At 53.8% G+C, this 115343-nt stretch carries 99 protein-coding genes, 1 tRNA gene and 1 pseudogene (2 of these 101 running past the window's edge); 56 read left to right on the top strand and 45 right to left on the bottom strand.

Translation table 11 applies throughout. The features are described from left to right. Nucleotides 1-324, top strand: partial view of a YggT family protein gene (locus H6G52_RS03665; protein WP_190353521.1) — the 3' portion only. Its footprint begins 141 nt before the window's first position; only the last 324 of its 465 coding nucleotides appear in the window; the start codon falls outside the window, past its left edge; the stop codon is at nt 322-324. A gap of 109 nt (nt 325-433) precedes the next feature. On the opposite strand, the gene H6G52_RS03660 is transcribed toward H6G52_RS03665, so the two are convergent. After that, on the bottom strand, nt 434-1915 hold the full coding sequence (locus H6G52_RS03660; protein ID WP_190526499.1) for a DUF3685 domain-containing protein: 1482 nt from the start codon (nt 1913-1915) through the stop codon (nt 434-436). A gap of 15 nt (nt 1916-1930) precedes the next feature. Next, nucleotides 1931-2509 (bottom strand): hypothetical protein, encoded by a 579-nt coding sequence (locus H6G52_RS03655; RefSeq protein ID WP_099531474.1) that lies wholly within the window; start codon nt 2507-2509, stop codon nt 1931-1933. A 354-nt stretch (nt 2510-2863) separates the two neighbouring features. Here H6G52_RS03655 and H6G52_RS03650 point away from each other — a divergent pair, with 354 nt between their 5' ends. Next, complete coding sequence (locus tag H6G52_RS03650; RefSeq protein WP_190526497.1) at nt 2864-5881, top strand: S-layer homology domain-containing protein; 3018 nt, start codon at nt 2864-2866, stop codon at nt 5879-5881. A 295-nt stretch (nt 5882-6176) separates the two neighbouring features. After that, nucleotides 6177-9785 (top strand): methionine synthase, encoded by a 3609-nt coding sequence (gene metH / locus H6G52_RS03645; protein ID WP_190526495.1) that lies wholly within the window; start codon nt 6177-6179, stop codon nt 9783-9785. 290 nt (nt 9786-10075) lie between these two features. Here metH and H6G52_RS03640 read toward each other — a convergent pair whose 3' ends face one another. The 6 genes from H6G52_RS03640 to H6G52_RS03615 form a co-directional block, all read right to left on the bottom strand. After that, on the bottom strand, nt 10076-11926 hold the full coding sequence (locus H6G52_RS03640) for an AAA family ATPase (RefSeq protein ID WP_190526493.1): 1851 nt from the start codon (nt 11924-11926) through the stop codon (nt 10076-10078). Nucleotides 11927-12206: 280 nt separating this feature from the next. Next, nucleotides 12207-12395, bottom strand: coding sequence for a HepT-like ribonuclease domain-containing protein (locus H6G52_RS18995; protein WP_190526491.1), 189 nt, complete (start codon nt 12393-12395; stop codon nt 12207-12209). Nucleotides 12396-12413: 18 nt separating this feature from the next. Continuing rightward, nucleotides 12414-12824, bottom strand: a complete 411-nt coding sequence (locus tag H6G52_RS03630) for a nucleotidyltransferase family protein (protein WP_190526489.1) — start codon at nt 12822-12824, stop codon at nt 12414-12416. A gap of 45 nt (nt 12825-12869) precedes the next feature. Continuing rightward, on the bottom strand, nt 12870-13949 hold the full coding sequence (locus tag H6G52_RS03625; RefSeq protein ID WP_190526487.1) for a sensor histidine kinase: 1080 nt from the start codon (nt 13947-13949) through the stop codon (nt 12870-12872). A gap of 7 nt (nt 13950-13956) precedes the next feature. Further along, the gene (locus H6G52_RS03620; RefSeq protein ID WP_190526485.1) at nt 13957-15123 is read right to left on the bottom strand and encodes an FIST signal transduction protein; all 1167 of its coding nucleotides are present in this window, start codon (nt 15121-15123) and stop codon (nt 13957-13959) included. A gap of 512 nt (nt 15124-15635) precedes the next feature. Further along, complete coding sequence (locus tag H6G52_RS03615) at nt 15636-16184, bottom strand: hypothetical protein (protein ID WP_190526483.1); 549 nt, start codon at nt 16182-16184, stop codon at nt 15636-15638. 314 nt (nt 16185-16498) lie between these two features. On the opposite strand from H6G52_RS03615, the gene H6G52_RS03610 reads away from it, so the two are divergent. Continuing rightward, complete coding sequence (locus H6G52_RS03610) at nt 16499-17794, top strand: VWA domain-containing protein (protein WP_190526482.1); 1296 nt, start codon at nt 16499-16501, stop codon at nt 17792-17794. On the opposite strand, the gene H6G52_RS18705 is transcribed toward H6G52_RS03610, so the two are convergent. Next, entirely contained in the window at nt 17791-17922 is a 132-nt protein-coding gene (locus tag H6G52_RS18705; protein WP_255508480.1) for a hypothetical protein, read from the bottom strand. The two genes, H6G52_RS03610 and H6G52_RS18705, sit on opposite strands and share 4 nt — an antisense overlap. A 104-nt stretch (nt 17923-18026) precedes the next feature. On the opposite strand from H6G52_RS18705, the gene H6G52_RS03605 reads away from it, so the two are divergent. Then, on the top strand, nt 18027-18440 hold the full coding sequence (locus H6G52_RS03605) for a hypothetical protein (protein ID WP_190353510.1): 414 nt from the start codon (nt 18027-18029) through the stop codon (nt 18438-18440). Nucleotides 18441-18529: 89 nt separating this feature from the next. On the opposite strand, the gene H6G52_RS03600 is transcribed toward H6G52_RS03605, so the two are convergent. After that, nucleotides 18530-18946: a hypothetical protein gene (locus H6G52_RS03600; protein WP_190526480.1), complete on the bottom strand. Its 417-nt coding sequence runs from the start codon at nt 18944-18946 to the stop codon at nt 18530-18532. Between H6G52_RS03600 and H6G52_RS03595 the strand changes: the two genes are divergently transcribed. Next, nucleotides 18945-19124, top strand: coding sequence for a hypothetical protein (locus H6G52_RS03595; protein ID WP_190526478.1), 180 nt, complete (start codon nt 18945-18947; stop codon nt 19122-19124). The genes H6G52_RS03600 and H6G52_RS03595 overlap by 2 nt on opposite strands. A gap of 51 nt (nt 19125-19175) precedes the next feature. Here H6G52_RS03595 and H6G52_RS03590 read toward each other — a convergent pair whose 3' ends face one another. Continuing rightward, entirely contained in the window at nt 19176-19595 is a 420-nt protein-coding gene (locus H6G52_RS03590) for a type II toxin-antitoxin system VapC family toxin (protein ID WP_190526476.1), read from the bottom strand. 415 nt (nt 19596-20010) lie between these two features. Next, nucleotides 20011-20175, bottom strand: a complete 165-nt coding sequence (locus H6G52_RS18990; RefSeq protein WP_190526474.1) for a helix-turn-helix domain-containing protein — start codon at nt 20173-20175, stop codon at nt 20011-20013. A gap of 81 nt (nt 20176-20256) precedes the next feature. On the opposite strand from H6G52_RS18990, the gene H6G52_RS03580 reads away from it, so the two are divergent. Continuing rightward, entirely contained in the window at nt 20257-20571 is a 315-nt protein-coding gene (locus tag H6G52_RS03580; protein WP_199312137.1) for a hypothetical protein, read from the top strand. Nucleotides 20572-20682: 111 nt separating this feature from the next. Here the strand turns inward: H6G52_RS03580 and H6G52_RS03575 are convergent, their stop codons facing one another. Next, the gene (locus H6G52_RS03575) at nt 20683-22857 is read right to left on the bottom strand and encodes a Calx-beta domain-containing protein (protein WP_190526470.1); all 2175 of its coding nucleotides are present in this window, start codon (nt 22855-22857) and stop codon (nt 20683-20685) included. A 329-nt stretch (nt 22858-23186) separates the two neighbouring features. On the opposite strand from H6G52_RS03575, the gene H6G52_RS18700 reads away from it, so the two are divergent. Beyond that, nucleotides 23187-23315, top strand: coding sequence for a hypothetical protein (locus tag H6G52_RS18700; RefSeq protein ID WP_255508479.1), 129 nt, complete (start codon nt 23187-23189; stop codon nt 23313-23315). A 607-nt stretch (nt 23316-23922) separates the two neighbouring features. Here H6G52_RS18700 and H6G52_RS03570 read toward each other — a convergent pair. The 4 genes from H6G52_RS03570 to trpB form a co-directional block, all read right to left on the bottom strand. Then, nucleotides 23923-24639: a hypothetical protein gene (locus H6G52_RS03570; RefSeq protein WP_099532664.1), complete on the bottom strand. Its 717-nt coding sequence runs from the start codon at nt 24637-24639 to the stop codon at nt 23923-23925. 144 nt (nt 24640-24783) lie between these two features. Beyond that, nucleotides 24784-26280 (bottom strand): 4-alpha-glucanotransferase, encoded by a 1497-nt coding sequence (gene malQ / locus H6G52_RS03565; protein ID WP_199312135.1) that lies wholly within the window; start codon nt 26278-26280, stop codon nt 24784-24786. Nucleotides 26281-26350: 70 nt separating this feature from the next. Next, nucleotides 26351-27031 carry a sulfotransferase family protein gene (locus H6G52_RS03560; protein ID WP_099532662.1) on the bottom strand — a complete coding sequence of 227 codons (681 nt, stop codon included), beginning with the start codon at nt 27029-27031 and terminating at the stop codon, nt 26351-26353. A 213-nt stretch (nt 27032-27244) separates the two neighbouring features. Continuing rightward, nucleotides 27245-28480 carry a tryptophan synthase subunit beta gene (gene trpB / locus H6G52_RS03555; protein ID WP_190353450.1) on the bottom strand — a complete coding sequence of 412 codons (1236 nt, stop codon included), beginning with the start codon at nt 28478-28480 and terminating at the stop codon, nt 27245-27247. A 429-nt stretch (nt 28481-28909) separates the two neighbouring features. Here trpB and H6G52_RS03550 point away from each other — a divergent pair, with 429 nt between their 5' ends. Then, nucleotides 28910-29110, top strand: a complete 201-nt coding sequence (locus H6G52_RS03550) for a DUF2811 domain-containing protein (RefSeq protein ID WP_099532685.1) — start codon at nt 28910-28912, stop codon at nt 29108-29110. Nucleotides 29111-29577: 467 nt separating this feature from the next. Then, nucleotides 29578-30090, top strand: coding sequence for a hypothetical protein (locus tag H6G52_RS03545; protein WP_190526468.1), 513 nt, complete (start codon nt 29578-29580; stop codon nt 30088-30090). Between the two features lie 208 nt (nt 30091-30298). Here the strand turns inward: H6G52_RS03545 and H6G52_RS03540 are convergent, their stop codons facing one another. The 3 genes from H6G52_RS03540 to H6G52_RS03530 all read right to left on the bottom strand — a co-directional run bounded on the left by H6G52_RS03540 (nt 30299) and on the right by H6G52_RS03530 (nt 34691). Then, the gene (locus tag H6G52_RS03540) at nt 30299-30871 is read right to left on the bottom strand and encodes a Uma2 family endonuclease (RefSeq protein WP_099532659.1); all 573 of its coding nucleotides are present in this window, start codon (nt 30869-30871) and stop codon (nt 30299-30301) included. 282 nt (nt 30872-31153) lie between these two features. Further along, nucleotides 31154-32605, bottom strand: a complete 1452-nt coding sequence (gene zds / locus H6G52_RS03535; protein WP_190526466.1) for a 9,9'-di-cis-zeta-carotene desaturase — start codon at nt 32603-32605, stop codon at nt 31154-31156. Nucleotides 32606-32738: 133 nt separating this feature from the next. Continuing rightward, entirely contained in the window at nt 32739-34691 is a 1953-nt protein-coding gene (locus H6G52_RS03530) for a hypothetical protein (RefSeq protein ID WP_190526464.1), read from the bottom strand. A 751-nt stretch (nt 34692-35442) separates the two neighbouring features. Here H6G52_RS03530 and H6G52_RS03525 point away from each other — a divergent pair. The 13 genes from H6G52_RS03525 (at nt 35443) to H6G52_RS03465 (ending at nt 48644) form a co-directional block, all read left to right on the top strand. Beyond that, nucleotides 35443-35802 carry an iron-sulfur cluster assembly accessory protein gene (locus H6G52_RS03525; protein ID WP_099532656.1) on the top strand — a complete coding sequence of 120 codons (360 nt, stop codon included), beginning with the start codon at nt 35443-35445 and terminating at the stop codon, nt 35800-35802. A 499-nt stretch (nt 35803-36301) separates the two neighbouring features. Next, entirely contained in the window at nt 36302-36781 is a 480-nt protein-coding gene (locus tag H6G52_RS03520; protein ID WP_099532655.1) for a hypothetical protein, read from the top strand. A 326-nt stretch (nt 36782-37107) separates the two neighbouring features. Next, a complete protein-coding gene (locus tag H6G52_RS03515; protein ID WP_099532654.1) occupies nt 37108-37302 on the top strand; it encodes a hypothetical protein in 195 nt (64 codons plus the stop codon). Between the two features lie 540 nt (nt 37303-37842). After that, nucleotides 37843-38400: a DUF3727 domain-containing protein gene (locus H6G52_RS03510; protein WP_099532653.1), complete on the top strand. Its 558-nt coding sequence runs from the start codon at nt 37843-37845 to the stop codon at nt 38398-38400. A 12-nt stretch (nt 38401-38412) separates the two neighbouring features. After that, nucleotides 38413-39510, top strand: a complete 1098-nt coding sequence (gene mltG, locus H6G52_RS03505) for an endolytic transglycosylase MltG (protein WP_190353456.1) — start codon at nt 38413-38415, stop codon at nt 39508-39510. A gap of 109 nt (nt 39511-39619) precedes the next feature. Beyond that, nucleotides 39620-40186 (top strand): YqeG family HAD IIIA-type phosphatase, encoded by a 567-nt coding sequence (locus H6G52_RS03500; RefSeq protein ID WP_190353457.1) that lies wholly within the window; start codon nt 39620-39622, stop codon nt 40184-40186. A gap of 946 nt (nt 40187-41132) precedes the next feature. Further along, entirely contained in the window at nt 41133-42242 is a 1110-nt protein-coding gene (proB, locus tag H6G52_RS03495) for a glutamate 5-kinase (RefSeq protein WP_190526631.1), read from the top strand. 206 nt (nt 42243-42448) lie between these two features. Then, nucleotides 42449-42643 carry an NAD(P)H dehydrogenase subunit NdhS gene (locus tag H6G52_RS03490; protein ID WP_099532648.1) on the top strand — a complete coding sequence of 65 codons (195 nt, stop codon included), beginning with the start codon at nt 42449-42451 and terminating at the stop codon, nt 42641-42643. 64 nt (nt 42644-42707) lie between these two features. Continuing rightward, nucleotides 42708-43439, top strand: coding sequence for an HAS-barrel domain-containing protein (locus tag H6G52_RS03485; protein WP_190353460.1), 732 nt, complete (start codon nt 42708-42710; stop codon nt 43437-43439). A 287-nt stretch (nt 43440-43726) separates the two neighbouring features. Next, nucleotides 43727-44473: a response regulator transcription factor gene (locus H6G52_RS03480; protein ID WP_099532646.1), complete on the top strand. Its 747-nt coding sequence runs from the start codon at nt 43727-43729 to the stop codon at nt 44471-44473. A gap of 343 nt (nt 44474-44816) precedes the next feature. Then, nucleotides 44817-46343, top strand: a complete 1527-nt coding sequence (gene bchB, locus H6G52_RS03475) for a ferredoxin:protochlorophyllide reductase (ATP-dependent) subunit B (RefSeq protein ID WP_190526462.1) — start codon at nt 44817-44819, stop codon at nt 46341-46343. Between the two features lie 90 nt (nt 46344-46433). After that, entirely contained in the window at nt 46434-47177 is a 744-nt protein-coding gene (locus tag H6G52_RS03470; RefSeq protein ID WP_190526460.1) for an HAD-IIB family hydrolase, read from the top strand. Between the two features lie 315 nt (nt 47178-47492). After that, the gene (locus H6G52_RS03465; RefSeq protein WP_099532643.1) at nt 47493-48644 is read left to right on the top strand and encodes an NAD-dependent epimerase/dehydratase family protein; all 1152 of its coding nucleotides are present in this window, start codon (nt 47493-47495) and stop codon (nt 48642-48644) included. Nucleotides 48645-48767: 123 nt separating this feature from the next. Here H6G52_RS03465 and H6G52_RS03460 read toward each other — a convergent pair whose 3' ends face one another. Next, a complete protein-coding gene (locus H6G52_RS03460) occupies nt 48768-50075 on the bottom strand; it encodes a pitrilysin family protein (protein WP_190526458.1) in 1308 nt (435 codons plus the stop codon). A gap of 504 nt (nt 50076-50579) precedes the next feature. Here H6G52_RS03460 and H6G52_RS03455 point away from each other — a divergent pair. Continuing rightward, the gene (locus H6G52_RS03455) at nt 50580-52724 is read left to right on the top strand and encodes an ATP-binding protein (protein ID WP_190526456.1); all 2145 of its coding nucleotides are present in this window, start codon (nt 50580-50582) and stop codon (nt 52722-52724) included. A 621-nt stretch (nt 52725-53345) separates the two neighbouring features. Then, nucleotides 53346-55397 (top strand): ATP-binding protein, encoded by a 2052-nt coding sequence (locus tag H6G52_RS18985; RefSeq protein ID WP_370567662.1) that lies wholly within the window; start codon nt 53346-53348, stop codon nt 55395-55397. A 97-nt stretch (nt 55398-55494) separates the two neighbouring features. On the opposite strand, the gene H6G52_RS03445 is transcribed toward H6G52_RS18985, so the two are convergent. Next, nucleotides 55495-57153, bottom strand: coding sequence for an NAD(P)/FAD-dependent oxidoreductase (locus tag H6G52_RS03445; RefSeq protein ID WP_190526452.1), 1659 nt, complete (start codon nt 57151-57153; stop codon nt 55495-55497). A 117-nt stretch (nt 57154-57270) separates the two neighbouring features. Between H6G52_RS03445 and ftsE the strand changes: the two genes are divergently transcribed. Then, nucleotides 57271-58008: a cell division ATP-binding protein FtsE gene (gene ftsE, locus H6G52_RS03440; protein WP_099532638.1), complete on the top strand. Its 738-nt coding sequence runs from the start codon at nt 57271-57273 to the stop codon at nt 58006-58008. Nucleotides 58009-58130: 122 nt separating this feature from the next. Here the strand turns inward: ftsE and H6G52_RS03435 are convergent, their stop codons facing one another. Together H6G52_RS03435 and psbA are read right to left on the bottom strand one after the other, a co-directional pair. Beyond that, a complete protein-coding gene (locus H6G52_RS03435; protein ID WP_190526450.1) occupies nt 58131-59405 on the bottom strand; it encodes an FAD-dependent hydroxylase in 1275 nt (424 codons plus the stop codon). Between the two features lie 259 nt (nt 59406-59664). Next, nucleotides 59665-60747, bottom strand: coding sequence for a photosystem II q(b) protein (gene psbA, locus H6G52_RS03430; RefSeq protein ID WP_099532637.1), 1083 nt, complete (start codon nt 60745-60747; stop codon nt 59665-59667). A 148-nt stretch (nt 60748-60895) separates the two neighbouring features. On the opposite strand from psbA, the gene cofG reads away from it, so the two are divergent. From cofG to H6G52_RS03410, 4 genes are all read left to right on the top strand, one after another. Next, nucleotides 60896-62038 (top strand): 7,8-didemethyl-8-hydroxy-5-deazariboflavin synthase subunit CofG, encoded by a 1143-nt coding sequence (gene cofG / locus H6G52_RS03425; RefSeq protein WP_190526448.1) that lies wholly within the window; start codon nt 60896-60898, stop codon nt 62036-62038. 42 nt (nt 62039-62080) lie between these two features. Beyond that, nucleotides 62081-63211: a GNAT family N-acetyltransferase gene (locus tag H6G52_RS03420; protein ID WP_099532635.1), complete on the top strand. Its 1131-nt coding sequence runs from the start codon at nt 62081-62083 to the stop codon at nt 63209-63211. A 437-nt stretch (nt 63212-63648) separates the two neighbouring features. Then, a complete protein-coding gene (cimA, locus tag H6G52_RS03415; protein ID WP_190526446.1) occupies nt 63649-65325 on the top strand; it encodes a citramalate synthase in 1677 nt (558 codons plus the stop codon). Nucleotides 65326-65793: 468 nt separating this feature from the next. Next, nucleotides 65794-68214 carry a CHASE4 domain-containing protein gene (locus tag H6G52_RS03410; RefSeq protein WP_190526444.1) on the top strand — a complete coding sequence of 807 codons (2421 nt, stop codon included), beginning with the start codon at nt 65794-65796 and terminating at the stop codon, nt 68212-68214. Nucleotides 68215-68315: 101 nt separating this feature from the next. Here the strand turns inward: H6G52_RS03410 and H6G52_RS03405 are convergent, their stop codons facing one another. Beyond that, a complete protein-coding gene (locus tag H6G52_RS03405) occupies nt 68316-69074 on the bottom strand; it encodes an ABC transporter permease (protein WP_190526442.1) in 759 nt (252 codons plus the stop codon). A gap of 1133 nt (nt 69075-70207) precedes the next feature. On the opposite strand from H6G52_RS03405, the gene H6G52_RS03400 reads away from it, so the two are divergent. Next, the gene (locus H6G52_RS03400) at nt 70208-72673 is read left to right on the top strand and encodes an ATP-binding protein (protein WP_190526440.1); all 2466 of its coding nucleotides are present in this window, start codon (nt 70208-70210) and stop codon (nt 72671-72673) included. Between the two features lie 271 nt (nt 72674-72944). On the opposite strand, the gene H6G52_RS03395 is transcribed toward H6G52_RS03400, so the two are convergent. The 6 genes from H6G52_RS03395 to H6G52_RS03370 form a co-directional block, all read right to left on the bottom strand. Next, complete coding sequence (locus tag H6G52_RS03395) at nt 72945-73208, bottom strand: type II toxin-antitoxin system RelE/ParE family toxin (protein ID WP_190526438.1); 264 nt, start codon at nt 73206-73208, stop codon at nt 72945-72947. Then, on the bottom strand, nt 73205-73438 hold the full coding sequence (locus H6G52_RS03390; RefSeq protein ID WP_190526436.1) for a hypothetical protein: 234 nt from the start codon (nt 73436-73438) through the stop codon (nt 73205-73207). Before H6G52_RS03390 ends, H6G52_RS03395 begins: the two co-directional genes overlap by 4 nt. Before the next feature lie 84 nt (nt 73439-73522). Continuing rightward, on the bottom strand, nt 73523-75790 hold the full coding sequence (locus H6G52_RS03385) for a tetratricopeptide repeat protein (protein ID WP_242026162.1): 2268 nt from the start codon (nt 75788-75790) through the stop codon (nt 73523-73525). Between the two features lie 13 nt (nt 75791-75803). Beyond that, entirely contained in the window at nt 75804-76010 is a 207-nt protein-coding gene (locus tag H6G52_RS03380; RefSeq protein ID WP_190526432.1) for a DUF2283 domain-containing protein, read from the bottom strand. Then, nucleotides 75994-76269 (bottom strand): DUF4258 domain-containing protein, encoded by a 276-nt coding sequence (locus tag H6G52_RS03375; RefSeq protein WP_190526430.1) that lies wholly within the window; start codon nt 76267-76269, stop codon nt 75994-75996. Before H6G52_RS03375 ends, H6G52_RS03380 begins: the two co-directional genes overlap by 17 nt. 100 nt (nt 76270-76369) lie before the next feature. Next, complete coding sequence (locus H6G52_RS03370) at nt 76370-76783, bottom strand: hypothetical protein (RefSeq protein WP_190526428.1); 414 nt, start codon at nt 76781-76783, stop codon at nt 76370-76372. Between the two features lie 143 nt (nt 76784-76926). Here H6G52_RS03370 and H6G52_RS03365 point away from each other — a divergent pair, with 143 nt between their 5' ends. Then, nucleotides 76927-77382, top strand: coding sequence for an SRPBCC family protein (locus H6G52_RS03365; protein WP_190526427.1), 456 nt, complete (start codon nt 76927-76929; stop codon nt 77380-77382). A gap of 62 nt (nt 77383-77444) precedes the next feature. Here the strand turns inward: H6G52_RS03365 and H6G52_RS03360 are convergent, their stop codons facing one another. After that, nucleotides 77445-77855 carry a hypothetical protein gene (locus H6G52_RS03360; RefSeq protein WP_190526425.1) on the bottom strand — a complete coding sequence of 137 codons (411 nt, stop codon included), beginning with the start codon at nt 77853-77855 and terminating at the stop codon, nt 77445-77447. A gap of 95 nt (nt 77856-77950) precedes the next feature. On the opposite strand from H6G52_RS03360, the gene hslO reads away from it, so the two are divergent. Both hslO and H6G52_RS03350 read left to right on the top strand, forming a co-directional pair. Beyond that, nucleotides 77951-78853 carry an Hsp33 family molecular chaperone HslO gene (gene hslO, locus H6G52_RS03355; RefSeq protein ID WP_099533461.1) on the top strand — a complete coding sequence of 301 codons (903 nt, stop codon included), beginning with the start codon at nt 77951-77953 and terminating at the stop codon, nt 78851-78853. Nucleotides 78854-78940: 87 nt separating this feature from the next. Then, nucleotides 78941-79013: transfer RNA gene (locus H6G52_RS03350), tRNA-Ala, on the top strand. A 287-nt stretch (nt 79014-79300) separates the two neighbouring features. Here the strand turns inward: H6G52_RS03350 and H6G52_RS03345 are convergent. The 4 genes from H6G52_RS03345 to uvrC all read right to left on the bottom strand — a co-directional run bounded on the left by H6G52_RS03345 (nt 79301) and on the right by uvrC (nt 84265). Continuing rightward, nucleotides 79301-80437 carry a hypothetical protein gene (locus H6G52_RS03345; protein ID WP_099533460.1) on the bottom strand — a complete coding sequence of 379 codons (1137 nt, stop codon included), beginning with the start codon at nt 80435-80437 and terminating at the stop codon, nt 79301-79303. Nucleotides 80438-80705: 268 nt separating this feature from the next. After that, on the bottom strand, nt 80706-81257 hold the full coding sequence (locus tag H6G52_RS03340) for a GNAT family N-acetyltransferase (protein WP_099533492.1): 552 nt from the start codon (nt 81255-81257) through the stop codon (nt 80706-80708). 39 nt (nt 81258-81296) lie between these two features. Then, on the bottom strand, nt 81297-81671 hold the full coding sequence (locus H6G52_RS03335) for an STAS domain-containing protein (RefSeq protein ID WP_190353592.1): 375 nt from the start codon (nt 81669-81671) through the stop codon (nt 81297-81299). A gap of 431 nt (nt 81672-82102) precedes the next feature. Next, the gene (uvrC, locus tag H6G52_RS03330) at nt 82103-84265 is read right to left on the bottom strand and encodes an excinuclease ABC subunit UvrC (RefSeq protein ID WP_190526423.1); all 2163 of its coding nucleotides are present in this window, start codon (nt 84263-84265) and stop codon (nt 82103-82105) included. A 313-nt stretch (nt 84266-84578) separates the two neighbouring features. Between uvrC and H6G52_RS03325 the strand changes: the two genes are divergently transcribed. Both H6G52_RS03325 and H6G52_RS18980 read left to right on the top strand, forming a co-directional pair. After that, entirely contained in the window at nt 84579-86747 is a 2169-nt protein-coding gene (locus H6G52_RS03325) for a calcium-binding protein (protein ID WP_190526421.1), read from the top strand. 685 nt (nt 86748-87432) lie between these two features. After that, a complete protein-coding gene (locus H6G52_RS18980; RefSeq protein ID WP_370567661.1) occupies nt 87433-89982 on the top strand; it encodes a prolyl oligopeptidase family serine peptidase in 2550 nt (849 codons plus the stop codon). An 84-nt stretch (nt 89983-90066) separates the two neighbouring features. On the opposite strand, the gene H6G52_RS03315 is transcribed toward H6G52_RS18980, so the two are convergent. Further along, nucleotides 90067-90525 (bottom strand): hypothetical protein, encoded by a 459-nt coding sequence (locus tag H6G52_RS03315; RefSeq protein ID WP_199291368.1) that lies wholly within the window; start codon nt 90523-90525, stop codon nt 90067-90069. 515 nt (nt 90526-91040) lie between these two features. Between H6G52_RS03315 and H6G52_RS03310 the strand changes: the two genes are divergently transcribed. From H6G52_RS03310 to cysC, 3 genes are all read left to right on the top strand, one after another. Further along, complete coding sequence (locus H6G52_RS03310) at nt 91041-93476, top strand: transglycosylase domain-containing protein (protein WP_190526420.1); 2436 nt, start codon at nt 91041-91043, stop codon at nt 93474-93476. Nucleotides 93477-93522: 46 nt separating this feature from the next. Continuing rightward, nucleotides 93523-93810: a photosystem II assembly protein Psb35 gene (psb35, locus tag H6G52_RS03305; protein WP_242026161.1), complete on the top strand. Its 288-nt coding sequence runs from the start codon at nt 93523-93525 to the stop codon at nt 93808-93810. Nucleotides 93811-94031: 221 nt separating this feature from the next. Further along, complete coding sequence (gene cysC / locus H6G52_RS03300; RefSeq protein ID WP_190526418.1) at nt 94032-94595, top strand: adenylyl-sulfate kinase; 564 nt, start codon at nt 94032-94034, stop codon at nt 94593-94595. A 26-nt stretch (nt 94596-94621) separates the two neighbouring features. On the opposite strand, the gene H6G52_RS03295 is transcribed toward cysC, so the two are convergent. Continuing rightward, nucleotides 94622-95542: a PhzF family phenazine biosynthesis protein gene (locus tag H6G52_RS03295; protein ID WP_242026160.1), complete on the bottom strand. Its 921-nt coding sequence runs from the start codon at nt 95540-95542 to the stop codon at nt 94622-94624. A gap of 345 nt (nt 95543-95887) precedes the next feature. Between H6G52_RS03295 and chrA the strand changes: the two genes are divergently transcribed. From chrA to H6G52_RS03280, 3 genes are all read left to right on the top strand, one after another. Continuing rightward, complete coding sequence (chrA, locus tag H6G52_RS03290; protein WP_190526416.1) at nt 95888-97132, top strand: chromate efflux transporter; 1245 nt, start codon at nt 95888-95890, stop codon at nt 97130-97132. 101 nt (nt 97133-97233) lie between these two features. After that, nucleotides 97234-98187, top strand: a complete 954-nt coding sequence (locus tag H6G52_RS03285; RefSeq protein ID WP_099533889.1) for a glycosyltransferase family 2 protein — start codon at nt 97234-97236, stop codon at nt 98185-98187. Between the two features lie 192 nt (nt 98188-98379). Continuing rightward, on the top strand, nt 98380-99318 hold the full coding sequence (locus tag H6G52_RS03280; protein ID WP_099533887.1) for a glycosyltransferase family 2 protein: 939 nt from the start codon (nt 98380-98382) through the stop codon (nt 99316-99318). Nucleotides 99319-99462: 144 nt separating this feature from the next. On the opposite strand, the gene H6G52_RS03275 is transcribed toward H6G52_RS03280, so the two are convergent. Continuing rightward, nucleotides 99463-100047: a Crp/Fnr family transcriptional regulator gene (locus tag H6G52_RS03275; RefSeq protein ID WP_099533885.1), complete on the bottom strand. Its 585-nt coding sequence runs from the start codon at nt 100045-100047 to the stop codon at nt 99463-99465. 189 nt (nt 100048-100236) lie between these two features. Between H6G52_RS03275 and H6G52_RS03270 the strand changes: the two genes are divergently transcribed. From H6G52_RS03270 to H6G52_RS03250, 5 genes and pseudogenes are all read left to right on the top strand, one after another. After that, nucleotides 100237-100905: a Uma2 family endonuclease gene (locus H6G52_RS03270; protein ID WP_190526414.1), complete on the top strand. Its 669-nt coding sequence runs from the start codon at nt 100237-100239 to the stop codon at nt 100903-100905. 301 nt (nt 100906-101206) lie between these two features. After that, on the top strand, nt 101207-101830 hold the full coding sequence (locus tag H6G52_RS03265) for a hypothetical protein (RefSeq protein ID WP_190526412.1): 624 nt from the start codon (nt 101207-101209) through the stop codon (nt 101828-101830). A 68-nt stretch (nt 101831-101898) separates the two neighbouring features. Continuing rightward, nucleotides 101899-101982: pseudogene (locus H6G52_RS03260) on the top strand. Between the two features lie 38 nt (nt 101983-102020). After that, on the top strand, nt 102021-102425 hold the full coding sequence (locus H6G52_RS03255) for a hypothetical protein (protein WP_190526410.1): 405 nt from the start codon (nt 102021-102023) through the stop codon (nt 102423-102425). 188 nt (nt 102426-102613) lie between these two features. Then, nucleotides 102614-103288, top strand: coding sequence for a Uma2 family endonuclease (locus H6G52_RS03250; protein ID WP_190526407.1), 675 nt, complete (start codon nt 102614-102616; stop codon nt 103286-103288). Between the two features lie 32 nt (nt 103289-103320). On the opposite strand, the gene H6G52_RS03245 is transcribed toward H6G52_RS03250, so the two are convergent. Both H6G52_RS03245 and H6G52_RS03240 read right to left on the bottom strand, forming a co-directional pair. Next, nucleotides 103321-105024: a DUF262 domain-containing protein gene (locus H6G52_RS03245; protein ID WP_190526406.1), complete on the bottom strand. Its 1704-nt coding sequence runs from the start codon at nt 105022-105024 to the stop codon at nt 103321-103323. Between the two features lie 129 nt (nt 105025-105153). Next, the gene (locus tag H6G52_RS03240) at nt 105154-105540 is read right to left on the bottom strand and encodes a helix-turn-helix domain-containing protein (RefSeq protein ID WP_190526404.1); all 387 of its coding nucleotides are present in this window, start codon (nt 105538-105540) and stop codon (nt 105154-105156) included. 143 nt (nt 105541-105683) lie between these two features. Here H6G52_RS03240 and H6G52_RS03235 point away from each other — a divergent pair, with 143 nt between their 5' ends. Both H6G52_RS03235 and H6G52_RS03230 read left to right on the top strand, forming a co-directional pair. Then, nucleotides 105684-106277: a flavodoxin family protein gene (locus tag H6G52_RS03235; RefSeq protein ID WP_190526402.1), complete on the top strand. Its 594-nt coding sequence runs from the start codon at nt 105684-105686 to the stop codon at nt 106275-106277. A gap of 207 nt (nt 106278-106484) precedes the next feature. Then, nucleotides 106485-107384, top strand: a complete 900-nt coding sequence (locus tag H6G52_RS03230) for an Rpn family recombination-promoting nuclease/putative transposase (RefSeq protein WP_190526400.1) — start codon at nt 106485-106487, stop codon at nt 107382-107384. 42 nt (nt 107385-107426) lie between these two features. On the opposite strand, the gene H6G52_RS03225 is transcribed toward H6G52_RS03230, so the two are convergent. Next, nucleotides 107427-107957: a DUF6155 family protein gene (locus tag H6G52_RS03225; RefSeq protein ID WP_190526398.1), complete on the bottom strand. Its 531-nt coding sequence runs from the start codon at nt 107955-107957 to the stop codon at nt 107427-107429. Nucleotides 107958-108134: 177 nt separating this feature from the next. Here H6G52_RS03225 and H6G52_RS18975 point away from each other — a divergent pair, with 177 nt between their 5' ends. The 4 genes from H6G52_RS18975 to H6G52_RS03205 all read left to right on the top strand — a co-directional run bounded on the left by H6G52_RS18975 (nt 108135) and on the right by H6G52_RS03205 (nt 110460). Beyond that, a complete protein-coding gene (locus H6G52_RS18975; RefSeq protein ID WP_190526396.1) occupies nt 108135-108416 on the top strand; it encodes an IS1 family transposase in 282 nt (93 codons plus the stop codon). A gap of 227 nt (nt 108417-108643) precedes the next feature. Then, on the top strand, nt 108644-109420 hold the full coding sequence (gene cobK / locus H6G52_RS03215; protein WP_370567660.1) for a precorrin-6A reductase: 777 nt from the start codon (nt 108644-108646) through the stop codon (nt 109418-109420). A 144-nt stretch (nt 109421-109564) separates the two neighbouring features. Next, the gene (locus tag H6G52_RS03210) at nt 109565-109990 is read left to right on the top strand and encodes an SH3 domain-containing protein (RefSeq protein ID WP_190526394.1); all 426 of its coding nucleotides are present in this window, start codon (nt 109565-109567) and stop codon (nt 109988-109990) included. Then, entirely contained in the window at nt 109978-110460 is a 483-nt protein-coding gene (locus H6G52_RS03205; protein ID WP_190526392.1) for an SH3 domain-containing protein, read from the top strand. Before H6G52_RS03210 ends, H6G52_RS03205 begins: the two co-directional genes overlap by 13 nt. Nucleotides 110461-110557: 97 nt before the next feature. On the opposite strand, the gene H6G52_RS03200 is transcribed toward H6G52_RS03205, so the two are convergent. Next, nucleotides 110558-111232, bottom strand: coding sequence for a DUF4230 domain-containing protein (locus H6G52_RS03200; RefSeq protein WP_190526390.1), 675 nt, complete (start codon nt 111230-111232; stop codon nt 110558-110560). Between the two features lie 389 nt (nt 111233-111621). Between H6G52_RS03200 and H6G52_RS03195 the strand changes: the two genes are divergently transcribed. The 3 genes from H6G52_RS03195 to lpdA all read left to right on the top strand — a co-directional run bounded on the left by H6G52_RS03195 (nt 111622) and on the right by lpdA (nt 114459). Continuing rightward, a complete protein-coding gene (locus tag H6G52_RS03195; RefSeq protein ID WP_190526388.1) occupies nt 111622-112110 on the top strand; it encodes a hypothetical protein in 489 nt (162 codons plus the stop codon). A gap of 232 nt (nt 112111-112342) precedes the next feature. Further along, a complete protein-coding gene (locus H6G52_RS03190; RefSeq protein WP_190526386.1) occupies nt 112343-112867 on the top strand; it encodes a DUF1993 domain-containing protein in 525 nt (174 codons plus the stop codon). A 137-nt stretch (nt 112868-113004) separates the two neighbouring features. Next, nucleotides 113005-114459, top strand: coding sequence for a dihydrolipoyl dehydrogenase (lpdA, locus tag H6G52_RS03185; RefSeq protein WP_347278272.1), 1455 nt, complete (start codon nt 113005-113007; stop codon nt 114457-114459). A 128-nt stretch (nt 114460-114587) separates the two neighbouring features. Here lpdA and cobI read toward each other — a convergent pair whose 3' ends face one another. Both cobI and H6G52_RS03175 read right to left on the bottom strand, forming a co-directional pair. Further along, the gene (cobI, locus tag H6G52_RS03180) at nt 114588-115289 is read right to left on the bottom strand and encodes a precorrin-2 C(20)-methyltransferase (RefSeq protein WP_190526384.1); all 702 of its coding nucleotides are present in this window, start codon (nt 115287-115289) and stop codon (nt 114588-114590) included. Further along, nucleotides 115286-115343 carry the final stretch of a precorrin-8X methylmutase gene (locus H6G52_RS03175; protein ID WP_190526382.1) on the bottom strand. 569 nt of this gene lie beyond the right edge of the window, so the window shows 58 of its 627 coding nt (coding positions 570-627); its start codon lies beyond the right edge, outside the window; the stop codon is at nt 115286-115288. Before H6G52_RS03175 ends, cobI begins: the two co-directional genes overlap by 4 nt.

Genomic DNA, 115343 nt, shown 5'->3' with positions numbered 1-115343 from the left:
GAAGAGGCCCGGCAAATGGCGATCGCACGGCGCAATGAGGTGTTGCGGCGGGTGCAACAGGGAACCTATTACCTGATTGTGGCCCTGGAAATTTTGATTGGGATGCGATTCCTGTTGCAATTGACGGGAGCGAATCCCCGCAGTCCCTTTGCTCAGGGCATTGAGTTTTTGGCCAGTCCCTACATTGGCCCCTTTTCAACGTTATTCCCGGTGTTTCGGTTTGGTCAGTTCAATGCGTTGGATCTGAATGCGATCGTGGCGATGCTGACCTATGCCCTGTTGGGGGTGCTGTTTGTGCGGCTGCTGAAGATTGTGTCGGATTAGCCGATCAGGGTCAGTGATAACCCTCGAAGGCGAGCGATCGAGGGCGTTGGGTCGCAGGGGAGCAATGCCCATCTGGCAGCCCCAAAGAAAAGTCTTGACTCGCGATCCATCAAGTCTTGCGGCGATCGAGCGCATCGCCCAATCCTTGAATGATGCCGCGGCCAATGAAGCCGAGGCCTCGGCCGATCGCCTGGAGCACCATCAGGGCCCCACGACCGGCCAGGGTGACCGTGGCCCGCACCCGAGGGGCGATCGCGTCGCGGGCTTCAATCAGCAACGTGACCCCCAAGGGCACACCAGACAGGGCCCGCCACTCCTGGTTGCGGGGCGCATAAACCGGCAGGGCCACAATGCCCCGATCGCTGGCCGTCAGCAGCCAATAGCGACTTTCGTAGATGGCTTTGGGTTCGCTGACCCAGCGTTGCACTCGATATTTCCAAGCCAGGTCATTCCGAAACCGTTCCACTTCCCGGGTGGGCAACCAGCGCCGATCGAACAGGGCCAGCTTCAGGCCTTCCCGATCGCCATAGCGATTCAAAACCGGTTGCACCACGGCGCAGGCCAAACAAAGCACCAGATTGTGAAGCAGGGCACTGGCCCGATCGAGGGCGGCCCCGGTTCCCGCCTCCACCGTCACCCCATCCACCGTTAGGGGCAGACCCCACAGCAGATGTTCTAGCAGGGGGCCCAATTCCACGGCGCGATTCAGAATGTCTGTGGCCACGATCGGCCAATCCTGAAGCAATCGATCGCGTTGGAGCCGCAAGGCCCCACTGCCCGATCGCAGGGTTGAGCGCTCCGTGAGCCAGTCGCCTAAAAAGTCATCCAGAAGCTGAACCCACCAGGTTTGCAACAAGGCTTCCTGTTGGGCCAGCAGCCGATCGCCCCGCAGTCGATCGCGGCGCACTTCCTCCAGACCCCGTTCCACCCGCCGCAACACCAGGGCCAACAGTTCCCGACGGCGATCGGGATGCAAAATTTCAATTTCCAGGGGGGAACCGGTCAAATTCACCAGTCGATCGACCGTCAGCCGGGCCACCGCATCGTCAAAGAGAGTCGATCGCCAAAGGGTCAGGTCTAGGGCGGTTGGTGTGGAACCACTCGCCGGATCCTCAGGAGGCGGGGGCGGATTACGGCTGGAGTCGATCGCTCCGGAGCCGATCGGGCGATTGGGTGGCGCATTGGCCGATGGATTGGCCCCACCCGCAGCCTGATTAGCGGCTGAATTGGCCGGTTGCGTTGGTGAGCGGTTAATCGGGCGCGTTGCCGATCGACCCAAAGGCGAATTGAGCACCGATGCTGACGATGCCGTATCGTCCTCTGGATCCCAGCCGCTCCCGCCCCGATTCGTTGGATCCAGATTGGTTGGATCCAGATTGATCGATGGGTCAGGAATGCCGCCCGCCAGCCAGCCCAAAACCGAGCGGGCCGCCCGCAACTCGCGCTGCCGGCCCGCCAAGACCCACTGATCCCACCAAGGGCGATCGCGTCGTTGGGCCAACGTGGCCCCGTCTCGCAGGGCCCGATCAACCTCCAGCCACTGGGATTGGAACCAGCGCTGCCGATTGCTGAGGGCTGGCGGTCGGCTCAATTGTCCCTACCCCAACTAGCGAGGTGTGGCAGCGGGAGCCGGTGCGGGCGCTGGACGCAGGGCCCCCGGACTGATGAAGCCCAGCTCCGCCAGTTGTTGATAAGCCTTGGTTCCCAAATCTCGCGTGGGGCTTTGGCTCGAAACAATCTGCACCAACAGAGGAATGGCTAATTCCGGTTGATTTTGGGCCCGGTGAACCAAGGCAAGCTGATAGGTCGATAAATCGCGCATTTGGGCCGCTTCAAGGGCGTTCTTGCGCTGTTCTTGGGAAATGCGGTTGTCGATCGCGGAAAATGCACCAGACAATTGCTGATGGAAGTTCGACAACTGGTTAAACACCTGTCGAGCTTGCTGCAAGCGCTGTTGAGCCAAACCGTAGTTTTGGGACTCGATCGCGCGGGCAGCTTCGTCCATCAAGCGTTGACCGCCGGCCATGCTCAACAGTCCCGTTGCTTGAACCACCGCCGGTTCAGGGTTAGCTGGCGTGGCATCGGGCAAATTCGTTTCTTGGGCCCGCACGCTGGGGGCCAGCGCGGCAACTGCCAACAGGGGAAAAACAACACGCAGCAACCGGGGGAATCGAAGGGCTAGCATGGGCTGGGTGGATTGATTAGGAGCCGCTTGACATCCTCCCCACCCCAAAGGCGTGGGGGTTCTGGTGCTAACCAAGCAACCGAGGTTGCTCGACTAGACCATGGGTTGACGCTTCATGGGCCGCCACCAGCGAACTGGATTCACGCTGGCCTCTGCGTCCGTTTTGAGTCTCGGACTGCCCGCCCGCGACTGGGATCAAGCCACTCTCTAAGGGCGAGGCTTGTATCCATTACTTTGGTCAAATCGGCTCTATTCTACGACAAGGTTCGATCGCCCTTGGGCCCCTCCGCGCCCGATCAGCCTAGATTGGTGGCGGCATTGACCATTCTGGCTGGCTGATTTCCGTCGCCGTCGATGACCCCCCTGTCGTCTTCAGGGCAATCTGCTTCCCAGCCTGTTTCCAGCCTGTTTCAGGAGATATTCCCCGTGGCGGATTTGCAACCTTCTTCTCATCCCGTGCCGTCCGATTTGGACTCTGTGGGGGCCGTTGGTGTGCCGCCCCAGTTTCTGGGCCTGGTGTTGCAACGGGGCGGAGATGAAGTCCTCCTAGAAAAAGTGCCCGATCGCTTCGTGGTGCGCCCCAAAGCCGCCCAGCCGATCGATCCCACCCGTCTGCCGGACGTAACCCAGGTGCGACCTCTGGGGCGAGGCGTGTCCCTGGTGGAGTTGCTGGTGGCTCCGGCCCGGTTGGATTCGGTGATGGATGAGGCTCGCCGATCGGGAGCCTTTGACTACGTGAGCCATGTTTACCAGTACCAAGGCCAGGGGGCCACAAGGGTTTATTTGGGGGATGAGGTGACGATCGTGTTCCATCCCACCCTGGTGGCCCAGGCGGTGGATGCGATCGCCCAAGGCCTGGGGCTGGTGTTGGTAAAACCCCTGGACGGTATTCCCAATGCGTTTATCTATCGCCTGAGCGATCGAACGCCCCTCAACCCCCTGAAAATTGCCAACACCCTGCTGGAAAATCCGGCCGTTCTGAGCGCCGAACCCAACGCCATCCTCGAAAGCCAGCCCTTCTACCGGCCACGGGATGGGTTTTACAGTTCCCAGTGGTATTTGCAAAACAACGGGGGCAGCAGCATCACCGCCGGTTCCCACATCGATGCGGAAAAAGCCTGGGACATTACCCGGGGCGATCGATCCATCATCATCGCGATCGCCGACGATGGCATCGACCTCAGCCACCCGGACTTTCAGGGAACCGGCAAAATTGTCAGCCCCAAAGACTTTAAAGACAACGACTTTAACCCCCTGCCCGGCACGCGGGACGACAGCCACGGAACCGCCTGCGCCGGGGTTGCCGTGGCCGAAGAAAACGGCAGCGGCATTGTGGGCGTGGCTCCCCGTTGTGCCTTGATGCCCATTCGCACCACCGGCTATTTAGATGACCAAGCGGTGGAAGAACTGTTTGATTGGTGTGTGTCCCGGGGGGCCGCCGTGGTTTCCTGTAGCTGGGGCCCAGGCAGCATTTACTTTCCCCTGTCCACCCGGCAGCGAGCGGCCCTCAGCCGAGCCGCCACCCAGGGCCGCAACGGCAAAGGCTGTGTGATTGTGTTTGCGGCCGGCAACGCGAACCGGCCCGTGAATGGCACGGTGAATGAGCAGGGTTGGCCCAACAAGGTGTTGTCGGGATCCACGGAATGGCTGTCCGGGTTTGCGGCCCATCCGGACGTGATTGCCGTTGCCGCTTCCACCAGCTTGAACCGCAAAGCCGCCTACAGCAATTGGGGCGATAACATTTCCGTTTGCGCCCCCAGCAACAATGCACCGCCGGGAATTTGGTTGCCGGAAACCGGCGCAATTCTGACTCCACCCCAGGTAACCAGCAACCTGGCCGGAGCCGGAGTGTTCACGACCGATCGCCTGGGGTCAGCGGGCTACAGCAGCACGGACTTCACCGCCGACTTTGGGGGCACATCCAGCGCTTGCCCGGTGGTGGCGGGTGTGGCGGCCCTGGTGTTGTCCGCGAATCCCAACCTGACGGCGCGGGAAGTGAAACAGATTCTGGAATCAACAGCGGACAAAATTGTGGACACCAACGCCGATCCACAGTTTGGATTTCGCTACGGTTCCTATGACAGTCGCGGGTTTTCCCGGTGGTTTGGCTACGGCAAGGTGAACGCTTACAAGGCAGTGTTGGAGGCCCGGCGACGGGCGGGCGGCGGCAGTCCGGTTCCGAGTCCTGGCCCAACCCCCAGTCCTGGCCCGCTGGGGGATGACGTGACGGGCCATTGGGCCGAAGCGTTTATTCGCCAGTTGATCCAACGGCAAATTATGAGCGGCTACAAGGAGGATGGCACCTTTCGCCCCAACACCAACCTGACGCGGGGGCAGTTTGCGGCCCTGTTGGTGAAGGCTTTTCCCAGTTTGCCTAACCTGCGATCGGGGGCGAAATTTTGGGATGTGCCGGCCAGTTTTTGGGCCGCCGGGGCGATCGACCAATGCTATCGACGCGGATTGCTGGCAGGGTTTCCCGACGGCAGCTTTAAGCCCAATGCCAACCTCACCCGGGCCCAAGCGTTGGTCGCCCTGGTGAATGGTCTGGGGTTGACGGGGGGAACCTTGAGTGTTTTGAGCTATTACAGCGATGCGATTCGGATTCCCAACTTTGCCCGCGATGCGATCGCCACGGCCACGGTGCGGCGCATGGTGGTGAACTATCCCGACCTCACCCGCCTGGAAGCCGAGCGGGCCATCACCCGGGGGGAAGTGTCCGCCTTCCTTTACCAAGCCCTGGTCACCAAGGGCCTGGCCAGCGCCCTGCGATCGCCCTACATTGTCGATTTGGGCAGCAACAACACCAACAGTGATCCGGCCAGCAGCGCCTTCAGCGACATCACCGACCATTGGGCCGCCCCCTTCATCAATACCCTGGCGGCACAGGCCATTCTCAGCGGCTACGAGGACGGCTCGTTCCATCCCGATGAGCCGATTAACCGGGCCCAATTGGCGGCGGTGTTGGTCAAAGCCTTTGACCCCGGCGATCGGCGATCGGGCAAGGTCTTTCAAGATGTGCCATCGGGCTATTGGGCGGCGGCGGCGATCGATCGCGCCTACCGGGGTCAGTTCCTCTCGGGTATGGATGCCGATCGATTTGGCCCCGAGCTGGGTGTGCCCCGTTGGCAGTTGGCCGCGGCCCTGGCCGGAGGGCTGGCTTGGCCCGATGAGTCCCCCGAAGGCTTGGCAGTGCTGGACGATCGCGCCGAAATTCCCAGCGCCGTGCAGGGCAAAATTGCCGCCGCCCTCAAGCGCCAAATCCTGCAAGGGCAACCCAGTCCCGATCGCCTGAATCCCAACCAACCCACCACCCGCGCCGATCTGGCCAGCTTCATTCACCAGGCCCTGATCGCTGAAGGGCGACTGTCTTAGGAGTGGTCTGAGGAGTCACCTGGGTGACTGGCCAAGCCCTCGTAGTCCTGGGGGCCAGGGCTTGAGCATCTGGTCTCTGCTGATTGATGAGGCTCACCCGGTGGCGGTTTGGGCTGCTCAGACCTCCTGGGCGATCGGTGCTCCCTGGTTGTGGAAATCACGCCGGGCCTAGACCTCTCGGCCAAATCCGGCACAATAGGGACATTGGCCCCATGGGCTAATCAACCGCGCTGGTCAACAGTACAGTGCCACGCCCCAACCCATTCGCATTCCAATTGCTGCTCCATCCCTGACCATGACTCATCCCTTTTTGGAACGGTTGCATCACCCTTCGCGTCCGGTCATCGTTTTTGACGGCGGCATGGGGACGCTCCTCCAGGCGCAGAACCTGACGGCCGATGACTTTGGCGGCCCGCAGTATGAGGGGTGTAATGAGTATTTGGTGCAAAGCAAGCCGGAAGCCGTGGCCTATGTGCACCGGGAATATCTGAAGGCGGGCGCAGATGTGATCGAAACCGACACCTTTGGGGGAACTTCGATCGTCCTGGCGGAATACGATTTGGCCGACCAAGCCTATGCCCTCAACCGCAAGGCCGTGGAACTGGCCAAGGAACTCACCCGCGAATTTTCCACTCCCGAAAAACCGCGTTTTGTGGCCGGATCCATGGGGCCGGGAACCAAGTTGCCCACCCTGGGCCACATTGACTACGACACGATGAAAGCGGCCTACGCGGAACAGGCCCGAGCGCTCATCGATGGTGGGGCTGATTTGTTGATTGTTGAAACCTGCCAGGACGTATTGCAAATTAAGTCAGCACTGAATGCGATCGAAGAGGTTTTTGTCGAGCAAGGATCGCGGATTCCGTTGATGGTTTCGGTGACCATGGAAACCACCGGCACGATGTTGGTGGGCACGGATATCAACGCCGTTGTGGCGATTTTGGAACCCTACCCGATCGATATTTTGGGGTTGAATTGTGCCACCGGCCCCGATCGGATGGCAGAGCATATTCGCTACCTCTGCGAGCGATCGCCCTTTGTGGTGTCCTGCATTCCCAACGCGGGCTTACCAGAAAACGTCGGCGGCCATGCCCACTACCGCCTGACCCCGATGGAATTGCGGATGGCCCTGCACAAATTCGTGGAAGATTGGGGCGTGCAAGTGGTGGGCGGCTGCTGCGGCACGCGCCCCGATCACATCAAGGAATTGGTCGGCATTTCCGCATCCTTGCAACCAAAAGCCCGCGAAATTCGGGTTCCCAAAAACCTGGAACCGGGCCGGTTCGATCGCAACCCATTGCATTACGAACCCGCCGCCGCATCGATCTACGGAACACAGCTTTATCAGCAAGATAATTCCTTCCTGATTGTGGGTGAGCGGCTCAACGCCAGCGGTTCCAAAAAATGCCGCGAACTGCTGAACGCTGAAGATTGGGATGGGCTAGTTTCCCTGGCCAAGGCTCAAGTTCGCGAAGGGGCCCACGTGTTGGATGTGAACGTGGACTATGTGGGTCGCGATGGCGAACGGGATATGCGGGAGTTAGTTTCACGGCTGGTGAATAATGTCACTTTGCCGCTGATGTTGGACTCCACGGAATGGCAAAAAATGGAAGCCGGTTTGAAAGTGGCCGGCGGCAAATGTTTGCTGAATTCCACCAACTATGAAGACGGTGAAGAGCGCTTTTTGAAAGTTCTAGAGCTGGCCAAAACCTACGGCGCTGGGGTGGTGATCGGGACGATCGACGAAGACGGGATGGCCCGCACCGCCGAGAAGAAATTTGCGATCGCCCAGCGAGCCTATCGGCAAGCGGTGGAGTTTGGGATTCCCGCCCATGAAATCTTCTTCGATACCCTGGCCTTGCCGATTTCCACCGGCATTGAAGAAGACCGCAAAAACGGAGCCGCCACGATCGAATCGATTCGATTGATTCGGGAAAATCTGCCCGGCTGCCACATTTTGCTGGGCGTTTCTAACATCTCCTTTGGTCTGAATCCGGCGGCGCGGCAGGTGCTGAACTCCATGTTCTTGCATGAATGTATGCAGGTGGGGATGGACTCCTCGATCGTCAGTGCGGCTAAGATTTTGCCCCTAGCTAAAATTGAGCCGGAGCATCAGGAAGTCTGTCGCGATTTGATCTTCGATCGCCGCCGGTTTGAGGGGGATGTTTGTGTTTATGATCCCCTGACCGAACTGACCCAACTCTTTGAAGGAGCCACCACCAAAAAGGCAGCGGGTGTGGATGAAAATCTCTCCCTAGAAGAGAAGCTAAAACGCCACATCATCGATGGCGAACGGTTGGGACTCGAAGCCATCTTGCAGCAGGCCATGACCCAATATCCACCCCTAGAAATCATCAACACCTATCTGTTGGATGGGATGAAGGTGGTGGGGGAATTGTTTGCCTCGGGTCAAATGCAATTGCCCTTTGTGTTGCAATCAGCGGAAACCATGAAAGCGGCGGTGGCCTTTTTGGAACCGCATATGGAGAAATCCGAAACCAGCAACAATGCCAAGGGGACTTTCGTGATCGCCACGGTCAAGGGCGATGTGCATGATATTGGCAAAAACCTGGTGGATATTATCCTCACTAACAATGGCTATCGGGTGATTAATTTGGGCATTAAACAGCCCGTGGAAAACATCATTGATGCCTACGAGCAACACAAGCCCGATTGCATTGCCATGAGCGGTTTGTTGGTGAAATCGACGGCGTTTATGAAGGAAAACCTGGAGACCTTCAACGATCGCGGGATTACTGTGCCCGTGATTTTGGGCGGCGCGGCCCTCACGCCGAAATTTGTCTATGAAGATTGCCAAAAGACCTATCGCGGTCGGGTGATCTATGGCAAAGATGCCTTCTCGGATCTCAGCTTTATGGATAAGTTGATGCCCGCGAAAGCCGCTGAACAATGGGATGATTTCCAGGGCTTTTTAGGAGAATTTGCCGATGATCCGGCGGCGCTGGGTCGCTATGGCCAAGCCAAGGCGGATGGTGACGATGCGGCTGAGAAACCCGCCAAAGCCGAGAAACCGAAGGTGATTGACACGCGGCGATCGGAAGCGGTTGATCCGCATATCGATCGCCCCCAACCGCCGTTCTGGGGTAGCCAATTGCTGAATCCCTCGGACATTGCGATCGAGGAAGTGTTCAACTATCTCGACTTGCAAGCCTTGTTCGTCGGTCAATGGCAATTCCGTAAACCGAAGGAGCAATCCCGCGAGGATTACGATGCCTTTATTGATGAAAAAGTGCGGCCAATTTTGGCGGAATGGAAAGCCAAGGTGCTGGCTGAAAACCTGTTGCAACCGCAAGTGATCTATGGCTATTTCCCTTGCAATGCGGAGGGAAATACGCTCTATATCTACGACCCGGAAGCGGTCAGCGCGGGGCAAACCAACCTGGAGCCGATCGCCCAATTTGAGTTTCCGCGCCAAGGTTCTATGCGTCGCCTTTGTATTGCCGATTTCTTTGCACCGAAGGAGTTGGGCATCTTTGATGTGTTCCCGATGCAAGCGGTGACGGTGGGCGAAATTGCCACGGAATATGCCCAAAAACTGTTTGGGGCGAATCAATATTCCGATTATTTGTACTTCCACGGGATGGCGGTGCAAACGGCGGAAGCCCTGGCGGAATGGACACATGCTCGCATCCGGCGGGAGTTGGGTTTTGGCGCGCAGGAACCGGATAGTTTGCGGGACATTTTAGCCCAGCGTTATCAGGGATCGCGCTACAGCTTTGGCTATCCGGCTTGTCCGAATATTCAGGATCAATTGATTCAGTTGCAGTTGCTGCAAACCGATCGAATCAATATGTATATGGACGAGAGCGAACAGCTTTACCCGGAGCAGTCCACCACGGCGATCGTTGCTTACCACCCGATCGCGAAGTACTTCACCGCGTAGGAGTAATTCCCACCCAAATGACAAAGGGCTGAGTTTTGGCTCCGCCCTTTTCTTATTCCTAATTGAAGTAACCATCCTTGGATGGGTGTGACAAGCTGCGAGACTTACGCTCTTCTTGGTGAGGGGAAGATTAGCAATTTGGCTAATGTATCGTTATCTCCAACTGACGTTAATTGAGTGATGGGCAACCAAGCTTCTGGAGATATTTGCTGAGTGTGGAAGGCAATTCATTTGTAGTCTAGACCTCATATCAACTAAACAAGAATAATTTCTTTCAGTTTAGCGATGCATCAGCTCAGTTCGTCATTTAATTTGCGATCTTGAGCAAGAAGAAACTCCCTAAGAATTGGCACTACCAGTAATTCAAATTGGAGGAAATCTTCTTTTTGGCTGCGTGTCTTACAAACATAATTACAAAATTCTTGCTTTTGAAAGGTACTGATGATACTTTCCCCACCATAATCTGTTGGTTTAGTGCGCTTCTCGTAAAATTTCTCTTCAAACAACTCGACTGGAAAAAGATTTTCAATACCTTTCGTTACTTTGCTGTTATGGATATTTCGGGGTATGCAGCGACTTGAAAGTAAATCAGTATCTTCAGATTCTTTTTTTGTATCGCAGTCATAAAGAAGCAAGACTCGTCGAGGAAATCGGTTCTGGTTATTCTCTAAAAACTTACGCGCAGAATCTAAGTTGGTGTGACCACCACCTTTTGTACTTTCCTTTCCCGATTTACCCACCTCATCAATTTCTAGTTGATCTAGAAGATCAGCATGTCCCAATAACTTTAATGCTGTAGTAATGTAGGCAACATCTGTTTGTCCTTCTGTTAGCACTAGCGGCTTAGACGCTGCCAACACTTTCTCTTCGACTGCATTCTCGAATATTTGTGTTTGGCGGTAGAACTCAAATGATTTCAGAAACTCTTCAAACCTTTCGGTACCAATTCTTTTACCTGTAGGCATTTCTAACACCTGGATACCATCAGCACCAAACTCACGCTCCATACCAAGCAAAAAAAGTGGTGAATGGGAGGTAACAATAAATTGTACTTTTGGAAATAGTTTAACTAGCTTAGGAAGAACCCTGTACTGCAAATCCGCGTGTAGATGAGCATCAATTTCATCGATCAAGATGATTCCGTGAATTTCACTCAAAATAACGCTTTTTTGAAGATCTGTTCGGTCAGCATAGCGAATAATCGTAGCAAAGAGATTGAACAGTAAAGCCTGTCCTGCTGAGAGATGGATCAATGACGGGATGACAACACCATTTCCTAGACAGATTGCAACTCGTCCATATACTGCGTTACGATAGTTCAATATTAATTGAGCGCTTTCATCTTCAAGAACTGAGCGAAGCAATAATTCAACATTTTTTCGCCCTTCTTTTAGCAACAACTTGTCAGATAAGTTAGAACATGGCTGCCATTGAAGTTGGGGATAGCCCTCACCAGTAGATCTACTAACAACAATATCTCCATCAACAAGTGAATCAAGCAAAATATCCATTAGCCATTGCCTATTAGCTTCGGCAGCCTGTTCAACAATCAATGGCTTTCCTAACACTCCTAAGAATCGTTGCTCACTGCCAAATAGAGAAGTGTTTTCCACTGCACTAACATTTAACCAATGAGGACGCTCATGGCGAGAGGATGGGAAAAAACCAACTGATCCGTTTTGGAAAAAGGTTTCAATCCGCTTCTCATCTCCTGTTACTGCCTTATAAAATGGCTCATTCTCCTGCCATAGTTGTACTGTCTCGAATCGACCTCTTAGCTTTGAGATGTAGTCTTGGAGATTGATTTGACCTACTTTTTCTACATAGCAGAACTTATCGTCTGCATCTGAGAACTCTAAAAGGCTAAGACTGATTCCAGATAAGGAGCGCGTATCTCCACCGCTAGAAATCTTAAGAAATGGACTATGACCAATCTGCTGACCTATAGCTATATCGCGGAACTTCTTCTTTGCCAACTCTGCTAGTGCGTCAAGAATATAAGCCAGAAAAATAGTCTTTCCTGTTCCGTTTTTGCCTACCAGTACTAGCGGCTTAGGATTTCCTTTAATATCAAGATCTAAGGAAATATCCAGTTCAGTAATTGGGCCAACATTCTCAATCAGGCATTCGCGGAGATACATTGCTGATACTCAAATCTTAAGTTGTCTTATACGAATCAGAAACCAAGACTCATTTTCAAACTTGTACTTCGCCGCAAGAGAGTGATAAGTTAGGGTGGGCAATATCCAGTACTGTTCAACCCAAACGGCATCCACCCCTGATCGCTTTTTCCTGCCGTGCGATCAGCTTGCTTCAGCGATGGGCTATAGGTGTGAATAGGCATTGCTCACTCTACTGTCATTATTACAGTTCTAAAGAAGTTTTCAATTTCAGCTCTTCAATCACAAGTAACCCCTTAAATTATACTATATTCCAGATAATATAAAAACTAACACCATCATAGTCATGCACTAGCCGATTGCAAATTCTATTAATTTCTTGCCAAGAAATGTTCAGTAATGACTGCCGGGTTATTTCTGAAACTCGTCTTGTGACCTCAGCGAGCGAGTAGGGTAGGCAATGCCCACCACTATCCAGCCAAAGCGGCATTCATCCTCAAAATAATGATCACGCATTGATCGCAGTGCGATCAGATTGCGTTAGCGATGAGCCATAAGTGTAGGTGGACAATGCCCACCCTACTGCTGCTGCATAAATAACTTCTGCTGAATCTAAGATTGCTTGGCGGCGAAGGGCGTTATGGCTGTTCATAACGCTTTGACGAGTTAATAAATCAACTGGTCGTTGCAAGAGCGTCGCTAATTCGTCTCGCATTTGAACAAACTCCAAGCCCCAAGAATGATGAGGAACAAAGTTGACCAAGACATCCACATCGCTATTCACGGAAAAGTCGTCTCTGAGAACTGAGCCAAAGAGAGCGAGTTCAACCACTTTCCATCGTTGGCAAAACTCAGCAAGCTGTTCTGGAGTAATGCCTAATCGAGATTGAAGTTTAGGATTGAGCTGCCGTGTAGTCATTAATCATGACCTCTATTGTCTTGGCTTCTATCCAGCGCTATTGCATTATCGAGAGGTTGGGGACTGTTGTCGCACAGGAATTTCAATCATAAACTCCGTGCCTGCTCCCCTTATTGAATGACAGTAGAGTTTACCTTTGTGTTTTTCAGTGATGATTTGATAGCTAATGGAAAGTCCCAAACCTGTCCCCTTACCGACGGGTTTTGTTGTGAAGAAGGGGTCAAAAATACGTGATTGCACCTCTTCAGGAATTCCTTGACCATTATCAGCGATCGTAATTTTAATTTGATCTTGATTATTAACTTCTGTGCGTAACCAAATTGCATGAGACTTATGCTGCATCTCTTGATCAGTGCAGGCTTGATTGGCTTCTTCAATCGCATCAATAGCATTATTCAGCAAATTCATAAACACTTGGTTGAGCGATCCGGCATAGCACTCCACTGGAGGTAAGTTGCCATATTGCTTTCTAACTTGAATTTCCGGGCGAGTTGCAGTTGCTTGAAGCCGATGCTGCAAAATCATCAGAGTATTATCCATTCCTGCATGGATATCAACTGCTTTGAATTTGGATTCATCTAACCGCGAAAAGTTGCGTAACGAGAGCACAATTTTTTGAATTCGCTCACTCCCAGTTTGCATTGATCTGAGAATGTTAATCATGTCATCTTGCAAGAAGTCAAGATCAATTTCTTCACTCAAATCTTGTAATTCTTGAATGGGGCTAGAAATATATTTTTGATAGGCCGTAACAAGCTTTAATAGATTTTGAGTATAAGTTTTGATGTAAGTTAAATTGCCATGGATGAAATTAATGGGATTGTTGATTTCATGGGCAACGCCAGCCACCAGCACACCCAAGGCTGACATTTTCTCAGACTCAATTAGTTTGACTTGTAATTGCTTGAGATCCCTCAGCGCCACTTCTAGTTCACGAGTGCGATGCTCCAGATTGGCTTGGGATAGTTCAAAATCTCGAATAACAACTTTAAGGATACGTTCTCTCTCTTCACTCGCATCTTCTAGTTGTCGCCGATCGGCCTCTGAACGCTCTAATTTTTTCGTGAGAACCCGTACTTTCTTCTCTAGCTCTCGTAGCTTTTGCTGATCAGCATTGGCTTCCATAGGACTTTTATGCTGTGCCTAAAAGCAGAGTGACGAAAGTTTCTTGATGATAGTAATTAGAACCCTGTTGTTGAAGTGGTGCAAACTCGCCGTAGGTATAAAAGCCTGCGATCGGCATGATTTTAGGCAGCGCAGTTTTAACTAAATCATATTCTTCCTTGGCTCTTGTTCCCAACAGCCAACGACGACAGCAACAAGAAAAGATCAGCACTGCTTCTGGTTCGGTTCCAGGGTAATTGTCTAGGGCCATCTTGAAAGAAGTTTCAGAGGCAGCGATCACTTGGTCTCGGCTAATTTCAGCCAATTGCACGATCGCGCCTTGGGGGATGTTTCCCAAAAAATTAATACTGCCTGTTTCTAAGTCGCAGGTGTTGGGAACTCGGAGATAGCAGCGATCGCTATCTCCTTCATAAATATAGAGAGGATGCTCTGCGGTAGGAGGGCGATCGCCCAAATATTTTTGGTAAAAGTTCAGCGCCGATTGACCATCAATTTCATACAACACTGTGTTGTGAGATTTGGTGACCGTGCTCTTAGAGCCAATGGGCTGCCAACCGCAACCAGTGCCATGGGAAAAGCGCAAATCTCCAGCAAAAATTAGAACCGGCAGAGCATCGGTGAAGACCTCTGTTCCAAAAAATTGATAGGTTTTCTGGAATCGAAATTGATCGCCTGCGGTTCCACCCACAACGGGGACATTTTTCCCTAAAGCTAGCTCCAATCCTTCCAAAATTTGCTCGCCGCTGGTTGTTGAACCATCAGCCGTATAACTGGCTGGAACTGTGATGCAGAGTTTGGCGGGGGTTAGGCTTTTTTCGGTGGCTTGCTGCACGGCCTGGTGAGCAGCGGCGATCGCGTCCTGTTCGGTTTGGCGACCCACACCCGCGTAAATTTCTACGGTGTCTGAGCAAAATAGCGTTAGGGTCAGCGAGTCTTGTTGAAACCCTAAAATTGAAGATATTTCTCCATCGGTGGTGCAACCAATGAGTTGCAAACCCGGGAAAACCTGATTGATTTTTTGTAAAATTAAGGCATGATCAAAATCAATAGCCGCAAATAACAATCCTGCCTTGGGCAGCATTCCTGCCAATTCACGGGTACATTGCTCTAGCACTTCTTCAATAGCATCTTGGGAATCAGGATCATCACTATGACCAAGAACTGTTTTGAGCATGTGTCTTTCCTCTGCAAGGGGACTGATCAACGTGATTAGCTTGATTGTCCTGAAAGCTTTACGATGTCAGTCATCTTTCAACAGGAATTATTACCTGACCGACACTGACGATCAAGTTAAGTTTCATGAGCAAAAAATAATAAATGCGCTGCTTAATCTGTAATGGAGAGCACATTTGGCTTAGCGCTCTGCGTCGTTATTACGGTCTGATCAATAATTGCATGGTGAATGTATAAATAATTACCAGCTATTCAGGCATTACAACTATGGGTAGTACCTATAAAGTAAGGATAAGGTATCAAGCGAGCAGCAACGAGGCATTGCATTGATGAATTAATCATCCGATTGCGACCTCGTGATCTACCAAGAATTTGGAAAAAATTGGGCGCGCTGAACTCGCCAAACTAAACGACTAACCCGCTTTTGTTGATCCGGTCTCTTGGCTCGCAGTATCGATCACGATCGGGCGGGCGATACAAACCGATCGCCCCGCAAAATTTCTGGAAAAGGTTTTAAGGAGTCGATCGGGGAAGTGGCGGCAAAGAGCGCGGCGGGCCACCGCCGTTGAACATGTTGAACGGCGAAGCGGCGCGGCTTTGGATGAGGGCCTTGAGGCGATCGATCTCCGTCACCAGGCTGAAGGGCCGGAAATCGTTCAAAGAAGCCACCTGATCGAGATGAATCAGCGACACATGAATTGGCGTGCTGCCATTGACGGCGGCCGGTTCCGTAATGCTGCCGGGCATGACACGGTAGGCAACCAAAAATTGCTCGCCGCCCACCTCCGCAATTTCGCCCTTCGTGTAATAGTCGCTGGGAGATGCGCCAAAAATCGCCGCCGTCAGAGACAGCATATTGCTGGTTTCAATTTGCCCCGTGACACTAAACACATGCCACCGATCGTCCAATTCCTGAAGCGTGAGGCTGAGGGGAGTCGATCCTTGGAAAAAGCTGGGCGCAACGGTCTCTGCTTGGGCCGGCAACCCGATCGCCCCGATCATCACCACGGGACTCACGAAGCCAAGCAACCATCGCCGCAGATTCGGGTGAATCTTCTGCATAGAATTTTGTTAGAACCGGAGAAAGCGGGACGATTCAGAATAGATTCCGGTCGCGCTTCAGTCATAGCCTAGAAAAAAGCCATCGCTCGTGACTGCTCAATGGTTCTCAATCAATTATTGCGGTGGTGGTTTGCTGTGGGTGGTTTGCGGTGGGTGGCGATTCCTGGGGCTGCCGGTGCGCCGGTTGCCGGGGCGATGAGTGGTCTTCAGTGCGGTTGCAGGTTTCAGCGTTGGGTTCCTTGCTATCGTTTTGATGGCGATGGTTGAGGCCCGCCAGCGTTCCATGCGTTTTTCTCCGGCAGGAGGTGCAAATCATGCCAGCCCTTGTGCAATGTGCCCTCAGTGATGCCAATTTGGATGCCAAGTTGGCCCGCAACCAGCGGCAACTGGCGATTTCGGTGGCGGCCCAGGCCGGCCATGGGCGGGTGCGATCGAACCTGTGTTTGATTCTCGATCGCAGCGGTTCCATGCGCGGCCGACCGATGGAGATGGTGAAAGCGGCGGCGCGTCAGTTGGTGGGTCAGTTGGCCCTGGGCGATCGCCTGTCGTTGGTGGCCTTTGACCACGAGGCCCAAGTGATCTTGCCTTGTCAGGAAGTGGCCCCGGAGCCGCTGTCAATTTTGCAGGCGATCGAGGGTTTAGCGGCCGGTGGCGGCACTTGCATTGATGAGGGTCTGAAGCTGGGCATTGAAGAACTGGCGCGATCGCGTAAGGAATCGGGCCTTTTGGGCAATGTCAACGCCGATCACAGCGGAATTTTGCCCACTGCACCCTCGGTGTCGCAAATTTTCCTGCTCACCGATGGGGAAAATGAGCACGGCAACGATCCCCGCTGCTTAAAGATGGCGGAATTGGCCGCGAGCTACGGCATTTCAGTCCATTGCCTTGGGTTTGGCAGCCACTGGAACCAAGACACCCTGGAACAGATTGCCGACGCAGGAGCCGGGGCCCTTTGCTACATCGAACAGCCGGAAGATGCGCCCGCCGCCTTTGAAAGGCTCTTGGCCCGAGTGCAGTCGGTGCAGTTAACCAATGCGCGGTTGTTGTTGGCGTTGGAGTCACCTGTGCGCTTGGCGGAGCTGAAGCCGATCGCCCAGGTGGCCCCGGAAACGGTGGAACTGACGGCGCAGGAGTTGCCCGATGGTCGGCTGGAGGTGCGGTTGGGCGATTTGATGGTGGATGGGCCGCGGGTGGTGTTGGTGAATGCCTATGTGGCCCAGTTGCCGCCGGGGGATCATCGGTTGGTTCAAGTGCAGGTTTGTTATGACGATCCGGCGACGGGCCAGGTGGATCTGCTGTCGGAGCCGATCGCGGTGATTGGGCGATCGCTGGAACTCTTTCACCCGGCTCCCAATGCCCCGGTACAGGCTCACATCGGCGCATTGGCCAAATATCGCCAAACCCAAATTGCCGAAACCAAGTTGCAAACGGGCGATCGCCAAGGTGCGGTGACCATGCTGCAAGCGGCGGCCCAAACGGCTTTGCAAATGGGCGATCGCAACGCGGCGACGGTGCTGCAAACCCAGGCCACCAAACTCCAGGCGGGCGATGACCTGTCGGAGGCCGATCGCAAAAAGACCCGTATTGCCTCAAAAACTACCCTTCGCTAGGGGGGCGATCCCGCCCGATCGCGCCGGGCAACCCCACCCCCGATCGGCTTGGGTTGGCCACCCCTGCGGCCCATACTGGAAATGGGGTATTTTCTGCATTCCAGACAGCTCAGCGCTGAATATGGCATTGCTGCACCTTGGGATTATTTTTGGGGTTATTTAATGAGGTTAAATAACGAATTCTGGGGAACCCCGATCGCCCCCATTGTTTCGCTGAGAGGCTGACCCGATTGTGAACCGTTTTAATTGGAAATCAACCCAAGCTTGGCCCATTCTGATCGCGGCCCTGGGGCCCTGGTTGCTGATTTTAGGGGCGATCGGGCTGCTGAATGCGATCGGTTTAGGGGTGGTGGTGCAGGCGATCGGTTGGTTGCTGTTGCTGGTGATTTTGACCCCGATCGTGCTCAGTGTGGTTGGTTTGTGGTGGCTGCGGCGCAACTTGGTGGCCGGCCCCTGCCCCGCCTGTGGCTATCCCGTCACCACCCTGCGCGGCTTCAGCAGCAACTGCCCGAACTGCGGCACACCCCTGAGCGGTTTAGGGCAAACGGTGCAGCGCCAATCGGCCCCCGGCACGATCGATGTGCAAGCGGTGGAGGTGGGCAAACGAGAGCTAAGAGATGCCACCCCACCCGACCAACGCTATTGAACGCTCTTGCAGTTCTCGAATACTCATCTTGAGTACTCACCTTGAGCACTAATCTTGAGCACTAATTAACGGAAATTAATTAGTGGGAATTAATTAGTGGAAATCGAGAGTTGATAGGGTTGGCGGCCGCTGGGGTTGCGATCGCCCACAAAGATGTCATAGTTGCCCGCGCCCCAATAGCCCGGCATTTCCGCCACCCCGTTGGCCGCCGGAATGCAAAATTGACCGCTCGGCCCCACCACCAACAGCGTTAAACCATCACCCCCCTGCACCTTCACCCGCAGGGAGCCAAAATCCTGACCCACCGCCAGGCGATGGTTGGGCGTACCGGCCACAAAGCCACAACTGGTGCTGGTGCTGCCGCCGGCCGTGCCCGATCGAAGAATCGGCTCACTCATGCCCGGCCCCAGGGCAATTAAATCGGCTCGGGCCGGCGCTGCCCAAGGCACGATCGTGGCGATCGCCAGGCTGGCGGTCAAAATTGAGAAAAATCGGTTGGTTTTCATGGCAGCATCTCCTGATGGTGAGCAGCCGGGCCTCCAAAACTTGGCAGAACGCCGGATCGCGAATAAATCCAGTATGCGGCCCGCGCTCCACCCGATCGTGGAGGTACTTCCTGTTTATGAACTGGCCGCCCTCAGGGAACCCACTCCCCACAAATTCCGCGCGATCCCATGTCGCTAGACTTCACTAGCGAGTAGATAGTGGGTAATGCGTAACCTGAGTTTGATCAAGTTAGGGGCGAAAGACCCGAATAAAAGGCTCTTTGCGGTAGCGACGATAAACATCGAAATCCTGATCTAAAGTTGCAATTTCTGCAATTCGTAATCGTTCTGAAATAGCTACCAATGCTAAATCTGCAAAGTCTCCAGGCAAATCTGAGTATTGTTCATTGAGTTCTACAATTCTTTGAAAATCATGACGATTTAATGACTCACAGCGATAAATATTCTGTGCTAAGTGGTTCAGGAAAATATTTTGAACTTGCCAGCTTTTATTCAATAACCAAAGTACTTCCGTGACACAAGCCAAAGTTGTAATCAGTTCACTTCGACAAGTTCTAAAGAAATCAACAACTCGACTGTGGTATCGATCCTCAGCATTATAAAAAGCAATTAAAACGCCTGAGTCCACTAGCACTTTTGCTGACTTCATGATTGATCTGTAGTGGATTGATGGAGTCGATCGGCCAAGGCGACTCGCCTTAAATCTCGATCAGCCAAATCACCATCATGAAGCCAATGCTCTGGTAATCCACCCATGCGCTCAAGGATCGTCGGTGGCATTTCCTGTGGTTTGAACATGAAGAGCGATCGAATGACAGTCCAAAGTAGTAACCACCGATCTCGCCATGGCAAGGCTAAGGTTGCTTCACGAAGTTCCAGTAAAGTCATGCTTGTGTTTTTCTAATTAATGTTATTTGGGGTTCTGAGCAAGTAATATCTTACACTTCAAACATCCCTCATCAGTCCCAAGTACGCCCTAAAAAAAGGCCGTTTAATCCTGCAATTGGACAAGCTTTGGTCATTTGTTGGTTCCAAAAAGCAGAAAGTTTGGCTTGGGTAATCAGTCATTTCTGAAGCTCAGTGTCGCCAACTTTTTCCCCTTTCTGATAGAGGTCTTGACGCAACCGAATTGCATCGTTGCACACCATACGAGCGCAACCGAACGTCTTCGCCAGCATTAATCTTTGCAGGCGATTGGGATAGATTCGGTAGCGAAATCGTGCTTTCATAGCTAGCATTATAGAAACTGATCATAGAAAAAGCCGCCTTAAAAGGGCGGGGCTTCAGACCCTTTTCTTTTGGTGATCTCAATGCTTCATCAGCTTTTATGCGGTGCGATCGCCCTGGTTATCGGCTCCACGGCGATCGCACCGGCCCAGGCCCAACAGCGACCCAACACCCAATCAGCCCCCAGCAGCCGTTCCACCACCCCACCCGATCCCAACTGCCCGATCAAAGGCAACATCTCCCAAACCACGGACGGCCAAAGCACCGGGCGACGGCTATATCACCTGCCAGGAATGCGGGACTATGAGCGCACCGTGATCGACCTATCGCGAGGGGAACGCTGGTTCTGTTCGGAGGCGGAGGCGATCGCGGCTGGCTGGACAAAGGCCCCGCGCTAACGACTAAAGAAAGGGGCCAGGTCGATCGACCCAGCCCCTCCAAACAGAAGTGAAATTTTTGGCAGTCACGACAGGGCAGGTGCGATTCAGTTCGCTCAACCCCCTTCTGAACTAAACCGTGAACGTACTAGACGAAACGTTAGTCAGGGTTGTTGCCAATTGTGCTGGCGTAACTGCCACATTCAGCGCCACGCCCAGATACTTCTTCACGCCACTCGCATCCACGAACGTAAATGCCGAGTCATCGGCAGCCGCTCCGCCATCCGCATTAACCGTTTCAACCGAAATCACTAGGCTCGCAATGTCTGGGCCTAAGCCAATTTTATCCGTCCCAGCAACGAAACCGGTGATTTGGTCGGCGGTCAAGAAGCTCGTGGTTGCGTCGCTACCTTGATAGGCAAAGGTATTGGCTGCGCCGCCCGCCACCGTGATGCGATCCAAACCAGAACCACCCACAATCGTTGCGCCACCAGCAGCACCGACCGTGATGATGTCATCTCCTGCGCCGCCCACCAGCTTGTCGCCAGTAACCGTGCTACCCGTAATCAAATCGTTACCCGCGCCGCCATCGACGGTGAGTGGAGCAGTAGCTGCTACGCCATTAATCACGTCATTGCCAGCTTCACCACGAACTGTGGCAGGCGTTACTGGGGTAGTGGCAGGAACCGTCAACTGATCATCGCCAGCACCGCCATTAACCCCACCAGGGAAGAGACTGAGGAGACTCGCATCAATCGTAGCCGCGTTGTTCAGCTCGTTGAACTGCAACGTGTTACCCACCGCCGTACTACCCGGGGGCAGAGTGGTCGATGAGGTCGAAGCATCCTTGATCGTCAGCACCGAAGTGGCCTGAGTGCCCAACGTACCGCCAGTGGGAGCCGTCAGAGTCAGATTCACCGTCTCATCAGTTTCCGTAATCGCATCGGTTAACACCGGCACGTTAACGATTTTGACCGTTTCACCCGCCGCGAAGCTCACCACTTGGTTCGCAACCGCCGTGTAGTCCGAGCCAGCCGTCGCCGTGCCGCCTGTACCGGTCGAGAAGGTGACGGAGCCAGCTTGGGAAGTGTCGCCCGTGCGGGTGATGTTGATGGCCGCTTGTACCGTGGCCGTGCCTTCCGTCGCCGTGTAGGTTGCGCCGCTGAATTGGAAAGTGGAAGAGCCAGTGGTTCCGCCGCCGCCCGTTGCGCCCTTGTCCACGATCGTCAAGATTGCCGAATCCTGCTTGCCCAAGATTGCGCCGCCCGTGGGACGAGACAGCAACATCCGAATCGTTTCGCCGCTGTCGGCCAAAGGCGCATCGTCAATCAGATCCACCTTGAAGGTTTGGCTAATTTGACCCGGCGCAAAGTTCAAGGTTTGGTTGAAGGTTTTGTAGTCTGCGTTGGCCGTTGCCGTGCCGCCCAACACGCCCACATCCACAGAAACCGCACCCGCCGATTGGTTCACATCCCGCGTCACGGTCACTTCCACTTGGGAACCTTCCGTGCCGGTCAGGTTGGCCACCGAAAATTGCAGTGCGCCTTGGGGCGGCACAGATCCAGGTTGCACACCATCGGAACTGAACGTGCCGGGGGTGTTCATCAGTTGGTTGGCGCTGACCCCTTTCACCACCGCCAAAATTTGGTTGTTGCCTTTGTCGCGAATGATGGCGCTGCCAGCGGTTTGACCGGAACCATCAAAGATTTCCAGGTCAGACATGGTGACTCCGCCAATCAGCCGAATTTGGTCTTGGCCAAATTGGTTGAAGTCTTCAATCACGTCGGCTTCCAGGATGGTGGAACCGCCGGTGGAAATTTGACCGGTCTGGGCCGAGAAGCTGTCGCTGCGGCGACCGATCACAAAGGTATCGTTGCCTTGACCACCGCGCATGGTGTCTGCGCCCAGGTCGCCGGACAACACATCGTCGCCGTCTTCACCAAACAGCAGGTCGTTGCCTTTGCCGCCATACAGCTCGTCGCCGCCGCTGCCGCCATACAGTTGGTCGCTGTCCATGTTGCCGAACATCAGGTCATTGCCGAGTCCGCCCAACAACAGGTCATTGCCAGCACCGCCGAGCAATTCATCGTCGCCGGATTCCCCTTCCAGGGTATCTACGCCTTGGTTGCCAAACAGGCGATCGTTGTCGTTGCCGCCCAGGATGCGATCGTCTCCGTTATAGCCCCGGATGATGTCGTTGCTATCCAAACCGCTGATCACATCATTCCCGGCCAGGCTGTCGAGGGCGGCTTGGGTTTCAGTAATGGGGATGACATCGGGAAAGTTGGTTCCGTTAATAACAGCCATTGACTCCTCCAGTGGACTTGAGTTGCAAAAGGTGAGCTGTTGAGTTGAAGAGGCGCGGACGAACAGCCGCAACCATTGCGGTCACGAGTTCGAGTCCCAAACGCTGGTGCAAGTCCTGCATTCTTGGGTGCTTAGGGGCCGGTGGAACCGGAACCGCTATCGAGGTGCAAGTGAATTGCTGTTGCGTTCCCTGTGCGGGTTGGTGAACTGTGGTTCGCTGCCTATTCCTTCGGGAAGCGATCGAAGAATCCGGAAGTGGGGAAATTTTTTTTGGGGAATTTTGCGAGAACAAAATGTTCTGAAAAGTTTTCAAAAAGTTCCCGCAATTCTTGATTTTTCTGGAAAATAATCGGGAACGATCGCCCTGTCTGGTTCGTCTGGGGAGCGACTGTTGGGAACCGGATTTTCAGGATCGGCTGAATGGCGATCGCGTCTTGGCCAACGCTCCGGTGGAGTGATCGCTCAATCCGCCCAATCCCATCGGGGCGATCGGCTCGGGTTGTTTGGGGATAGCAATGGTGTGGGGTTGGGGCCTAAGGGGCGATCGAGCCAAAAGGAAGGCATCCCAGGCGGATTGATCCTGAAGGGCTGAGGAGATTTATGGGCGATCAATGGCCGATCGATCCCGTCCTTCGGTTAGGGATCATCAACCGCGATCCCCCCAAGCCTCCTGCCCATGCCTGGGAAATGCAGCTTGAGGCTAGGGTTTTCTATTAATAGTTTTCTGGTGGTTGAAGCTTAGAAATTTTATCTAATTAACTCAGTCAGTTTCTTGATTTTAAGAGTTACTGAAAACAAAACCCAGTGGTTGGGTTGATTTTAAAAGCAGGCTTTGATAGTGACTGGAATTAGAACCCAGGAGCTTGATTCTTTTCAGTAAATCGTGGTCATGGGCTATTTTTCGATGGCTCCTCAATTAAGGACGTAACCAGTATCACCAGGTTCCCAAGGGCTGGCCCGGTTCCTCAGGACAATTAGGGTGATGCAGGATGATTAGGGCAATTTGGGAAGGTTCAGGCAACGGTTACGCCATAGGCCAGCCATTGATCGCAAGGGGGATGGCGCTCAGGATCCGTCCGACTCCAGCTCATCGGGGCCGCTGTGGATGTAGTCCCGCTCAAAGGCTAGTTTTTCGGCATATTCGCCCAAGGCAACGATTCGATCGAGATCGAACACATCAAAGACAAAATCCATCACCTCGGAATGATCGAGGCTGGGCCGCCGATAGTAGTGATTACCGGATGGATCCCGCGTCACCACTCGTTCTCGAACTAACTTGTCGCGGATGGGGCGAATGTAGTGATAAAACAACAGGGCTTGGGTGGAATATTTTCCTTGCAGTTCAAAGAAGCGCTGCTGCTCCATGAAGCTCATGCAGAAAATCATGATGATGAGTTCAATGCCTACGATGAACTTCATCAAAAAGTTTAGATAATCGGGCGTTAGGCGCTCCGGAATCGTACCCGTGAGGATGTAATAACGATAGTAATATTCACGAATATCGTTTTCACCCAGATTTTTTTGCAAGTAGAATCGCTTCAGCAAGCCTTGCACCCGTCGTCGCAAAAATTCCCGCGAGCGATCGGACAAAATGATAATTTCAAACTGAATCAGATCGTTGATGGCTTGGTGTTGTTGCTCGGGGGAAATGGCGGCAAATAGGGTGAGGGCATTGAGCAAAAACCGTCTTGTGCCCGCGTCCTTCTGCCCGAATTCTTCAAGGAATGATTCGGGCATGATTCGCGCCAGATCAAGACGGCGATTGGCAAAGTTTCTGCTCATGCGGGGCGATCGCCTGATTTCATACACCCGAGTCGATCGGGTGGGGGTTATGCTCCAAAATCTGATCCTTCGTGTCCTCAGGCCGGTTTTGTGGCCTGGCTGATGATGACGACTATCAGGCGCTCGATCGTGGCAAGGTTGCCCCTAGCCCCAGCGGCCATACAAATCCACCAACTCCCGGAGTCGATCGGCCATCCAAGGGGCAAAGGATCCCTCTAAACAGCGCCACTCCCAATTACTATCGGCCTGGCCGGGCACATTCATGCGGCAATCGCTGCCAAAGCCCAAGCAGTCTTGCAACGGAACGATCGCCCAGTCGGCCACCGAGGCCATGGCCATCCGGGTGAGATCCCACTGAATGCCATCGGGGCCCGCATAGCCAGCGTAGCGGATTACGCGCTGTTGCTCCTCGGGCGATCGGCCATTAAACCAACCCACCGTGGTGTCATTATCGTGGGTTCCCGTATAAACCACATAGTTAGGACTGCGGTAATTGTGGGGCAAATAGGGGTTACCGCTGCCGGAGTCAAAGGCAAATTGCAGAATCTTCATGCCGGGAAATTGGAACTGATCGCGCAGTGCTTCCACCTCGGGCGTAATAATCCCCAAATCTTCCGCAATCACCGGCAGCTTGCCCAAGGCCCCCTGCACCGCTTCAAAAAATGCAGCGCCCGGCCCCGGAACCCAGTCGCCATTGATGGCGGTTTCTTCCCCTTGGGGCACGGCCCAAAAGGACTCGAACCCTCGGAAGTGGTCAATTCGCACCCAATCCACCATGGTGAACAAATGGCGGAATCGGTTAATCCACCAGTGATAGCCCGTTTGGGCGTTGGTTTCCCAGTCATAAACCGGGTTCCCCCACAGTTGCCCCGTGGCGCTGAAATAGTCCGGGGGTACGCCGGCCATTTGAGCCGGATCGAGGGTGTCTGGATCCAGAGCAAACAACTCGCGATTGGCCCAAACGTCGGCGCTGTCGAAGGAGACATAGATGGGCACATCGCCCACCAATTGCACGCCCCGTTCGTTGGCAGCGGTCTTCAGTTGTTGCCACTGTTCAAAGAAGACAAATTGTAAAAACCGTTGCAGGGCGATCGGCTCGGCCAGGGTTTGGCGGGCGGCGGCCAACACGGCCGGATCTCGCTGGGCAAATCCCACATCCCAACGGTTCCAAACAATTTGGCCAAATTCTGCCTTCAGGGTCATGAACAGGGCAAAATCCTCGAGCCAGGTGGCCTGCTCGGTGCAAAATTCCTCAAAGGCGGTGCGTTGTTCTGCGGTGGCATGAACTTGGAACCCAGCCCAGGCTTGGACAAACAGGCGCTCTTTGTAGGCCCGCACCGCCGCAAAGTCCACCCGATGGGGATTGAAATCGGGCACTTGTTCGAGGGCGGCGGCGGGCAGCCAGCCAGCTTCCACCAGGCGATCGGGGCTGATCAGCAACGGCTCCCCAGCGATCGCAGAAAAACTCATATAAGGCGAATTGCCAGCACCCACCGGCCCCAAGGGCAACATTTGCCACACCCGCTGGGCCCCCGCCTGCAACCAGTCACAAAAGGCAATGGCCTGGTCACCCAGATCACCCACTCCGTAGCGACTGGGGAGCGAAGTGGGGTGCAGCAAGATTCCGCTGAGTCTGGCCATGGGAATTGTTTAAACCATCCGGATCGGGTCGGAATGACTCTAACACAGGGTCAGTCTTGCTTTTTGTTGATCAGCGTTTGTAGGCTTGGTGCTCGGTTTTGTAGGCGTGGGGAAAGGGTTGATCGGGAATTGGCACACCTAAAAAAGGGCAGAGTTTTTCCCAACCATCCCCGGCGGGAATATTCATCACCAGCAGTCGATCGGGCGGAATTTCTGCCATCACCCGATCGTTATGCTCCAGATACTTCTTCTTATAAAGAAATTCGGTGGCGATCGCCGAGCCATAAACACAATTGCGCAGGTCGCGACGAAACTGTTGCGATGCACTTTCTTGCCAAAAGTTTTGCCAGCCCACTTGCCAATCCGTCGGCCAAGGCCCATGGCTCAACCAGCGATCGAGCTGCCAACGCTGGGCAAGCTGGGCCCGAATCCCCAAGCTAGGTGACACGGGGAAGCGATGATTGATGTGAAATTCCACACTGCGCCACCAGGCATCCACATCGCGCACGGTCAGGATGATTTTGCTGTCGGGATAGGCGGCCGCCAACTCCCGATAAAAATAGGCGCTGGGCAAATCCGTCACGACATCCACATCGTCGTAGCAGCGGAAATTGGGTTGGGTGACCTTGCCGCTGAGGATCTCGTTCAGGCGATCGCGATCAAAATGCAGCCCATACAACCCCAGAATCTGCAAAGCCGCATGAAGTGAAGAAGTGCCCGTTTTGCTGAGGCCCGCGCCCAAAATTTTCATGGTTGTTGCAACTCTCGCCCTCGTGCGGTTTTGGCGGTGGCGATGCTCCCCTGATTTGGCCGTCGCCCTTTGCAAAATTTCGGGGCAAAATTTTGGGGCAAAACCTCGGGAGTAGAAGGCATCCGGGTAGGGGCGTACCGCTGTACGCCCCCACGGAGGTGGCTTAGAAAATCAGCCCTTCCCGTCCCAAGCGATCGGGTGTGCCAACCAGGCCTAAGGCATCAACACCTTAGCCACCGTTTGCACATCTTTATCGCCCCGGCCCGAACAATTAATCACAATTTTGGGGCTACCTTCCAAGGTCGGGCAAAGTTTTTCCAGATGGGCAAAGGCGTGGGCTGTTTCCAGCGCCGGGATAATTCCCTCCAGACGCGACACCCGCTGGAAGGCATCCAACGCCTCCTGATCCGTCACGCTGTAGTATTCCGCACGTCCCGCATCCTTCAAGTAGGCATGTTCCGGGCCCACGCCGGGATAGTCCAACCCAGCGCTGATTGAGTGGGCCTCAATGACCTGGCCGTCGCCATCTTGCAGCAAATAGCTCATGGCCCCATGCAACACGCCCACCCGGCCTTTAGTCAAGGTAGCCGCGTGCTTTTCGGTTTCGGCCCCCTCGCCGGCCGCTTCCACGCCAATCATCCGCACGGTTGGTTCCGTCACGAACTCATGGAACAGCCCCATAGCATTGGAGCCACCGCCGACGCAGGCCAGCAAAATATCTGGCAGTCCGCCCCACTTGGCTTGGCACTGTTGGCGGGTTTCCTGACCAATGATGGCGTGGAAGTCGCGCACCATCATCGGGTAAGGGTGGGGACCAGCCACGGAACCCAGGATGTAGTGGGTGGTTTCCACGTTGGTCACCCAGTCACGAATCGCTTCCGAGGTGGCATCCTTCAGCGTGCCGGTTCCCGCTTCCACGGGTCGCACTTCTGCACCCATCAGCTTCATGCGGAACACGTTCAGGGCCTGACGCTCCATGTCATGGATGCCCATGTAAATCACGCAATCGAGGCCAAAGCGGGCGCAAACGGTGGCCGTGGCCACGCCGTGTTGACCGGCTCCGGTTTCGGCAATGATCCGCTGTTTGCCCATCCGCTTGGCCAGGAGGGCTTGGGCGATCGCGTTGTTAATTTTGTGTGCGCCCGTGTGGTTCAGGTCTTCGCGCTTCAGGTAAATTTGCGGGCCGCTGCCGTCGGGGCGGGCATAGTGCTGCGTCAGTCGCTCGGCAAAGTAGAGCGGGCTGGGACGACCCACATAGTCCTGAAGCAACCCTTGCAGTTCCGCTTGAAAGTCTGGATCGTGCCGATAGTGCTCGTAGGCCCGCTCCAACTCAGCCAGGGCGGGCATCAGGGTTTCGGGAACGTATTTGCCGCCGAACTGGCCAAACCGGCCGAGGGCATCGGGCACTTGGGCATTGAAGGTGGCGGAACGGAGCGGGGTTACGGTCACGACTAGCTGGGCTGAATTCAACACCTCCATTATCGCATTGGGCGCTGGGCTGACGATCCAAGGCCCCCGGTTAGGATTTCTGAGGATGCAAATCATTTTGCAAAGGGGAAATTCTTATCTTGGGGGAAAGTTTTCCACAGGCTTTCCACAGAAGACCCCCAAGTTTTCCACAGAAATGACGGAGTTTTCCACAGGCTATGTCGCCAACGATACGGTTTGTCGTTCAGTTGGGGATTGTTTTGGGCGATCGCCCGACTTCTCATAAAAGGCGATTTTTCATGACTTTATGTAAATTAAATGAGCAAAAATATGTGCTATCCCGAAAAAATTCTGAGTTTTTGAGCTGGATCGCAATATTTCGCAGCATTGACATCGCCGGGAGCCTGGCGCACAATGTTGCCGCTTACCAATGTGGCTGGGGTTTTGCCGATGAGTGGCACAGTTAGCATCGTGGCGGAAATTCCTGAAGAACTCCACGAAGCCCTTAAGGATTATTTGGAAGTGCATCCCGACTGGGATTTGAATCGGGTGTTTGCAGCGGCGTTGTCGCTTTTTCTGTTGCAAAACGGGGAGAGCGATCGGCGGGTGTCGCGGGTTTATCTATCAACGCTGTTTCGCCAACCGGCTTAGGGGTTTTGGCTCGGCTTGGCCTGCGATCGGGCGATCGGGAAGGCAACAGCATTAACCATCGCAATCAGCCATCGATTGAAAAGTTGAAGCTCCAGTGATAAAGCTCCAGAGATGAAACTCAAGCTCAAGAAACTCAAGCTCAAGACGTTGAATTGAGGTACTGAGTCAGGGTGCTTCAGCCAAAGTGCTTCAGTCAAAATGCTTCAGTTAAGAGGCTAAGTTACAACCGTTGATTAATCCTAAGCCGTGAAAAACGCTGTTGAAACCTAGCACTCAAAACTTAGCGCTAAATATTGCAGAGCCAAGGGAAGATTGAGTTATCCCTTGGCTCTATTCGTTTCTGATTGGTTTTAAACTGATTAGAAATTGGTCTATGCAACCGACGAATCAGATCCGTTCGTCAAATTCAGCAGATTCATCCATCAATGATCATAATCGGGGTAATGACAGCAGTGATGACAACACTCATGACAGCACTCACGGCAGTGGTTGACTCCCCATTGCTCGATCGCCTGGGCTTGGAGTGGGGGGACTTTGCCCTTTGGTTTGGCGTAATTGGTGCGGTGTTGGGTGGCTCTTTAGGGATTATGATTTGGGCCTATCGCGGCCAGGGTAGCCGATCGATTTTGTTCACGGAGGCGGTTCCCTTGCCAATAGAGAACGGCGATCGAATTCCTAAGGCGATCGCGGCTTTCAATCAAGGACAAACGCTGTTTACGCAAGGGGACTATCGAGCAGCCGGTGAGCGATTTGCAACGGCCCTAGAATTAGCACCCAACTGGCCGGAGGCTTACCATAACTGGGGTCTGGCCTTGGCCAATTTGCTCAATGACAATGAAGCAGTTCCTCGGTTGGTGAAGGCGGGAGATTTATATTTAGAAAATCAGAATTTGCAAGGTAGCGCTCTGTTGCGACGGCATTTATCGGCCATGGTCGAACGCAAAAAGCAACGGCAAGCCCAACAGAAACTGGTGAATTAATAGTTAATTAATAGTTAATTAATGGTGAATTCACTAATGGTGAACCTTAGCCCGTAGGGTGGGCATTGCCCACCGAATTGTTATTTTATGGCATCTGAAATCTGTCGTACCAATTGTTCTAGGCAAATGGTTCTAGGCAAAGGCTGGACAAGAAATTGCAGGATTTGAAGAATTTGAATTTTTGACATTCTTGGCATTTTTCGCAGTTTCAGAGTGCTAGCCAACTAAATAAAACTTCTGAGGTGAGGGTTAGCTCTCCGACAAATTCTGGAATGGGCAAGGGGCGATCGGGCATTTCTTCTAGATCAAACAACAGTGCCTCTTGACCCGGCCGATAGATCATCACCGCTTTGTTTGCAGGATCAATAATCCAACCAGCGATCGTTCCGTGCTGAAAGCAATGGCGTAGTTTTTTAAACAATTGGGCATGGCTTTGATCAGGAGACAGAATCTCCACCACCCAATCGGGAGCCAGCAGAAATCGATCGGCAATTTCACCCGATTCATCTTTGGGAATCCGTTCCCAAGAAAAGACAGCAATATCCGGCACGATCGAGCGCCCATCAAAGGTGCAACGCAATTCGGTAAATGCACTGGCTGACTTTAAGGGTTCCGTTACTGCATTGATGAACGCAGTCAACTTGCTTTGGATTCGGCTATGTTTTCCTTTGGGCATGGGTTTTTGCAGGATTTGCCCGTCGATATATTCACTCGCTGGTTGGGTTTCCGGCAACTCCAAAAAGTCTGCCAGGGCGATCGGGGCGGTCAGGGTTTCTAGCATGTGAACATCACCGTGCTTGCAACCAATTGATTTATAACCAATTGATTTATTTTGACACCAGAATTTTGAGATGCAGAAAAGTGGGTTCAGAACTGGCCTGAACTGGTTTGAATCGTCTGCACAATCAACACTTCTGCACGATCAACACTGTTAAACCTGGAGGGTGGCCATTAACCACCCCACACGTTGCTGCGATCAGCACCTGAAGATATGACCCGATCGCCCGGTTACCCCCGGTTGCCCGAGGATGACCCCATCAACCCCATCATGGGCAGCCGATGGCTAGGCCGCGATCGGGAGTTTGGTGCTTAACAGCGCCTTCGCGGCCTGTTTGCCCGAGAGAGTTGCACCCTCCATGCTGTCGATGTAGTCCTGCATGGTGTAGCTGCCGGCCAAGAAGAAGTTCTCGATCGAGGTCTTTTGGTTGGGGCGATAGGGATCCATGCCCGGCCCTTCGCGGTACAGCGATTGGGCCAGCTTCACCACCCCTGACCACACCAGATTCAGGCTGCGCGATGAGGGAAACAGGTCATGGACTTGCTTGAGGACATGCTGCACCGTTTCCTCATTGGACTTTTTGATGAATGGGTCGCCGGGAGTCAACACCAATTGCAGCAGGGAGCCTTGGCCCTCACGGTAGTAGTCTTTGGGGCTGGTAAGGGCCAAGTCCGCAAAACAAGAAAAATCCGCATCGGCCGAATAGAGCAAGTTATCCAGGCCCCGTGCTTTGCTCAGATCCTTCATGGCTTCGGGATCTTGCATTTCCGTGACCCAGCCATCGAACCGCAACTGCACCGTGGCCACGGGCACGGCTTCCAGCTTATAGATGTTGTCGAATTCGGGAATTTTGCGCCAGGATTCCGGCAACAGGCGCTGAATTCCGGGGATGTCGCAGGCGGCCACGTAGGCATCGGCCGTGATGCGCTCGGTGGCTTCCCCGTCGGCCACGTCAAGGCCCGTGACGCGGATTTCGCCGTTGCTGCTTTCGGTGTATTGCACTTCCCGAATGCGGCGACGCAGGTGAATTTTGCCGCCGCGATCGGTGATGTATTTCACGATCGGCTTGTGCAGATATTCATCGGGCGAGCCGGCCAGCATCCGCAACACCGAAGCTTCCGTTTTGGCAGCGAAGAATTGGAAGATGGTGAGCATACACCGCGCCGAAATATTTTCGGTGTCGATGAAGCCGAGGGCGTAGGCGATCGGGTTCCACATCCGCTTCAAGCTGCCGTCGGAGCCACCGTGGCTGCGAAACCAGTCGGCAAAGCTGACCCGATCCAGCTCACGGATCGTTTTCATTGCGCCATTGAAGTCTACCAATCCCCGGACGATCGGGCTGGTTCCCAGGGCGATCGAGTTAGCCAGCTTGTCGGCAACCGACAGTTGCGAAGTGGTGAAAAAAGCCTTCAGACCGTTGAAAGGGGCCCCGATCGGGAAGCGAAAATCCAGCTCGCCCAAATTGCCACCCCGATTTACGAAGGTGTGGGTATGCTCCTTCAGCAGCAGATTTTCAAAGGCTCCCACCTTTTTCATCAAGCCAAACAGGTTTTCATAGCAGCCAAAGAAGACGTGCAAGCCCATCTCCACATGGTTACCGTCTGCATCAACCCAACTGCCAACCTTGCCGCCAACAAAGTTGCGGGCCTCAAAGATTTCCACTTCATGGCCCGCATCGACTAGATCCACGGCGGTGGCTAATCCGGCTAATCCGGCTCCCACGATCGCGACTCGCATGGCTGCCTCAAATCCTTCTGTGCATCGGGTGAGTAGGGGCGATCGGGCGGCGGGTTCCTGGAACGGTTAACCCAACTCGATCGCCCAAAATATTAACAGATTGTAACATCGCAGTTGCCCGCTTCCGTCGCCCCTAGGCCTTCTCCCTTGCAATTTGAGCCTGCACTGCCGATCGGAGCAAATCTTCCATGCTCAACACATGGATATCCCACAACCGCATCAGATCTAATGGATCAACCATGCCGCGATTCTTGCCCGTGGCTCCCTTAAACACCGCCACCGAGCAGCGATTTCCCGCCGCCTTGGTTCGTTTGTGCCAGTCTTCAATCAATGCGAGATCGAACGGGTCATCTTGCCAATAAACATTCACCCCCAGCAAACGACCTTGCGCCGTGCAAAGCACCAATAAATCGTAAGCCTGATCAAACTGGTCATAACTCGACATTACCCCCATCGCGATCGGGCGATCTTGACTCAGCACTTCATCAATCAACGCCTTGGCTTTGGGCTGGGAGGTTTGCAAAGCCAGTAGCGGGAAACTCTGGGGCGATCGCTTCGACGACTGAGCAGCGGCCTTTCCAGCAGCCTTTCCGGAACCAGCTTTTTTCCGCTGGCCTTCCTGCACCGAACCGCCACCCGTCAAACTATTTGGCGTGAAGGGATAGTCCACCAAGGGCGATCGAAAAGTATCCGGGATCATGTCATAGGTCACCCGAGGCAAATTGGTTTCCAAATTGACCAACGTTCCCTCCGGCAACCAATCCATCTCAATTTCCTGAGAATAGTGGCGTGAACCTGATGGCAATTGTTGAGACGATGCCGATTTCAGCGCCCTGGGAACATAGCCAGGATTCAAGTTAGGGTTGCCCAATCCCAAAGGAACATCCCGTCCCGATGCAAGGGACAGCAATTTTTGGATTTGCTCCAAAGCGGCCATGCCCTCCGCATCCTCATCCAAGTCATCCATAAGATCGGGCATCAGCAAATGAGCCGCCAGGGATTCCGGATCCGCAACGGATTCCAGCAATCGCAGGGTCACATCAGGGCGCGTTTGAATCGTGACAGCAATGTTGTCCTGTTTACGCTTCTGGCCAGGATTAGGATTCGCTAAGGGATTCAGAATCCGAAATTGGTTTTTGAGGCTTGGGAAATCGTCAGCATCGTAAAGGATTTTGTTATTGCGCTTGATGAACTGATTGAGCGCTTCCAAAATTACGACCATCACCATCAATTCATCATCCGATAAATGATCCCGCATTCCTTCAAGGGGATGAATGCTGCCCAATTCTGGCCAAGCCGATTCACTCAAAATGGGGCTTTGGGAGGATGGTGCTTCACTCTCTTCTAGATCATTGAAGGTGAGGAAGAAACAATCTTGATTCAGAAAGATTTCTTCCATCTTGTGCGGTTCCGATCGATGGGGGCTGCTAATGATATCTTTGCGGAATTTCTCCAACGATTCCAGCGATCGATAGAGCAACAATCCCAGCTCCAACCCCTCCATACCCAAAGTGGATAGATAGAACTGGTGTGGCTCATCCAGCTCAAATTTAATTTCCACCACTTCGTATTCAGCCAACAACATCCAAGGGGCCGATCGCCAGGTGGCCCGAATTGCTTGAACCAGCCGTTTGGCGTGGGGCGAATCCCAAATGTCTCGCACTTCCAATTCTGGGTTATAGGCTTCCAGCGATTGCACCACATCATCAACCAGAGGCAGCTTCGCGCCGTATTCCACCTTGATGTCTAGCCCTTGCAGTGCGCCGCGCAGGAAAAATTGCAATTCTCGGTTGCAAACTACCAACCGCTGGGGCCGTCCCGGCGGCTGTTGTCCTCGGGGTTGTTCAATGGCCTGCAGCAAAACCCGCACCACCGCTCCGAACCCCGCCTCTTCTGTCACCGGCTCCAAAGCACGCAACGAGGGTTGACTAACATCCATCCACAACACACAGAGCCTTTGGGCATCATGGTTTGCGCGGGTATTGAGGGCACGGCTATGAACCGGTCTCAGGTCTCCCTGCCAAGTGGTTCGCAACAACGGAAGTTGTGTTAACCGTTCGATCGTCGCCTTTGGCAAACTTTGCATATCCCAGATCCCCAACAACACAGCGCATTGGAAAGAGCAGTGCGCACCCCATTTTCACGTTCTGACACAGCTTTTCCAGTTCCATTATCGCAATTCTTCCCAACTAGCACTTGCCAAACCCAGCATCAGCGCTAGCCTGACGAAACGGTGGCTTAACCATACGGGAGGTTTTAGGGGCGGTTGTGATGTCTTGGGATTAGGCAGGAACGGTTGATTTTCCGTGCCCCGATCGTCGCAACAGGAGGCTTAAGGGCCTTGGCCTTCAAGAACCGTTAGCGGTGGAATCAGAGTTTCAGAGGATTTGACGACAGACCCTACTAGCGTGGCTGCCTCAATTCGTTGGGCTAAATTACATGGCTGTTACCGTCACCTGATCGTTAAGCAGCAAGGGGCTTAAGCCCCTTGTTACCACGACTGGCTTCGCAACTTTGACCCAATGTATTAAGCCTGTCATGCCACTACGGTGGGGTGATTGTGCTGTGATTTCCTGCGGCGGGCTGATTTTACCGTGGTTATTTTGCCGTGGTTTCAGCCCAGAGCATTCAGGCAGAGGACGATCATTAGATGATCGTTAAGTGATCGTCACATCGCCAGAACCTATAGCCTCCTGGAATTACTGAAAATTAGCTGGAGGAGTTGCTTACAATAGATTTCATCAGATTTCATCGATTTCATAGATTCCGCGAAACTCTGGGGCCTTCCTCCACGGAGCCATCCCCAGGCAGTTGCTAGTCCCAGCCCTTTGAACCCTATGACTACTTCAACCATTCCCGCCAAGCAAGGCATTCAAATTAGCGAGTCGGCCCGCCAACACCTGCTCAACCTGCGCCAGAGCCAAGGCCAAAGCGACCTCTGCTTGCGAGTTGGCGTTCGGGGAGGCGGTTGTTCGGGTTTGTCTTACACGATGGACTTTGAGACGGCAGCGAATATTCGCCCCGATGACGATGTGTTTGATTACGGCGATTTCAAGGTGATTTGCGATCCGAAAAGCCTGCTGTATCTCTATGGTTTGGAACTGGACTACAGCACGGCTTTGATTGGCGGCGGGTTCCAATTCCGCAACCCGAACGCTACCCAAACCTGCGGCTGTGGGAAGTCTTTTTCGGCCTAGTTGGGATTGAACCTACAGCCTTTACCCAAAATCATTGGCACGCCATAGCGCAGATGCCATGAAGGAACGATTCGGTGGGCATTGCCCACCCTACAAGCTACGAGCTACTGGGTTTTGGTTGAGTTTATTTAGTTTGAGTTGATTTAGTTTGAGTTGATTTAGCTTGAGCTGATTTAGCTTGAGTTGAGTTGGTTTGAACTGGGCCTCCTGTCCTTAACTGGGTTTCATCAGTTTGGTGGGGCCCGTTGGGGGGACGATCGATCGCCCCTCTGTCAGCGGCGGCAGTCCTTCGGGATTGCCGTTTCGCGTTTGCTGGTATCGTTAGGATTCGGAATTATCCCTGCCATTCCGTTTTCGGGGCGATCGCGACTTTGTGCGCGCAACGCAACCCTTCAACAGTGGTCAAAGACCAAGCCTTTGGGCGATCGGTGCTGGCGGGTTGCTTCCCGTTGGCGATCGTTCGTCAGGACTGACCCTCATTCTTTTTCGTGGTTGACCCATGGCCGAAACTCCTGTTGTCACTTCAGAACTTGCGGATGCGGAAACCACTGACTCCGCGACGTTAACCGCCGAAGAACTGTTCTTGCAAGGCATCGATCGCTATCAAGCCGGTGAAGATCCCGCTGTGCTGATTCCGCTGTTCAAGTCCGTGTGCGATCGGGCCCCCAAAAGCAGCCCCCCTTGGACTTGCTTGGCATGGCTGTATCTGCTGACTGACCAAGCGGGATTGGCTTTCAAAGCTGCTAAAAAAGCCGTGAAACTCAATCCCCAGGATGCCCAAGCCCGTGTAAATCTGGCTGTTGCCATGATCGAAGACGGTCAAAAAGGGGTGCGCGAACAGGTGGAAATCGCCAGCCAGTTGGTTTTGATTGACCAAGACGCGGCCGAAGAAGTTCAGAAAAATTTGGAAGAGGCGATCGCCCAAAAACCCAACAGCAAAGGCTTTCAGCGGATCAAAGCTTGGATCTTTGATAGTTAGGGATCGCGCTGGGATCGCGTCTTATTGATTTTTTGGCATTGGAGTCAGGTAAAAACTGGCTCCATTTTTAATTGTCAAAAAACTTTACACTTTCTCGAACGATTGTGACCCCAAAAGGCCAAATCTCCGACAGGTCAAACCCTCGAAAAAACAGGGTTCAGCAGCTCCCTGGTTACAGCATTTACATTTAACAAGGGGTTGCAAGATGTCACAGAACTTTACTGGACAATCAAAAATTGAATGATAGGATTTTGCGATACAAGTTATTAGACTTGCTTTACCCGACCAGTTCAGTTCGTCGTCACACCGTTTCAGGAGTTAGGGAAATGTCTGCGAACAACGTTACTGTTAAGCCGGAAACCCGTAATCATAAGGGCTTTTTTGTCCAAGAAGCCTCCTACAAATTAATGGATATTGATGCATCGGGTTGGGCTTTGATTTGTGTTGATGATGCGGTTTGCCATTATGTGGATCCCGACAATCTTCTAGAGATGCTGTCTGAAGAAGATGCCATTGGTTAAGGGTTCCGTTGGTTGAATGGCTGAATCAGCGATTGCGCAACGACCATTCATGAAGTTTGCTAGATTCGCTGAATTGAGATGTTGGGTTGAAGGTTGTTCACTGAAACAATCGCTTCAAAAGAGAATGTTCAGCAGTTTGCAACCGGTTTTTCCCAATTCATTTTTCAAGTACGATCAATCCCATCTTGATTCTCAATGATGCCCCTGAGGCTGAGAATACCGGTGCGATCGCCCTTTCTTTTTTTCCCTTCAATTGGTGGCCCAGTGTTCGGCACAATTCACGGCACTCGGAACAGCACTGTTATGGGTTTCTCGATCGGGTATAGGCACTGAGTGAAAGATGGGTATTGAGGGTGAACTTACTCCTCTAGTCCGCAATGGGCCTCCTGTGCAGGGGGCTTTTTTGTGGGTGAGCCAATGGCCTGGCCATTCTGCTGTCAGTCCGGTGGTTGAGAGCAGGGCGGGAAAATCCTCATTATTCCCTGCGGCAACGCTGCCCTCATGGGGGATACTTTTAAGGTCTCGATTTCCATCGCGCGCATGACCCAAGAAGATACTGCGTGGGACGTTCCCACCATCACCCTGTCCGATGCCACGGGTCGGACATTGGAGTGTTTTGTTGAGCACTCGATCGAGGTGGAAGGCTCCGAGTATGTGCTCTTACACCCGGTGGATTCCCCGGTTGAGATTGTGACCTGGAAGGGTGACGACGAGGACGAGGAAGCCGTCCCGATCGAGAACGAGCAACAGATCGATCTCCTGTTCAACACGGCGAAGGCGGTGTTGGCAGAGGAGAACTTGAAGTTGAAGCGCACGGCGATCGTGCTGACCGTTGAGGGCGAATTACCCGAAGAGCCGGAGGACGATGAACCCTGGGAAGGGAACGGCTCCGGCGAAGATGTGGATGAGTTCCAGTGGTTAGCTAGCTTTTTTCATAATGAAACGGAGTACGCGGTTTATACGCCGCTGGATCCATTCTTCATTGTGGCCCGCATGAATGAGCAGGGACAGCCAGAATTACTGGATCCCGAGGAGCTGGAGCAGATCGAAGATTTGCTACCGTCGATCGAGGAACAACTATTTAATGGGTTGGAGTAGTTCGATCGAGCCATGCAACGATTGGGTCGCGTGATATTTACTCTCCTCGTGCCCACGGCGGCCTTGGTTGGTGCTTGGCAAGGATGGCAATGGTGGAGCTGGGCCAACCGTCCCATGGACTTGGCCCAGGGCGACACCGCCATGAAAGCAGTACAAGTGCAAATTGAACGGGGAACCAGCGCCCGGCAAATTGGCCGCGATCTGGAACGGTTGGGGATTATTCGCTCCAGCGCGGCTTGGGAACTGTGGGCCCGATGGCTGACTTGGAATGACGACAATGGCGGCTTCCAGGCGGGAACCTATGAACTATTACCCACGGCCCCGATGACGGACGTTGCCCAGCAACTTTGGCAGGGCAAGACCATTCAACAGAGCCTGACGATTCCGGAGGGCTGGACAGTGCGGCAAATGGCCGACTATTTCCAGTCCCAAGGGGTGTTTCGGGCGGAGGAGTTTTTGGCCCTCACGCAAAAAATTCCGCGCGATCGCTACCCCTGGCTGCCCCAGCGAATTACGTCCTTGGAAGGGTTTCTTTTTCCGGATACTTACCAGTTTCCGGGAGACACGATTACCCCGCAGGCGGTGATTGATTCCATGCTCGATCGCTTCGAGAAGGTGGCTTTGCCCCTGTGGAACCAAAATCGCGGCCAAACCAAGCTGGATTTGTTGGGGTGGGTGACGCTTTCCAGCATTGTAGAAAAAGAGGCGGTGATTCCCCAGGAGCGATCGGTGATTGCGGGGGTGTTTAGCAATCGGCTGAATCGGGGGCAAAAGCTAGAATCAGATCCAACGGTGGAATATGCCCTGAAAATTCGGCAAACACCTGATCGCCCTCTGACTTTCACGGATATTCGCCAGCCTTCGCCCTACAATACCTATCTCAATCCTGGGTTACCGCCGGGGCCGATCGCCGCACCGGGTAAGGCCAGCCTAGAGGCCACCTTGGCTCCGGCCAAAACAGACTATGTGTTCTTTGTGGCACGGTATGACGGAACCCATGTGTTTAGCAAAACCTTGGCGGAACACGAAGCCGCTGTGAAGCGCATTCGGGCCGAGCGCAACGCCAGGACTCGATCGACCCCTCAACCGGCGGCCAGCCCCAGCCCCTAGACACAATCGCCCCGATCGCCCTGATGATCGCCCCTTCATCAGTTTGCCGCTCCGTTTCGCTGCTCCGTTTCGCTGCTCAGTTCGATCGCCACAAGTTTGTGAGGTTCCCGTGACGTTTGGTGTCCTGCTTCAGCCCGACTTAATCCTAGGCGACTGCATTTTGGCCCTCACGCCGGAAGTGATTGTGCAGCACGGTTTGCAGGGCTTGATTCTGGATGTGGATGACACCCTGGTTCCCACCACCACCGACGCGGTTTCACCGGAACTGGTGACCTGGATCCAAGCGGTGCGGCCCCATGTGCAACTGTGGCTGGCCAGCAACAACCTGAGCGAGTCGCGAATTGGCAGCATTGCCCGATCGCTCGACTTGCCCTACTTCACCGGAGCCGCCAAACCCTCTCGCCGCAAGTTGCGCCAAGCGCTCCAAGAAATGCAACTGCCGCCGGAGCGGGTGGCCATGGTGGGCGATCGCCTGTTCACCGATGTGTTAGCCGGTAACCGTCTGGGGCTGTTCACCGTGTTGGTGCAACCGATGGTGAATCCCCTGTCGGCCCATCGGGGCTACCCGATTCACTCCCTCGAAGTGTGGCTCTCAAAACTGATTGGCGCATCGTTCTATCGCGATCCTTCGCCCCTGCCCACAGCGACCTCCTCGCCCGATCGCCCCACCAGCTAACTCAATCAATGGCCAACTCGAAGTCATTCTGAGATTGAGTTAAAAATGGCCGGTGCTCATGGATCTCGACTGGGTGGATCCCACCTGAATAGATGAGCACACAATTAAGCAGTCTTGGCCCCAAAAAACCAACAGAGCACCATTGACAACCGCCCCCAAAGATTCGGAATCCAATCCGAGGATTTGGGGGCTAACTTTAGGAGCGATTAGTCATGGTTTTTGCCATCATTAATCGTTGCAATTTGCGGTGTAACGCACAGATTCATGGTGAAAATCTAGGGAATAGGGCGCTTAATAATTTTTTGTCAATCCCGATACAGTTTTTATTCAAATCGTCTTCGTTTTCTGACCGGGGGGGATTTCTCTATCAAGTTGCCGCTATGGCTGAAACATTTTTTAAAGAAAAGATACTGATCCCGTGATATATCGCTTGCTAGAATACAAAATCTCGCCTTTTTGATTAACTTTTATGAAGAAACAAATATAAAAAAAATATAAGGAAATAAAACGCCATCCCAAAAATCTGCGATTCTAATAACAGTTCAAATGGGGTCAGCCAATAAAGACCCTAACCATAAAACCAACTTTTTTAAACACTCAAAGTGCTGGGGTCTCCGGATCCCGGCACTTTGTTTTTGGCCCTGCTGTTTTGGGGCCCTGTTGCTCAGGGTTTTTGGGATCACGGTGCTTGAGATCGCCGTTTCGCCCAGGATCTGGGTCGGGATCGGGGGCGGAGGTCTCGCGGTAATCTCAAGCATTCCGGTGGGGGATCCGCACGAAGGCGAGTCGATCGCCCAGAATTAGCCCCACGCATTACCCCCATACCTCAACTGTTTGATCCCCATCAACCTCGATCGCCCTGGGGCCACAGCCTGGGCCACTGGGGCCATTCGCTGGTTTGATAATTGGTTGCCCCTTGCAACCCTTCCAGAAGTGGTGGTTAGTTATGCGCCCGATCGTCTTGAAAATTGGCACTTCCAGCTTGACCCAACCGGACAGCGGCCGGCTGGCCTTGTCCACGATCGCCACGCTGGTGGAAGTGATTTGTGATCTGCGCGATCGGGGCTATCCCGTGGTGCTGGTGTCGTCGGGAGCGGTGGGGGTGGGCTGTGCGCGGTTGGGGCTGACGGAACGGCCCAAGGCGATCGCCCAGAAACAGGCCGTGGCCGCCGTGGGCCAAGGGCGACTGATGCGGGTCTATGACGATCTGTTTAGTCAGTTTGACCAGCCGATCGCCCAAGTGTTGCTGACTCGGGGAGACTTGGCCCAGCGCAGTCGCTACATCAACGCCTACAGCACCTTTCAAGAACTGCTGCGGATGGGAGCCATCCCGATCGTCAATGAAAACGATACGGTGGCCGTGGACGAGTTGAAATTTGGCGATAACGACACCCTTTCGGCCTTGGTGGCCAGCTTGGTGGAAGCGGAGTGGCTGTTTTTGCTCACGGATGTCGATCGGCTCTATTCCGCCGACCCGCGCCAAAATCCCGATGCGGAACCCATTCGCCTGGTGGAGCAAATGTCTGATTTGGAGGCGTTGGAGCTGGACATTGGCGGCCGTGGCTCCCAGTGGGGAACCGGCGGCATGGCCACCAAAATCACCGCCGCCCAAATTGGCACCAGTGCCGGGGTTCGCGTGGTGATCACGGACGGCAGCCAACCGCGTAACTTGTTGAAAATCTTGGAGGGGGCGGATATTGGCACGCAGTTTGCCCCCCAACCCCAGGCCACCAGCGCCCGCAAGCGGTGGATCGCCCATGGCCTGATTCCAGCGGGCAAGCTTTATCTCGACTCCGGGGCGGTGCGGGCCATCTGCACGGGCGGTGGATCCCTGTTAGCAGCGGGAGTTCGGGATTTGGAAGGGGAGTTTCAACCCCAAGATGCGGTGCAGCTCTGTGATTTGGAAGGGCGGGAGGTGGCTCGCGGCCTGGTGAATTTCAGCCATGAGGCGCTGGAGAAAATCTGTGGCAAGCGATCGGACGAAATTGCCGCAATTTTGGGGCATGATGCGCCGGAAACGGTGGTGCATCGGGATAACTTGGTGCTGGCCAGCTAAAGACGCGGGGCACAGGATTCAGCCATATTCAACCGTTCAACTGATTGGGGATATCAAAAATTTTGGGGGCGATCGGGCGGGATTGGGCGATCAAAGCAGCTCGATCGCACGCTATCGTAAGGGCTGGGCATCGGTTGACTGCCCCCGGGGCCCCAAGCCCTAATTCCCAAGCCAATCCCAGTCCCTGTTGAGTTCAGGCTAATCCTATGATCCTGCCCGGTTCCGCAGTCCGTGTCATTAACCCCAACGACACCTACTATCAGTTTCAAGGTCAAGTGCAGCGCGTGACCGATGGCAAAGTGGCCGTGCTGTTTGAGGGCGGCAACTGGGATAAATTGGTCACCTTCCGGTTCTCGGAACTGGAGACGGTGGATGCCACGGCTGGTCGCGGCAAAAAGTAACGCATTGGTTCAAGGCCGTCAAGCCCCTAACCCTTGCTCCCCTTAGCCCCGCTTTGGTTCGGTTATGCGTTTACCCCTGCCGCAATTTGCCCAGCGTGATCGCCCGTCCCATCACCTGGCGGAAGTGATTGAAACGGCCACGACGGAATATTTGGCCCAATGTTTGGAGCCAGAAACCCTTAGTTTTCCGACCATGCCGCCCTTTGGCAGTTGGGTGCGATCGCGCGATGAGGATTCCGGCAATCAGATCTATGGGGTGGTTTATCACGCCACCACCGCCCCGATCGACTCCGTACACCGGGCCCAGGCCTTGGGGCTGTCCTTGGAAGATTTGCGCGAACAGCAGCCGCAGATTTTTTCCATGTTGCGCACGGAGTTTCGGGTGGCGATCGTGGGGTTTGTGCCGCTGGAGTCATTGAATCCCGACGCGATCGGGACAGAAGGCGTGAACCCAGGGGCGATCGCCAACCTCCTGCAAGCGGGGGCCAAACTGATCAACGGCCCGATCTATCAACATTTGCCCCCTCGCCCACCCCAAATTCACCAGGCGGTGTATGGGTGCGATCGCCAAGAGGTGGTGGAATTCACGGCCAAAATGGACTTTTTGCGGACTTTGTTGCAAATGAGCGGCACGCCCACCGATGCGTTGATTGCCGCCACGCTACGGGAGGTTTATCGGCTGCGACAGGGCGATCGGCCCTGGTTGGTGCAGGCGGGCCGCGCCCTCAGCGTTCTGCTCAAGGATGATTACGATCGCCTGCGAGCGATCCTCGGCCAAGTTCATCTCAGTCCCTAATCCTTGTAATCCCTAATCTTTGCAATTCCTAAACCCCCAAGCGGCCGGCATGGGGGCGATCGAGCAGCAGCCACAGCAGCCACGCCACAGCCCGATTAGCCCCGGCCCGGTTAGCCCCAGCCCGATTGCGAATCATGGCAATATTGCGAACTGTTACCGTCAGTTGCGAACGATTGCTAAAACAAAATAGTGATTTTCCAGCCTTCTTCTCAGCCGCTTTATAATCCGATCAGGGATATGCAGTTGGTTGCCTGTCCCCGATCGCACGTTTTTCGGAGCCAAAGGCCATGCCGCGCATTCTCGTTATTGACGACGATCCAGCCATTTCCGAACTGGTATCCGTCAACCTAGAAATGGCCGGCTATGACGTGAACCAAACCACCGATGGCATCAAGGGCCAAGCCCTAGCGCTCCAACTCATGCCCGACTTGATCTTGTTGGACATTATGTTGCCCAAGGTTGATGGGTTCACCGTTTGTCAGCGGCTGCGACGCGATGAACGCACCGCCGATATTCCAGTGCTGATGCTGACAGCGCTGGGGCAAACACAACATAAAGTTGAAGGCTTCAATGCAGGGGCAGACGATTACTTAACCAAGCCCTTTGAAGTGGAAGAAATGTTGGCGCGGGTGCGGGCCCTGTTGCGACGCACCGATCGCATTCCCCAAGCCGCCAAACATAGCGAAATCCTGAGCTACGGCCCCTTAACCCTGGTTCCTGAACGGTTTGAGGCCATTTGGTTTGACAAAACTGTTAAGCTCACTCACCTGGAATTTGAGCTGTTGCATTGCCTGTTGCAGCGCCACGGCCAAACCGTTGCCCCCAGCGAAATTCTCAAGGAAGTTTGGGGTTACGATCCCAACGATGACATTGAAACCATTCGAGTTCACGTGCGACATTTGCGCACCAAGTTAGAACCCGATCCCCGCCATCCGCGCTACATCAAAACCGTTTATGGTGCGGGTTACTGTCTGGAATTGCCGGCCCAGGACGATCGCGCCGTGGAAACCGTGGCCGACACAGCTTCGGTTTAAGCGCCAGGTTGGGCGATCGCTTCGGCTCTGCAACCCTAAATTGCCTCCAGCCCAATTGGCTCCAGCGTCCAATTGAATTCAAGTTTGTTCAAAAGAAGACAAAGCCAAAACAGGGTTAATTCTCGAAAAGCCAATCCCAAACAAGGCAAACGCCATTCATTCGTCTGCAAGGGTTGTTAGGTCTCGCAACACTTGCAGATTTTTGTTTACGTTGCAATGCTTCATGTTTAGCGGGGATCAATTATTCGTCTGCGAGAATCAAACTTGGGCTTAGATTTAGATGCAAATTTAGACCTGATTCAACGTCAATGCGTCGGGCTATTGGGCCCAAGTTGAGCAGCAGATGAAATTAGCCTATTGGATGTATGCCGGGCCGGCTCACATTGGAACGTTGCGGATTGCCAGTTCTTTTCAAAAAGTCCATGCCATCATGCACGCCCCACTGGGGGACGACTATTTCAATGTGATGCGATCGATGCTGGAACGGGAGCGAGACTATACCCCCGTCACCACCAGCGTGGTCGATCGCAACGTTTTGGCCCAAGGCTCCCAAGAAAAAGTTGTTGATAATATTGTTCGCAAAGATCGAGAAGAAGCGCCCGATTTAATTGTGCTGACTCCCACTTGCACTTCGAGCATTTTGCAAGAGGATTTGCAAAATTTTGTGGCACGGGCCCAGTTGGATGCTAGGGGCGATGTGCTCTTTGCTGATGTGAATCACTACCGCGTGAACGAATTACAAGCGGCGGATCAGACCCTTCAGCAAATCGTCAAGTTCTACATTGAAAAAGCCCGCAAAGTGGGTGATTTGCAAACCCAAAAGACCGATCGCCCTTCGGTGAATATTTTGGGAGTGACCACGCTGGGATTTCATAACCGCCACGATTGCACAGAACTGAAGCGATTGATGGCAGATTTGGGAATTACAGTGAATGCGGTGATTCCCGATGGGGCTTCGGTGGAGGAACTGAAACAGTTGCCCCGGGCTTGGTTTAATTTGGTTCCTTACCGTGAAATTGGCGGGCTGACGGCGCAATATTTGCAAACGGAATTTCAGATGCCGCTTGTGGATATCACGCCGATGGGGATTGTGGAAACGGCCCGCTGCATTCGATCGATCCAAGCCGTGCTGAACAGCCAGGGCGAGCCGGTGAACTATGAAGGGTTTATTGATGAGCAAACCCGATTTGCTTCGCAAGCCGCTTGGTTCACTCGTTCGATCGATTGTCAAAATCTAACGGGTAAAAAAGCCGTGGTGTTTGGTGACAATACCCACGCGGCGGCCATGACCAAAATCCTGGCCCGGGAAATGGGAATTCAGGTGGTTTTGGCGGGCACTTACTGTCAGTATGATGCCGATTGGTTCCGGGATCAGGTCAGTGAATATTGCGATCGGGTTTTAATTACCGATGACCATACCCAAGTGGCCAACGCGATCGCGGAAATTGAACCGGCCGCCATCTTTGGCACGCAAATGGAGCGCCACGTGGGCAAGCGATTAGATATCCCTTGTGGTGTCATTGCGGCTCCGGTTCATATTCAGAATTTCCCCGTTGGCTATCGACCCTATTTGGGCTACGAGGGAGCCAATCAGGTGGTGGATTTGGTGTATAACTCCTTCACCTTGGGCATGGAAGATCATTTGCTGGAAATCTTTGGCGGCCACGACACCAAGGAAGTGATTACCAAGTCTGTTTCCACGGATTCGGAGCTGAATTGGAGTCGCGATGGGCTGACGGAGTTGAACCGTGTGCCGGGTTTTGTGCGGGGCAAGGTGAAGCGCAATACGGAAAAATTTGCGCGCGATCGGGGGCTGACGCAAATTACCGCTGAAGTGCTCTATGCCGCCAAGGAAGCCGTTGGCGCATAGCCCAGCCAGGAACCCATCTCCCCCAGGAAGCAGGAAACGCCTTGGTACAATGCCCAGGGATTGATCGCATCGGTGGGGGACTGGTGATCTATGGTTTTTGCAACGACCGCGCCCCGTTGGGTGCTGGCGACGGATTTGGACGGAACCTTTCTGCACGGCTCCCAGGCCGATCGCGCTGCGTTTTATCAACGGATTGAACAACAGCGCGATCGGCTGATTTTGGTTTTCGTGACCGGTCGCCATTGGCAGCTCATTGAACCGCTGTGGTCGGGCGATTGCCCAGTGCCCCAACCGGATTTTGTGATTGGCGATGTGGGCACAACGGTCTATGACGGTCAGGGCCGCCCGATCGAAACCATCCAAACGGAAATCGCCAATCGCTGGAATTGCGCGAACGATCGGGTCAAGCGCTTGCTGGCGGGGGAGCCAGGTCTCTCGTTGCAGCGCGGGGAATTTGCCTACCGCGTGTCCTATGACTACGACCCGCAATTATTGCGGCAAGCTACGCTGAACCTGATCCAGGCGGCCGGTTTTGATGTGATTATGTCCGCCGATCGCTATTTGGATGTGATGCCCAAGGGCGTTGCCAAGGGATCTACCCTGCAACGACTGGCCAAGCTGGAGCGCTGGCCGGGCGATCGAATCATCACCGCCGGAGACAGCCTCAATGATTTGAACCTGTTGGCGGCGGGCTACCGAGCGATCGCCGTGGGCAACAGTGAACCCAAGCTGCTGGCGGCATTGGGCGATCGACCCACCCTCTACCGCAGTCCCCATCCTGGCCTCTTGGGCATTGTGGATGGGTTCCGCCATTGGCAAGTGGACTTGTTTTGAGCCATCGGTTTGCAGCAAGGACTTGCAGAAAGTACCTGCCTAGAAAATATTTGCAAATAATCACAAACCGGCAACCGCTGATCAGTCAGCGATCAATCGCTGATCAATACAACGATCAATCAACGATCCACCGACAACCAACCCGCAACCAATCAGAACTCGAAAGCAAGATCTTAGTGCTCGAAACGCCCAGCCCATCAGGAGCCTATCAGGATCAATCGGGATCCAGCGCCCATCCTTCAGTGGAAGGCCTAAATTTAACCAAACCCTGATAGATTGAGCGAAACAATCGGCAAGCGCTAGCTCCAAGAAGTTATGAGAGTCCTCGTCATTGGCGGTGATGGTTACTGCGGTTGGGCAACGGCTCTATACCTGTCCGATCGCGGTCATGAAGTTGGCATCCTGGACAGCCTGGTTCGTCGGCACTGGGATCAACAACTGCAAATTGACACCCTGACCCCCATCGCCCCGATCAAGCAGCGCATCCAACGGTGGAAAGACCTGACCGGCAAACACATTGACCTCTACGTTGGCGACATCACCAACTATGCTTTCCTGGATCAGGCTCTGACCGAGTTTCAACCTGAGGCGATCGTTCACTTTGGGGAACAGCGATCGGCTCCGTTCTCGATGATCGATCGCGAACATGCCGTGTTGACCCAAACCAACAACGTTGTCGGAACCCTCAACCTGCTCTACATCATTCGTGAGAAGTTCCCCGACTGTCACTTAGTCAAGCTGGGCACCATGGGCGAATATGGCACGCCCAACATCGACATCGAAGAGGGCTACATCACGATCGAGCACAACGGTCGCAAAGATACCCTGCCCTATCCCAAGCAACCCGGCAGTTTCTATCACCTCTCGAAAGTCCACGACTCCCACAACATCCACTTTGCCTGTCGGGTTTGGGGTCTGCGGGCCACCGACCTCAACCAAGGGGTGGTTTACGGCGTGTTGACCGACCAAACCGGCATGGACGAATTGCTGATCAACCGGTTGGACTATGACGGCGTGTTCGGCACAGCACTTAACCGCTTCTGTATTCAGGCCGCCGTGGGCCATCCGTTGACGGTGTATGGCAAGGGCGGCCAAACCCGCAGTTTCCTGGACATTCGCGATACGGTGCGCTGCGTGGAGCTGGCGATCGAAACGCCTGCCAAACCCGGTGAATTCCGAGTGTTCAACCAATTCACGGAACTGTTCAGCGTTTTGGACTTGGCCAAGAAAGTCCAAGAGGCCAGCGCGGCCATGGGTCTGAAGGTGGAAATCAACAACATCGAAAACCCCCGCGTCGAAGCCGAAGAACATTACTTCAATGCCAAGAACACCAATCTGCTGGATTTGGGCTTGCAACCACACTACCTGTCCGATTCGCTGCTGGATTCCCTGTTGAACTTCGCGGTGAAATACAAGGGGCGGGTGGACAACTCGGAAATTTTGCCGAAGGTGAAGTGGAAGGGTTAATCAACAGCTAAAACCACTAAAAGGTCAAGAACAAGGGCAAGGGGCTGAAGTTCCTTGCCCCTAATTTTCTGATTTTCTTGGGACTTTTTGGCTTTGGCCTGTTTTGGTGCTCGCTGGCTGCACTTAGGGGGTCACCAACAGGGCCGGCTCCACGGCGGCGGCGGGGCCCGTCAAAACCATGTGCGGTGCGGCAAAGTAGCGATCGGCCACCGTTTGAATATCTTGGGCACTCACTTGGGCGATCGCGGTTTGAAAGGTGCGATCGAACTCGCGACCCAAGCCCAACACCTCATACCAACCATAGAGTTGAGCCAACTGGGCGTTGGTTTGCTTACCCAGGGCGTATTGACCCAAGAGCTTATTTTTGGCGGCGGTTAACTCTGCCGCTTCGATCGGGTGATGAATCAAGCGTTCCACCTCCGATTGCAACCCGGTGATCGCCTCGGGCACATTCTGAGGCGCAGTGCCCATGTAAACCACAAAGTGCGACGGGCCCAAGCGAGTGGGATAGAGGGCCGAAACTTCATAGGCCAAGCCGCGTTTTTCCCGCAGCTCCACAAATAGGCGACTCGAAAGGCCATTGCCCAAATAGGTGCTGGCCAACTTCAGCGCCGCATAGTCCGGGTGATGTTGTTGCTCGGTTGCGGTTGAATCCGTTCCCAACACCGATGCGGCCCCATAACCCAACATGACGATCGCCTGCTGAGTTTCCTGGGCGATCGCCCGTTGCTCAATGGTGTTGGGCAAGGGCGGAAACTGCGGCTCCACAATGACTTGATCGCTCACCTGCCAATCGCCAAACACTGCTTCGATCGCTTTCAAAGCTTCCTGGGTGCTCAGGCAACCGGACACCGCGATCGTCACCCGATCGGGCTGGAAGTAGGTTTGATGAAACGCCTGCAAATCCGCTGGGGTCAGTTGTCCCGTGGTGGTTTCCGTGCCCAATGGTGAAAACGCATAGGGATGCTCTGGCCCATACAGCACTTGGCGCAGTTGATCAAACCCCAGGGAAAACGGCTGCTCGCGTTGGGAACGAATCCCCTGCAACATCAGCGATCGCTCCAGTTCCACCTCCGACTCCGGAAACGCGGGCGATCGCAACAACTCTCCCGCCAAGGACAGCAGATCCACAAAATCGTGGGACACACTCTTGAGGCTAACCAGAAAGTAATCGGTGCTGGCATCCGTGCCCAAGCTAGCCCCAATCGATTCCACCCGCTCCGCAATTTCCATCGATGACAGGCGTTCCGTGCCCTTCGTCATCACCGCTGCCACCAAGTTGGCTAGCCCCGCTTTCGATCGCGCCTCCCACAGACTCCCAGCCTTAATGAAGATACGAGCCGCCACAATGTCCGCTGCCGGATTTTCGATCGCAATTGCCGTCAAACCATTGGGAAAAACATGGTGCTGAACTGGGGGCGCAAACGTCATGGCGAAAGAAACGAGAAATTGTTTTGCACAATACATTCTCACCCCTTTTAACCTGTTTGGGGGCGATCGTACTGTTCATCTTGATCGCTTCCGGCCACCCATCCACAGGTCTGCTTCCCCAAATCATTCAGTCAAGGAATCCGGTTGGTTGCCCTTGGAATCCGTAAAGCTCCAAAGGCTACGATCGGGGCGATCGCCCAATCCCCACCGTTTCATCGATTACTTAAAATTCTGAAAAGAAGATGTCAAAATAGGGGCACTGGCAGATCAAGAATCAGCACTCAATTGCAATTATTTATAGCTAAAAACGGATCTCCAATCAATTAAGAAGCCGATCCTGATCATCCTCCATCCCATTTCCTCCAAATGAAGCCCATTTAGTCCTAGCAAATACCTCAAGAGTCCCTTAATTTCCTGAGGAATAGCCACAATTGTTAGTCACCAAAGCCAAGCCCAGAGCGCATCCCCTTCGCAACTCACTGCTCTTTCCAACTATTGATCCCTATGCTGGCCAAGTGGCTCCAGAGATTACGAGATCGCCTGCTTGTTCGATCCATCAGCACCCAACTTTTTCTCTACGTTTTGGGTGGGGCCCTCGTGGCCTTGGGAACCATGGCCGCCGTCTTTTATCGCTCCATTGAACGGGAATCCCTTGGGCGAATTCGTGCGGAACTGAACGCCCAAGTTGAATTTACCCGAGGGCAACTATTAGAGTCGCAGCGCTACATTGAAATTCTGTCGGCGGCTGTTTTGACCAATCGCGATCGAAATATTCAAGATCCAGAATTCTATAAGCAACTAACTTTAGAATTTTTCAAACAACGTCCCAGCTTAGTGTTGGGAGTAGGCTTCGGCCAAAATGCCTTTCAGGTTTTGCGTGATCGTCAGTGGTTTTATCCATATTTTTATGTCGATCAAGGTCAGCCCAATCCGATCGGTGAGCGCCTACCACCTCCCCACTCCGACTGGATTTACTCAGAGTTGTATAAAGACGATCAATATCCTGACCAACATTACTGGCGAATTCCTGTGGGTAATCAAAAGGGAATTTGGATAGAACCCTATGAGTGGTCAAATATTGTCATGACCAGCTACTTAGTTCCCTTCTATGACAGTCAAAAAAACCTAGTTGGTGTGGCAGGAACAGATTTCAGCGTGACCGAACTCAGCAAACGAGTCGATCGATCCGTCATCAACGATGAAGGCTATTTTGCCATCCTCAGCAGATCTGGCAAATTACTGGCTTACCCACCGAAGCGCAAGTCTCTTCAAGCCAATTCCAGCTATCGAGATTTGCCACTCTTGCGCGAACTGTGGCCCATCTTGCAGAGCAAAAATTCCGATATTATTTATCACCAAGATCAAATCATTGCCTATGAGCGAATTCCCAGTGCCAACTGGATTGCGATCGCCATTGTTCCCAGTGATGTAGTGTTGGGGCCCCTTTGGCGCATTTTAATCATCAGTGTCAGCATTGCCGCCATTCTGCTAGCGATCGCCGTATTGGGTTTTGTGCGCCGTCTCAATCGCCAACTTAAGCCGATTTTAGAAAAATGCGATACCTTGGTGGCCACGGAGAAAATCATGCCCATGGCCACCCCAAAAGCCACCACTTCAGAGGCCGTCTTCGCTTTTGCGGTTCGCGACCGGCAGCACATGGATGAGCTGACTTTTTTATGTCATTCCTTTGATCAAATGGCTGCCAAAGTGGAGGCAACTTTGCAATCTTTGGCCGAAACCAACCAAACCCTGCAAGCCACCGTTCAAGACCGCAGCGAGGCCCTAAACCAATTGCAACAAACGCAATTACAACTGATTCAAAGCGAAAAAATGTCAGGGTTGGGGCAACTTTTGGCAGGAATTGCCCATGAAATTAATAATCCCGTGAATTTTATTCATGGCAACTTAGATTATGTGCGGGACTATGTTCACGAATTACTCCAAGCCACAACGCAAGTCTATGCAATTCATGCCGGTCAAGCCAGCCCATCCAACGGTCAAGCCTCGATCGACTTTGAAGAGCTGGCGTTTATTCAAGCTGACTTGATTAAAATTTTGGATTCGATGACCGTGGGCACCGATCGAATTCGGCAGCTAGTTTTATCCCTGCGCACATTTTCCAGAACTGATCAAACCAAAGATTGTGTCACCAATTTGCACCATGGCATTGAAAGCACCTTGCTGTTGCTCAAACATCGTTTGAAAGCAACGTCTGATCATCCAGCCATTGAAGTAATCACAAAATATGGCGATTTGCCACCTGTGGAATGCTATCCAGGCCCGCTGAATCAGGTGTTTATGAATTTGCTGGTTAATGCGATCGATGCCTTGGAGCAAAAAACAGCCGGTTGGAGCGAGGCGGAAATTGAGGCTAATCCTAGCCGAATTGAAATTACCACCCAGTTTATCGCTAGTGAAAATGTGGTTGAAATCAGCATTGCTGATAATGGCCCCGGCATTCCAGAATCCGTGCAGGCAAGGATTTTCGATCCATTTTTCACCACAAAACCCGTTGGCAAAGGCACAGGCTTGGGACTGTCAATTAGCTATCAAGTTATTACGGAGCGACACCAAGGGAAAATTTTCTGTCGCTCTCAACCCAATCAAGGTACTCAATTTATTATTCATTTGCCTGCTGGTATCAAATAACACACTTAGCCATTGACGGAATTGAGTTCTCGAAGCGGTTCAGTGATTGAAAATTCTCAAATTTTCCTTACGTCATCCCAAGATAGATCATCTCCTGAATCCTTGGAATCATGGGATTTTGGGGGAATTTTGCAGAATGATTACCTCTGAAATATTGTGGAGAGTGTAAAGTTTTATTGTTGAAATCTCATGATTTTCTGTTCTAAGACCGCTATATAACAGGGGTAAGGTTTAACAGCAAATGCTAGTCCTATGCCTATTGACTATCGATATCAATTGGGATTTTCTTGGCCGGTTCGATCGGTCAGTGCGCGCCTTTTTATGAGTGTTCTTGGTGGGGCGCTGGTGGGCATTGGCAGCATGGCAGGAATTTTTTATCGATCGCTGGAAAGTAAGTCGATCGACCAAATCCAAGACACCTTGAATGCTCAGGTACAAGTCATCAATGGACAGCTCACCAACTCCCAAGCCTATGTTAAGGCGATCGGCTCAGCCGTCAGAGCCAATCAACAAGCCGGTATTCAGGATGCCGAATCCTATAAACAATTAGTTTTTGAGTTTTTTAAAAGCCGCCCTGACTTAACCATGGCGGTTTTTTTCGGTCAAGATGCCTACCAAATTGTGCGCGATCGCCCTTGGTTTTATCCCTACTTTTATGTCGATCAAGGCAGCTCGGGCATGGTGGGTCACCGCCTCCCTGCGCCTTACCAGCATGTGCGCTATTCAGAAATTTACACCGATGATAATTATCCAACGCGCGATTACTGGAAAGCCGCGATCGCAGCCCGAGGTGATGTTTGGCTAGAGCCTTATGAGTGGTCAGGTATTAAAATGACCACCTTCTATAGTCCTTTTTATAATGACCGCCGCCAACTATTGGGTATTGCAGGCGCTGATGTGAATATCTCAGCCCTAGCTCAGAAATTAAAAAGAACCGTTACCCGTGGCGAAGGGTATTTTGCAGTTTTCAGTCAAGAAGGAAAATTGCTCGTTCCACCGCCCAATTTTAAGTTTACAAAAGTCACCACCGATTACTATGACTTTGCATTATTTCGCGAAGCTTGGCTGATTCTACAGTCGCGCCCCGTGGGTATGGCTTACATGGAAGGCCAGTTCTTAGCCTATCAACGAGTCCCTAGCACGAACTGGATCGCGGTCGCTGTTGTCCCAGAATCGGTCGTTAAATATCCCATTTGGCGCACAGTCCTGATCGGCGCAGCCATTGCCGCTCTGGTATTGGCTTTTGTGGTTTATGCTGCTGTGCAATATCTTAATCGTCGCTTACAGCCCATCGTTTCCAAGTGCAATGATCTATTGATTAGTGATTTTTCCAGTAATTCTTCCATGAAGGAATCTCGCCATTTTCTCGAGAATTCAAATGGAAGCTTATTTGGAAATTCATCAGAGACCTATTCTTCATTGGAGATCTCAACCTTAGTACAAAATAGTGCAGGATTATTGACTTCAGAATCCAATGCAGCGCAAGATTTGGAGCAATCAAAATCTAGTCGATCGCCCCACAGGATGGATGAGTTGGAATTTTTGTCCTTCTCCTTTGAGCGAATGTCTAAGCAGGTTCAACAGTCTTTTCAGTCTTTGGAATCAGCGAATCAATTTCTTCAACAAACCGTGGCCGAGCGGACGGCGGCTTTAGATCAGTTGCAGCAAGCTCAAATTCAACTGGTTCAGAGCGAAAAAATGTCGGGACTCGGGCAGATGCTGGCAGGCATTGCCCACGAAATTAATAATCCTGTGAATTTCATTTATGGCAACCTTGATCACATTAAAAACTACACCACAGACCTCATTAGTCTGATTCATCAATATCAATCGATCGTGCAAGTCATTCCCCAAAACGTGCGATCGCAGTATCTTTCTGACTTAGAAAGTGAGGCTGATTTTGATGCTGAAGAACTGGCATTCATTGAGGAAGATCTAGGCAAAATCCTTGGTTCCATGACCTTGGGCACTGAACGCATCCGCCAACTGGTTCTTTCATTGCGCAACTTTTCCCGATCCGATCAAGGAATGCATCAACCCTTCCAAGTTAATGAGGGAATTGAAAGCACCTTGGCACTTTTAAATCACCGCTTGAAGGCCAACTCGCAACGACCCGCCATCCAGGTTGCAACCCAGTTGGGAGATCTTCCGTTGGTGGATTGCTATCCAGGGCCGCTCAATCAAGTTTTGATGAATTTATTGGCTAATGCGATCGATGCATTGGAAGAGCGCACAGCCCGTTGGGACTTTCCGGAGATTGAAGCAAATTCCAATCGGCTGCAAATTACAACCAAACTAGTGAAATCTGACTCATCCCAATTATCAAACTCACCAATCAACACAGACACGGTAGAAATTGCCATTACTGATAATGGTTCTGGAATTCCCCCAGCCATTCAGGCGAAGATTTTTGACCCTTTCTTCACTACTAAACCCATTGGCAAAGGCACAGGAATTGGCCTATCGATTAGCTACCAAATTATTGCGGAAAAACACCATGGATCCCTAACCTGTTGCTCGCAGCCGGGACAAGGAACAACCTTTATGATTCGGCTACCGCTGAAGCAGCCCCCCATCCCGATCGCAGGGGTTGCCCACGGAACGGGTGGGGATAGTCGTGCTCCTGTGGTTCGTTCAGAATCCCTGGAAACTGAGGGTTCAACAACCAGTTAAGTCCCTGAGAATTCACCAATTCAGAATGAACTAGCCAAGCATTAACTAACCCAGCATTAACTAGCCAAGTATTAACTAGCCAAGTATTAACCAACCGTTAGGAATGCCAATCGTTGCCAGAACCGTAGCGCCAAGCCGATCGCACCGGTTCACGAGCGGGCAAGGCCAGGCGATCACCCGCGTGATATAGCCCCAAGGCGAGATAATGCCGCATCCAATCCAACAAGGCAGGCAAGCCCAGTTGGGGAATGAGTTGAGCCACCAAGGCCGGATGGGCGATCGCCACACGGGCCAGGGCAATGGAAAGGGCGGGAAATTGCACCACGTCTTGCAGGAAGGGCCGCAGTACCCGATCGCCCGCTGCGGCCATTTCCCCAAACACCGCATCCAACAATCGATTGATTCGATCGCTCGGTAACTGTTGCCCCACAGCCACGCGCATGGCCTGCTGAAATAACCAGGTAACGGAAAGATTCGGTTGATAGGGCAGCAACAGGCTCAGGTGGGCCCGATCGAGCCGATCGGTTTGCAGGGCGTTGGTGATGCCATCCAAGAGCCGATCGAGGTGGCGCAACAGGGCCCCAAAGCCGCCAAAACTGAGGGGGGATTGCAAACCGCTGCTATCACCAATAAACAGCAGGCGATCGACCGTTGGTTGCAAAGGGCTTTGGCGAAAGGCAGGGAAAAAACCAAACAGGGCCCGCTGAAATTGCAACCCCTCCAGGGAAGGCAAGTTTTGGTAGGCGGGCAACAGCCGGAAGTAGTCCTCAAACAAGTCGTGCAAACTGGGACGGCTGGGGTGGGCATCCCCATAACAAAACAGATAGGTGGTGCGGCCCGCTTGGGCGGGGAACGCTTCCCAAAAATATTGGCGATCGTCCTGAATGCCGGTGGTCGTGGCAATGAGATCAGCGCTGTCGTTGGTAGGATAGCCCGTGGCGCAAGTGCCCACCACCAGACAAACACCATCGGGTTTGGCGGGGCCGCGAGTTTGCCGAACAATCGGGGACTGATGCCCCATGGCATCCAACACCAGCCGCGCCCCGATCGTGACCGTAGCCTGATGGGCGGTGACCCAATCCCCATAGGCAGCGTTGCCCCCGGCTCCGGTGGCTCCGGTGGGGCCGCCCAGGAGCGATCGCCCCTGCACCCAAACCCGATCGGGCTGCACGGTCAAGGAAACAAACTGGGTTTGCTCCAGCAGGATGCCCCCAGCGGCCAAGAATTTTTGCCGCAATTGGGCGACCAAAATGGCGGGACTGACTCCCAGATTCAGCACATCCCGCACCCATCGCTCCTGGCCACCCGCAAAGGAAATCCGCACGGGATTAAATTCCGAGGCGATCGCCCGCTCCAGTTCCGCCGCTGTCAACAGCCCCCGTTCAACCAAAACGGCCAATTCCGATCGGGAAATATTCCATTCCTGATCTCGCCCTTGCAGTTGTCCCCGTTCCATCAACACCACGCGCCAACCGGCCTGGGCCAGGGCCGTGGCCATCACAATCCCCAAGGTTCCCCCCAGCACCACCAAATCAACCCTGAGGGCATCGGCCGGCGGCCAGTTGTCAGGATCGGCCGGCGGCCAGTTGTCAGGATCGGCCGCCAGATTTTGTGAAGATTCGTAAATCACCGAAATGGGGGGTTTGACCCCCTGATCATCCAGCCCCCGGAGTTGTTGCCACAGGCGATCGGCTCGCGCTAAACCCGCCAACGGTTGGCCGGGGATGGTGGAAAGGAGATCGGCGGTTAAACTCATAACGAACAAGAACGAACAATTGGGTGGAACAGGGCGATCGATTCAGGCGATTGCGGGCCCAGTGGCCCAAGCTTGGCATCCTGACGACCCCCACCCTCCACAAAGGACAGAACGGCCATGGCTGGTGTGAGGTCGAATGCGGCGGCGATCGTGCAATTGCGCGAGGTGGTGAAAATCTATAACCGCAGTCAGCGCGGCCTGTTGGGGGCTAATTTACGGGTCGATCGCGGCGAATTTTTGATGATTACGGGCCCCTCCGGCGCGGGCAAGTCTACCCTGCTGAAGCTGCTCTATGGCGAAGAACTGGTCGATCGGGGCGAAGTGATCATCGATGGGCAACGGGTTAGCGATCTCAATCGCAATCAACTGGCGCTCCTGCGGCGCAAAATCGGCATCGTTTTTCAAGATTACAAACTCATTCCCCGCCGCACCGTAGCCGAAAATATTGCCTTCGTTTTGTTGGCCCAGGGCTATCCCCAGGCGGAAATTCGCCGTCGTCTCACGCCCGCCCTGCGGTTGGTGGGGCTGCTGCACAAGGCAGACCACTTCCCCGAACAACTCTCCGGCGGCGAACAGCAACGGGCCAGCATTGCCCGGGCAATTGTCAGCACGCCCCCCTTAATTTTGGCCGATGAACCCACCGGCAACCTCGACGGCGACAACTCCCAACAGATCATTGCGATCTTGGAGCGGCTCAACGAATTGGGAGCAACCACGATCGTCACGACCCATGATGAGTTGTGGGTGCGGCGCAGTCATCACCGAGTTTTGCAACTGAATGAAGGCAAGCTTTACGAGGTGCGGCCCGCCGGTCGATCGACCGCTCGGCCCGCACCGGCCGCCTGGTTAGGCTAGCAGCTTGCCAGTTTGCGATCAGTGAATTTGCGATCAGTGAATTTGCGATCAGTGAATTTGCGATCGCACGTCTGTAACCACCATCTGTAACCACCAATTGACGCGGGGCGATCGCCCAACGCTCAAGGGTTGGAATCCGCCAGGCGACCCAAGCTCGGCATTTTCCCCAGCAGTCCTGTCATCAACCTCAGGGCCAGGGACTTCAGGGGCGGAACCCGCTTGAGGGCCGCCAAGCCCAGCCGTCGCACCCAAACCACGGGCCACAGTTGGGTAGAAAAGAGTCGATCGAGCAAATCGGTGAACGCCAGGATCACCCAATTGCCCCAACGCCGCCAGCGATCGTAGCGCCGCAGCACCGCCACTTGCCCAAAGTCTTCACCCCGGGCGATCGCCCCTTGGATCACATCCACCAGGGCCGCCGCGTCGCGAATGCCCATGTTCAAACCTTGTCCCCCCACCGGATGGCAACAGTGGGCCGCATCCCCCGCCAGGGCCAACCGATGCCCCACGTAGCGATCGCACTGCATCAACCGCACCGGAAATAGATAGCGATCGCCCACCAATTCCAATTGCCCCATCTGGGGGCCAAACCGTTGGCTCAGGGCCCGCAAAAATGCTGGGTCATCCAACGCCAACATCGCCTGGGCTTCCGCGTGGGGAGCCGTCCACACCAAACGACAAACATCCCCCAAGGGCAAAATCGCGAAGGGGCCGCTGGTCTGAAACCGCTCGTAGGCAATGTTTTGGTGATGCTGTTCAGCCTTGACGGCGGCCACAATGCAGGATTGCCAATAGGCCCAACCGCGTCTGGGAATGCCGGCCGCTTCCCGCAGGGGAGATCGGGCCCCGTCCGCCGCCACCACCAGTTTGGCCCGCAGTCGCGACGGAACCGTCACCCCCTCGCCATTGGGCGCAATCACCAACTCAGCCCAATCGGCCCCGTAGTCCAAAACGGTGGCCGTGGCTGGGCCAATCCAAGTGCAATGGGGCGATCGATTCACAGCCCCTTGCAAGGCTTCCAGCAGGGTATTGTGGGCCGCCACATAGCCCAACTCCGTCTGCATTCCCGCATCTTGGGGCCAAAATTCCACCACATCGGGCCAATCACAATCGGAAAGCCGAATGCGCCGGAAGGGTTCCAGACTCGATCGCACCTGATCCCACAGGCCCAATCCCTGGAAAATTTTGGCCGAAGACAGGGAAAAGGCATAGGTCTGGGCTTGTTTTGCTGCCGTGGCCTGGGTTAGGGCTTCAATGATCGCCACTTTCAACCCCGTTTGGCGCAACCCACAGGCCACCACCAAGCCCACAATTCCACCCCCAACGATCGCTACGTCATAGGTGGGAATTGCAGCCGCTTTCGCTTCCGCCACCGCCACGTCAGATTCGCTATGCATTTCTGGGCGATCGAGCAACATAAACCTTCAATTCCTCAAATCTTGAATTCCTACGAATTCCCCGGGAGCCGCCGCAAAACCAGTACCCATAACCCAATTATCGGGCGATTCCAACCGTTCTGGATCCTGCGGATCACTGCCCGCATGAGTTTCTCAGGATCACCAATAGCAAGAGGGGAGACGATTCAAGATCGTCCCCCCTCCACTGTGTCGCTTAGACTGATTTGCTCAGGCTAGCAGGCACTCACAACCTTCAGAATTAACCGTTGATTGCGGGAGCTTGCAGAGCTACGGGAGCAGCTTCACCAGCAGCCAGATCCAGCGGGAAGTTGTGAGCATTACGCTCGTGCATCACTTCCATACCCAGGTTGGCGCGGTTGATCACATCAGCCCAGGTGCCGATCACGTGACCTTGCGAGTCAACAACCGATTGGTTGAAGTTGAAGCCGTTCAGGTTGAATGCCATCGTGCTCACGCCCAGGGCGGTGAACCAGATACCCACAACCGGCCAAGCACCCAGGAAGAAGTGCAGCGAGCGGCTGTTGTTGAACGAAGCGTATTGGAAGATCAAGCGACCGAAGTAGCCGTGAGCTGCAACGATGTTGTAGGTTTCTTCCTCTTGACCGAACTTGTAGCCGTAGTTTTGCGACTCAACTTCAGTGGTTTCCTTAACCAGCGAGCTGGTCACCAAGGAACCGTGCATTGCGGAGAACAGCGAGCCACCGAACACACCAGCAACGCCCAGCATGTGGAAGGGGTGCATCAGGATGTTGTGCTCAGCTTGGAACACCAACATGAAGTTGAAGGTGCCCGAGATGCCCAAAGGCATACCGTCAGAGAACGAACCTTGACCGATCGGGTAGATCAGGAACACAGCGGTAGCAGCAGCAACAGGAGCGCTGTAAGCCACGCAGATCCAAGGACGCATACCGAGGCGGTAGCTCAGTTCCCACTCACGGCCCATGTAGCAGAACACGCCGATCAGGAAGTGGAACACAACCAGTTGGTAAGGACCACCGTTGTACAACCACTCATCCAAGGAAGCAGCTTCCCAGATGGGGTAGAAGTGCAAACCGATGGCGTTCGACGAGGGGATCACAGCACCAGAGATGATGTTGTTCCCGTACAGCAGCGAACCAGCCACGGGTTCGCGAATGCCGTCGATGTCAACCGGGGGAGCGCCGATGAAAGCGATAACGTAGCAGATGGTGGCAGCCAGCAGGGTGGGGATCATCAGGACACCAAACCAGCCCACGTACAGGCGGTTGTTGGTGCTGGTTACCCACTCGCAGAACTGATCCCACACGGAAGCGCCTTGGCGCTGTTGCAGGGTTGCAGTCATGGTTGGATGAATTGCTTTGTAGAAGAATGATTTGGCGGGTTTTGTTTCCCACGTGAATATAGATTAACCGCTGTGTTTAGTTTTGTAAAGAGGTTTTGACGATGATTTACACAAATTCCATTTTCCTTAACGTTTGAGGTCAAGGGCCATGGCCGATCGCACAGAGGCGGATTGCCGTACCCGTCAGCCTTTGGGGTCTCTGGTAACCTACAGCGCTGCCTACACGCTGGTTCCCACCTATGAATGTTTCAACCGCTGTCAGTACTGTAATTTTCGGGTGGAGCCGGGGGCCGATCGCTGGCTGGGCCTGGCAGAAGCAACAGTTAAGCTTCGATCACTCACCAATCCATTGCGGGATTGTTACAAACCACAATCGGGGCAATTCCCGATCGCCCCGACCAGCCCCCCCAGCTCCGGGCCGATTGAGATTCTGATTCTGAGTGGGGAGGTGCATCCCCGCAGTCCCCGGCGATCAGCCTGGATTCGGCGCATTGAGTCCCTCTGTCGGTTGGCACTGCTGGAAGGGTTTTTGCCCCATGCCAATGTGGGGCCGCTCGATCGCGAAGAGATGGCTTATCTGAAAACGGTGAATGTTTCGATGGGCTTAATGATTGAGCAGGTGAGTCCTGCCCTGGCCCAAACCGTCCATCGTCACGCCCCCAGCAAGGATCCATCCCGACGGTTGGCGCAACTGGCCCAAGCGGGGGAGTTACAGATTCCCTTCACCACGGGTCTATTAATTGGGATTGGCGAAACCGAAGCCGATCGCCTGGACAGCTTGCGAGCGATCGGGCAAGCTCATCGCCAGTACGGCCACATCCAAGAAGTAATCGTGCAACCCCACAGCCCCGGTCGGGATCAAGTCTGGGAAGGGGAGGCCTGTTCGGCGGCCCTGTTGCTGGAAACGGTGGCGATCGCCCGGGAACTGTTACCACCGGAAATTGCGATTCAAGTGCCGCCCAATCTATTGAAAACAGCGGAATTGCTGCAACGGGCGATCGAACTGGGGGCAAGCGACCTGGGGGGAATTTGCCCGATCGATGAGGTGAACCCCACCTATGAACACCCGAGCCTGGCCCAACTCACCGACTGGGTGGCCGCAGCGGGCGGACAACTGCGCCCCCGGTTACCGATTTACCCCGCCTTTGACGACTGGTTAAGCGATCCAATGCGATCGCTCGTGCAAAGCTGGCGCGATTTCCTCGGTTCCTCCCCAGATTCGCGAGATTCCCTCGGGCGATTCGACCCGAAACCAGGGCCTACAATGCAGAAGTTAATCAGCCGGCCCTAAGTCCGGTGTTCACGCCCGTTCCCATCGTCTGGTCTTGCTGCTATGTGTGCTTTGGAAATTCGCCCCGTCAATACGCCGGCTGATTTGGAACAGTTTTTAGATGTGCCCGATCGGGTCTATCACCAGGATCCCTATTGGGTTGCCCCCCTACGCAGCAGCATCGCTCGGCAATTGTCACCGGAGAATTCATTCCGCACCTATGGTCAATTACAGGCTTTTGTGGCCTTGAATCCTGAACCGGTGGGGCGGATTGTGGCCACGGTGAATCAACGATTGGTGGAAAAGGAAGGGGAAGCGATCGGGCTATTTGGCTATTTTGAAACCATCAATGATTTCAGTGTGGCCCAAGGGTTGTTTACGGCTGCTGAAACTTGGTTAAAAGCACAGGGCATGACCAAAGTTCGCGGCCCCATTGATCTGTCTACCCACAATAATTGCTTGATGCTGATTGATGGGTTTGATTCCCCACCCATGGTGATGATGCCCTACAACCCTTCTTACTATCCTGAATTGGTGGAGCAAGGGGGATTCAGCAAAGCAAAAGATGCCTATGCCTATGAATATCCGCTCGATCGCCCCTTACCCACTGAGTTTGAAAAAGCCTATAAAATTGCCACCAAATCCGGCGTGAGCTTCCGCTCCATTGAAACCAAGGGTGAAGCCTTTGAGCGAGATGCCAGGATTTTATATCGTCTATTCACCGAAGCTTTTTCAGGAAATTGGAGTTCTACGCCACGCACCGAAGAAGAGTTTTTGGAAGAAGCGCGATCGCTCCAACAATTGGTTGATCCCGATGTGGTTTTGATTGCAGAAGTGGACGGAAAAGCAGTGGGATTTTTCATGGGCTTGCCAGACTACAACATCCCGCTCAAGGAAGTGAAAGGCAAGCTGAACTGGTGGGGAACGTTAAAGTTTCTTTGGTATCGGCGGCAAATCGATCGGGGGCGGGTGGTTGCCATTTGTTCTTTGCCGGAATATCAACGCAAATTGGTTCCCTTGGCCTTGATTTATTTGGGATTGCGAGCTTGTCAGCAAAAGGGCAAACCCTACCGCACCTCTGAGTTAGGTTGGGTTTACGAGGACAATTCCCGATCGCGCCGTTTGATCGAAGCGGCCGGCGGCAAAATCTACAAAACCTATCGCATTTATGAAAAATTCCTATCTCTAGCCTAGGCAATCTCTGAGCAGTAACTTAGGGTACTTGCCAAGCACCAGTCATCATCGGGGCAAGGGGCTTAAGCCCCTTGTCGTCATCGATCAATGAGGCCCGCAGGCATTGGTCAACAAGCCCCACAGGCATCGATCAATAAGTCCCGCAGATATTGATCAGTAAGCCCCACAGGCATCGATCAATGAGGCCCCCAAGATAGCGGTTTTAGCTCTTCAGACATCCCTATTCAAGCTGGATTCAATCCGGGATTAAAACCCCTGAAAAACTTCACTCGCAATGCCCCAGAAAAGGCGCGATAATAGCATCATTGGCACTATTTCGCGCCTCTTCGCATGGCTGCCCAGTAAGTTCATGGGCCCTGAGCGATCGGCAATAGGCGATTCAGTTAATCGGCCATTTACTAGGCCCTTGATAGGCGATCGGTTTAGGCACTGCAACCATGGTTTTCTCCGCCCCCGCGCCGGATGCTGCACCCAGCAACGGCCCCGCCCAGCCCAGTTCTCACCAGGCAAGTCCTCAACTGTGGCTCTATGACACCACGTTGCGGGATGGGGCCCAGTCGGAAGGTCTCTCATTTTCCATTGAGGACAAGCTACGGATTGCCCGCAAGCTCGATCGCCTGCGAATTCCTTTCATTGAAGGGGGTTGGCCCGGGGCCAATCCCAAGGATGTGCAGTTTTTTTGGCAACTTCAGGAAGAGCCGCTGGAATTTTCCGAGGTGGTGGCCTTTTGCTCAACCCGCCGACCGGGCATGAGCGCCGAGGAAGATCCGCTCCTGAAGCCGATTTTGGCCGCTGGGACACGTTGGGTAGCCATTTTTGGAAAATCTTGGGACTTGCATGTGACCGAGGGCCTCAAAACCACCCTCGATGAAAACATCGCCATGATCCGCGACTCGATCGCCTTCCTAATCAGCCAAGGGCGACAGGTGATCTACGACGCGGAACATTGGTTTGACGGCTATTTGGCGAATCCCGACTACGCGATCGCCACCCTCAAGGCAGCCCACGAGGCCGGGGCCGCTTGGTTGGCCCTCTGCGACACCAATGGCGGCACGCTCCCCCACGAGGTGGCTCGGATTGTGGCTGAGGTGCGGGAATGGCTGCCCGCGGCCCAATTGGGAATCCACACCCACAACGATTCCGGGACGGCGGTGGCCAACGCGATCGCCGCTGTCCAAGGGGGCGCAAGGATGGTGCAAGGCACGATCAATGGCTATGGCGAGCGCTGTGGCAATGCCAACCTCTGCACCCTGATTCCTAATTTGCAGTTGAAACTGGGGCTGAACTGCATTCCCGCCGCCCAGTTGGCGGAGTTGACGGCCACCAGTCGCTTTGTCAGTGAAGTGGCGAACTTGGCTCCGGACGATCGCGCGCCCTATGTGGGTCTGTCTGCCTTTGCCCACAAGGGCGGGATCCATGTCAGCGCCGTGGAGCGCAATCCCCACACCTATGAACATATCTCGCCCGATCGGGTGGGAAACCAACGCCGAATCGTCATTTCTGATCAATCGGGTTTGAGCAATGTGTTGGCCAAAGCCCGCTCCTTTGGCTTAGATCTCGACAAACAAGACCCCGCCTGTCGGCAGATTTTACAAACCCTCAAAACCCTGGAAAATCAGGGCTATCAGTTCGAGGCCGCCGAAGCCAGTTTTGACCTGCTGATGCGAACGGCCCTCGGTCAGCGATCGAGCTTTTTTGTCCTGAAAGATTGCCGCGTTCACTACGACTTTGGTGAACCGAGCGATCGGGAATCCTTGGCCACCGTCAAGGTCACTGTGGGCGATCGCACCCTGCTGGAAGTGGCGGAAGGTAACGGCCCCGTGGCGGCCATGGATGCGGCCCTGCGGCGAGCGCTGGTGCAGTTTTATCCAGTGGTGGCTCAGTTCCACCTCACCGATTACAAGGTGCGAATTTTGGATGGCGGCGCGGGCACATCCGCCAAAACCAGAGTCCTGGTGGAATCCAGCGACGGCCACCAGCGTTGGACAACCGTGGGAGTCTCCGGCAACATTTTGGAAGCTTCCTATCAAGCCGTTGTGGAAGCGATCGAATATGGCCTGATTCTTCATGGTATTCAGACTTTGCAACCACTGCCCCTACCTTTGGAGGTCTAAAAAGTCACATCTTTGGCAACCCTATGCCACGGAGGTGTTGCGCCAAAGTGCCATTCTCGAAGCAGGATTTTAGGGCTAAGAAATAGAATTCCCGATCGCAAAAGCAAGGGTTCAATCATGAACCTTTGCTCATCTTTAGTGCCCCAGATTCCAGCGATCCTACGGATTTTCCCTGAACTTGCGCCCCCCTGAGACCACATGGGGCCAACCGGAATCGGGACTAATTTTCCGCCCTGGCCGCCCGTCGGGTCTGAGTCGCGGCCGCTCCCATGCCCACCCATCGGCTGGGCAATCTCCCTGGCAGTTTGCTCCCCAAGATATTTACCATTAATTCAAAAACGAGTTAACCCGAAAGAAAGTTATCTAAATTGGATCCCAGAGGAAAAAATTTAACAATAATTGAAGTTGCGACCCCTCTATTTGTGATAACTCTGAAGGAAAGATGGAAAAGGATCTTGAGGCAGTTCTGTGCTGAAATCAGCTTCGTCTGAAGGTGAGCAGGTGCGACGCGGCTTTCGGCAGCTCGTGGTGACCATTTTGTTGGTATCAGGGTTGCTTTACACGGGCGTGGCGAGTGTCCTGCTGAACACCATCACCAGCCTCGAACAAAGAACCATCGAAGAACATACCAACCGCTTTACTCGGTTACTTTACCGGCGATCGGCCCAGCTTTTGCCATCGGCCTGTGACTATGGCTATTGGGATGCAACCCATCAGTTTCTAAGGCAGCCCAATGAAGACTTTATTCGCAATAATTTTAGTCCAACCAATTATCAAAGTTTTGATTTAACCATCATGGGCGTGGTGGGTCGCGATGGCAAAATTCGCTATGCCCGAGAGCGCCAAGTTTCAAATCAGTCCGGCAGCACCGCCAACGATCGCTATCATGAACCCTCCACAACCCTGACGTATTTTTTGCAATCCTTGCCGAAAGGATTTCAATCAAACCCAGACCAAAAGCGGCTGGCGGGTGTGGTAGCCATTGACAATGATTTATTAAGCATTGCCATTTGCAGCATTCCCAATCCTCAAAAACCAGATCAAGTGGATGGTTGGTTTGTGATGGGTCAGCGGCTGGATGCTCGCCTGCTTCAAGATTTAAGCCAATTGGTTCCGGGAGCTTTGGAAATTAAGGTCAGCCGTCATTCCAACAATTTGCCCCTCTATGGAGCCTTTGATTTTACGGGTCAAGCCAGACGAAACCAGCGCACCGAAGTAACTGATTCATCGCGCAATTTGGTGGGTTATCGCTACTTAGTGGATGTGTATGGCAAACCCAGTGCGATCGCCCGGGTCACCATTACGCGCACCCTACACCAACATAGTTTGTATGGACTCTTGAGCATTGGCGGCATTTTGGTGCTGCTCAGTTTGGGATTCATTAGCCTGGCTTGGCAGGCCCTGCAACAGGCTTTGCAGAACTTGGATGAGCGCGATCGAGCGGAGGCCGCCCTAATTGAATCGGCCACTCAAAATCTCGATCGGGAAACCTATCGCGCTCGCATCATGGAACTGGAGTTAATTCTTCAAGATTTGCGGGCTTCTCAGGCTCAGTTGATCCACAGCGCCAAGATGGAAAGCTTGGGCAAAATGGTGGCGGGCATTGCCCATGAAGTGAATAATCCCGTGAGCTTTATTCAGGGTAATCTGCGACACCTTAAAAAATATCAACAGGATCTTTGCGACCTAATACGGCTGTATCAAAAATATTATCCCGTTGCCTACGATGAAATTTTAGATCGTAGCCGAGAAGTGGATTTGGCTTTCATCTTAGAAGATAGCGATCGGGTCATTCAGTCCATCGATCGTGGAGCCGATCGGATCTATCGGATTGTGAATGCCCTGCGCAATTTTTCGCGATTAGATGAATCGGATTTGAAATCGGTGGATCTCCATGCGGGCATTGACAGCACGATCGAACTCTTAGACCACGCCTTAGAAGAACGCTCATTCCGACCAGCGATTGCGATCGAGCGAGTCTATGGCGAATTACCCCTCGTTGAGTGTTATGCACGCCAGCTCAATCAAGTTTTTATGCATTTACTCATGAACTCGATCGACTCCCTCGACGAGACCATGAAAAAACACTATCAACGCATTCACGGCAAACCGGCAGACTCAGCCCCGAGCACCCCAACCACCGCTCCCGTCATTTTGGGGGCGGAGCCAGGAACCGAAATTGACCTTAGCAATTCAGAACCCATTGATGGAGAAAGCTATCGTTCACCGGTCTTGAAAACCTCCGCTGACCTACCCGCAAAGGCCCCCCGAAATTTCGGTCAACCAACGAGCCAACCGAAGCTGGAAAATGCGGGTATCGACAACCTAAATTCTGGAAATGCTAGTACTAGCAATAATGCCAACAACACCAACAATAATCGTCGGAATCGAGGGGCTTCCTTTGCAGAGCAACTGAGATCCAAATTGCAAACCTTTGATGCTAATGGTTCAGGATTTGAGGCGGCTAAGGCTCCATTGCAACCCACCATCACAATTCGCACCAAAGTGGATTTAAACCGCTGGGTTTTGATTTCCATTGCTGACAATGGCTTAGGCATTGACAAACAAGTTCAATCGCGATTATTCGACCCCTTTTTCACAACCAAACCCGTTGGGCAAGGCGCTGGACTAGGGTTATTTATTAGCCATCAAATTATTACGCAGCATGGTGGACAACTTCGCTGCATCTCTGAGCCGGATCAAGGTAGTGAATTTATTATTTTGTTGCCCCTGAAGCAGATTCGCGAAACCAAACCCCAGGAGGAGTTGGCGATGAAGTTGCGATTTAACCAGCTTCAGCGGGGCTTGAGTCATAGTCACGATCGATCGCCCCATTTGGCTTCGGCTCCGGTAGTTTCTGGCACCGAGGAAGAAGCATCCAAAGGTTAATTACGCCACGGGAACTCTGTCCCTATGTAGTCCGCCACCGGGGGCAAGTTGGTACAAGGTGGCTCAATCCGGCCGAGCGTAATCGGCCTAGCACGATCGCTCTAGCGCAATCGCTGGGCGATCGGGTCAAAGCACAAACGACCAGCCCCCCAGGACACCACCAGCGCACCAACGGAGACAGCCAGCGCCGCCGCCACCATCACCAAGAGCTGCACCGACACAGCCATCAGCGGATCCATGCCTGCCAGCAGGGCCCCACTCACCAAGCCTGGCAAAGTGAATAGTCCCGCGCTGGTGAAACCGTTTAACGTTGGCACAAGGGCCGATCGCAGGGCAGCACGGCGATGGGGGGCGATCGCCTGTTGGGCCGTGGCCCCCAAACTCAATCGCTGTTCAATATCGTTGCGGTGCGATCGGGCCGCCATCATCACCTGTTCCCCTGCGATCGCCGCCCCATTGGCCGCCGCCCCCAACACCACAGCCCCCACGGGAACCCAAACCCGAGGCTCAAACCACTGCCCCGGCCGCAGCACCAACAGCACCACCGGCACACTGGCCAACAGTCCGGCCCCCAACAGCCCGCCCAGCAGCCAGGGCAAGAGTTGGGGCCATCGTTGCCCCATCTGTTGGTGGGCGGAAACCACCGCCAGCCCCCACAATCCCCCCAGGGCGATCGCCAGACTGCCCGGAGACGGAGCCGCCCAAACCAAGGCCAACAAGCTGCCCACCGCCGTGAGTTGCAACAGGGCCCGCCCGATCGCCCGGCCCCAAGCCCACGTCAGCCCCAAGCCTTGACTGGCACAGAGGCCCACTGTCCCCAACGCCAATCCTCCCAGCCACAACAAATCCACTGGTTCCATGAAAGAACCCAACTCAAAAAGACCTTAACGCCATCCTAAATCACGCATTAATTACGCATTAATTACGTATTTCTCCACAATTTCTCCACAATCCCTTCGCCATTACCACGTTGCCACCCTGTTGGGGCTGCGTAGTTGATCTGAAATTAATCTGAAATTGATGTGCAATTAATACACCATTAATGCGTCATCTAACGATCCTGATGCACCATTGCTACGAAATAAATCTGCAATTATCATGTCGTTAACCTAGGATTAATTGAGCCTCCAAGTTAGATTTTCTTGAATAATTGATCGCAGTTATTGATTGCAATGATCAATTGTAATGTTTTATTTCATTTCAAAAAGTTTTGAACATTTCTTCTATTAAAAACTACATGAATAATTTTATGGATCTTGAGAACAATCTTGAGATTTAGTTGAAAAACCTCAAGAAAGTCACACTGACTACCCATTTCTTGAACAAGATTTTTGTCATGATTTCAGAATTTTTCATTCCTTAAGTGATCCGGATTGAATTTGGAAGAGCCAGATTTAATTACAGAATTAGAATCCAGAAACTTTTTAGATTAATTTTCTCGTAAATTGACTATCTTAGAATTACTCAAGTAGAGAACATTGATGCGAGATGGCTCCATCAGCCATTGGGCTTAGTGATCGTTGCTATTGCCCAAAGAGGCGACCACAGGGCATTTCTCATCTTTTTGGCGATTCTCTTTTGATGTTTTTGTCAATGCCCTTGGCCCTATTTAGTGTTGGCTACCAGGAAAGAAGGCATTTTTCGGCGGCTTTGGGTTGGGTGAGTGATTTCAAAATAATTCTCATTCCCTGGCCCCATTGAGAAAACCTCTAGTCAGGACGAGTTAGCGCACTGTTTCACTTTGACCCCGCATCTGCCGGAATCAAGTTCTGGATTAGTTGGCTGCCATTAAGCTTTCACTGCCGGGATGATCCCAGTCGTCAACGCCTCAAACAACGGTCAAATGTGTCATGACAATCTGAATAGTGTGGCTGAATTTGGTGATTGAGGTTGAACCGTTTATCCGTTACAGGCTGCCTGAATTTACGCAAATCTACGTCGAATTTGGGAGTTTCTGCCATCCCCTAGAACGCTGTCTGCCAGCGTACCGATCATGAGTGGCTCGTTTGCGCAATCACTGCAATGGACCTTGACGGCGGAGGGCTGTCAACAGGTGCGATCGCTGCTCTGGCAGTCAACGTTGGATTGTCTCCAGGAATTAGGGAATTTGCCGGAATCCGGGGCGATCGCCACAGAGGGGGACGCGACGATCGGGAAGCGACAGCAGCCCGCTTTTGCCTTGGTGACGGGGCCGGGGCTGGCTTGGTTGTTGACCATGGAGCGATCGAGCGAGGACGAGACCCCAACCGGGATGGCAACGGAAGCGCCGGAATCATCGATGCGACGGGGGCGGGGCCGAGGTCACAAGGCCAATGGCCGCGGGCCGATCGAGGATCCAGCGGCCACCACTCACCAAACCCTACGCCAGGGTTTAGATCAAACCACGCTCCATCCGGGGATCTATCACCTGCGGCTGACGGACGATCGGCGGGCCATTCAGGCGCTAATGAAAGAACGGGGACTGTTGAAAGTGCCCCAGGGCTGGCATAAGGCCAATGCATCACTGCAATCGGCGGTGTTGGTGCGGTGGCTGGCCACTTGGACGCAGACCCTGGCGACTCCTTTGTTGACCCAGGCCCCGGCCCCTCGGCCCTCCCCAACCCAATTGGAGGGCGATCGCCACCTGATTGATTTGCTGGTGGGGATTGTTCAGGAACAGGAATTGCCCGTGGTGATTGACCGCGCCTTGCAAACCCTCTGCCAAGGCTTGCGGGTCGATCGAGCGTTGATCTACCAATTTCAGGCGCGGTTACAGTCCATTCGGCTCTGGCGACAGGCGGATCAGGCGGCGGGGCTGCCCTCCCCTTGGGATGATCCGAACTGGCAAATGACTCGCGATTGCGTGACCTATGAAGCGCGTTTGGACGACCAGGTGGGTTCGGTGCTCTATGAGGGGGCCGATCGCTGCTTTGTGGATGACTTTGAACCCCAATGGCGATCACAGGAACAGGAAACTTGGATCGTCAACGATGGGGGGCGCGATCGGGCGGCGCGGGCCCAACTGGCCGTGCCAATTTTGGCTCCCATGCGCGGATCGGTGGGGTTATGGGGATTTTTGGTGCTCCATCAGTGCGATCGGGCCCGGCTTTGGACTCCCGAAGAAGTGAGCCTGGCCCAACAGATTGCCCAGGGCTTGGCCGTGGCCGTGCGGACGGCTCACCTGGATGCCACCTTGCAGCAGCAGCAACAAACCCTCGGTCAGCAAATCAGCACCCAAACCAGGGTTTTGCAGGAAGCCCTGCTGGCCGCCAAATCGGCGGCCCGGGCCAAGAGTGAATTTTTAGCCACCATCAGCCACGAGCTGCGCACCCCCTTAACCTGCGTGATTGGCCTGTCGGCTACCCTGTTGCGCTGGTCTTTCGGGCAACTGAACCAAAAACAGCGCGACTATTTGCAAACCATCCACGACAGCGGCGAGCATTTGCTGAAGTTAATTGAAGACTTGCTGGAAATGTCGCAGGTGGAAGCCGGGCGCACCGTCTTGAACGTCAGCGATTTTTCAATTACCCAACTGGTGTACTCGGTGGTGAATGGCGAGCGGCCCCACGCCATTGAGCGCGGCATTGAACTGTTGTTGGAAGTGCAAATTTTGACCAAAGACGATCGCTTTTCGGCCGATTGTCATCGCGTGCGGCAAATTCTTAGCAATTTATTGGGCAATGCGATCAAGTTCACGCCCGAAGGTGGCCAGGCGATCGTCCGAGTTTGGCGCGAACAAGACCTGTTGATGTTGCAGGTGGAAGACACGGGCATCGGCATCCCTGAAGATTGGATCCCGCAACTTTTTGAGATGTTTCACCAGTTCGATCCGTCCTACGGGCGGGTCTACGACGGCTTGGGTTTGGGCTTGGCCCTGACCAAGCAGTTAGTGGATCTGCACAAGGGCTGGATTGAGGTGGATTCTTTGCCCGATCGGGGATCGACTTTCACGGTGGGAATTCCCTCCCAAGCCCCCGCCGCCGAGCAACCCACCGCTCTCAACGAAGAAGAACCGGTGGATTGGCGACCGTCAGGCTCGGTAATTCTGATCGATGCCCAAGAGGAGCGGGCGATCGCCGTTTGTGAGCTGCTGATGGCGGCCGGCTACCAAGTGGTCTGGACTCCAGACGGGGCGATCGCCCTCTCCCAGCTAGACGTGTTGCAACCCCAGGTGGTGATTGTCAGTTTGCGGCTTCCGGGCATGGATGGTTGGGAAGTGGTGGCCGGATTACGCCGCCAAGCGCCCCGAGTACAAGTGCTGCTGTTGGGCGATCGCGCCGAGGCCTCACCGATTTTGGTTGATCATCCCAACCTGACCGTGGATGTGGTGCTGGGGGAAAAGTTTGACCCGGAACGGCTTTTGCACGAGGTGAACACCCTGTCTCAAGCCGCCGCCCGCGCCATGCGCATGAACAGCCAAGCCACGGGCGTGATGACCCGTGCCCGATCGCCCCTCGCCGATCGCTCAAACGAGCGATAACCGACGATTGAGCGCGACCCAACCGATCGGGGATTGTCGTTGCCTCGGGATAGGTGGCGGTCAATCGACAAACCGTAGGGTATTTGGGAGAACGCTTTTGGGGGAACGGTTTGGTTGGCTCGTCTCCCACGCACCGCAGCCGCCCCGCCATTGACGACCATTCCCACGAAGTCGTTGGGCCGCGATATTGCAGCGGTGCGTAGGGCATGAAGGAATTATCGGGAATCAAGGGAGCGTTGCCTCACGCACCCTTGTATGAGTGGAAAAGCGCTCAGGATTCGTAGATGTCGCGGCGGTGGCCAATGCGATCGATTGTGATCACTCGAATGACGCGATCGACTTCATAAATAATCCGATAATCGCCCACTCGGAGTTTATAAAAACCTGCTAGGTTTGCGGAGAGGGGCAGGGGCTGAATTTGGGCAAAGTTATCAGCTAGCCATTGAATTTTGCTGATTACTCGTTTCTGAATTGTTTTGGGCAACTGTTCAAGGTCGATGACGGCTTGTGGGTCGTATTCAACCGAATAACTCATGGTTGGTCGAGTCCTAAACGGGCCATGACTTGTTCGGCGCTGAGGGGTGTTGTTTGACCCGATTGCCGCCGATCGCGCTGTTGCAAGAGTGCTTCAGCCAGGCCGGGCTTGAGCGGTAAATCGGCTTCGGAGTCCGTGAGCATTTCTGCGAGGACTTCTTGGATGGTTTCCCGCAGCAAGCTTTTAAATAAGTCCGTGAATTCTTCGATCGTTAAGTCTTTAATTTGCATGATTTTGCCTCTTCTAGGGCGATTGTAGCTGTTAGCCCATGTCTAACAATTCCTTTGCTGAGATTGGTTGGGCTACAACATCATCTACGGGCGATCAGAATCGAAGAGGCGACGGAGCCAGCGCCGCCAGGCCCGCCACAGACGCACCCACCATGGGGAACGGGGTTTTAGGGTGGGGATGGATGGTGATGTTTGCAGAGCCTGTGTGACTCGCTGGTAATTTTGCTCGGCTATTTCGGCGTAGTGATGTTGACCGAGCTGGCGAAATAAATCCCGAGCCATTGCAAAGTCTATTTGGGCTTCTGCTAGACACCCCATTTGTTTTAGTGCCAATCCACGCTTATCAAGCGAAGCAGCTTCTCCTAGCTGGTCTTTAATTGTGTAGTTAACATCTAGGGACTGATTATAAAAGTTGATTGCTCGCTGATATTGGTGTAGAGAGTGATAAGAACTGCCTAGATATCGAAGAAGATTTGCTTTTTCCTTGGGATGGCCTATCGAAGAAACAATTTTCAACGCACATTGATACGAATCAACTGCATGTTCATATTCTTGGATCTTTTCATACGCAATTCCCATATTCTTAAGAGATATTAGTTCACTATTTAAATCATTTATTTTACGAAAAATTCTTATGGCACGAGAGTAGAGTCTGATCGAAACCTTATACTTTTCAGTGTGAAGAGCTAGAATTGCTAAATTTCCTAAAATTTGGGCTTTTTGCTTAAGATTATTGTTTTTTCGCGAATTTCTCCAAAGTTCATAGTGAAAGGCAAAAGACTTCTGATACTCGCCCAAGTTGCAAAAGCAAATTCCCAAATTCATTCTACATAAAAACTCTTGATCTTTATCTTGAATGTTCTGGGATATTTCTAATGCTTTTTGATGCATCAAAATCGCTTTTGCATGATTTCCCAATGATCCATGGTTGATGCCCAAATTAGTGAGGCATCTGATTTTTTGATGATTGCTTCCAATCCTTCGAGCTATCAATAATGATTTTTGACATAACTTAATTGCTACCTTGTATTGCATAAGACGTGAATATGCGATTGACATATTTAGCAATGCAGAGATTTTTAACTCCGGCTTCTCTTGAATTTTAGAAATAGAATAAATATGGAAATTTGATTCAATATAGTTACAAATGTCGTTGTTTGTTTGACAGTCATCAATTTCTACAGCCTGTAGGAGAAAGTAGTTTAAAGCGAATCGATGGGCCTCAATCAAGTCCGGTTGTTGGCGCTGCACAAATTGCTGGACGATCGGTTGCCAACGATAGACAAATTGGCGCGGCGCATCGGGATCAGTCAGCGGCAAACAGTCTTGAATCAGGAATGATCGCCCCGCCAACTCCGGCAACAGGTTTGGGTGATCCTCCGTTTCCAACGCAAACGCCACCCGCAGCGCACAGAGCCGCCCCAACCAGTCCCGCAACTCCGGCGACAACCGCTCAAAACTCCACTGCAAAACCGTTTCCAGCGTCGCTTGTGGATCGTCTCGATGAGGGGCAGTGATCGTGAAAAAATCCGCCGGTAACTTAGAAATGTGTGGATCGTCCCCCTGCTCCATCTTCAGAAAACCCGCCGCCAACCCCAAAATCAAAGGATAGCCATGCACCCGTTCCGAAAAAGCCTGCAAATCCGCCTCAGCGCCCCGAATCCTCCGTGCCCGCAGGAAACTAGCTCCCTGAACTGGATCAAAGCCCTCCGCCAGGTCAAGCCGCCGCTCCGCCATCCCCGCCGGTAAATCGCGACTGGTGAGCAGAACCCAGCCAGCTCCGCTACTTTGTTGCCACCATTGTTGCCAAAAAGCCTGATAGTCCGCCGGTAACTTTCCCAACTCCAGCACTGTTTCCAGGTTATCTAGCACCCACAGCAGGGGCTGCTCGCCTAACGCCTTAACAAGATCTGTCACCAGGGCTGCTTCATCAAGCCGTTCCGCCCGCTCCTGACTAGCCACGCCAAAGTGGACGATCGCCCGCCGCGCCACCTCCGCAAACCCCTGACCCCGCCCCAAATCCGTCCAGAGTCGCCCCGCCCAGGGTTCCGCTGACTCGGAGCGATCGAACCATTGGGACGCGAGGGTGCTTTTGCCCGCTCCACCGGGCCCCACAATCACCGCCCAGCGATCGCCCTGCTCCTTCCGCCACCCATCGAGCCGCGCCAACTCCGCCGTCCGCTCAATTTCACCGGGCGATCGCCCCGGCCGCAAATCCGACTGGTCAAATGATTGCTGGGCTGCGAAATTAACGATGACATCGCCACCCGCTGTGATGGTTTGGACTGCTTGGACGGTGCTACGACCATCCGTGTTGATTGTGAAAGAGCGCTCGCCGGTTGGCTCAGTCATGTTGCACCAATGGTTATGCCTTCAATAACACAGGAATGCTGGCCAATCCTGGCTGCATCCATTGCTTTTTAGATGCATTCAACAACTCGATCGAGACGGGTTCTCCACCTTCCCCATAGCTAACAATAATTCCACCGGGTTCTGCGATCGAATCGATCGGGGGAGAGTCTTGCAAAATCAATAGCAAAACATCGGCTTCGGGGTCATAACGAATCTGCATCGGTGTTTTCCTGCCAATAGCGTTTGACTTGACTTGTCCAATAGACCGTGATCAGCCGTCGCTGCTGATCATCATCGACAAAGGGCACACGTAGCAGCCCATCAGCATAGTGTGATTGAGCAATTTCCACGGGTGAATCATCGGGCACAATTTGCTCTGGTGATTCGGCAACTGTTTCCACATCTTGGCGAGTAATACCCTTCCGTTTCTCCCATTCCTGTTGTCGTTCTGTTGCGTGTTTTGTCCAGATCAATTCCATAGAGCAGTCACCGTTGTCTTAGGGGAAGGTTTGAAACCTACCCCTACCGAAATTGTGGAAGATTGAGAGACAAAACCGCTATATCTAGGAATAAAAATTACTAGAAATTGATATTGACATCCCCATCAGCTTGAATGCTGCCAATGGCTTTAACCGTGCTTTGGTCGCTGGCAATCACATTTACACCAGCATGATCGGCTTGTTGTTGGGCTTGGGATTGGGCTTGCTGCACCAAAGGGCGCAATTCCTGGGCGATCGCCCGCACTTCTTCAGCAAAGGGCGGATCGTTCACCAATTCCGCATCGAGAATTGCCACCGCTTGAACATCGATCGCCCCCGTTGGTGTTTCCGGTAGGGCGGGCAACTCCGGGCGGCGGGCCAGGCGATCGCGGATTTTGCGCCACAGGGTTTGCAGCTTGGGCAGGGCTGCTTCGGTCAGTTTTCCGGCTCCGGCGGCGATGAAGCCATCCACGACCATTTCCAGCAACTGAGCGGCGGTTAATTCAATCAGCATAGATTTGTGAGCAGGGCGATCGACCCTTTTAATCTAGCCCTTGCACCCGGATCAAGGTGATCGCCACGACCGAGAGCCAGAGTGCTATCGTAGGCATCGGTTGAGCGTTTCACCGGGCGATCGCAACAGCCCGCCAATTCCCCATGACCGACTGGCTCGAACACAGCGTTCAAGTAGAAGTTCCGGTTCCGATCGAGCATGTGTGGAGCCTTTGGTCTGACCTAGAACAAATGCCCCGCTGGATGAAATGGATTGATTCGGTGCATATTTCCGATGCGGATCCGGAAATTTCCATTTGGCAGTTTGCTTCGGGAAATTTCCGGTTTGATTGGAAGTCGCGAATTGTGCGGCTGGTGGATAACCAAATTATTCAGTGGGAATCGATCGACGGGTTGCCCAACCGGGGAGCCGTGCGGTTTTACGATCGCAAGGGCAGCAGCATCGTCCGCATGAGCATCGCCTACGACATGCCGGGGATCGTTGGGCAGTTGATGGATCGGCTGTTTTTGGGGCGGATTGTGGAATCGACGCTACAAGCGGATTTGGAGCGCTTTCGGGTCTATGCCGAACAGTCCTTGCAACAAACGGGCCCCACTTAAAGCCGCTTTAGGGGTGATTGGGGCCGGCGCAACTGGTGTTTGGAGGCCACTGAGCAAAGGCTCTAGGTGGCCATGCCCGATCGCACGGTGCTGTTCTGGCGGCTGAGATAGGCCTTCAGGCGCAACAAACTGGTCACATGACCTAACCGCAAGGGCAAAATCGAGATCCCTTCAACGCGCGATTGCAGCCATCCATCGCCCCAATGCCATTCGTGGTGGCCATCGATCGCCCCGGCCAGAATGAGCGAGAGGCCCCGATCGTTTGCCCACTGAACATGATGCTGAATTTCCAGGGGCCCCAGCCAACTGGTGTAGGTCGTGCCGGTGACCAGGCGATCGGGCAAATTTGCCGAAAACCGCTGGGGGCCAATCCAATGGGACCATTTGCTAGGGCGCAGAATGCTATCGCCAATTAGGGTTGCGGAAGCTTCGAGTTCAATGCGCAACTGGGCTTGTTGAAATGTGCCGAACATAGGCTTTGGGGTTCCGTAGGTTGTGCCGTGATTTGGACAGATCCAATGGATACAATGAATTAATAACGCAGGTTAAGAAATGTAAGGGTTTTGTCATGGGCGATCGTCTAATCCGAGCCACTGCCGCCGATGGGGGTATCCGCGCGGTGGGAGCCATCACCACCCGTTTGACCGACGAAGCCCGCGCCAGGCACAACCTATCCTACGTAGCCACCGCTGCATTGGGTCGCACCATGACGGCCGGCTTGCTGCTGGCTGCCAACATGAAGCGCACGGAAGCTCGCGTCAATTTGCGCTTTCGGGGTGATGGGCCCTTGGGCGTGGTGATGGCGGATGCGGGCTGTGATGGCACGGCTCGGGGCTATGTGGGTAATCCTAGTGTGGAGTTGCCACCCAATGCCAAGGGCAAGCTCGACGTGGGCGGGGCGATCGGGAAAGGCTACCTCTACGCTGTGCGTGATTTTGGTTATGGCTATCCCTACTCCAGCACCACGGAAATTGTGTCTGGGGAAGTGGCTGAGGATGTGACGCATTACTTGGCGAATTCTGAACAAACGCCTTCGGCCCTTTCCTTGGGGGTGTTTGTGGAGCCAGACGGGGTAACGGCGGCCGGGGGATTGCTGATTCAGGTCATGCCGCAGGCCTCGATCGAGGATTCGGCCCTGGCGCTGTTGGAAAGCCGCATTGAAGCCCTTCAGGGGTTCACTCCACTCTTGCGGAGCGGCAAGTCTTTGCCCGAGATCCTGCAAGATTTGTTGGGGGATATGGGGTTGGAAATTTTCCCGGAAGTGCAAATGTTGCGATTCCACTGTGGTTGCACCAATGAGCGTGTGCTGCGGGCCCTGAAGACGTTGGGCGAAGATGAACTTCGGGACATGATTGTCAAGGACGGCGGCGCAGAGGCCACCTGCCATTTCTGTAATTCGGTCTATCAAACGGATGTTTCAGGTTTGGAGCAACTGATCCAAGAATTACGGGCCGAGGCGGCGAATTCCTAGATCAACGCCATTGGGGCAACTTTTTTGCGCAGGGGGCTTGCATCTCTCGGAAAATTTGCTAAACTTGGTTTCGCCGCACTACGGCGCGGGGGTTTAGCTCAGTTGGTAGAGCGCCTGCTTTGCAAGCAGGATGTCAGCGGTTCGAGTCCGCTAACCTCCACTCAAATCTCAACAATTTAAAACAACTTAAATCTTGGAAGCCACGGCAGTATTCTCGGCGTGTTCTTCAGGGCTAGAGTTTGGTTGATGGCTCTCGCCCTCGATTGCGCTGGGCTGGCTCTAGTGGGCTGTGGCGATCGGTTGGGGGCATGAAACCAGCTTGCAAACCACCGCCATCGATCGGGGCCAGGGGTCAAATTGACCGGCCCCGATCGGGCTAGTTGATCACTGGAACGGTGTTGCTGAGAGGGTTGGGTCTCAACGCGCCGGTCTGGATGTTATTTGCGATTATTTGCGATCGATCCAAACCTTCAGCGCTTCGAGTTGCAAACCATCACCCCGCAGACCGCAGAACTCGCCACCACTCAGCACATTGGAGTTGCCATAGCGGGCAAAGTGTCCTTGGTAGAAGAGTTGATAGCGATCGGCTTCGGGGCCCGTTAGCTCGATCGTGAACCCTTCTAGGCGGCGACTTTCGCGGCGGGATCCGACGTATTCCCCTTCACCCACCCAAGCCGTGTCACCGGTGCTTTGCAGGTGACCCATGTAGCGGATGCCCAAACCGGGAATCGGTTGCTTAAAGCGAATTTGCATCCCTTCGATGGCGCGAGATTCGCCGATGGTTCCAGCAAATTCCCGATCGCTGAAGGTGCGATCGCCAATGCCGCCGATGTGTACCATCACTTCCAATGCCACCGTGCCAACTGTCGAAGCCGTGGCCCCAAAAATTACATCATTGGCTTGTAAAGGTGCGACCGTTTGGGTGTTGGGGGCTTCGCGGGGAGCGGGGGCCGCTTGACCACCCACTTGCAGCTTGCCTCGGGACGCGGCCACGGCCAGCGATCGACCAAAGGAGCGGGCCACGGTGTCTTCCAGTTGCACCCAGCGATCGTCATCTAGGCGATCGGCCTCTTCCAACAGGGTCAAAAGGGCACAAAGGGGATGATTGCCCTTCACCAAGGAGATGGCCACTTGGGGCAAATTCGTGGGCACAGCGGTGGCCACTAGGCCGCGCACCTGTCGCGCTTGGGTTTGGCAATCTTCGAGGGCCCCTTGGGCATCGCTGCTGCCGCTGTAGCGAATGGACAGCAGGCGATCGAGCATGGCCAGCGCCTGTTGTTGAACCGCTTCCGGCGATCCAATGGGCATCAAGGAGCGAATAAAGGCTTCCAGTTCCCGCACAGAAACCAAGTTGGCCGGAATGGCTCCCCCTGTTAAACCCGCTTCCTTGGCTAGGGCGATCGCGCGATCGCGCAGGGTTTCAAAAACTTGTTGATAGCGGGCAGCTTCCTGGAGCAGACCGGCGCTGGGTGGCGTACCCAAATTGGTTAACTCACCGGCCGCCAGGGAAAGCCGGGTCCCCAAGCTGTTGTAGCTACTAGCGAGGGCGCTCAACTCTTGCAGCAGGGTGTCGAGGGCGAGCATAGGAAATTCAGTTTGAAGGGATTGAGTTAGTTGAATGGACTCCTGGGCAATGGTTTGGGGTATGCACAATTGGGGTGCGACTGACGATTCGGCATCTGTGATTCATCGTCTCTGATTCAGCATCCGTGATTCAGCATTCGCGAATCTTCGATCCCCAACCCGATCGATCTGATTCGATCAATCAGGCCAATTGTGCTGGATTAACCAAGCCTAGTGGAGCCAACGATAACCATACCACCGGCTCTAATCGGCCAATGAATTCATGAATTTATGAGTTTGTGTATAGGTTTGTGGAAATTGAGTTTGTGGCACTGGGTTGATGGGCGGTAATTGATCCACGGGCGATCGGTTTGCAGTAGAGACGATCGCACCGTGGCGTTTCAACCCCTTGGGTTAATTGATAGCCGCTGGTTTCATACAATTGCACGGCTGTTGCAAGGACGCTGGCGGTTTCCAACCAAGCAATCTGGAAGCCACGCCTAGCCGCAGCTTGCTCCAGTTGTTGCAACAGCCAGCGCCCCAAACCCTGACCACGGGCCAATGGAAGCAGATACATTTTGCGGATCTCAACCGCGCGATCGCCTCGGTCGATCGGATAGTAGGCTCCAGTGCCTACGAGCTGCGACCCTTGATAGATCACCCAAAATTCTCCCCCGGTCGCAAGATAACAATCTTCCACGGCCAGGACATCTCGATCGGCCCCTGTCGGTTCCCAAGGCAGACCATACTCCGTCAGCACAGTACGGATCACAGTTGCGGCAGCCGCCCGATCGCGAGGTTGCCAATCCTGAATCCGAAACCCCTTAAACACTGCTTCCATGGCATCTAACAGGCAGGATTCCAACCCAAGCGGTTTCCACTAGGCCGCCAAGGGATTAAAAGTCGGCTCCAGGGTCTGTTGTTCCCAAGCGGCCAATGCCGCCGCTTGCGATTCGTAGATGGGAAACACCCGATCGAGCTGAGCAATTTCAAACACCATCCGCACCGGATCCGAGGGCGCACAGAAGAGCAGCGCTCCACCCTGCTGTCGAGCCAATTTGAAACCAGCAATGAATGCCGAAAGACCGGAACTGTCGATTGAACTCACCTGAGATAAATCCAGCAACCAAACCGGGGCGGAAGTGTCCGTAGCGCTAACTTCCTGGGCCAGTTGCTCAAATTGTTGACGCAGATCGGCGCTGCTGTGGGTGTCGCAGCGACCTTGGAGTTCGAGTACATGAGGGCTGTACATCATGGGCACCATAAACCTTCCTAGAGAGCGAGCATTAACAACCGGCTCGGGGCCGGCCCCGTGTTTTGAGCCACGGGTCTATTCTGCTAATTGGAGGAGAGTGGAGGTGCGGCGGCGATCGCCCTAATAGGGTAATCGCGATCGCAAGTTACACGGGGCTAACTGGACTACCAAATGGGGCGCACCCCCGATCGTTGCCCGTTACCAAGGCTATTTTGTCAAGAGAGCGGCCCAACACACCCTGGAAAAGGTTCGGAGATTACGACCTGAGACGGGCGGTGATGGTTCCAGCCGCTGCTCCTCGATCGGGCTGTTGGCTCAGGGAGTCAAGGGGCTGAAACGTTGCGATCGACCCAGTTTTCTGTTGATGAACCCCAGCGGGACCCCCGGAGCCAGGTTGCGCCCGCTGCTGGGCGATCGGCTAAAGGCGGCAATCACGAAACTGTGCCGGTCAAATCAGTGCTGCCCAAGTCAGTGCTGCCCAAGTCAGTACTGGTCAAATCAGTGCTGGCCAAATCAGTGCTGGCCAAATCAGTCGGATGAAAGTACTCATAAATTTGTTGGGCCAAGTGGGGGCCAACGCCGGGGACTTCCTGTAACTGGGCGGGTGTAGCCTCGCGGATGTAGTCGATCGAGCGGAAGTGGGCTAACAATTGCTTTTGGCGATGGTGTCCCAAGCCGGGAATCTCTTCGAGGCGCGATCGCCGCATTCGTTCCGTGCGTTTTTGGCGGTGGAAACTGACCGCAAATCGGTGAGCCTCGTCCCGCAAACGGCGCACCAACTGCACCCCCGGCTGCTCTGGATCCGTGCGTAGGGGCTGGGATTCTTCGGGCAAAAAGATTTCCTCGCGTTTTTTGGCCAGGCTCACCACCCGCAGCTCATCCAACAAATCCAGATCCCGCAACACGGTAACCACCGCCGACAGTTGCCCCTTACCCCCATCAATCACAACCAAATCTGGCCAGTCTTGGGTTTGACGCTCACGTCCACCCAAAACACTCAATGCCGCATTGGGTGCGCTACGGGGTTGGTGATCGCGGAATCGCCGCCGAATGGTTTCCGCCAAGCTGGCGAAGTCATCGGAGTGGCCGGGGCCAATTTCGGGGTTCCGAATTTTGTAATGACGGTAATGTTGCTTGGCAGGCAAGCCATCCACAAACACCACCCGCGAGGCCACCGCATCGGATCCCTGGATGTGGGAAATGTCATAGCACTCAATCCAACGGGGCAAATCGGGCAAGTCTAAGAGATCTGCCAGATCCTGGAGGGCGGCTTGGTTTCGATCGCTGCTGCGTTGGGTGCGGGCTAACTCGTAGTCCGCGTTGCGGGCCACCAGAGCAATCAAGTCCGCTTTCAGTTGCCGTTGAGGGGTTTCGATCGCCACCTTGCGGCCCCGGCGCTCACTCAGCCAGTCCGCTAGCCAAGGCCCGTCGGGCAATTCGTACTGCACCAAAATCTCCGCCGGAATTTCAACGGATTCCACGGTGCTGTAGTGCTCTTCGAGGGCCTGTTGCAAAATTCGCCCCAAAACGCTGGGGGCAATGGCTGGGGCCATAACTGGCAGAATAGCGGATTCGGTTTCGGCAGCACCCTCGGTCGCGGCTGGGGCGATCGCTTCGGTGACAACGGGCGATCGGGACTCGGATGTTATGGGGGCCGTGGTGGTCGGTGCGGGAATTTCCGCCACAAAACCCAACCGCCCCACCAGCCGCCCGGCCCGAATTTGGAACAGTTGAATGCAAGCATGGCGATCGCTCGTGGCCAGGGCGATCGCATCGCGAGAAACCCGATCGTTTGGCAGCTCCACCTTGCGATCGGCCCCCAACTGTTCCAAGCCTCGCAGTCGATCGCGCAACTGAGCCGCTAGCTCAAAATTCAGTTCCTCCGCTGCGGCAATCATCTGCTGCTGGAGTTGCTCCATCAACTCGCCCGATCGCCCCTGAAACACCATGGCCACCTTCTGCACCGTTTGGCGGTAATTCGCTGGTGTAATCAAACCCTGACAAACACCCGGGCAGCGGCCAATGTCGTAGTTCAAGCAGGGGCGATCTCGAAACAAGGGCTTTGGCCGTTGCCGCAAGGGAAACAAACGCTTCACCAGCCGCAACGTTTCCCGCAAGGCCCGCGCATCGGTGTAGGGGCCGTAGTAGCGATCGCCGGGTTGGCTCAGCTTGCGTTTGCGGGTAATGAACAGCCGAGGATAATCCTCCGACCAAGTAATGCAGAGATAGGGATATTTCTTGTCATCCTTCAGCAGCGTGTTGAAGTGGGGTTGATGCTGCCGAATCAGGTTGGCCTCCAAGGCCAGGGCTTCCGATTCCGTATCGGTAACGATGAATTCAATCTCCGCCACTTGCCGCACCATCAGCTCCAGGCGCGGACTGTGCAGTTGCTCCCCGATCGGCTTGTTGGACTGACCCTGAAACGGCCGGAAGTAAGAGCGAACCCGCGATCGGAGGCTTTTGGACTTGCCTATATAAAGGATGCGATCGCGATCATCCTTCATGAAATAAACCCCCGGCTCCCGAGGCAACTCGGCCAAGCGGGTCACCAAACGGGGGCGATCGTGAATGAGCAACCGTTGATTAACGCCCATGCTGACCCGAATTTCATCAAAATCATCCCACCCCTGTACAATGCCCCATAACCTGAGCCACGATCTCCACCGCCTCTCCCAATTTTCCTGTGAATCTTGGGGAACCCATTGGAGAGCCTAGTCGTCAAGGGCTTCAGCTAGACAGTATCAGTCAACCTAAGGTAAACTTGCGCTGGCTGTACGAGTCTTTTTGGCAGTCTCAGATCAACAGAAAGCTCATAAGCTGCCTGTCACTGGATGCAACGCTGAATTGTCGATCGTTTGGTACAAGCACAGACATACAGCTACAGCAAATTTCAGAGGAGTGGAATAAGTGACTCAGTTCGGCAACAACCTACCCAACTTTTTGATTGGGTCTGGCGTAGATACCCTAATCGGTCTGGGGGACTCTGACTCGCTCGTCAGTAGCACCGCCGGCCGTAACGTAATTTTCGGTAACGCAGGCGCTGACTCGCTGATCAGCCAAGGTGGCGCTGACACCATCTACGGCGGTCAAGGCAACGACATCATCCGCAGCCGCGGCGGCTCGCTGCTGTACGGCGATCGCGGCAACGACACGATCGTGGGTGAGGCTAGCTCCACTGGCATCATCGGCGGTTCGACTGCTGGTGGCGGTGACACCGTATATGGTGGCGAAGGCGATGACTCGCTGGTTGCTAACTCCGTTGGCCCTTCGTCCCTGTTCGGTAACCAAGGCAACGACGTACTGGTAGCTGGCAATCGGGCCGACACCCTGTACGGTGGTCAAGGCAACGACACCCTGACCTCGACTGTTGGTGGCCTGCTGTACGGCGATCGCGGCAATGACAGCATTGTTCTGAGCGGTTCCGGCGTTGCTGGTGCAACCACGGTTTACGGTGGCGACGGCGACGATGCAATCACCGGTGGTGGCCGTACCCTGCTGTTCGGTAACCAAGGCAACGATACGATCACGGCTGGTGCCGCTGACTCCGTATACGGTGGCTCGGGCGCTGACGTGTTGACCGCCAGCGGCTCGGGTGCCTTCATCTCTGGCGACCTGGGTAACGATATCCTCCGCAACACCGGTGCTAACAACACCCTGGCTGGTGGCGAAGGCGACGACACGATCACCTTTGACGGTGGTGCTGCCTTCTCGACCGCGTCCGGTGGCGGTGGCAAGAACTTCCTGCAAATCCTGCCCACCATCACGGGTTCGGGTAACGTGCTGATTGCCGGCAGCCTGGGTGACACCCTGGTCGGCGCTGGTGCGAACACGATCCAAGGTGGCGCTGGTGATGACTCGCTGGTCTCCCAAGGGTCGAACGTCACCCTGGTGGGTGGTGCTGGTCGCGACACCTTCAACGTGTTGGCCGGTGGCGCAATCTCCGGCTTCAACCCCGGCGAAGGCGACACGATCCTCTCGGGTACCGCTCCCTTTACGATCATTGCTGGCAGCACTGGCTTGTACCTGACTGGTACTCCGAACCGTGACACCCTGACCGGTGGCGCTGGTAACGATACCCTGGAAGGTCTGGGCAACGCTGACGTGTTGACCGGTGGCGCAGGCGCTGATGTGTTCCTGTTCCGGGGCGCTCAGATCCGCGATGTTGCTTCAGTCACCTTCAATAACAACACGGTGATTGTTAGCGGCACCATTGGGGCTGGTACGCTCCCGGCTGTTATTCAAGAAGTTCAGTACTTCACTACCTTCCCGAACCCTGCTCACGGACAAGTACCCGCTAGTGGTCAGACTGGCACCTTCGCTACCTTTAGTTTTGGTGCTGGCACGATCAATCCCACCGGTGGTGGTGCTGCTGGTACGTTCATCCCGCCGGCTTACGGTGTGCTTCCAACTCTCAGCTACGGAACTACTGGCGGGATTGGAACCCGAATCACGCCAACTTTTGGATCGCAGTTTGTTGAGCCTGCTGTTGCGCAGGTTGTGCCTCTATCAGGCTTCGGCTACGCCCTAAGTGGCTTCGACACCATCACTGACTTTGAGTCGGGTGTTGATCAGATTCGACTGGAGGGTCGCCTATTCAGTAACGGCGCTAGCTTCCCGAATGCTAACGCACCCGGTGCCTTCCTCTCGGTTGCTTCTATCTCTGGGACTAATGTTAGCAACCTTGTCAATAAAACTGAGTTGCTAATCTACGCGCAGGATAGTGGAATCCTGTATGGCCGGGCAACTGCTGGTGGAACTAACACCAATACTGCGGGTACAGGACTCGGTAGCCAGTACGTTTATGACCCTACTCCAATTCCAGTAGTGGGCACGTTTACGGACATTAACACTGGTGAAGGCACTAACGCCTTGATTGCCACAGGAGCTAATAGCGGTACCTTGATTGGTACAGCTCAGTACTACATTCTGCCGCAAGTACCTATTTCGGGCATTGCTTTCAGCAATAGCGGTACGATTGTAAACAGCAGTGTTCTGCCAATTCCGTTTGCGCAAGTGCTCAAAGGTGGCGCACCTGTGACCAGCCTAACCTATGGCAGCGATATCGTGATCTTCTAAGGTTTGGCAGATTGACTCTCAAGGCAGGACTTCGACTCTGCCTTTCCTCCCCAGCTCGGATTCCGGGTCTGGGGAGTTTTTCTTTGGGTGCGTAGGGACGATCGCCCGCTTAAACCGTGTCAGAAGGTAGGCAGCAGTCGTTGGGGAAAATGTTAGAAATTGATCAGGGTTCTGAAATATTTGCAAATTTAGTCAAGCTAGCTATATTTTTGACGCGGTGCTTTCCGTAAGTCATTACTATGTCAAATTCGGGATATTAATCAATTGCTGATCAGGGTTAGGTTGTGGTGAAATCCTAATCTCTGATTTAAAAAATGCCAATTTGTCTATGTAAAAAATGATGCTTTTGATTGCGTCCCATTGGTTCTACTCACGGGAATCGGATCGGTTATAAAGGATCTGTAATCAGGACTAAGATGGGTTAATTAGGCTCTTAAAGTCATTAAACCTAGAACGAAATTAATGCCTTTAAGAGAATTCTTGACCGTAAAAACGGGGTCGCCTTGTATTTGTTAATTGAGTTGAGATCTTGTTTGTGTTGAGCATGATCCGACTGAGATGTCAGCGTGGGGTTTATTGATTCGAGTATTGATTTTTAAGGGGAAAACAAGAACGCGGTCATGGTTGATGCGACTGGTGGAGTTGGATTGCTTGCCGTTTTTGATTAGTCAGGAGTGTGAGGCCTGTGGTGGATGGAGATCGATCGAGCCGATATCGATCGCGCTGGTGGTCAGTTCTGGGATGTTTGGCCACAGTCATGGGTTGGGGATGGGTTGAATCATCGGTTTTGGCACAACCATCGGTGAAGTTACCGTCGGTGACTGGAGCGGCCCGTTGGCAACCCGCACCGCCACCGATCGATCAAATGCTGAAAGCACCGGCCACGCCGATCGTGATGGTTTCCCCTAACCGGCGCTACACGATCGAGCTGTTACCGGTGGGGATGGCGGCCCTTGTTGATCTGGCTGCCCCGGCTTTACCCTTGGCCGGTTTGCGCATTAATCCCCAAACGAACGGCCCCTCGCTGGGGACTTACTATCGCGGCATAACAATTACTGAGCTAAGTACAAGACAACGACAGGCGGTATCCTTACCGGCTAACAGTCGCCTCAGTAATCTGCGCTGGTCACGGGACGGCCGATCGCTGGCCCTAACTCAAACAACCGATCGCGGACTGGAATTGTGGGTCATTGATTTGGAAACGGCTAGCCCCCGAATGTTGACGGGGCCAATTTTGAATGGGGCTTATGGGCCGCCCTGCGATTGGTTGCCGGGGACAGAGGGCTTGGTTTGTAAGGTCATTCCCACCGATCGGGGTGCGCCTCCACCCATGCCCGTGCCGCCCGAGGGGCCGATCATTGAGGATCATGACGGACAACGATCGCCCAATCGCACCTACACCAATCTGCTCAACAGCCCCCACGATGAGGCCCTCCTGAGGCATTACCTAAGCGCCACGATCGAGCAGATTGATCTACAGGGTCGTCGCTCATTACTGCTCCCCCCGGATTTGTACGACCACGTTACACCCTCGCCCAACGGTCAACATCTGCTGGTCGAAACGGTGGAAACGCCTTTTTCCTATAAGGTACCGATTGATCGTTTTCCCCGTCGCATTGCCTTGCATCACCTCAATCAAGGGCGAAACCAAGGGCAATCTCAGATCTTGACCCGCTTGCCCTTGGCGGATAACTTACCGCTCGGTTTTGATGCTGTGCGACCGGGTAAACGGTTATTTGGGTGGCGAACCGATCGCCCCGCCACGCTCTATTGGGTTGAAGCCCTGGACGGGGGCAATCCAGGACAGGCCGCAACCGATCGGGATGCTCTCTACGTCCAGGAAGCCACTGCCTTGGATCAGCCACCTCAGCGGCTTTGGCAATCCTCATTTCGGTTTCGCTATGCCTGGTGGGGCAATGGCAACCTGGCCCTGATTGAGGAATTTTGGTTCGATGAACGGCGGGTGCGGTTGTGGCAAGTGGCTCCCGATCGCCCCGGCGCGGCCCCCGTGCTGCGGGGCGATCGCAACTATCAGGATCGATACCGTGACCCCGGCGACCCCTTGATGGCTCAAGGGCCCTATGGTCTTGAGGTGTTGCGGTTGGCGACCGATCAACAATCCCTTTACCTCGTGGGTCAAGGGGCCTCGCCTCAGGGCATCCATCCGTTTTTAGACCGCTGGAACTTGGTAACCAATCAAACGGAGCGGCTGTGGCAGGCCACTGATCCTTACTATGAATACCCGATCGACCTGATCAGTCAGGGTCAACTGCTTACCCAACGGCAATCCCAGCGCGAGGCTCCCAATTACTTTGTGCGGAACTTAGCCAGTTCCGAAAGCCCAGCCCAGCCCTTGACCCAATTTGCCGATCCCATCCCCGCCTTGACTGACATTCAGCAAGAGATTGTCTACTACCAGCGGGCTGATGGTGTTCCCCTCTCCGCCACGCTCTATCTGCCTCCCGGTTACGAACGCGATCGGGATGGGCCCTTGCCCATGGTGTTTTGGGTTTATCCCGAAGAATATGCCGATCGCAACACCGCCGGGCAGGTCACCACCTCCGCCAACTTCTTTAGTCGCCCTGAAGCCGATTCACCCCTGTTTCTGTTGGCCTTGGGCTATGGGGTATTGCTCGATCCTAGCCTCCCGATCGTGGGTGAAAACGGCGCGGAACCCAATGACACCTACATTGAGCAACTGATCGCGGGAGCCGAAGCGGCGGTGAACTATGTGGTCGATCGCGGCATTGCCGACCCCAAGCGATTGTTAGTGGGGGGCCATTCCTACGGAGCCTTCACCGTGGCTAACCTGCTGGCTCATACCAATCTCTTCAGGGCCGGGATTGCCCGTAGCGGAGCCTATAACCGTACCCTCACCCCCTTTGGGTTTCAGGGCGAACAACGCACCTACTGGCAAGCCCAAGAAACCTACACCCGTCTGTCTCCCTTCACCTTTGCCGATCGCATTAATGAACCCCTGCTCCTGATTCATGGTCAGCGGGATTCTAATCCTGGTACTTATCCCATTCAAAGTGAACGGATGTATGATGCCATGCGCGGATTAGGGGGAACAGCGCGGCTGGTGCTGCTGCCCTACGAAGACCACGCCTACGAGTCCCAGGAAGCGATCGGTCATGTGTTGTGGGAGATGGCCCGTTGGTGTGATTTGTATATTGGCACTTCCACAGTGCAGCGGTTGCGGATGGATTTTCAGCAGGCCCATGCCCATCCCTAGAGCTGTGAGTTCGTCCCGACTGGGCTGGGCAATCCTGACTCGGCAGTTCTGAATCCCTCTCAACCAGCTAGCTGACCCCCAAGGCTAGAGCACTTGATGGGTGTAGGCATGTTGCTTCACGTTGTCTTCGGGGCGCACCATGCTGTTGGCGTTCAGAACACGCTTGCGATCGACCGAGTGATTCAAATCCGTGCGCCGTTGCCCGATCGGGATGTGTTGTTGGGCGCTGGGTCGGCTGCGGTAGGTGCGAGCCGCCGCGATCGCCCGTGGTTCAAAATCAGCACACCAATGGGATTCGGGCGGGAACCCTTCCGGCAACTGTCCCGCCGCACTGGCAGCCAAAGCCGCTTCAATCGGCAGGGCGATCGCCCACTGATAAGAGGTGGGAATACCTTGCAAAATCGTTTCTAGGGCTGCTGAAGGAATCGGCTCAATGAGGCTGACTGACTGCAACTCGCCCTCTTCTTTGAGAAAGCAAGTGGCCAAGCCCAAAACCAAATAATCTTGATTGCTTAAGTCGGTGACGTGGGAGGGAAGGCTCATAGAGCAATCAATCAACTTCATGAGTTTTGGTCAGTAACCCAGCTTAAGGCCACGATCATCGCGATCGAATCGGTCTTGCATTGCCTCAACTCGTTCTCTCATCAACATTTCAGCCCCTAGATTACCCGCGCATTCGGCCTCTTGGCTTTGGATTTACTTTGGATTTGCACTAAATTCGCACTGGATTTGCTGCGAACCAGTCAGCGTGACATCGTTCTAGGCGATCGATTCGATTTGCCAGCACAAGACCGTCCCAGGCGATCGCCCCGAATCCAAACCTTCATCGGCATGATGCAGATTTTGCAATTTATGATTTTGCAACTTATACAGAGGCAAGCAACAGAGGCAAACATTACCCAATGACTTCTACACTCTAAATCAGCCCAAAGTTAGACTTCATCAGTCACTGAGCGACTTTTTTCCTCAGACTTCCTTGGGGTCATGTTAAGTTATTTGCCAACCGGCGGGCCGCATTCTCTCCTCCTGCACCGACGGGCCAGCAACGAGGAAAAGCTGTGAGTCAATCAGATTCGGGATTTACAGATTTACCACCAGCCCCTAGCCAGGGTGGTGAGGGATCGACAGCGACTCCGGCTGATCCATTGCCAACGCTGCCGCCAACGGTTGCCACACCACAACGGGCAGCCTTTCCTTGGCCTTGGTGGTTGCGTTTGCCCTCCCGATCGACCCGCCACCCCTCCGATGGCCGTCCCCGCTCCTTTGGTAAATATTGGGGAATCCTGATTGGGATCAGTTTTTTAGGTGGTAGCACTGCCCTTGGCTGGGCCGGCTGGCGTTCCGTCAAAGCCTTTGAAGATACTCTGCCTTCTGCCCAAGATGTCTTCACGTTTTCCCGAGATGGCACGGTCACGATCATTGCTGCCGATGGCACGATTTTGCAGCAACAGGGGCCCGCAACCCGGGAAAAAACGCCCCTGAAGCGAATTCCCAAAAAGCTGCTCCAGGCGTTTATGGCCGCTGAAGATCGGCGGTTTTATGAGCATGACGGGGTTGATGCGATCGGGATTTTGCGCGCTTCCTGGACCAACCTGCTCGCGGGAGAGGTGGTGGAAGGTGGCAGCACCATCACCCAACAGCTAGCACGGATTGTTTTCCTGAACCAAGAGCGCAGCGCCACCCGCAAACTGCGGGAAGCGCTGTTGGCGGCCAAAATGGAGCGATCGCTCACCAAAGACCAAATCGCCGAAAGCTACCTGAATTTGGTCTATCTCGGCTCCGGAGCCTATGGGGTTTCCGATGCGGCTTGGGTTTACTTTGGCAAAAGCCTCGATCGCCTCACCCTGGCGGAAATGGCAACCCTGGCTTGTTTGGCTCCCGCCCCGAGCTATTTTTCGCCCCTGGTTAACCCGGAAATTACCAAAGAGCGCCGGAACATTGTGCTCGATCGAATGGTGGTGGCCGGCTTCCTGAGCGCGGCTGAAGCGGACGCAGCTCAAAGCGAGCCAATTACCCTCAACCAAAAAATTCCGCGCCGCCTGATCGTCACGGCCCCGCACTTCACGTCCTATATCCTGCAAGAGCTGCCCAAACACCTGCCTTCGGAAGTGATTGAGCGCGGCGGTCTGACCGTTGAAACCACCCTCCGCCCCGACTGGCAAACAGTCGCTACCCGCGCGGTGCAGGAGGCTGTCCAAAAACGCGGTCGATATCAACGATTTTCCCAAGGGGCTTTGGTGGCGATCGACCCGCGCACCGGGGAAATTCGAGCCATGGTGGGCAGCGGAGACACCAATTTCACCGCCAGCCAATTCAACCGCGTCACCCAAGCCAAACGGCAGCCCGGCTCCACCTTCAAAACCTTCGTCTACAGTGCCGCCATTCAAGCGGGGATGTCTCCCTATGCGGGTTATGCGGACGAACCCTATCGCATTGGGGGATACGAACCCAAAAACTTTAGCGGTAAGTTCTCCGGTTGGCAGTCGGCCACTGCGGCCTTGACCAAATCCGTGAACATCATCGCCCTGAAGGTGATGCTGGATGTGGGGCGGGAAAACGTGATTGACCTGGCCCGCAAGATGGGCATTCAGTCAGAGTTAAAGCCCACCTACTCCCTGGCCCTAGGGGCTTCGGAGGTGAATTTGCTGGAACTGACGGCGGCCTATGGCACATTGGCCGCTAAGGGTAAACATTTCCCCACCTACGGCATTCGGCGGATTCGCGATCGCCGAGGTCAGGTGATCTATGAAAACAAAACGACCCCCGTCGTAGCCTTGAACACCAACGATGCGGCGATCATCAACTGGATGTTGCAGCAGGTGGTGAATGACGGAACTGGGGCCCCCGCAGCCCTGGAAGGTCGCCCGGTGGCGGGTAAAACCGGCACGTCGGACAAGGCGCGGGATCTTTGGTTCATCGGCTTCATTCCGCAATTGGTGACCGGTGTTTGGTTGGGAAATGACAATAACCAACCCACCTATGGAGCCAGTGCGGCGGCGGCCGCCACTTGGAACGACTTCATGAAAGAGGCCGTGAAGGGGTTCAAGGTGGAAATCTTTGACAAGCTGCCGAACCTGTCTGGCCGTCGCTTCCGACCCAAGAAACGGGCCGATCGGGGTTCTCGAGAAGGCCAAGCCGCTTCCGAGGACGATCTGAAGCGTCGTCAACGGGAGGATCGCGAAGAGAATCCCCGGAACGGCAGTTCATCGGAGCGTTCCCCGCAACCCCGGAGCGGTGAATCGCGATCGGGTCGTGGCGAAGAGAGCCGTGGTGAAGGTGAGCGCCGTTCCCCGCGTTCTAGTGCCCCAAGTCCAGCGACGGCCCCAGCCCGCTCCAGAACTTCGGAACCGGCGGCCCCAGTTCGTTCAGCACCCGTTGCCCCACCGCCGCCGCCGGTTGCACCCCCACCCCCGGCTGCACCGCCTCCGCCCCCGGTTGCACCCCCACCACCCGTCGCACCCCCCACCACCAGCGACGGCGGTGGTAGCCCTTAGAGTATTGTTGTGTTTGGATAGTGGTTTGTAACTTTTTGTAATCCTTATGGACACCGCCCTGTTGTTTAGCCATTCCTTGCCGACGTTGTTTGGCTCGTTGGTGACCTCCCAGTTGCTGGCACTGCCCGGCGTGAGCCAGGGTTTTCCTTGGGCGTTTGTGGCGGTCTATGTTGTGGGGTTCATCGCGGCGGTGTCGATCGGGTCGATCGCCTGGTACAACTCCAAGCGTCCGGCGGGCTGGGAAGGCAGAGACCGGCCCGACTTTGTGCCCGACCTGAAACCAACGGACAAGGAAGAGACCACCAATTCACAAGATTCGTCTACGGCTGAGTAATCTTCCCGATCGGGGCGGGCCACTGCTGCGTGGCTGTGCGGATCCGCCCCTGGGGGCCTAGCTAGGCTGTTGCTGAGCTGGGAGCCGGGAATCAGCGGTGTCTTGTCTGTTCTCTAAAAATTCTGTCAGGAATTCTTGTTTCGCAGAATTTTGTATTGCGCAGAATTTGGTTTCGAGACGCATTTTTGATGCATTGAGATGCACTTTTAAAGCAGTTTGATATGGAATCTTCAACGGCAAGCCCGACTTCAACGATCGGCGCAACCATTTGGTTAACGGGGTTGAGTGGCGCGGGCAAAACCACGATCGGGCAGGCCGTGGCCGAGGCCCTCAAAGCCCGGGGGCAGCGCGTGGAAATTCTGGATGGCGACCTGGTGCGGCAACACCTGAGCAAGGGCCTGGGATTCAGCAAAGAAGACCGCGATGAAAATATCCGGCGGATTGGCTTCGTGGCTCATCTGCTGACTCGGAATGGGGTGTTTGTGGTCGCTTCCGCCATCTCGCCCTATCGCGCCATTCGCCAAGAGGTGCGATCGATGATTGGGCAGTTTGTGGAAGTTTATGTCAATGCCCCCCTGGCGGTTTGCGAATCGCGGGACGTGAAGGGCCTCTATGCCAAGGCGCGGGCGGGCTTGATTCGAGGCTTCACGGGCATTGATGATCCCTACGAAGCGCCGGAGCAACCGGAGGTGGAATGCCGCACCGATCGGGATTCCCTAGAGAACTGCACGGCACAGGTGTTGGCCGCGCTCGATCGTTTGGGTTATTTACCCAGCCAAGATTAAGCCAGCCAAGATTAAGCCAGCCAGAATTAGGCGCGATACATTACCCCTTCCGAAACCAGCACCGAGCTGCCCCCCACTCGCACCTCGGTGATCTTCCCTTGGGCGATTCGTACCGTCACAGTTAATTCGCTGGGCCGCTGAATCGCCGCCCCCTGGGCAATGGCCCAAGACGGTTCGCCGTCGGGAAACGATCGCCCCTGAACCAAATAGCCCCCCAAGGCCGCTGCCGCCGAGCCGGTGGCAGGATCCTCCGCAATGCCCAAGGCCGGAGCAAACATCCGTACCGTCAGGGGGCGATCGCCCGTTAACCCCGTCACCAAATACAACTGGGGCGCTGCCGTGGATCCAAAGGTCTCTTCCCAGGGGCCGATCTGCAAGCGGGCCCGGTTCAGGGCCGCCAAGTCGCGCAGGGGAATCACCGTGAAGGGCAAGCCACAGGAAGCCGTGGCCGGTTCCCAGCCCGGCACGGCTAAATCCGCCACCGTTAGCCCGATCGCCCGAGCCATGGCCGCGCGATCGCCCTGCCAGGGTTCCACCACCGGCAACTGAGCCACGGTTAACTCACTGGCGATCGGTTGTCCCGCCCGCGATCGCACGGTCACCGGCACGGGCCCCACCCCTTCCTCAAAAATCAAATGAGTGTCATCACCCGTGAGGCTAATTTCGCCAATTTTGGCCAAAACATAGCCTGTGCCCACCGTGGGGTGGCCAGCAAAGGGAATTTCGCCCCCCGGCGTAAAAATGCGCAGCCGTCGAGTCCCCTGTGGGGTTTCCGGCGGCAAAACAAACACCGTTTCCGACAGGTTCAGCTCTCGGGCGATCGCCTGCATTCGTTCCTCGCTCAGGCCGCTGGCCTGCGGGAACACCGCCAGGGGATTGCCCCCAAAGGCTTGGGTTGTAAATACATCGGCCGTGTAAAAGCGATCGCCGATCGGGGAAAGGGTCAAGGTCAAAGTCTCCAGCTTGCCAACACCACCGCCTGAGCCGGTGGAAATTATTGATTTGAAATTAACCGTTTGCAATTAACCGTTTGCAATCAAACTTCTGTGATTATGTGATTATTGGTGATTAACCGTCTGCAATCATCCGTTTATTAGTCCGATCGAACTAAAACGTTGCCGCGTGATTTTGCAGCGCCATTGTGCCCAATCAACCCATTGAGCCTACGATCCCTGACTGTCCAAATTGCCCGATCGCTAGTCAAGAGCAATGTTGGCCAGAATACCTAGGCTCGATCGCCCTGTCCGTTAGGCTGCTGGGATGTGATGGTTTTGATGGAGTTTGCTTGGCCCATGACTGCCGCATCGCCCACCCCTTCCTTGCCCGATCGACTGCGGGAACTGGCCCGCCTCTTTCTTACCTTGGGTGTGACCGGGTTTGGCGGCCCCCAAGCCCACATGGCGTTGATGAATGAAGCCGTGGTGGTGCAGCGGGGTTGGCTAACGGCGGAAGAATTCACCGAAGGCATTGCCGTTTGCGAAATGTTGCCCGGCCCCGCCTCCACCCAACTCGGCATCTACATCGGCTATTGCCGTGCCGGTTGGCTCGGGGCCCTGTTGGCAGGCCTCTGCTTCATTGCCCCCGCTTGGGTGATGGTGGTGGCCTTTGCTTGGGCTTACTTTCGCTATGGGGCATTACCGGCCGTTTCCGCCCTGTTTTTGGGCATTTCCCCGGCCGTGATGGCCATTGTCTTGACCTTTTGTTGGAAATTGGGGCGCAAGGTTTTGCTGGGCGGCGATCGCCCTTGGATCCGCTGGGCGATCGCCCTGGGCACTTTTGGGCTGCTGCGGTTCAGCACTGGGGGAATCTTGTGGGCCTTTGTCTTGGCGGGACTAGCCGGGTTGGTGTTGTTTGGGCCGCGCCGCTCCGCCTTAGGGGCGATCGGCCCTTGGGGCATTTTGCTGCCCACCTTTGTTGCCGCCTTGCCGCCGGAATCCCTGACCGTTGCCAGCTTTTGGGGTTGGGAACGCATCCACACCTACGGCCCCGAACTGATCAGCACGTTCTTGCGGGCAGGAACCCTGGTCTTTGGTGGTGGGCTAACGATCGTGCCCTTGCTGGAATTGGAAGTGGTGCAGCGGTTGGGCTGGCTGACCCGTCCCGAGTTCTTGCACGGCGTGGCGATCGGGCAGGTCACCCCCGGCCCCGTCCTGCTCACCGTTGCCTTTGTGGGCTACAAAGTGGCCGGTGTTCTCGGGGCCCTCGCCGCCACCGTCGCGGTTTTTCTGCCTTCCTTTGGCTTTGTGGGGTTGGCCGCGCCCCTGTTGCGGCGATCGCGCCATAATCCTTGGGTACGCGCCTTCTTGCAAGGGATCACACCCGCCGTGCTCGGGGCCATTTTGGCGGTTACTCTGCCTTTGGTGCAGGCCGCTCTCCAAATCGATCGGGGGGTGGCTTGGCTGTCGGCGGTCACCGGGGCAATCTTGATTTTGGGAATGGTGGGCCTGTTGCGGTGGCGGTTGGCGGCTTGGCAGGTCTTGGCCTGCGGGGCAATTGCAGGGGTGTTGTTGGGATTGGTTCCCGGCGCGATCAGCTAAGTCTGCCCCTTGATCCAGGCCCAAGAAACCTGAACGCCAGGCCGAAGACAGCGTATCCTGAGAGCCGATCCCTGCTGCTGCGACCTTTAGGCTCTTGTTCTATGAACCCGCGCTACTCGCTGATTGTGCCCATTTTCAACGAAGAGGAAACGATCGCAGAGTTATATCGGCGCGTGGTGGCCGTGGGTGAGCAATTGGATGGGCCCTTTGAGCTGGTGTTAATTAATGACGGCAGCCGCGATCGATCCCTGGCCATGATCCGCGAGCTGCAAGCCCAAGATTCTCGAGTTTGCTATCTCTCCTTAGCCCGCAATTTTGGTCACCAAATCGCTGTCACGGCCGGCTTGAACTTCTGCCGAGGCCAAGTGGTGGTGATTCTGGATGCGGACTTGCAAGACCCGCCAGAACTGATTTTTGAAATGCTCGAACAATGGCGATCGGGCTATCAAGTGGTCTATGCCCAGCGGGTTTCCCGCCAGAAAGAAACCTGGTTCAAACGGTTCACCGCCTATGGGTTCTATCGCTTGCTCAAGCAACTGGCGGATATTGAAATTCCCACCGATACGGGGGATTTTTGCCTGCTCGATCGCGCCGTGGTGGACTTGCTCAACACCATGCCCGAACGCAATCGCTATATCCGCGGCCTGCGATCGTGGGTGGGCTTTCGACAAACCGCCGTGCAGTTTCACCGCGATCCACGCTTTGCCGGAGAAGTGAAATATACCTTCCGCAAATCGGCGCGGCTGGCGATCGATGGGTTAGTGTCCTTCTCCAAAGCGCCCCTGCGGCTGTCGGTTTACCTGGGGTTGCTTTCCGCTGCGATCGCCCTGGTCATGGCCGCCATGGTTTTCTACTGGCGCATTTCCCAACCCCAATCCCCCGTCACAGGCTTTGCCGCGATCGCGATCGCCATCTTCTTCCTCGGAGCCGTCCAGCTCGTCAGCATTGGCATTTTGGGGGAATATGTGGGGCGAATTTATGAAGAAGTCAAAGGCCGCCCTCTCTATACCCTGTCAGAAGTCATCGGGTTCGATCGCCCCGCAAAATCCAGCTAAATCCCAGTTCAATCAACCCTAGGAACCGCACCACCGCCCGATCGCCTTGATGACTCAGCTTTTTTCATCAGAGGGCACTTTTACTTTTAAAAATCATCCTTTTCAAGATTATCAATTTCAAAGTTATCAATCAGCACACATTTCCCAAGATAATTCTCAGATACTCTCTAGCGGTTCGACAGGGTAAACACCGTGAAACCTCGCTACTCGATTGTGATTCCAATTTTTAATGAAGCAGCAACAATCTTGGAATTATGGCAACAACTCCGCGCCACCCTTGATCAACTAGCAGATCCCGCTGAAATTATCTTTGTAGATGACGGTAGTGTTGATCACTCTGCCAAAATTGTGCAGGATTTGATCGATCGTGATTCTGAAGTTCGCCTCTTGCAGCTCTCTCGCAACTTTGGTCATCAATGCGCCCTTGCTGCTGGCATTGATCACGCCCAAGGGGATGCGGTGATTTTGATGGATGGTGATTTACAAGATTCGCCCAGCGCCATTTTATCCTTCGTGGAACAGTGGCAAGCGGGCTATGATGTGGTTTATGCCATCCGTCGTAAACGCAAAGAATTCATCCTTAAACGCCTTGCCTTTCGATTGTTTTATCGTCTCTTAAATTATCTGTCTGGGTTAACCTTGCCCCTTGATGCTGGAATTTTCTCGCTCATGGATCGCAAAGTGGCGGCGGCTCTGCGATCCATGCCCGAGCGTAATCGCTACCTCAGCGGTTTGCGGGCCTATGCTGGGTTTCGGCAAACGGGAGTGGTGGTGGAACGGGGGCCCCGCTTCAGTGGCGAACCCCGGGTTACTATCAGCAAATTGTTTAAATTGGCCTTTGATGGCATCTTTTCATTTTCCGTCATTCCCTTACGAATTACGGTTTATGTGGGTCTGCTTTGTGCGCTGATTGCCTTTGCCTTGGGGCTGATCGGTCTCTATTTCAAATTTGTTTTGGGCCATAGCTTTCTGGATTGGGCCTATGGTTTGACCACAACCTTTTTCATGGGGGGAATCCAATTGGTTTTCCTGGGGATCCTAGGAGAATATATTGGTCGAATCTATGACGAAGTAAAACAGCGGCCCTATTACTTAGTCAGTAATCGGCTGGGATTTCGAGATTCAGCTTAATTTCCCCAATTCACTTCCCCAGAACCTGCGATGAATCGTGGCTAGGAATCATGGCTAGGAATTGGTCATCAATCAATTCTTAGGTCTCCCACCAATCATGATTTGCCGGTTGCATCTAGGTGCTATTGCGCGATCGAGGGAGAACTAGATTTCGTAGTGCCATGTTCGATCGGGGCACAACACAATTCGATGGAGCGATCGGGTGACTAATCCTTGGCGCTCTAACTGCCCAAAGGCGCGGGTGATGGTGACTCGGGTGGCTCCCAGGAGATCGGCAAAATCCTGATGGGTCAGCCGCAAGTCAATCTCGCGACCATTTTGGGTGTTGCGGCCGAAATGTTGCCCCAGCCAGTCCAACAATTTCAGAAGCATCATTTCAACGCGCCGATAGCTGCGGATGGCTAGCAGTTCCTCGGTGCGTTGGCTGCGGCGTAACAGGTCTGAAGGGTTGGGGGCCCATTGACCGATCGGCACAGACCGCACCTTCACATCCGTCAGACACTCGGCGTGGTGGTGAGCCACGTTGGAGAGGGGCGCGCCCACCCAGTCGCCGGGCCCCCACAGCCCCAAAGTGACCAAGGATTCGTCATCTAACCAAGCCAAGGTGCGCACCACGCCGGATTCGATTTGCCACAGGCGATCAGGCGCGAGGGGCAAGGGCGATCGCCGCAAAAACAGGCGGGTTCCTTTGGACAGAAGAGGATGATGGAGGGAAGCAACAGCGGTCATGGCTAATCTGACGGCTTAATAAGCCGGTTTTCCGATCGACTAACCGTAGTTTAGCCGATTGGGGCCGAATAGCCATCAATGGTCATCAACCAATGGCCATCAACTGTTGATTAGCCCTGTTGGCCGGTTGCGATCAAACGCCTCGCTACACTGGAAACAGTCACCGCCCGATCGCTGGGGGACTCTCCCATGACCCTTGCCACAACGCCACCACCTGCCACCATTACAGATCCGCCGCTGGATCAATGGTTGCCCGCCACCTGGGACGAATTCCTTGCGATCGCCCATGACCCCGCCGCCCCACCCGATCGCCGCAGCTACTATTACAACGGCCGGATGCGCTTTGAGATGACCCCTTTAGGCCATGACCATGCTCGCCAAAACACCAGCCCGCTGTGGGTGGCTGGTCTCTATGCCACCTTTCGCAATCTGCGGTTGGTCAGCTATCTCAACGTGAGTCTGCGCAAGACAGGCGTTCAAGAGTCTCAGCCGGATCTATCCCTGTATGTGGGCGACCGCCCCGAGTGGCCACCCAAGGGCAACGAGCCGATCGACCTTGATCGGTTCGGGCCGCCGGACTTGGTGGTGGAAGTGGGAGCCAGCAGCTTTAACGACGATCTTGGCCCCAAGCGCTTGCTCTACGAACAATTGGGCGTGCGGGAATATTGGGTGATCAACGCCAATGAGCGACAGGTGATCGCTTTCGCGATCGCCGATCGGGGCAGCCGGGCGATCGAGGAATCCCAGGTGTTGCCGGGGCTGTCGATGGCGATCGTCGCGGAGGCCTTGGAGCGCACCGATCGCAACGATGACGCAGATACAATCCGCTGGCTAATGGAACAATTCCAGGCAAGATAATTGGTGAAGGCTCTCCCTTGACCGTAATCAACCACATGCGCTTAAGCCTTATGGGTTTTTCCATAAGGCAATTTTTTACTGTTTTTGCAGGATAAAGGCTCTTAAGGGACAATACTCAAAGCTCGATCTTACTCGAAAAACAAGAAATTTTTCTCTGAAGCACCTCAAGAGGGCAGAGACTTGAACCTCAAGACATCAGAGATCAAGATGATTTGGGCACAAAGGGAAAGGCATTCCTCTTGACATCGGCTAGACAAACTGTCGATAATGGGAACGTCCTGCAAAAGTCGCTCCAGTGTCAATGGATTTTCCCAGAGAAGGTTCTGAGGGAGAGTCAGGATTTCCCAGACTAGTTCCAACTGAAGAAGACGTGAAACAAGCTCTTCAAAACTTGCCTGATACCCTTTTGGATGCTATCAATTACGTCCCCCCTGAGAGTAGACAGGATGGGCTGTTGATCAAAGACCTGCAAGACAGCCTTGGGATCAATAACTCCACTGCGTCCGTTTACTTGCTGCAGCTAGTAGAACCTGAAAGGAAGCGAGTGAAGTTTCCGCTCATTCGCCGAGTCCAACGTCAAGGTGACTATGGAGCTTATCGGTACTACCTTATGCCCTATGTGACTGAGGCAATGATTGCTCAGGCGATTAGAGATAGGACTGCTGTGCCAGAAGTAGACCAGTCCATCCCAGATATTGTCTATGCTGTGCAGCGCTTAGTTCTGGAGGTACGAGACTTAAAGATTAGAGATCAAAAAAAGTCTGAGGAAATTGCTCAACTCCTTCAGCAAGTTGAGAAATTGCAGACTGATCTCTCCAAGACAAATCAGAAGGCCGACGAGCAGAAGCGGCAAATGGACGCTTTACAGAAAAAAGTGAGTTCCGGAGGAAATCTAAGGGAGATGATTGATAAAACCCTATCTTGATCGCACTCGATAAAGGTTTACAGAGAGAGACCGAGCACCTTGCAGTTGACGCTTGGCTCGGTCTTCGCGGAAGTATTGCGGAATTGGTACACGCACTGGACTGCCATCCAGTATCCATTAAGGACTTGTGGGTTCAAATCCCACTACTTCCTAAACAGTGACTGAGCCTTTAGAAGAGTAGGAAACTTCTATGCCACAGCTAAACAATGGTAATGGATATTCTGCCGAATGGCTATGTATCCGCTCTCTGTGCAAGATAATTCGGAAGTGGTTCACGTCCGTACTTGCTAGGCATGGTGTACGCGGCCGTGGCTATGGGATCTGTAGCAATGCCATATCCCGTGGCTTGCAGGGTGCTTCCGTTAAGACCTTGCGAAAGTTAAAGGGACTTGATCAAAATGCAAATGTTCGCGATCATGCGTCTTTTGCTGAACTCGTAGCATGGACTTTGGCTGAAATTCTCGGCGGTGTGCGCATTCTGAAGCAAAATAGTCACGGTAATGCTCAATGTGCTGCTGTCTGCTATGACACCGCCAAGCATGTTGCACAAATGGCTGACGCACTTTTGGGGAATTCCACATCGGAAGCCCCGTAGAGCCACACACTCAGTTTCTTCTTGAGTTGTTTTCTTGTTCTGGGTCTCTGTCGAATCAAGAGAGACCCAGCTCTTATTCTTGGCAGAATTACCGCCACTCAAGATTTTGTCTTTTCCCAAGCCCCCTCAGCACCACCATCCGCCTCGCTAGACTGGAACCAAACCGCCCGATCGCTGGGGAATTCGCCATGACCCTCGCCGCCACAAGCCCGCCTACCGTCCTTGCCGATCCGCCGTTAGACCAGTGGTTGCCCGCCACCTGGGATGAATTCCTCGCAATTGCCAATGACCCCACCGCCCCACCCGATCGCCGCAGCTACTATTACAACGGCCGGATGCGCTTTGAGATGACTCCTTTAGGCCATGACCACGCTCGCCAAAACCTGCCGCCCACCGACATTGTGGCGTTCTATGCCCTGGTGCGGCAGATGCGAGTGGTGCGCTACTTGAACGTGAGCTTGCGAAAAACCGGCGCTCAAGAATGCCAGCCCGATTTATCGGTTTATGTGGGCGATCGCCCTGAGTGGCCACCCAAAGGCAACGAGCCGATCGACCTTGATCGCTTTGGGCCGCCGGACTTGGTGGTGGAAGTGGGAGCCAGTAGCTTCAACGACGATCTCGGCCCCAAGCGCTTGCTCTACGAACAATTGGGCGTGCGGGAATATTGGGTGATCAACGCCAATGAGCGACAGGTGATCGCTTTCGCGATCGCCGATCGGGGCAGTCGGGCGATCGAGGAATCCCAGGTGTTGCCGGGGCTGTCGATGGCGATCGTCGCGGAGGCCTTGGAACGAACCGATCGCAACGATGACGCAGACACCATCCGCTGGCTCATGGAACAATTCCAAGCGATCAATTCCTAGGATTGAGTGACGGAATCAATCGGCAATTGCTGCTAGGTCGCAAAGTCCGATCGCCAGATGTGTACCGCTCGCTTGGCTAGTTGTTTTTGGCGATTCGCCAGTGCATTCGGAGTCCATTCTTCAGCCAAAATCTCTTGAGTTAGGCGATAGGCGCTCGTTGGATAAACATTCCGCTTAGTGGTGTAAGACTGGTTCCCAATTTGGCGATTCAGATGCGGCTCCAGGGGAGTCAAATTGCCCAATCGGTACACCATGTCAGTGATTTGAGCATCGGTAAAATCCTCTAGCCAATCCTGCTCCGGGGATTCGGGCAAAATATGTTCGATCGAAAAACTCTCTTCGACAATCTCTTGATTGGCTGCATCATTTTCGAGCTTCCACAGAATATAGCGAGCCAGTTTTTTCTGTTGCCCTCTCGTAGCAACCGTCAGCAGCTCAAAGTCCTGTGCAAATTTCTCATCGGAAACATAGACCGATCGCAGTTTTTCAAAGACTTGCTTAGGAGTTGTAATTTCTGAATTTTGAATTGCGATCGCAACCTGGTTATAAACCTTCTCTAGTTCACTGGGATTCAGACCACAAACAACCGTATATCGAAAAGACAGAACGCTAATCAGCTTCAGAAGTCGTGTGAAGTCTATATCAGAAAATTTACCGTGAGCAGCAAATAAAATCGGATAAGCCTGTTTCACACGAAATAACTCTAACTCTCGGATATAGATCCGATTAACAGGCGTTTCGCGCCAAAAATCATCCTGGGCATTGCCAAGAGCAACAAATAGGCTGCTATAGCGTTCAAGCTGATCTAGTAAGTCAAAGGCCTGCTGCGAATCTTGAACTGATTCTCGAACTGTTTTAAAGAGGCGTTCACGCTTGATCCAGGGTCGCTGGAGACTGAGATAGTAGCGCAGAAACTCAGGAATATTTTCCATCTGCACTGTATTGGCAATCACTCGCCAGCGCCGCTGCCCTTCATTCAAGTCATCTGGGCCTCGAAAAAGGGAGAATAAATAATTTTTGAGTAAATCTGTAGAACTCAGTTCTATACCTCTAGCATTTAAGGTCTCAAATACGGTGTAGGCATTTAATTCATCTTGGACGTTGATTTGAATAAACAAAAGTCTTTGAACAATAATTTTAGTCAGAAATTCTGCTAGATTTTCGCCACTAGAAATAATACCCTTTAGCTTTGTTAGTTGGCTTGAAAAATACTGAAAAGCTTTCCAAAGCAATTGATTGGACTGAGAGACCGATCGAAGATTCCAAGGCTCCCTTAAATTAATTAAATTACTCTGGTAAAAATCATTATTATTTTCATTCAAAAAAAGTTTACTCGAATAGTGCAGGGAAATAGGATCTCGATTACCCAGATAAGTTTGCCTCAGGATTTCTTGCCGCTCTTGATTAGCTACTGCTTGCTGGTTTTGTTTGGCTAGGGCTTGGATCTTCTCAATTACAGCGATCGCAATGATACTGATCGTTGCAATTCTTTGTTGACCATCAATAATGGTGAATTCCTGGTCAGAGGTACTGGAGGTTTGCAGAACGATCGCCCCCATGTAGTGGCTGGCGGTGGGATCGTCATATAGCCCTAGAATGTCTTGCCAAAGATCTTCCCAGTTTTCTTCAGTCCAAGAATAATCGCGCTGAAAAATTGGAACTCGGTAAATCTTCCCATTGCCCATTAAATCCCCGAAAGTTGCTGTTCGAGTATCTAGCAGATTAATCCGAGCCATGGATCAAGGTTGGAAATGAATAACTCATGCCTGTTGCTGAAATTATAGGGCTTTACAAACTTGGCAAAATCATCGCCTGTTGTACCCAGCCCGTGCGATCGCTAGCCGGGACAGTTGAACGATCGATTCCTAGGGATAGTTAACGACAATTTCACCGGTCTCGGAGTCGGGGTTACACGGGGCGATCGCTCCGTTGCCATACCAGCGCAGGGCCAAGTCGCCGAGCTGATCCAAGACCTGCACTAGTTCCAGCCCCCGATCGGTCAGGCCATAGCTGACTTGGGGCGGCACGGTCGCTTCGTAGTGGCGATAAATTAGCCCCTCACGCTCCAGCCGCCGCAGCCGCTCCGTGAGCACTTTGGTGGAAATGCCCTTCACTTGCCGCTTCAAAGCTCCAAAACGGATCGGCCCCTTCGTCGTCATCACCCACAGCAGGTATAGCGTCCAGGGGCCAGACAAAATATCCATCAACAGGCTGACGGGGCAGCACTTCACTTCTTTGGAGGGGCGAGGCATGGGCAAGCAGTTCCAGACTCAATTTTGGGCGTAAAAAGGAAGCTAGTTACTTTTAGGTTCCTACTTTACTTTAGTTGGCATTGACTTCTAGGATCGGCGCTACGGGCCGAGGCCGCTCGTTTCCAGTCCGTATTGAGGTTTTTATGACGACGATCTCAGTGGTCTACTTTTCGGGATCTGGGCACACCCATCTGATGGCGGAATCGGTGGCGCGGGGAGCCAGCCAAGTGGACGGTGTGACGGCCGAGTTGCTGCGGATTACCGGCGCGCAGATTACCGAGGGGCGTTGGAACGATCCTGCCACGCTGGATACGCTGCTTCGATCGGATGCGATCGTGTTTGGATCGCCCACTTATATGGGCGGTGTGGCGGCCCAGTTCAAGGCGTTTGTGGATGCGGCCAGCTCAGCTTGGTTTGCCCAACAGTGGAAGGACAAAATCGCTGGCGGGTTCACCCACTCCGGCTCGCCCAGCGGCGACAAGCAGGGCACGCTGCTATACATGGCGATTAATGCAGCCCAGCACGGGATGATCTGGGTGGGAGCGGCTGAAATGCCCAGCCAATACGTGGGCAGTGATGAGGGGGTGAATCGCCTCGGGTCGTATTTGGGGGTGATGGGTCAAAGCGATCTGAATCCCAATGGCGGTGAAGCGATCGTTCACCCGGGCGATCGCTTGACGGCTGAGAAATATGGTCAGCGGATTGCCACGATCGCCCAGCGCCATCACGGCAGCTAGGTCAAGCGATCTAATTCATCGAAAGGAAATGAATCGGGGCGATCGACTGGGACAAAGCGATCGCCCTGTTCATTTCTGGTGAATTGGGGGCGATCGCGCTCAACGGGTTTGATGTTTTGCTAACCCAAGGATCGCATCAACAATCGCTATGATGGCAATAGCTTGACTGGCGATCGCGCAGCATTCCTACTGCTATCGAGAAGAACTATGCGCTTTATCAATCCTAAAACTGATTATGCTTTCAAAAAAATCTTTGGCTCTGAGCAGAGTCAGGATATTTTAATTAGCTTTTTGAATGCGGTTTTGTATGAGGGAAATTCCACCATTCGCGAGCTGGAGATTCTTAATCCTCATCTTGGGCCACGAATCCGTGGTTTCAAAGATACCTATCTCGATATTAAAGCCACGATCATCGACAGTCACGGCCAAACCGAGACGGTGATCATTGAAATGCAGGTCTTAAATGTCGAAGGTTTCCAAAAACGTATCCTTTACAATGCTGCCAAAACCTACAGTAACCAGTTGGCGATCGGGGATGGTTATACGGATCTGCAACCGGTGATTGCACTCACGATCGTTGATTTTGAGATGTTTCCTGAGCTGGATCAACTCATTTCGCGCTTCGTTCTCAAAGAGAGAACCTATCTGACTGATTATTCATCAATCTATGATATTGAGCTGGTGTTCATTGAATTACCCAAATTCCAAAAGGAACTTCCGGATCTAGAAACCTTGATGGATAAGTGGTTGTATTTTTTGAAAGCTGCCCGAAAGCTGGAGTCTGTGCCACCCAGTATGGAAGCGGTTCCGGAGATTCAAAAAGCTTTTGCGATCGCGAACCAAGCCAACCTGAATGCTCAAGAGCTTGATGAGCTAGAACATCAGGAAATTTTCATTCAGGATCAGCGCAATTCAATTAGAAAAGCTCTCAGTCAGGGCATCGAGCAGGGTATCGAGCAGGGCATTGAGCAAGGAAAACTAGCGGCGCAACGGGCGATCGCCCAACAATTGCTGGGTGTGTTGGACGATGAGGCGATTAGTCGCACTACGGGTCTTGATCTGGAGGCGATCGCCCAACTCAGGATTGATAACTCGCTAAACTCCTAAAACTCATGTCTACCAGAGCTTTATGGTCGCAATAGTGTTGTATTAGATTTCATCTGTCGCAGGAAAGTACCTTTTGAAGATGTCCTCCAAGTTGTCATAGAATCCCCACCCCATCCTATCTGTGCTTTTAACAATGCGCAGGGCACGCGCCTCATACTCATTAATCAAGTTTTCGCTCGCTGCAAGTTCTGCAGCTCGCTCGAAGAGATTCTCAAAGGATATATAGTACTCTTCATTGATATCTCCGTAGGCAGCGGTAAACTCCACCCCAGTTTCGACACAGTAATAGATAAAATCAATCACCTGCTTCGGGCTGATGGCCTCGGCTTCGACACGTTGCAACATACGAAAGACAATTGATGGACTGCCGTTTCCAAATCCACGTTTGGGAAAAAACTCAGCTCGGACTTCTGCCTTATAGTCATCAAATTCAGATATTGGTGCAGTGGGGTCAAACTTGGCAATTAGGAAACGCTCAACAGGAGGATTGCGCTTTGCCAAATCAAGCAAAATTTGCACGAGTTCTTCTTTTGAGCAAGCTTTGAGATAAGTTTGAATAGTTTGTGCTTGCATACAATATGAGCCTAGACAAGGCAGCTAGTTATGTCTTCAACCGCGAGTATAGGATAACTGTCCTTGGATGGGTATCGTCAAGCAACTGCGGTTTCAGCTCAGGATGATGGGGGTTATTTAGTAGTGCCTGTGGAGTAATGATGCTAACCTGGCAGCAGTAATCTATAACTTCAGTTCATGCCTGCTTGCCCTCAATGCCAATCCAGCCACACGGTCAAAAATGGCCGCATCCACAACGGCAAGCAACGCTTTAAATGCAAAGCCTGTGGCCGACAGTTCATTGAGCACCCCACTCAGAAACGAGTCACGCCCGAGCAGATTGCGCTCATTGATCGTCTGCTCCTAGAGCGCCTTTCCCAAGCAGCCATTGCTCGGGTCGCGCAAGTTTCTGAATCTTGGATCGAATCTTATGTGGCGGTTGAAGGTGGTCGCACTTTGCGGGCCAAGAAACCAGATTGATCAATTACCTGGCAACAATTGAATAATGCGTTTGAGTAATGCGTTTGAGTAATGCATTTGAGTAATGCATTGTGTTAACGGATCTGTCGTTTGGTTTGGCGAACCCTGTCTTTTTCCCGTCACGAAGCAGCAAGCTAGCAATTGATTGATCACCGCAATGCCCCTTGTCGATCGCTTGATGACTCATCATTACTTCACAGGCACTACTGAATTTCTCTTTTCCCTGAGTGGCAGGCTTTGGCCCCTTGATGTTGTGGTTAATTGGCGGAACCAGCGATAGCCGTACTCTTGCCCAAGCCCTCGATCGCGCTGGTTTGCCCTGGATTGCCACGGTGGTGAACCCGGCGGCCGCTCGGCTCTATGACGGCTTAAACGGTGTGGTGCGATCGGGCGCGTTTGCTCCCGCTGACCTCATGCCCTGGCTAGCCGATCGCGCCATCCGGGGCATCATCGACGCATCCCACCCCTTCGCCACGGAAATTTCCCAGCAGGCGATCGCCGCCGCCGCCCTTCGATCAATTCCCTATCTGCGATTTGAGCGGCCCGCCATTCCCCTGGAGCCGCCGGCCCTGAAATTGCCCAATCTAGCCGCCGCATTGTGCAATCGATTCCTGCGTGATCGGCTGGTGTTGTTCACTTTGGGGGTGAAGGCCTTGCCGCAGATTTTGCCCTGGCGCGATCGGGTGGCGGCTTTGTGGGTGCGGGTGTTGCCGGAGTCCGTGGCCCAGGCGATCGCCCTCGGGTTCGATCGCTCAGAGGTGATTGGCCAGCGCTTGCCGGTGGATCCGGCCCAAGAGCGAGCCGACTGGCAAAATCGGGCGATCGAAGTGGTTATTACCAAAGCAGCCGGGGCAGCAGGGGGGCTGGATCTCAAACAAGCTTTGGCAAAAGAATTAGGCGTGCAGTTGCTGGTGATCGATCGCCCTTCGATTGCCTATCCTGCGCAAACCGATCAAATTGATGAGGTGGTGGCGTTTGCCCATTGGGCGATCGGTTCGCTGTAGGCGGTTGGTAACCAGTCCGCCTATCCACTGTGGTCAGCATCTGCACTTTCTCTTCAGCATCTTTTTAAGGGAATCTTAAATAAGTGCTTATTTTCAAAAATCGAATAAGTGATAAAATCCGAAAATCTGCCCTCAACGAACCCCATGAAGCTTTTCTGGATTTTCGGTTCATTGCTGCTTCCGTTGGCACTGGCCCCGATCGCCCAAGCGGAAACCCCTCGATCGGATGAAATGCAGCTATCCCAGGCTGATCCCACAGTTCCCTTGGTTAATGTTTGTTATGTCGTGAACCTTCAGCAAGGACAGCTTGCTGTGCGTAATAGCCCTGGTGGTCAGTCGCGGGCTGGGCTGGATAACTTGAATATTGTTGAGGTTTATCGCCAGCAAGGAAATTGGTCTTGCGTGCGTGTTTTAGAAGGCCCAAATTCCCGAGTCTCGGGTATTGAAGGATGGGTCAACAGCAGCTATTTAGAGTGCGATCAACGAGATTGCTACCGAGCGTGTCCGTCATTAATTGAGCTTCGCAATCGAGTCAACGCGCGCACTCGCCCCGGCACGTGCAGCCGCTAATCAATCCACCTGAACCACTACTAACGCTAGATATCTCCAGAATGATAAAACTCATAAATTTCAAGCATTTTATTCTCGCAATTCCGATGATGTTGTTTGGCCCGAGCGCTTTGGCAACAACTAGCCTGAATACTCCCCCGCCGTCTCGTCAGACCCTCATTGCACAACTCGAAACTTGTCGTGTCGATCGCTTGCGTAGTGGTCAGCTAGCTGTGCGTAATAGTCCTGGCGGTCAATCTAGGGCGGGGCTAGATAATGGAGACATCATTGAAATCTACAAGCAACAAGGCAACTGGGCTTGTGTACGTGTCATTCGTCCTGCTGGCGATCGGCTGCGTGGAATTGAGGGCTGGGTTAATAGTAACTATGTCAATTGCGACCAGGGCTTTAACCACGTAATCTGGGAAATGATTCAATCCGATAGTCAGGACATTGCTCGTCGTGTCCCACGCGGCATTTGTAGTCGTTAAATACTACAAATTAAGGGATTATTCCTAATCTATCTAGGAATAATCCCTTCAGTAGCAATCAAATTTTTGAATTACTGATTTATGTCAGTAATTTTAGTCAACCTGCTTCACTCAAATTGTCAGGCTTGCGGATTGGACATGAATCCTCAGTCGGTAGCTGAGCCTTCACGATGATCTCTCTATAACCTCGATCCTTCAAAACTTGACTGAGCAAACGCTCAACAATCTTCTGAACACGCTCACCAGCCGTTTTCATCAGCCAATCTCGACAAGCGGCCTCCTCAACTCTCCTGAGCGCTTCACGTTGAGCTTGGGTCTGTAAATTCACAACATCTGGCCCACTGCCTAGGAAGCCTCTACTGTAGGAGTAAACGCTAGAATGCTCTAAATCAAGGTTGCTGCCAAGGATTTTTAGAGGTGGTAAAGTCACTGCAATTTGATCACCATTAACCTGGACGTTATTAGCTTGAAATTGACTCAAGTCAATACCTACTCGGACGTTGCCATGGGCAATGTAGAGTAATTTACTCTCAGCAATAATGCCTTTGTCACTGACAGGAACTACAGCATCCATCTCAAACATGGCTGTAGTCAACTCGCTGACATCTTTGACTTGGCGAACGATTAGCGAACCAGGGTCAACTGATGATTTTGAGGCGTTGACATGGCTAAGTTGATAAAAAAGCCATAGCAAAACAATACTCAGGACTAGGGTCACTCCTGCTAATAACTTAGTAGTCAGACTTGCATCCTTAATAGGATTGCTAATCATTTTCATCTACTCCAGTGTGACTGTTGGTGGTGGTTGCGGCTAAGGCTTCTGATAAATTGAGGTACTCGACCTTTCGTCAACTACCCCTCTTGCGAGATCATAAACCAGACGTTGCATAGCTGCAACTTCAATTCCCTGGTTTAGCTGTGTCATTTACATAGGCATAAACCTTATGCTTTGATCATCCTCTGAGTAGCCTGTAGGGTTGGTACTATCCATCCAACAACCACTTCATGACGACTTACTAATAATTTTAGTAGCTAGTAGGTTGGGTTGAGCCTTGCGAAACCCAACGTGATCACTATCAAAGCTACTGGTGTTGGGTTTCGTGCCTCAACCCAACCTACTTGTATAAACATCTACTGCGAAATTAATTAGGTCTACTTCACATGCTGCAAAACATGGGAAAGTTTGAGTATTCTGAGACTCTGCCTTGTACAGGGCAATTAATTATAAATCCTGATGGCTGGTATATCAATTATACTTTTGCTGGCCCTGATTTAAGATATAAAGTTCATACTATTCGTATTGATTCTTCCGAAGTGGAATCTCATATTCAAGCTTTAGAATTGGCGTGGAAAAAATACTTGGAACTCAAGCAAGAGTATACCCTTACACAGGACAAGCAAGATCTAAAATCAGTAACTTTTAAGCCAGGAATTTATATCCACTTGGGTTACCAATATATGGAAGGAATTTCGATTGCATCTCATAGTCAAAGTAAGATGATTCAGAGCGAAGACTATCTGCAAGAGGTCATTCAAGGATTACGATATTCAATCAAAAAAGCAAAAATGGTGATGACAATGCTGAAAACAGTAGAAAATCACCTGAGATTAAAAACGATCCGAGACGATCGAGAGTCGCTAGTAGAGTAAGTAATGCTCATTGCGCTCTAGGAGAGGCGCTATTCATTTCAAAAGCAATCATTACCTTTTCCCTGAATGCGATCGCATCGCTTGGGTTATGGATTGTGGATGGGCAACTTGGATCCTACAGACTATTACTGCCACGATGGAAACTGAAATTTATAGTTAATATTGTTTTGAAAGAGCGCCTTATCTGTGCCTGCTTAGGTTTGGGGTCTTTTGCTCTATTGCTTCAAACATCATGGAAAACATCAGAATTAAGCGATTTCGGACGATTTTTGAATCTCGCCTAGAAACCTTAAGCCATTTGCTGGATATTGCCGATTCTCACTTTGTCACCGATCGGGCTGCCCTCTTTCAGCTTCGGCTTGCGCCCGACATGCTGCCCTTTGGCACACAAATCGCCTTTACCTGTAACCAGCCGCGTAACTTTGCCCTTTGGTGCGCTGACCAACCCGCTAGCAACTTGAACCCCGAAGTGACCACCTTGGAAACTGCTCGAGATTACATCACCTCCACCCGAGAGTTGCTGAGTCAGATTAACGCCGGAGATGCCAAACTCTCAGAAATTCATCGCATTGACCTAGGAGAAGGCCTATCGCTAGAGTTGCCAGGATTAGCCTATGTGGATGATTTTTTGATGCCAAATTTCTACTTTCACCTAACTACAACCTATGGCATTTTGCGGATGGCTGGTGCTGCAATTGGGAAGCGAGATTTTATGATGCACCTCGTGCCCTTTGTGAAACGGGATCCCAGTTGCTAGCGATCGACCAATCTATTGGATGCTAACGGCGAGACTGAGCGAGCCGGGGCGGCTTGGTGGCCGGGTGGCAATTGCCCGATCGCCCCTTTCGCCGGACAATGGGGACTTTGAGAGCAATCCAAACCCAGGAGGCGGGCGTGACTCAAGAATTCGACTACGACTTGTTGATCCTCGGAGCCGGAGTCGGCGGCCATGGTGCAGCACTGCACGCCGTCGCCTGTGGCCTGAAAACGGCGATCGTGGAAGCGGCCGAAATGGGCGGCACCTGCGTTAACCGGGGTTGCATTCCTTCCAAGGCCTTGCTGGCCGCTTCCGGCCGGGTGCGCGATCTTCGCAATGCCGCACACCTCAAAGCCATGGGGATTCAAGTGGGCGGCGTGCAGTTCGATCGCCAGGCGATCGCCGACCACGCCACCAACCTGGTGGGCAAAATCCAAGGTGACCTGACCAACAGCTTGAAGCGGATTGGCGTAGACATCATCCAGGGTTGGGGCAAGCTGTTGGCTCCCCAAAAGGTGGAAGTGAACACCGCCGACGGCAACCGCACGATCACTAAAACGATCAGCGCCCGCAATATTTTGATTTCTACAGGGTCGGTGCCCTTTGTGCCGCCGGGCATTGAGCTGGATGGCAAAACGGTCTTCACCAGCGATGAAGCGGTGCGGCTGGAATCCGTGCCCCAGTGGGTGGCGATCATCGGCAGCGGCTACATCGGCTTGGAATTTTCCGATGTGTACACGGCCTTGGGTGCAGAAGTAACGATGATCGAAGCGCTCGATCAACTGATGCCGGGCTTTGATCCGGATATTGCCAAGGTAGCCAAGCGGACGCTGATCGATCAGCGCGACATCGAAACCTATACCGGCGTGTTTGCCACCAAGATCACCCCCGGCGCGCCGGTGACGATCGAACTGACCGACGCGAAAACCAAGGAAGTGGTGGACGTGTTGGAAGTGGATGCTTGCTTGGTGGCTACGGGTCGCCGCCCCGCCACGGCCAATATTGGTCTGGAGAACGTGGGTGTGGAAACCAACCGCCCCGGCTTCATTCCCGTCAACGGCAAGATGCAGGTGCTGAAAGATGGCGAACCCGTACCGCACCTCTGGGCGATCGGGGACGCGACGGGGCAAATGATGCTGGCCCACGCGGCTTCGGCCCAGGGCGTGGTGGTGGTCGAAAACATCTGCGGGCGCGATCGGGAAGTCGATTACCGCAGCATTCCCGCTGCCGCCTTCACCCATCCCGAAATTAGCTTCGTGGGTTTGACGGAACCCCAAGCCAAGGAACTAGGCGAGGCAGAAGGCTTCAGTGTCGGTACGACTCGCACCTACTTCAAGGGCAACTCCAAGGCGATCGCCGAGGGCGAAGGCGACGGCCTGGCCAAGGTGATTTTCCGCAAGGATACGGGCGAAGTGCTGGGCGCGCATATCTTTGGCATCCACGCTTCGGACTTGATCCAAGAGGTGGCCACGGCGATCGCCCAGCGCGATTCCGTGAAGAACCTGGCCTTTGTGGTGCACGCGCACCCGACCCTCTCGGAAGTGATCGACGAAGCCTACAAGCGCGCCGAGCGGGAACTGGCTGAGGTCTAGGAGTCATTTCCCGTCCGCTTGAGATCCTGAAGGGAGTGAAAATCACCGCAGACAAGGGGCTGAAGCCCCTTGCTCCCTTTCGATCGCCCAACAGCAGGACAAAGAATTGGGAGAGTTGAGGCCAGCCCCTAAGCTCCCGGTTGGCTGCGGCTGGGAATTAGGATCAGTGACCAGTAGGGCACGGCGGCCGGGTCTACCTGGTCGATCGCCCGGATTTGTTGCTGCGGTAGGGTTGCCCGTTCGATGTAGATCGATCGCCCCGTTAGCCCTAACTCATCGAGCACCGATCGCACCTTCCCAAAATGCCGCCCCAGTTTGATAATCACCGCCGTATCGGTTTGGGCTAGGCGATCGCGCAGGGTCGGGCGATCGAGCGTGGCCGGCAAAATCGTCAGCACGTCTTGGCGATAGGTTAGGGGCACTTGGGCCACGTCCGCCGCCGCCAGGGTGGAGGAAATGCCCGGTACTAGCTCTGTAGGGAAGCGATCGCCCAGTCGATTTAGCAGATACATGAACGAACCGTAGAGCATCGGTTCCCCCTCGCAGAGCACCGCCACATCGCGCCCCGCTGCCAGGTGAGCCGCAATCTCCGCCGCGCCGCGATCGTAGCCCGCCGCCGCCGACTCCTGGGGGCTGAAGGGCAGGATGATCGGGACTTCGATTTGCGTCGGTTGCAAGAATGCCGCCACGATCGCCCGCGCCACCGAGCCACCATCGGCCGCCGCCGGATAGGCCACCACCGGCACGGTCGTTAGAACTCGGTGCGCCTTCAGGGTCAGCAATTCCGGGTCGCCCGGCCCCACGCCCAGGCCGTAGAGCTTGCCCGTCACGCTTCCAGCTCCTTTGCCAGGGCATTCACCGCCGCCGCCGCGATCGCGCTGCCG

It is taken from the genome of Limnothrix sp. FACHB-881 (assembly GCF_014698135.1).
Taxonomy (GTDB): Bacteria; Cyanobacteriota; Cyanobacteriia; order CACIAM-69d; family CACIAM-69d; genus CACIAM-69d.
The sequence above is the reverse complement of the archived record's forward strand: the minus strand, read 5'-3'. Positions and strand labels throughout refer to the sequence as shown.

What these genes read in the sequence shown, in the direction of transcription:
- H6G52_RS03655 (WP_099531474.1), bottom strand. Translation starts at nt 2,509, where the DNA reads ATGCTAGCCCTTCGATTCCCCCGGTTGCTGCGTGTTGTTTTTCCCCTG.
- H6G52_RS03650 (WP_190526497.1), top strand. Translation starts at nt 2,864, where the DNA reads ATGACCCCCCTGTCGTCTTCAGGGCAATCTGCTTCCCAGCCTGTTTCC.
- metH (WP_190526495.1), top strand. Translation starts at nt 6,177, where the DNA reads ATGACTCATCCCTTTTTGGAACGGTTGCATCACCCTTCGCGTCCGGTC.
- H6G52_RS03640 (WP_190526493.1), bottom strand. Translation starts at nt 11,926, where the DNA reads ATGTATCTCCGCGAATGCCTGATTGAGAATGTTGGCCCAATTACTGAA.
- H6G52_RS18995 (WP_190526491.1), bottom strand. Translation starts at nt 12,395, where the DNA reads ATGCCGCTTTGGCTGGATAGTGGTGGGCATTGCCTACCCTACTCGCTC.
- H6G52_RS03630 (WP_190526489.1), bottom strand. Translation starts at nt 12,824, where the DNA reads ATGACTACACGGCAGCTCAATCCTAAACTTCAATCTCGATTAGGCATT.
- H6G52_RS03625 (WP_190526487.1), bottom strand. Translation starts at nt 13,949, where the DNA reads ATGGAAGCCAATGCTGATCAGCAAAAGCTACGAGAGCTAGAGAAGAAA.
- H6G52_RS03620 (WP_190526485.1), bottom strand. Translation starts at nt 15,123, where the DNA reads ATGCTCAAAACAGTTCTTGGTCATAGTGATGATCCTGATTCCCAAGAT.
- H6G52_RS03615 (WP_190526483.1), bottom strand. Translation starts at nt 16,184, where the DNA reads ATGCAGAAGATTCACCCGAATCTGCGGCGATGGTTGCTTGGCTTCGTG.
- H6G52_RS03610 (WP_190526482.1), top strand. Translation starts at nt 16,499, where the DNA reads ATGCCAGCCCTTGTGCAATGTGCCCTCAGTGATGCCAATTTGGATGCC.
- H6G52_RS18705 (WP_255508480.1), bottom strand. Translation starts at nt 17,922, where the DNA reads ATGCCATATTCAGCGCTGAGCTGTCTGGAATGCAGAAAATACCCCATT.
- H6G52_RS03595 (WP_190526478.1), top strand. Translation starts at nt 18,945, where the DNA reads ATGGCAGCATCTCCTGATGGTGAGCAGCCGGGCCTCCAAAACTTGGCA.
- H6G52_RS03600 (WP_190526480.1), bottom strand. Translation starts at nt 18,946, where the DNA reads ATGAAAACCAACCGATTTTTCTCAATTTTGACCGCCAGCCTGGCGATC.
- H6G52_RS03590 (WP_190526476.1), bottom strand. Translation starts at nt 19,595, where the DNA reads ATGAAGTCAGCAAAAGTGCTAGTGGACTCAGGCGTTTTAATTGCTTTT.
- H6G52_RS18990 (WP_190526474.1), bottom strand. Translation starts at nt 20,175, where the DNA reads ATGAAAGCACGATTTCGCTACCGAATCTATCCCAATCGCCTGCAAAGA.
- H6G52_RS03580 (WP_199312137.1), top strand. Translation starts at nt 20,257, where the DNA reads ATGCTTCATCAGCTTTTATGCGGTGCGATCGCCCTGGTTATCGGCTCC.
- H6G52_RS03575 (WP_190526470.1), bottom strand. Translation starts at nt 22,857, where the DNA reads ATGGCTGTTATTAACGGAACCAACTTTCCCGATGTCATCCCCATTACT.
- H6G52_RS03570 (WP_099532664.1), bottom strand. Translation starts at nt 24,639, where the DNA reads ATGAGCAGAAACTTTGCCAATCGCCGTCTTGATCTGGCGCGAATCATG.
- malQ (WP_199312135.1), bottom strand. Translation starts at nt 26,280, where the DNA reads ATGGCCAGACTCAGCGGAATCTTGCTGCACCCCACTTCGCTCCCCAGT.
- H6G52_RS03560 (WP_099532662.1), bottom strand. Translation starts at nt 27,031, where the DNA reads ATGAAAATTTTGGGCGCGGGCCTCAGCAAAACGGGCACTTCTTCACTT.
- H6G52_RS03550 (WP_099532685.1), top strand. Translation starts at nt 28,910, where the DNA reads ATGAGTGGCACAGTTAGCATCGTGGCGGAAATTCCTGAAGAACTCCAC.
- H6G52_RS03545 (WP_190526468.1), top strand. Translation starts at nt 29,578, where the DNA reads ATGACAGCACTCACGGCAGTGGTTGACTCCCCATTGCTCGATCGCCTG.
- H6G52_RS03540 (WP_099532659.1), bottom strand. Translation starts at nt 30,871, where the DNA reads ATGCTAGAAACCCTGACCGCCCCGATCGCCCTGGCAGACTTTTTGGAG.
- zds (WP_190526466.1), bottom strand. Translation starts at nt 32,605, where the DNA reads ATGCGAGTCGCGATCGTGGGAGCCGGATTAGCCGGATTAGCCACCGCC.
- H6G52_RS03530 (WP_190526464.1), bottom strand. Translation starts at nt 34,691, where the DNA reads ATGCAAAGTTTGCCAAAGGCGACGATCGAACGGTTAACACAACTTCCG.
- H6G52_RS03525 (WP_099532656.1), top strand. Translation starts at nt 35,443, where the DNA reads ATGACTACTTCAACCATTCCCGCCAAGCAAGGCATTCAAATTAGCGAG.
- H6G52_RS03520 (WP_099532655.1), top strand. Translation starts at nt 36,302, where the DNA reads ATGGCCGAAACTCCTGTTGTCACTTCAGAACTTGCGGATGCGGAAACC.
- H6G52_RS03515 (WP_099532654.1), top strand. Translation starts at nt 37,108, where the DNA reads ATGTCTGCGAACAACGTTACTGTTAAGCCGGAAACCCGTAATCATAAG.
- H6G52_RS03510 (WP_099532653.1), top strand. Translation starts at nt 37,843, where the DNA reads ATGACCCAAGAAGATACTGCGTGGGACGTTCCCACCATCACCCTGTCC.
- mltG (WP_190353456.1), top strand. Translation starts at nt 38,413, where the DNA reads ATGCAACGATTGGGTCGCGTGATATTTACTCTCCTCGTGCCCACGGCG.
- proB (WP_190526631.1), top strand. Translation starts at nt 41,133, where the DNA reads ATGCGCCCGATCGTCTTGAAAATTGGCACTTCCAGCTTGACCCAACCG.
- H6G52_RS03490 (WP_099532648.1), top strand. Translation starts at nt 42,449, where the DNA reads ATGATCCTGCCCGGTTCCGCAGTCCGTGTCATTAACCCCAACGACACC.
- H6G52_RS03485 (WP_190353460.1), top strand. Translation starts at nt 42,708, where the DNA reads ATGCGTTTACCCCTGCCGCAATTTGCCCAGCGTGATCGCCCGTCCCAT.
- H6G52_RS03480 (WP_099532646.1), top strand. Translation starts at nt 43,727, where the DNA reads ATGCCGCGCATTCTCGTTATTGACGACGATCCAGCCATTTCCGAACTG.
- bchB (WP_190526462.1), top strand. Translation starts at nt 44,817, where the DNA reads ATGAAATTAGCCTATTGGATGTATGCCGGGCCGGCTCACATTGGAACG.
- H6G52_RS03470 (WP_190526460.1), top strand. Translation starts at nt 46,434, where the DNA reads ATGGTTTTTGCAACGACCGCGCCCCGTTGGGTGCTGGCGACGGATTTG.
- H6G52_RS03465 (WP_099532643.1), top strand. Translation starts at nt 47,493, where the DNA reads ATGAGAGTCCTCGTCATTGGCGGTGATGGTTACTGCGGTTGGGCAACG.
- H6G52_RS03460 (WP_190526458.1), bottom strand. Translation starts at nt 50,075, where the DNA reads ATGACGTTTGCGCCCCCAGTTCAGCACCATGTTTTTCCCAATGGTTTG.
- H6G52_RS03455 (WP_190526456.1), top strand. Translation starts at nt 50,580, where the DNA reads ATGCTGGCCAAGTGGCTCCAGAGATTACGAGATCGCCTGCTTGTTCGA.
- H6G52_RS03445 (WP_190526452.1), bottom strand. Translation starts at nt 57,153, where the DNA reads ATGAGTTTAACCGCCGATCTCCTTTCCACCATCCCCGGCCAACCGTTG.
- ftsE (WP_099532638.1), top strand. Translation starts at nt 57,271, where the DNA reads ATGGCTGGTGTGAGGTCGAATGCGGCGGCGATCGTGCAATTGCGCGAG.
- H6G52_RS03435 (WP_190526450.1), bottom strand. Translation starts at nt 59,405, where the DNA reads ATGCATAGCGAATCTGACGTGGCGGTGGCGGAAGCGAAAGCGGCTGCA.
- psbA (WP_099532637.1), bottom strand. Translation starts at nt 60,747, where the DNA reads ATGACTGCAACCCTGCAACAGCGCCAAGGCGCTTCCGTGTGGGATCAG.
- cofG (WP_190526448.1), top strand. Translation starts at nt 60,896, where the DNA reads ATGGCCGATCGCACAGAGGCGGATTGCCGTACCCGTCAGCCTTTGGGG.
- H6G52_RS03420 (WP_099532635.1), top strand. Translation starts at nt 62,081, where the DNA reads ATGTGTGCTTTGGAAATTCGCCCCGTCAATACGCCGGCTGATTTGGAA.
- cimA (WP_190526446.1), top strand. Translation starts at nt 63,649, where the DNA reads ATGGTTTTCTCCGCCCCCGCGCCGGATGCTGCACCCAGCAACGGCCCC.
- H6G52_RS03405 (WP_190526442.1), bottom strand. Translation starts at nt 69,074, where the DNA reads ATGGAACCAGTGGATTTGTTGTGGCTGGGAGGATTGGCGTTGGGGACA.
- H6G52_RS03400 (WP_190526440.1), top strand. Translation starts at nt 70,208, where the DNA reads ATGAGTGGCTCGTTTGCGCAATCACTGCAATGGACCTTGACGGCGGAG.
- H6G52_RS03395 (WP_190526438.1), bottom strand. Translation starts at nt 73,208, where the DNA reads ATGAGTTATTCGGTTGAATACGACCCACAAGCCGTCATCGACCTTGAA.
- H6G52_RS03390 (WP_190526436.1), bottom strand. Translation starts at nt 73,438, where the DNA reads ATGCAAATTAAAGACTTAACGATCGAAGAATTCACGGACTTATTTAAA.
- H6G52_RS03385 (WP_242026162.1), bottom strand. Translation starts at nt 75,790, where the DNA reads ATGACTGAGCCAACCGGCGAGCGCTCTTTCACAATCAACACGGATGGT.
- H6G52_RS03380 (WP_190526432.1), bottom strand. Translation starts at nt 76,010, where the DNA reads ATGCAGATTCGTTATGACCCCGAAGCCGATGTTTTGCTATTGATTTTG.
- H6G52_RS03375 (WP_190526430.1), bottom strand. Translation starts at nt 76,269, where the DNA reads ATGGAATTGATCTGGACAAAACACGCAACAGAACGACAACAGGAATGG.
- H6G52_RS03370 (WP_190526428.1), bottom strand. Translation starts at nt 76,783, where the DNA reads ATGCTGATTGAATTAACCGCCGCTCAGTTGCTGGAAATGGTCGTGGAT.
- H6G52_RS03365 (WP_190526427.1), top strand. Translation starts at nt 76,927, where the DNA reads ATGACCGACTGGCTCGAACACAGCGTTCAAGTAGAAGTTCCGGTTCCG.
- H6G52_RS03360 (WP_190526425.1), bottom strand. Translation starts at nt 77,855, where the DNA reads ATGTTCGGCACATTTCAACAAGCCCAGTTGCGCATTGAACTCGAAGCT.
- hslO (WP_099533461.1), top strand. Translation starts at nt 77,951, where the DNA reads ATGGGCGATCGTCTAATCCGAGCCACTGCCGCCGATGGGGGTATCCGC.
- H6G52_RS03345 (WP_099533460.1), bottom strand. Translation starts at nt 80,437, where the DNA reads ATGCTCGCCCTCGACACCCTGCTGCAAGAGTTGAGCGCCCTCGCTAGT.
- H6G52_RS03340 (WP_099533492.1), bottom strand. Translation starts at nt 81,257, where the DNA reads ATGGAAGCAGTGTTTAAGGGGTTTCGGATTCAGGATTGGCAACCTCGC.
- H6G52_RS03335 (WP_190353592.1), bottom strand. Translation starts at nt 81,671, where the DNA reads ATGATGTACAGCCCTCATGTACTCGAACTCCAAGGTCGCTGCGACACC.
- uvrC (WP_190526423.1), bottom strand. Translation starts at nt 84,265, where the DNA reads ATGGGCGTTAATCAACGGTTGCTCATTCACGATCGCCCCCGTTTGGTG.
- H6G52_RS03315 (WP_199291368.1), bottom strand. Translation starts at nt 90,525, where the DNA reads ATGAGCCTTCCCTCCCACGTCACCGACTTAAGCAATCAAGATTATTTG.
- psb35 (WP_242026161.1), top strand. Translation starts at nt 93,523, where the DNA reads ATGGACACCGCCCTGTTGTTTAGCCATTCCTTGCCGACGTTGTTTGGC.
- cysC (WP_190526418.1), top strand. Translation starts at nt 94,032, where the DNA reads ATGGAATCTTCAACGGCAAGCCCGACTTCAACGATCGGCGCAACCATT.
- chrA (WP_190526416.1), top strand. Translation starts at nt 95,888, where the DNA reads ATGACTGCCGCATCGCCCACCCCTTCCTTGCCCGATCGACTGCGGGAA.
- H6G52_RS03285 (WP_099533889.1), top strand. Translation starts at nt 97,234, where the DNA reads ATGAACCCGCGCTACTCGCTGATTGTGCCCATTTTCAACGAAGAGGAA.
- H6G52_RS03275 (WP_099533885.1), bottom strand. Translation starts at nt 100,047, where the DNA reads ATGACCGCTGTTGCTTCCCTCCATCATCCTCTTCTGTCCAAAGGAACC.
- H6G52_RS03270 (WP_190526414.1), top strand. Translation starts at nt 100,237, where the DNA reads ATGACCCTTGCCACAACGCCACCACCTGCCACCATTACAGATCCGCCG.
- H6G52_RS03265 (WP_190526412.1), top strand. Translation starts at nt 101,207, where the DNA reads ATGGATTTTCCCAGAGAAGGTTCTGAGGGAGAGTCAGGATTTCCCAGA.
- H6G52_RS03255 (WP_190526410.1), top strand. Translation starts at nt 102,021, where the DNA reads ATGCCACAGCTAAACAATGGTAATGGATATTCTGCCGAATGGCTATGT.
- H6G52_RS03250 (WP_190526407.1), top strand. Translation starts at nt 102,614, where the DNA reads ATGACCCTCGCCGCCACAAGCCCGCCTACCGTCCTTGCCGATCCGCCG.
- H6G52_RS03245 (WP_190526406.1), bottom strand. Translation starts at nt 105,024, where the DNA reads ATGGCTCGGATTAATCTGCTAGATACTCGAACAGCAACTTTCGGGGAT.
- H6G52_RS03240 (WP_190526404.1), bottom strand. Translation starts at nt 105,540, where the DNA reads ATGCCTCGCCCCTCCAAAGAAGTGAAGTGCTGCCCCGTCAGCCTGTTG.
- H6G52_RS03235 (WP_190526402.1), top strand. Translation starts at nt 105,684, where the DNA reads ATGACGACGATCTCAGTGGTCTACTTTTCGGGATCTGGGCACACCCAT.
- H6G52_RS03230 (WP_190526400.1), top strand. Translation starts at nt 106,485, where the DNA reads ATGCGCTTTATCAATCCTAAAACTGATTATGCTTTCAAAAAAATCTTT.
- H6G52_RS03225 (WP_190526398.1), bottom strand. Translation starts at nt 107,957, where the DNA reads ATGCAAGCACAAACTATTCAAACTTATCTCAAAGCTTGCTCAAAAGAA.
- H6G52_RS18975 (WP_190526396.1), top strand. Translation starts at nt 108,135, where the DNA reads ATGCCTGCTTGCCCTCAATGCCAATCCAGCCACACGGTCAAAAATGGC.
- H6G52_RS03210 (WP_190526394.1), top strand. Translation starts at nt 109,565, where the DNA reads ATGAAGCTTTTCTGGATTTTCGGTTCATTGCTGCTTCCGTTGGCACTG.
- H6G52_RS03200 (WP_190526390.1), bottom strand. Translation starts at nt 111,232, where the DNA reads ATGATTAGCAATCCTATTAAGGATGCAAGTCTGACTACTAAGTTATTA.
- H6G52_RS03195 (WP_190526388.1), top strand. Translation starts at nt 111,622, where the DNA reads ATGCTGCAAAACATGGGAAAGTTTGAGTATTCTGAGACTCTGCCTTGT.
- H6G52_RS03190 (WP_190526386.1), top strand. Translation starts at nt 112,343, where the DNA reads ATGGAAAACATCAGAATTAAGCGATTTCGGACGATTTTTGAATCTCGC.